Raw genomic sequence first — 113559 nt, 5'->3', positions numbered from 1 at the left:
ACCTGGCAGTTCTCGATCTGGCCGGTGATCCCGGCGTACTGCGGGGCCACCCCGGCCGACATCCGGCCCTTCTTCAGGAACGCCGTCTCGTCCAGCACCAGCACCCCGTCCGGCCGGGCCAGGAACTGCACGACGAACGACCGCAGAGCGTCACGGAGTTGATCCGCGCACCAGGTCGAGCGGGCCAGGAACCACTGCACCCGGTCCGGACTCGGGTGCCCGACATGCTCGGCGATCTGCCAGCCGTTCTTCCGTTCGACCGGCGCGATCAACGCCTTCACATACGCCATCGCCATCCGACGCGGCTCGACCCGACCGAAGACCCCCGCCAAAGAGGCGAAGAAGTCATCGAACCAGCCCGCCCAGACCCGCACCGCCCGCTCCGTACTCACAGACGGGTCAACGCATCACACAGCTACCGGACACGGACACAAGTCACGGCTGTAGTACGGGGCGTCGATATTCAGCGCTCCGATGTGCACGCCACGCTGGAGCCGCACGCCGGCCAGCCGGAGCGGCGGCCGGCGATCCGCCGCGGACTGACCTCCATGACCGGCATCAGCGAGGAGATCGCCGAGCGAATCCTGACCGCGCGCGGCACTGCAGCCTTCTACTCGGTGGCCGACGTCGCCCGCCGCACGCGCTGTCGGCGAGGCTGATGGAGCAGTTGGCCACCGCCGGGGCATTCGACGGCCTCGGCGTGGACCGGCGCACCGCCCTGTGGTCGGCCGGCGCCTACACCGGCGAGATCCAGGACGTCCTTCCAGGGTTGGACGACCTGGCGCCCGCGCCGGAATTGCCGGTCATGACCGCAACCGAGGTCACCGCCGCCGACCTCGACGCCTCCGGCGCCAGCGCCACCACCCATCCCGCACTGCACCTCCGTACCGTGCTGGCCTCGCACGGGGCGCAGCCCGCACGCGAGGCCCGTGACCTGGCCGACCAGACCCGGGTGCGAGTCGGGGGACTGGCCAAGTACATCCAACGCCCCCCCGACAGCCAAGGGAGTTGCGTTCGGCGCCCTGGAAGATGAGACCGGCATGATCAGCCTGATCTTTTCTCCCCCGGTCTGGGAACGCACACGAGAGGTGGTCCTCGGCGCCCCCGCCGTGCTGCTGGAGGGACACATCGAGCGAGACCGCGGCTCGGTCAACCTGATCGTGCACCGCGCATACACACTCGCGGGCCCCGCTCGGGCCCACCGGCCGGGGCGATTCAGGTGACACCCCAGCGCGACACGCGACCCCGCCCCAGTTCACCGGCGGTCCCCATAACGCTCGACTTCCCCGGCCGAGCCCCCCAAGGGGCCCTGTGACGCACGCCACAGAACATTGACCCCACTCACACAATCACACGCAATGACGCACATCGCCTCCAAATCTCTTAAGCGCACAGCCCCACCTGCCCGTCCACCCAAGATCAACACCCTCCTCCACCTTGGATTCAAAGTTTCCACCACCTTGAACGCGGCGACGGGTGGGCATCGCGGGAGCACGTGACCTTGGAATCGAAGGTATGGTGAACGCGGAAAGCCACCGCCGGATCTCATCGGCTGGACACCTGCGAGATCGGGCGGTGGCTTTCTTGTCTCGTCATCCCATTGTCAGGAGCGATACGTGTCAAACGATACAGGCCGCAAGCCTTCGAAGATGGTCAGCCTGCGGCGACGGGCAAGGGTGCTCGCGTGGCGAGCAGCGCTTGGTGCGGCGTACGCCCTGGGCGCAGGTTTGGTGACGTTCGCTGTGCGTTGGGTCCTCACCTAACCCGGACCAGGCCGCCTAGGAAGGGGGTAGCAGACCGCTGCCCCCTTCGCTCAAGCTCTTGTCACTCGGCACGAGTCAGGAGCGACTCGTCAACATAGTCGGAGAGCTTCTTCCTCTTGCCCTTGACGGTGATCACTTTGTCACCGGAGCGGCGAACTGCCAAGCGGACCGACTCGGTGTTGGTTCCTGGAAGGATCTTGATATCCCAGCCCTTGGACCCGCTCGATGCGGTGCTCTTTCTTTTCCCCATGGCTCGGCTCCTTCACTCCGGCGCCCACTCCGAGGAGGATGGCTCCGACGATCAGTGCGACGACCGACATCACTAGACTACGTCGCTTCGGGCGGATCAGATCATGCCGGCCACTAGTGATCAGCCCCGAGACTGTGGCGATGAGCGTCAGCCGTGTCTCTTCGGCTGGTGTTGTGAGGTACGCCTGGAGACCGGCAGAGTCCAACGTCAGCGGGCCTTGTCTGACAAAGTCGGCGAGGGCCGCGATCGAGCACAGCATGCTTGCCACCAGCGCACTGAGCCCCGCCATCTTCCAGTTCGGGGCCGCCGACAGGTCCAGAGCCACGGCTCCCAACACCGCTTCAAGACCCAGCAGCGCAGAGGCCGTGCCATTGAGCACCCCTTGCCGCGCGCTGTCCTGCTCTCGTTCGGAAAGCAGTGTCTGGAGCAGGATCTCCGCCGATGGTTCATCAGAGAATCCCGCTGTATCAGGCTGCTCTCGTCGGCGAGTCCTTCCCTTACGCAGCCGTAGCAAGGCAACTGAGAAGGCGGTGATGAAAGCGACGCGGCATGCACGCATGGCCTGATCATTCGCGTTCGACATCAAGAACGCGTGCTGCCGAGGCCAAACGGGTGGGACTGGACGCGTCGGGTGTCGGCGACGGCCGACATCGGGGGCTCCGAGCCCGGCGGCTCCTACCGCAAGTGAACACAGGTCAGGACCTATACACACTCTGTGTACGTACGCTCAGCGGCGATCGGTAGTGGTGGTGCATCGCCTGATCAGATGTCGATGATTACGATCCGTTCGACGCTCTCAGAGACCCATGTCGGTACCGGGAGCCCCTGCTCGGCATCGCGGACATAGTCCGGCAGGTTCGTGCGAAGGCCCTGCAGCACGTGGACGAAGTACGGCTCGCTGAAGTGGCCTCGGTCGACGGGAAGGTCGCTGAAGACCATGGTCGCCTCGGTGTCGACTGGCTCGGCGAGTAGGGCTTCGAACTGACGGATTCGGACGCCGTGGACCGGGGAGAAGATCCGCTTGGCGATCTCGGCCGACCCCACCTGGGTGTCGAGGAGGAAGCTCTTGAGCCGGCCAGTACTCGGTCCGACGTAGTTCCGCAGGGGAATGGCGCTGAGCCGGCCAGTTGACAGCCCAGGGTCGACCAGGTCCTCCCAGGGAGTTGCCCGCTGAAAGGCGTCAATCGCCATCTCGTGCGCGGAAAGAAGGCCCGTCTTGTAGCGGACCGTCAGCGCGCTGATCACCGAGACGCTGCAGCGCTCGCACCTTTGGCATGGCGAAACCGCGTGCTGGCCGCCACAGCCCAGGTCACCCCGGAACTCCGGGGTGCCGGTGTAGAGCATGTACAGGGCCGGCAGGCGAAAGCGGCGGGCGGACGTGTGCAGAAGGTCAATCTGGTCGCCCACTTTGCTGTGCTGCCCGAAGCCGATGGACCAGCGCCGACCATCGCGCTTGAGGTTCTTCGCCTGGATCAGGCTGCCGAAGCACTGCCCGGTTCGGTCTCGCCACCAGCACAGCCAGTCAACGCCGTTCTTGCCCTCCTGGAAGCCGTTGAACTGGATCGATTTGACATACGGTTCGGTGTGCTGACACAGGATGTCCGTCACCGTGTCCTCGCGCCACGAGCTGTATCCCCTGTCCAGACGGTCGGCCATGTGTGCGGCGGCGTGTACTCGGCCATTGGTGAATGCGGCAAGGACGTTGGGGTCGAACACGCTGGGGCTCCTGACGCGCTCGGAACCGGAAGGTACTTCCCGATTCTGCTGGCGACTACTCGATGACTGCACATACTCCGTCGGCCATGGTGCTCCACCAGCTCAGCAGCATGCCACGGACGAGATGAGCGAAGAGCGCCAAAGTCATCGGGAGTTCCTCGGCCGACCAGGTCGTATCGCCGCTCCCGTATGGGCCATTGGTGAACCGTTCGGCCGGCAACCCGTCGCTGGCGATTGGGGGTGGTATGAGTAGCGGCCAGGGAAAGGGAGCACCTGCGTGCAGGCGGGCCGAGCGGTACTCATACACCCTTTTGAGCGCGCCTTCCATTCCCCGGCGGGACCACGGAAGTTGGGCCGACTGATCGGTAGTACGCGGCTCGGGCGGGTTGGGCCGGAACACACGGGCGAAGGAGAGGAACCGGCCAGTGGCCTTGATCAGACCGGCGAACTCCGTTTCGGCGGCCCGCACCAACAGTTCGTCACCGCCGCGCTTGACCAGCGCCTCGGCGGCGAGAGGGAAGCTACTCGTGACCAGCTGCGCGTAGTCGGCGGTGGCGACCTGGTGCGAGGTCGCGGCGACCTCCACTGCGCTGACCAGCATCAGCCAGGCAAGTTCCGGCTCGCCATCGGCGATCCACAGCGCGTCGGCGTACTGCCGCGCGGCCCGTACCAGGTCGATGGCATGTTGCGGCGCTAGGCCCGGCAGGGATCCCAGGTATCCGCGGACGGACGCGATGTCGACCGGCGTGTCCGTCGGGACCGGGATGATCGGCGAGGCCCATGGCGACGTCGGCGCACTCGGCAGGGTGCCCGCACTCGGGTGGTAGGAGGTGATGGTCCCGTTGTTGTTGCGGTGGATGACTGGGTCGTCGCCTCGGAGTCGGACTCCGAGGATCAGAGACAGCATCGCGGTGATCTCTTGGTGGATCGACAGCCCCGTCCAGCCGCTGTTGTCGGAGACCGGCGCTTCGTCGCTGGGGTCTCGGAACCAACTGGCGAGTTCCATAACGGGGCGCAGCTGCCCCATCTGATGGTCGGAGGAGGCGTCGAGCGAGGCGATCCGGTAGGGGCCGGCCGATTCGCCGTCTGCTGTTCCTTGGACATCCGTGTCCGAGAACAGCCGGGTTGTCCAGCCGCGGGTTGGGGCGTCGCGGTACTGCCACAGCCGCACTGACCAGGGCGGCTGGACAACGTTTGGAGCTGTCATGGAACTGCCCCCAGAGGTGAAGGAGTTGACGGGAGCACCGTCCCACGGGGCCTCCGCCGCAGACGAGGTCACGGCTTGAGTGGTTCCTTAAGGATGTCGGCGACAGAGGTTGCCGGCGGGTCAGGAGTTCCTGCGCGCCAGCCGTCGCGCGCGGGTCTCGCTTCGGGCCGGCTACCGCTTGATGCGGCTGCGGATGGCCAGTAGACCGAGACCGAGCAGCACGGGTTCCGCAAGACGCGAGGTCATCTCGGTGTAGGTGCCGAAGGTTGTCAGGTCCTGTCCCGAGGACCGGAAGATCACCGAGTTGATGACCACCTGCAGAGACTTGTCGAACCGTTCGCCCGACAGACGTGCTTCATAGGGTCCGTCGGGGTTGACCGGGTCGGGGCTGTCGGTGGTCATCGTGATCACGCGGCCGGTGAGACTGCCGGTGCTCTCGGTCGTCGGATCCTGCTGGGGCAGGCCCCACAGCATCATGGCGACAACGGTCGTTGTCATGGCCCCTAACAGCCAGCCGAAGGCCCGGGAGGCACGCATGCCGTAGCCGGACAGAAGCCAGTAGCCGAAGAGCAGGACCCACTCGCTGAAGGGGATATCGTCGGCGTGCCGGCGCATCTCCATCTCCCCGTAATAGAAGTCGGCGGCTCCGGGTTCGTGTTTGCTGTCTTCGAACGACTTGCGCAGCGCCCGGTACACCGGTGCCAGTTCCGCGGGCGTGAGGATGTCCCCCGGTGGCGGCGCGGGTGTCCATCCTTCGCCAATTCGGGGACGGCTGGCCCGCCAGTGGTGTTCTTCGGCGAGCGTCCGGCGGGGTGTCCATCGCACTGGTCGCATGTGGCGCCAGTGGAGGCCAGCGGGGGTGGCGGCCAGGGTGTATCGCCCTTCCAGGCGGAGCTGGTCGAGGTGGATGGTCCCGGCGAACAGGCAGTCGGACAGGTCAACTCCGTTGAGTACGAGATGCGCGGCATCCAGCCCTCGCAGGGAAACCACCCTTACCCGCGGGTTGGTCAGGCACGGCTCGGCAAGGTCGTGGCGGCGGCTCAGGGAGAACGGGCGGGGCCGGGCCGCGACGCTCAATGGATATTCCACCACCGCATCGCTCAGGTCCACGGCGGCGTGCCGCAATCGCAGCGTCGCGCTGGACATCCACCGGGTTCGCCGGCAGCAGACAGCGTTCGCTGCTACCTCGATGGTCGCGGTGTCGTGAAACATCGCTTCCGACAGATCCACCGTCCCAGCACAGGCCAATGGGCCAACGTACGCCGCCTGTTCGAACCTCACCTTGTAGAAGGAGATGTCTCCGACCGACTGTGCTCCCCGGAAGGAGACGGCGCCGCCGAACACGGAATCGTCAAACTCGGCTCCAGCGCCGATGTCTGCTCTCTCGAAGCGGACTTGGCCACTGATCTCGACTTCGCGGAACACGGCGCCCGCGTCGATCTTGGCTCGGTCGAAGACCAAATCGCCTCCGATCGTCGTGCCGCTGAGCGAGATGCCGCCGTTGACAGCGGCGCCTCCGAAGCGAACGTCCTTGCCGATCGCCGCCTGGTCGCCGTGCACGTCGCCGCGAATCCGGGCGTTGCCGAAGTACACACTGTGTGTGATGTGTGCCAGGTCGAAGTTGGCGTCTTCCCGCACCCGTACCTCTGCGAACCAGGCGTCCCCCGAGATCCGGGCCTGTCTGAACTCGACCGCACCGCCGAACTCGGCCTTGGAGAACTGCAAGTCACCGTCGATATGAGCATTTTGGAATTGGGCGTTGCCACCGGTCTTCGCCTTTCCGAACCGGGCCGTGCCCTTGATGCGTGCTCCGTCGAACGCCGCAGTGCCGCCGATCTCGACCTCGGTAAAGAGGGCGTCGCCATCGACGGCGGTATCGGTGAAGTCTGCGTGGCGGCTGATCACGGCCCTGCTGAAGTCGGCGTCAGATACGAACCGTGCCCCGGTGAACTTCGCCTGCCTCAGGGTCGGCCTTCCCGTGGAGGGCTCGGTGACGGCGGCGAGGAGCTCGCTCAGCAGGTCCGGTGTAAAAGCGGTGCCTCGGTGGTCGAGATCCACGCCCGGCAGCAGTCCGGACAGGTAGGCCGAGCGATCCGCCTCGGCAAGGTGCGCAAGACAGACGGAGTACGGCTCGACCCGACGACCGCGGCACCCCTCGTCCTGTGGATCGGACCGGTGTGCGCACTGAGGCCAGTCGCGCGCCACAACGAGTGGTAGGGAAGGCGTCACATGACGCAGGACGGGCAATCACAACAAGCGGTTGCAGGTTGAGGAAGGTATGCAGAAGCCGTCGGCCGGCCAGCCCACGGCCAGGATGGCCGCGGTGGGCCACCCGCTCGCAGCGCCGAGCCCGTTGGGGATATTCCGCTTGCGCCGAGTCGTGCCGAAGCCCGATCCTGCTCTGTTCGCTACGTTCGCGGCAGAAGGGCCAAACCAGTGACGATGACCGGCGGCGAGATCCTCGCAGAACTCCAGGCCGCGGATCCCCGCGTGCTGCATTTCACGCCTTTCGGTCTCGGCGGAGCCATGCGCCCCGAAGACGCAGCCGATTACCAACAGCGACTGATCTCCAACCTCGTGCTGGACGATGGCGTGGCGGAGGCAACCCGACAGAAGTTCCAGCAACTCCGCGCCTGCTACAGCCAGGGCCTGCTGTGCTACGAGCTGTTCACGCTGGTAGCGGACGCCGCCAAGCTGACCCTCGAACAGGCACTACGGGACCGGTTTGCCGCCCACCACAGCGGCACGATCACCGTCCGGGACCGCTCGCAGGTCGAGCACGAGATCACCTACACCACCTACCCGGACTTCTTCGGGCAGTACAAGAAGGCCGGCGGAACCAAGATCCGTATGGGCAGCTCGCGCACCTGGACCGGGTTCAACGGGACGCTCGACGGCCTGCTGCTGTGGGCACGACGCGAGAGCCTGCTGCGCGGCCAGCGCAACCGCGGCATCGAGCGTGCCAAGAAGGCCCTACGGAACCTGACCGCCCACGGCACCTTCCACCTCCTCAGCCCCGTCGACGCCTACCGCGACCTGTCCGACCTCGCGGAGATCATCAACCATCTGTGGGGGCACTCCACTCCGGGAGGCCGCCTCTACCCGGCGCCGATCGCCCGCGACGTGGTCGCCATCAGCTGGAACAGCACCAGCGTGCACGCCGCGCACGCCGAGCAACTCGTCCGCCAACAACCGGGAGAGGAACACGATTTCATCTACGTGCTGGCACGAGCGGTCTTCTGGCCCGGCGACCGCGAGGACCCCCACCTGATGGAGTACGACACCCTCAACGCCACCACCCGCTACCCCACGCAGTACCTGTGGGGTCCCGGCAGCCGCGCCGAGGCGATCGCCTGGTTCGAGAAAGAAGCACCCAAGCCGGACTACTGCGACACCCTCGACCAGATCTTCGTGATCCGCGTCCACGAGGGCCGGATCCACCTGCCGATGTACCCAGGCGTTGCCGCAGCGCTCCACACACCGGAGCAACAGGGGGCCTGGTACGCGATCCGCGCCGACGGACCCCACGAGGTGCTCGCCCACGTCCGCGCCCTGTCCTCCGCAGCAAACAGACACGCCCGGTCCAACGAGTGCGGGGAATGTTCCGTAGAGACCATCGCCCACGGAGACCTCATCGCCGTCCTCCGAGCCGCGCAGACCGCCGGCTCCGATATCACCCCTCTGACCGTGCCAGACGTTCGCACCTCCTTCGCCGACGTCATGGCCCCCAGGTCGGTCGCCGCATCAGCATGACGACCACTCCGGCCGTCCGTGTGAACGCCCTGGCCCGGACATCGCTACTTCACCGTTCCGCACCAATTGAACGGACCCTGACAAGAGTTATCCACAGGCCGATGCATGGGTGTGGACTAAGAGGATGTCTCACGTGGCCTGATGTCCGTGCGGCATGATGGCGGTCGTGGGTGTCGATCTGTCGCAGCGGCTGGTCCCTGATGAACTGTGGGAACTGGTCGCCCCGTTGCTGCCGTCGTTCGCTGCTCGTCCTCAGGGCGGCGGGACCGCTCCATGTGATGAGCGGGCCGTGTTCACTGCCGTGGTGTACGTGCTGACCAGCGGTTGCGCCTGGCGGCATCTGCCGCCGACGTTCGGCACGTCTCCCGCGACGGCACATCGCCGGTTCACGGCGTGGACCGAGGCGGGCCTGTGGCGCCGGCTGCACCGGGCGGTACTGGACGAACTCGGCGCCAGGGGCGAGGTCGACTGGACCTCGGCGATCGTCGACGCGGCGTCCGTCCGGGCGAAAAGGGGGGAACCCTGACCGGGCCGAATCCGGTCGATCGCGGCAAGAAGGGCAGCAAACTGCACGTCCTGTCCGACGCCCAGGGCACCCAGTTGGCTGTTGCGGTGTCCGGGGCGAACCTGCACGACAGCCAGGTGTTCATACCGCTGATCCTGGCGATACCCGCCGTCCGCTCCCGGCGCGGACCGCGCCGACGGCGACCGGTCAAGGTCCGTGCCGACAAGGCGTACTACTCCGCAGGCCACCTGGCCTGGCTCCGCGGTCGCGGCCTGATCCCGCGGATCGCGCGTCCGGGAATCGAGTCCGGCGAGCGGCTCGGCCGCCACCGCTGGAAGATCGAGCGGACGATCTCCTGGCTGTTCGGCTACCGCCGGCTCACCGTCCGATACGAACGCAAGGGCAGCCACTTCCTCGCCTTCCTCGGCCTCGCCGCAACCCTGACCTGCTACAAGAAGCTCGCAAAAATCACCACGTGAGACAACCTCTGAGTCACTACGCTCGACCGACGGAATCGAGTTCGTCCGCGCCATCGCCGAGCGGATGGTGCAGGAACTGATCGAGGCCGAGGCGACTGCCCACATCGGTGCGGAGTGGAACGAGCGCACCCCGGCACGGACCAACATCCGCAACGGTCACCGCGAGAAGGTGCTGACCACGCTGACCGGCGACCTGGACCTGGAGATCCCCAAGGTCCGCACCGGCAGCTTCTTCCCCAGCCCGCTGGAACGCCGGCGGCCGTCGGAAAAGGGCCTGGTCACAGGCACCTCGCTGGCGGCCTACCCAACCGCCCGCATGGTTCGGGAGGGGGCCGACGGAATAGGACCCGCACCACGGACACCTCGCCGGCGACCTACCTCACTCTCAACGTCCACCTGGTCGACGAGATCCAGCCAATCGACCGGATTTCATTGTTTCTGCTTGAAGTCCGATTCACCCGTTCCTTCAAGGAATGAATTTTTCTTCAAGGAGCGAAGAAATCTCTTTATCGAATCCCTCGGGGAGTGGCGTCAGCCGTCCGATTCCCGAGGGATTCGATAGCCCGAAGTACTCCCCTACGTGCGCCAGGGGCACTCCGTTGGTCACCGCTACCTCCATCGCGGCTCGACGGAGATCAGACAGAGTGACCCGAAGGTCTACCTCTCGCATTTTCTCTTGGAAAATACGCGCGATCCGATAACTCCGTACAGCCTCCCGCCCTCCTAGAAAGAGGGGATCATCCGGCTCCGCCTGCACGCCTGCCAAATGATCATTGACGGCTTCTGCGGCTGTTTCTGCTACGTGAATCTTCCGGACCTGCCATTTTCCGTGGATCACCACATGGGGATCATCACCCGGATGCCAGTCCCGGAGAAGGAGCCCCGTCACCTCAGCCTTCCGGAGACCAACAAGCAAAGACAGAGAAATCACCGCACAGAGAAGACGGTCGCTCCGGCCGGCATCCAGCGCGGCTCGCGCCATGACCGTCGGAAGAAGAGGACCACGTTCCACGCCAATCAGCATCATGAAGCGACCCTAGCCCTTCTGAATCCGCACGTGATCGCGAATCCGGATCAGAGGTCTCTCACAGCGCGCACCCTCCCCCCTTCCCTCAGACACCCGCTGGACGGCCCACCGTTCAGCGGGGGCCTGCGGAAGTCGGGCCGACCGACGACACGCACCACCGCACCGGTGAGCCCGCGACGCCTCCGCGTACCCCTTCACACCCGTCCGCTGGCAGCCACAGCCGATTCACCTTTATTTGTTTACGACAAATTGTAATTTAACTACAGATAAGGAACCAACTGCACCTGTCGATCCACTTCCGTTTCGGCTACCGTCACCTTGTCCATCAATACACATTGACGATTGAGGTGACGGTGCTCCGCCTCCAGGGTCAGGCACGACCCACCCGCGCGACGGAGCACCGCCCTGTCATAGGAGGTGTGATCTTGGCGTACACCGGCCTGACTGGCGGAGACATGCCCGCTCTTATCTCCCTCGGATTTCCTCCCGAGGTGCTCCGATGACGAGAGCAGAAAGCTCGAAGCATTCCCCTTCTTTCGACTCTCCAGATCGATATATGCTGCCCAGCGAGGTGGAACACCGGTTGGGTATTTCACCTTCAACGAGACGCCGGTGGACGAACCGGGGGCTGCTGCATGCTTTTCCCCTCGGGCCGCACTACCGGCCCGGCCCGGGAGGGAATCAGGGAGGTGGCAGGAATGGCAGTCGGGTGCGCTACAGCGAGCACGAGGTCAACAGTCTCTTCGCCCATATCAAGAACGGCGAGCTCGCCCGTCCCTCCAAGCCTGTCGATCCGTAGATCCCGCAAGTACCCAAAGTCAGCGAATCTCACACGGAAGAGGAAAATGGCCGAGTTCGATGCACCGTTCGACCGGTGGCACAAGAAGTACAGGAAGCCAGGGGACGTGCCGTGCAGATGCGGCACGAAGAGGAACCCGCTCTATCCATCGGCCGACCACGGCCGCGGCCAGCAGTGGCAGGCCCGCTACACCGACCCGAACGGCAAGCCGCGCCGGCCGACGTTCGGCACGTGGGAGCGGGCCCGGGACCACCTGGACGAAATACGGAAGAACCTGCGTGATAACGCGTGGGTGGATCCGGAGCCGGGGAAGAAGACCGTCGCGTTCTACGCGGACGAGCTGATCGCGCGCCGGAAGAAGAAAACGAAGAACCGCAACACGACCAAGAACTACGAGAGCCATTTGCGATGCCACATCAAGCCGTTCGCAGGACCAAGGATCTCGCAGACGATGACCCGCCGGGACACCATGGCCTTCGTTGACTTCCTCCTGGATCGGCCGGGCCTCACCACAGCGAGCAGCGTGATAGCGGTGTACCGGACGTGGCGCATTCTCATGAACTACATGATCGACGCAGACGTCCCGCTGCCTGCCAATGTCTGCGCGCGCATCGAGCTCCCGGAGGAAGAACCGAGGGTCACGGTCACTCTGTCCCCCCAGCAGGTAGCGGACCTCGCCGCGGCCATGCGGGAGGTCGAACCGCGGCTAGAGATCCTCGTGTGGATCGGCGCTTGCGCGGGCCTCCGTAAGGGCGAGGCGTTCGGGCTCACCAAGGACTCGGTGAACTGGGACGAGGACCAGCTCTACGTGGTGGAGCAGCGGCAAGAGGGTCGTGCCGTGAAGCTGAAGACCAAAGCCAGTTACGCCACGCTGCCGGTCGACCATTTCCTCATCTCGCGCCTGCGAGAGCACATCGACACCTTCCCCCAAGTGGCACCCGTCTGCTACCAGGCCCAGCGTTCGAGAAAGCTGAGAGGTTATGTGCCACCGCCGGATCAGGGTCTGATCGTGACCAATAAGCGTGGTCTGCCGGTCTCCCGGAGCACCTTCCTGCTCAAGTGGAGGACCGCCGTGGAGTTGGCGGGGCTTCCGGAAGGGACCCGGTTCCACGACCTGAAGCACTTCTACACGACGCGTCTCTCCTCGTCGGGGGAGTTCGACCCGAAGACGGTCCAGGCGCTGTCGCGCCACGCGGAGTTCTCGGAGACGTGGGACACCTACGCCCATCCGCCGGTGGCGGTCCAGGGGGTCCGTGTGGAGACGTTCGGGGTGCTGTTCGCCGCGGCGTGATGGGCCCGTACCGCGGCCGGGCCGGCCGTGTTGCGAGGGCTTGACCTGACCCGCCCCTGTTGTGCAAGACTCACTGTCGGTTCGAGGCTACCCGTCGCAGCGCGAGGGGGCGCCGGTCCGTGGAACGGCTGGCGCACTCGATTCGACCCCGATTCGACCCCGAGAGTACCGGCAGAGCGGCTCAAGGCTCTGACCAGGGAAGACGGGGTGCGGCGGACGCTACGGGTCTTTACTCGTGGTAGTAGCCCCGTTTCTCCTTGGGCAGCCGCCCCTCGAAGTTCCCGAAGACGACGCCGTCGCGGGAGTAGGGGTAGGGGCCGCCCTTGTCGATGAGGGCGAGGGTCTTGCGGGCCTCTGCGGGGAGGTCGGCGGCCTTGACGGTGGCGAGGCCGCCCGCCTCACCGGTGCCGGCGCGATGATCGGACGAACACCCGGCGGCACCCCCGATCAGGACCAGCACGCACAGAAGCACCCGGGAGACGAACCGCAGCAGCATGCCGTAGATGCTGCCACGGCCGCCCCCGTGCGACCTTCTGTCAGACCCCGTCCGGGTCGGACCGGTTCAGCGCGGACTTCGGCGCCGGACCGGCGGTCATCAGATAGTCCGCCGCCGAGGTGTCCGTGACGAGGCTCGTCACCAGCCCCGACCTGAGCACCGCGTCGATCGCCGCCGCCTTGCGCTGCCCGCCCGCGATGGCGACGACCTCGGGGATCCGGCGCAGCTGGTCCGCCTTGACGGTGATGCACCGCTCGCCGAGGTCCCGGCCGACCCGGCGGCCCTCGGTGTCGAAGAGGTGCGCGGACATCTCGGCCGCGACGCCGAGGGAGGAGTAGTGGGCCCGCTCCTCGTCCGTCAGCATGTCGTGGACCGTGGAGACGCCCGGCTCCCAGGAGCCGATGGAGACACAGGCGACGGTGACCTTGTCGAAGTACTCGAAGGCCCGCGCGATCCCGGTCTGGCTGCGCAGCGCGGCGGCGGTGGCCGCGTCCGGCAGCAGCATGGGCGCGTAGATGGGGTGGGCGTCGCCGCCGGACACCTGAGCTGCCCGGCGCACCGCCTCCACCGAGCCGCGCTCGGCCGTCCCCGCGTCGTACACGCCCGTCAGCTGCACCACCGTGCAGGGCGGGAGCCGGTCGAGGGCCGCCGCCATGTTGATGGTGGAGCGGCCCCAGGCCAGGCCCAGGACGTCGCCCTCGTCGACGAGTTCGCCGAGCAGGTCGGCGGCCACCTCACCCAGGTTCTCGGGGTCGGGTGACTCCTCGGCGTCCGCCGGGGACTCGACGACGACCGCGTGCCTCAGGCCGTAGCGGGCGCGCAGCGCGTCGGAGCGCTCGGCGTCCAGCTCGGCCGGTACCCGGATCTCGATGCGTACGAGATCCCGTTCGAGAGCGGTCTCCAGGACCCGGGCCACCTTGAAGCGGCTGACGCCGAACTCCTCGGCGATCTGGATCTTGGACTTGCCCTCCAGGTAGAAGCGGCGGGCCATGGCCGCCGCCTGCACCAGCTCCGCGGGTCCCATCCGCATGGCCGACCGGCCCGCCGACATACCCGACACGGCGATCTCCTCACTGCTGTTTCACATCACTGCTGTTTCACGTTCTGGATTCGCCGTTCATCCTCGCAGATCCGGCGGTCTTGATCAGCCCTGAAGGGCTCTGTTGCAGGGTTCGTTCACTTGCCCGTGGCCCGGTGGTCGCACGCGGCCTCGGCCTGGGCGCGCAGTCCGCGTACGGCTGCCGCCGGGTCCTCGGCGCCGTACACGGCCGAACCGGCGACGAAGACGTCCGCGCCGGCCTCCGCGCAGCGCTCGATCGTGCTCGCGGAGACCCCGCCGTCGACCTGGAGCCACAGCTGCAGGCCGTGCTTGTCGATGAGCTGCCGGGTGCGGCGGATCTTCGGCAGCATGATGTCCAGGAACGCCTGGCCGCCGAAGCCCGGCTCGACCGTCATGATCAGGAGCATGTCGAGTTCGGGGAGCAGGTCCTCGTACGGCTCGATGGGCGTCGCGGGCTTCAGGGCCATCGACGCCCGGCCGCCCTTCGCACGGATCTCGCGGGCGAGGCGGACGGGGGCGGCGGCGGCCTCGACGTGGAAGGTGACCGAGGAGGCCCCGGCCTCGATGTACTGCGGGGCCCAGCGGTCCGGGTCCTCGATCATCAGGTGGCAGTCCAGCGGGGTGTCCGTCGCCTTCGCCAGGGACTCCACGATCGGGACGCCGAGGGTGAGGTTCGGGACGAAGTGGTTGTCCATGACGTCGACGTGGAGCCAGTCGGCGCCGGTGACTGCGTCGGCTTCGGCGGCCAGACGGGCGAAGTCGGCGGAGAGGATGCTGGGGTTGATCTGCACGGCCATGGGTCTAGCCTCCCATGGCCGGGCAGGGTGACGGGCACCGGTGGGGGAGGCGGGACAACATTTGGTGCGATGATCTTATTTAATCGCCCTTTACCTTCCGGGGGTGCCTGCCGGGGCTTGTGCGATCATCCGATCCTGCGGATCAGGGCCAGGTACATCGCGTCCGTGCCGTGCACATGCGGCCACAGCTGTACGTCCGGCCCCTCCCCCAATCCCGGCACACCCGGCAGCAGGGGGCGCGCGTCGATCAGGTCCGTCGCCGGGAACTGCTTGAGCACGTCCGCGACGACCGCCCGCGTCTCCGCGAGGTGCGGCGAGCAGGTCGCGTACCCGACGACCCCGCCGACCCGCACCGACTCCAGCGCGGTCTTCAGCAGCCCCCGCTGCAAGGGCGCGAACCCTTCGAGGTCCTCCGGGCGACGCCGCCAGCGGGCCTCCGGGCGGCGGCGCAGGGCGCCGAGACCGGTGCAGGGGACGTCCACGAGGACCCGGTCGAAGACACCCGGCCGCCACGGGGGGCGCGTCCCGTCCGCCGTGATCACCTGGTACGGGCCCGGATTGCCGGCCAGCGCCTTCGCGACCAGGCCCGCGCGGTGCGGCTGCTTCTCCGACGCCAGCAGGGTCGCGCCCCGCTCGGCGGCGAGCGCGGCGAGCAGCGCGGCCTTGCCGCCGGGTCCCGCGCAGCCGTCCAGCCAGCGTGCGTCGGGGCCGTCCAGGGGGGCGTTCGCGAGGGCCAGCGCCACCAGCTGGCTCCCCTCGTCCTGCACGCCGGCCCGCCCCTCACGGACCGCGTCGACAGCGCCCGGCTCCCCGCCCTCCGTCAACCGGACCGCGTACGGCGACCAGCGGCCCGCTTCGGCCGCCTCCTCCTCCAGCAGCTCCTGGACAGCCGACCTGCCCGGCCGCGCCACCAACGTCACCTCGGGACGCTCGTTGTCCGCCGCGAGCAGCTCCTCGATGCCCGCCCGGCCCCCGCCCAGCGAGTCCCACAGCGCCGACACGACCCAGCGGGGGTGCGAGTGGACGACGGCGAGGTGGTCCTCCGGGTCGTCGTCGTACGGCGGGGCGACCTTCTGGGCCCAGCCGTCCAGGTCGTCCTGCGCGATCTTCCGGAGCACCGCGTTGACGAACTTGGCGCGGCCGTCGCCGAGGACGACCCGCGCGAGCTCGACGGAGGCGGAGACCGCGGCGTGGGTGGGGATCCTGGTCCCCAGCAGCTGGTGGGCGCCGAGGCTCAGGACGTCCAGCACCGGCGGGTCGACCTCCCGCAGGGGGCGGTCGATACAGGCGGCGATGATCGAGTCGTACGTCCCCTGCCTGCGCAGCGTCCCGTACACCAGCTCGGTCGCGAGCGCGGCGTCCCGCCCGTCGAACTCCCCCTTCTCCCTGGCCTTCCTCAGCAGCGGCGGCAGCACCAGGTTCGCGTACGCGTCCCGCTCGTCCACCGCCCGCAGCACCTCGAACGCCAGCATCCGGACGGGGTCCTTCTTGGGCCGCCGGTACGGCTTGCCGGTCTTACGGGGCTGCGCAGAGGTGTCGCTCACGAAAAGGTGCTCCGGGTCATCAGAAGGTTCGGCACCAAGCGTACGCCGTACGCCAGCACCGCGAGCGGTCACGTCTGGCGCTCGGTCGCACGGTCGGCTGCTCGGCGCTCGGCGCTCGGCGAGCGTCTCCCCCGCCGGAGCCCCGGGCACTCTGCCGCGCCCGGTCGACCAGTTGCCCGGCGTCTCCCCCGCCCGGTCCCCTACCCGCCCAGCGTCTCCCCGTCCGCGCCCCGGACGCCGCGCGCCCAGTCCGCCGCGCGCATCGGCTTCTTCCCCTGTGCCTGGACCCACAGCAGTTCCACGGCGTACGACCCTGTCCCGACGTACACGTTGTTCTTCCCCACGGCCAGCTGGCCCGGCGCGAGGCCGCGCCGGTCGGGCAGCGGCGTCACCTGGATCAGCTTGAGGCGCTCGCCGCGGAAGGTGGTCCAGGCGCCGGGCGCGGGGGTGCAGCCGCGGACGACCCGGTCGACGCGCAGCGCCGGCGCCCGCCAGTCCACGCGCGCGTCCTCGACCGTGATCTTCGGGGCCAGCGAGACGCCCTCGCCGCTCTGCGGCACCGCGCCCAGGGTCCCGTCCTCGATGCCGTCCATCGTCGCCGCGAGCAGGCCCGCCCCGGCGAACGCGAGCCTCGTCAGAAGATCGCCGCTCGTGTCGGTGGGCCGCACCTCCTCGGTGACCGTCCCGTACACGGGCCCGGAGTCGAGGCCCTCCTCGATGAGGAACGTGGACGCGCCCGTGATCTCGTCCCCGGCCATGATCGAGTGCTGCACCGGCGCCGCGCCCCGCCAGGCCGGCAGCAGGGAGAAGTGCAGGTTGACCCACCCGCGCGCGGGCACGTCCAGCGCGACCTTCGGCAACAGGGCCCCGTACGCGACGACAGGACAGCAGTCCGGCCCGATCTCCCGCAGCCGCTCCAGGAACTCCGGCTCCCTCGGCCGCCCCGGCTTCAACACCTCGATCCCCGCCTCCATCGCCCGCTCCGCAACCGGCGACGCCACCAACCTGCGTCCCCGCCCCGCCGGCGCATCCGGCCGCGTCACCACGGCGACGACCTCATGCCGCCCCGACCCGATCAGAGCGTCCAGAGCGGGAACAGCGACCTCGGGGGTACCAGCGAAGACAAGCCTCATGGAAGGGCGAAACCTCTCGGGCGGAAGCGAAGACGACCAAGCACAGCAGTCTAGAAGCCGTACGGATACGACGCCCGCGTGCCCGCACGACGGGAGAAGCCCGTCCCTCCGGGCAGAGAGCCGCCGACGGCGAGTACGCCCCACAGGAGGGTCCAGCCTGTCAACGAACTGGAAACGGGCCGTGCGCGGGCGGGGAGCCCCCACGGCGAAGCCGAAGGCGAGCCGGGGGGCGTACGCATATGCCCATACGCCCCCACCCCGTGACCCGCGGAGCGAATCCGCGTTGGTCAAGAAAGAGTTGACCCCTATCTCTTAACGCCGGTTCGAGAGGCTTGTTCATGGCCGACCACGCAACCCACGACGCCCAGGCCCGGGCCAGCCTGCACTTGCTGGTGCGGGACATCGAGCGGGTCCGCCGCCAGGTGGACGCACTCCGCACCCTGACCGCCCAACTGGGCAACGTCTACCGCCCCCGCCGCTCCGGCCCCTCCACGGGCTTCGTGGTCTACGGCCGCGCCCCCGCCCCCACCGTCCGCCTCGCCCAGGAACTCCGGGACAGCGTGGAGACGCTGGTGACGGCGGCCGTGGAGTTCGACCGCTCCCTCGGCTTCTCCTGGGACGCGGTCGGCTCGGCCCTCGGGGTCACGAAGCAGGCGGTCCACCGCCGCTACGGCGCCCGCCGCGCCACCCCCCAGACGGCCACGGACACGGACCTCACCGACCCCACAGGCGCCCACCCCCTGAACGTCAACGTCGGCACCGGCATCTCCACCGTCCCCACAGTCCCAGCGGCCCGCTCCATGCCGACCCAGCCCACAGCAGGCAGCCCCTCCCTCCAGGACACCCCCCGCCCCACCCCCTTCCCAAGCCCCCGCAACGGCTGACTCCCACCCACACCCTGCCCTCTCGCCCGACCACGAGAGGGCAGCGGCATACCCCCACAACAACTCACCCCACCCAACCACGGCGCCCCCCCCACCCGCACCCACTCCACTCAGCCCACATAACCGCGGACGGCCGCCACACCTCCCCCACCCGTCCACCCAGCTGCGAGCAGTAGTGCCGCACCCCCACCCAGCTAGAGGCACTCGCACCGCACCCCGACCCCACCCCACCCCGCTCACCCAGCTACGGGCAGTCGTGCGCACCCCCACCCACCCCACCCGGCTCACCCCGCCCACCCAGCTGCGGGCAGTCTCGTACGCACCCCCACCCAGCTCACCCTGCTCACCCAGCTGCGGGCAGTCGTGCCTCCCCCAGTGCCTCTAAGGGCCTGGGAGGTACCCCCATGGGGCGGCACGGGTGGGCGCAGCGGCACCCCGCAAGCGCGGGCAAGCGACACGCCCCCCACCCCAGCCCCCACCGAACCCGCACCCGCCCCACCACCGCCACCCCCTCCCCCCACCCACCGAACCCGCACCCAACCCCCACCCACCTCACCCAATATCCGGCGGATCGATCCGCACCCAAACCCGCCCCGCCTCCCCCCCACCCCCCCGAGCCATCCGCGCAGCCTGCGCCGCCTTCAACGCCGAGGCCAACGCCCCACCCCGCCCCGGCGGCACCCGCACCAACGCCCGCTCCCACCGCTCCCCCGGCGGCGGCCCCCCCACCCTCCGAGGCCGCCCGACAGGCGTGACCGGCACCGGAACAGGCCCCAACACCTCAGCCTCAGCGGGAAGTTGAGCAACGGCGAGGAACCCGGCGACAGCCTCGGCGCTCCCGGCCACCGCCGCCATCCGGGAAACCGGCGGAAACCCCAACTCCGCCCGCTCGGCCAGCTCCCGAACCGCATGCCCCACGGGATCCCACCGCACCAACGCCTGCACAGCCCGCAAGGTCGGCTCGGCAACCACGACGACGGTCCCCCCCTCCCCCTGCCCCCGCACCAGCGCCGCCGCCCCGATCCACCGCCGCAACGCCTCCTCCCCGGCCCGCAGATCGGGCCGCCCGAGCATGGCCCACCCGTCGAGCAGCAGGGCAGCCGCGTACCCCCCGTCGGCAACGGGCTCGGCCCCCGGCGTACTGACGACAAGCGCGGGCACCCCCGACACCGTGTCGAGCACCTGCTCCCGCCCGGACGTCCGCACGGGCACCGCGGGAAACGCCCGCCCCAACTCCTCGGCGGTCCGCCGAGCCCCCACGACCTGCGCCCGCAACCGCACGCCCCCGCACGAGGGACAGCTCCACCCCGCTTCCCCCCGCCCGCACCACCCGCACGAGAGCCCACCCCCGTCGACCCCCTCCAAGGGCCCGGCACAGTGCCGGCACCGAGCAGGCTCACGACACTGCGCGCAGGCCATCCGAGGCACGTACCCCCGCCGAGGCACCTGCACGAGCACGGGCCCCGACTTCAGCCCCTCCCGCACGGCCTGCCAGGCGAGCGTAGGCAGCCGGGCAGCCCGAGCCGCCTCGTCCCGCGCGAGATCCTGATCCCCCACGGTCCGCACGAGCGGCGCGGCGACCCGCACCTGCTCCCGCCGAGCGACGATCGGCCGAGCCCACCCACTCTCGACAAGCTGCGCGGCCTCGACGGTGCAGCTCCAACTCCCCAGCAGGAACCCGCACTTCTCCTGAGCGGCCCGCAGCAACAGCACATCCCGCACATGAGGCTGCGGAGCATGCGGTTCGCTGTGGCTCCCGTCCCCGTCGTCCCACACGACGACCAGCCCCAGATCCCGCACAGGCGCGAACATCGCGGCCCGGGTCCCCACGACAGCCCGCACACTCCCGCGCGACACGGCGAGCCACTCCCGGTACCGCTTCTCGGGCCCGGCGTCGGCGGTCAGCACGGCATGCCGCCCCTCCCCCAGCACCCGCCCCAACGCGGCATCGACACGCCCCACGGCCCGCCCGTCGGGTACGACGACGAGGGCCCCCCGCCCCGAAGCGAGCGTGGCCCCGACAGCCCGAGCCACCTCCTCGCTCCAAGCACCCCCCGGCAGCGCGTTCCACACGGCCCGCGGCACCCCGCCCCGCCCCAGCGCCTCGACGAACGCGGCCCCGTTCTCGTACCGCTCCCAAGTCCCCGGCGACGGCATCGCGGGAGCCGGCAACGCCGCGGGGGAAGCCTTCTGCTCGGCCCGGGCACTGCGCGGCGGGACGGCGAGCTGGACGACATCGGCAAGGCTCCCGGCGTACCGATCGGCGACCCCCCGGGTGAGCGCCAACAGCTCGGGCCCCAGCACGACTTCGGGCGACACGACCTGCGCGAGCGCGGCCAACGGCCCGGAGTACTCGGACCGGGCGACCCGCTCGACCAGAAACCCGTCGATCAGCCCACCCCCCTCCCGCCGCCCGTCCCGCACCTTCCCCCGCCCGGCCCCGAACCGCACCCTCACCCGCACCCCCGGCTGAGCCACCGCGTCCAACTCGGCAGGCACCGCGTAATCAAACAGCCGATCCAGATGCAACACCCCCTTGTCCACCAGGACCCGAGCCACAGGCAGCTCCCCCGCCAACGCGGCCCCCCGCCACGTCCCCGGCTTGGCCCGCCCCCCCTTGGCCTTCTTCACCCCCTCCCGCATGAACGCCAACTGCTCAGCCCCCACCTCGCCCCCGCTCCCCGACCCGTCAACACTGCTCACACCCTCATAAATACCAAACCCCACTGACAACGCCCGCCGACCAGCCACCCGAGCCGATCACGGCGATTCCGTTTCCCGGGGAGAGGCGGTTGGATGACCGGATGACCGCACACGACGTCGCCCTGCGTCTGCCCGATATCACCGCGCTGCGTGACCACTGCCGCTCGCTGGCCGTACTGGAAGCGATCCTGAGCCCCGCGTGGGGAGACCGCTGGCACTCCTTCGACACGAACTGGTCGGAGACCGAGGAGGCGGCGATGATGCGCAACGGTTCGGGGGACGAGTACTCCATCGTCTTCTCCCCGGCCGGCGCCTATCTGCGCGGCTTCGCCCATGAGTCGCCCATGACCCCGTACGGGAACGACGGTCCCTGGCCCGGTGTCCTCGACGAGGTCCCGGAGGTCTTCGCCCCCTATGTCGACGAGCCCGCGTTCAGCGACGAGGACGGCATGCCCGTCGTCACCGTCTGCCTGTGGCGGCGGACCGGCGACGAGGGCTGGTCGGCGGGCGCCATCGACTTCCCGGAGTCCTTCGACAGGGACCCGGACGGCGCCACGTCCCTGTTCGCGCTGCTGACGGACCGCGGCGCGGAGGCGTTCCAGGAGTGGGCGCAGGACTACTACGAGACCGAAGTGGACCTGGCGGCGATACGCCACGTCCTCGCCTCGCGTCCGCTGACCGAGGACGTCGTCACCCGGCTGAACCCCGAGGCGAGCCTCTCCGCCCTGGCCAAGGAGCTGGCCGGGGCCGGTTACCCGCGCGCGTGAAACGCACCGAGGCCCGGCGTTCCTCTCCAGGAACCCCGGGCCTCGCGAGTACAGCCGGGACTACAGGCCCGCGGCCTTCTTCAGCGCCTCCACCCGGTCCGTCCGCTCCCACGTGAAGTCGGGCAGCTCCCGGCCGAAGTGACCGTACGCCGCGGTCTGCGCGTAGATCGGCCGCAGCAGGTCGAGGTCACGGATGATCGCGGCCGGACGCAGGTCGAAAACCTCGTCGATGGCCTTCTCGATCCGGTCGGTGTCCACCTTGTGCGTACCGAACGTCTCGACGAACAGACCGACGGGCTCGGCCTTGCCGATCGCGTACGCGACCTGGACCTCGCAGCGCGAGGCGAGCCCCGCCGCCACGACGTTCTTCGCGACCCACCGCATCGCGTACGCCGCCGAGCGGTCGACCTTGGACGGGTCCTTGCCCGAGAACGCGCCGCCGCCGTGACGGGCGAACCCGCCGTACGTGTCGATGATGATCTTCCGGCCGGTCAGACCCGCGTCGCCCATCGGGCCGCCGATCTCGAAACGCCCGGTCGGGTTGACCAGCAGACGGTAGTTCTCCGTGTCGAGCTTGATGCCCTCGTCGAGCAGCGCCTTCAGCTCGACCTCCACGACGAACTCGCGGATGTCGGGCGCGAGGAGGGACTCCAGGTCGATGTCGGAGGCGTGCTGCGAGGAGACCACGACCGTGTCGAGGCGGACGGCCTTGTCACCGTCGTACTCGATGGTGACCTGGGTCTTCCCGTCGGGGCGCAGGTAGGGGATGGTCCCGTTCTTGCGGACGTCCGACAGACGCTTCGAGAGACGGTGCGCGAGGAAGATCGGCAGCGGCATCAGCGTCGGCGTCTCGTCGGACGCGTAGCCGAACATCAGACCCTGGTCACCGGCACCCTGCTTGTCGAGCTCGTCCTCATCGCCCTCGACGCGGGACTCGTAGGCCGTGTCGACACCCTGCGCGATGTCCGGGGACTGCGCGCCGATGGACACGGAGACGCCGCAGGACGCGCCGTCGAAGCCCTTCTTCGACGAGTCGTAGCCGATCTCCAGGATCTTCTCCCGCACCAGCTGCGGGATCGGCGCGTACGCCTGGGTGGTGACCTCACCGGCGACATGCACCAGGCCGGTGGTGATCAGCGTCTCGACGGCCACGCGGGACGTGGGGTCCTCGCGCAGCAGCGCGTCGAGAATCGTGTCGCTGATCTGGTCAGCGATCTTGTCGGGGTGACCTTCGGTCACGGACTCCGAGGTGAACAGGCGACGGGACACAACGCTCCCTGTGGTTGCAGCGGCTGCTGGCTGATCATTGGCGGACCCGCCGGGAGCTGCGCCCGGAGTGGTCCGGGAACAGCTTATCGGTCGTGCCTCGCCACCGGCCCACCTGTCTCGCCTCTCGGGAGCGCCGTGAGCTGCGGCACAGGCATTCTGACCGATGCCTGCCGAGCTTGACCAGAGCCGCCGCTCCCGAACCGTGCGAGTCTCCAGTGGTTCCGGGCTGCGCATCCAAGCGTCATTCGAGGCGCCGCGTCACCAGGTCCCACACGATTTCGGCCAGGTTCTCCTTGGGCCCGTGGGGTACGGCGGTCTCGCTGCCGTCGGCGCCCAGGACGACCGCCTCGTTCTCCTCGGAGCCGAAGGTACGGCGCTCCCCCACCTCGTTCACGACCAGCAGATCGCACCCCTTGCGGGCGAGTTTCGCGCGCCCGTTGGCGAGGACGTCGTCGGTCTCGGCGGCGAAGCCGACGATCACCTGGCCGGGGCGGGCGCGGTGCTGGGAGATCTCCGCGAGAATGTCCGGATTCCGCACGAGAACGATGGGCTCCGGTTCCTGGCCGTCCTTCTTCTTGATCTTCCCGGCCGCGTAGGTCCCCGGCCGGAAGTCCGCGACGGCCGCCGCCATCACGACCGCGTCAGCGTCCGTTGCGTGTTTCAGCACCGCCTCCCGCATCTGGACGGCCGTCCCGACGGGGACGACGTCGACGCCGGCCGGGTCGGGCAGGCTCGCGTTCGCCGCGATCAGCGTGACGCGGGCGCCGCGCGCCGCCGCCGTACGCGCGAGGGCGTAGCCCTGTTTGCCGGAGGAGCGGTTGCCGAGGAAGCGGACGGGGTCGAGGGGCTCGCGGGTGCCGCCGGCGGTGATGAGGACGTGCCGCCCGGCGAGGTCGGGTTCACGCACCCCGCGGGCCAGACTGTGCCTTTTCAGAACATTCCGGCAGACCTCGAAGATCTCGGCCGGGTCGGGGAGGCGGCCCTTGCCGGTGTCGACGCCGGTCAGGCGGCCGACGGCGGGTTCGATGACGACGGCTCCGCGCCGGCGCAGCGTCGCCACGTTCTCCTGCGTCGCCGGGTGTTCCCACATCTCCGTGTGCATCGCGGGCGCGAAGACGACGGGGCAGCGGGCCGTGAGAAGCGTGTTGGTGAGAAGGTCGTCGGCGAGGCCGTGGGCGGCCTTGGCGAGCATGTCGGCGGTGGCGGGGGCGACGACGACGAGGTCGGCGCCCTGGCCGATCCGGACGTGCGGCACCTCGTGGACGTCGTCCCAGACCTCCGTGGAGACCGGGTGGCCGGAGAGCGCGGACCAGGTCGCGGCGCCGACGAAGTGCAGCGCCGAGGCGGTGGGCACGACCCGCACGTCATGGCCCGACTCGGTGAGTCTGCGCAGCAGCTCGCACGCCTTGTACGCGGCGATGCCCCCGCTGACCCCCAGGACGACCTTGGGCTTGTCCACCGTCACTCCCCACTCCCCGAACCGATCTCGGAAACCCGTACGACCCCATGACACACCACAGGCCCGGCAATGTGCTTGCCGGGCCTGTGGATAAGTCAGTCGCGAACTGACGATCGTACTTACGCCGGGTCCGGAACGGCCTCGGACGTCAGCAGACCCGCGTTGATCTCGCGCAGCGCGATCGACAGCGGCTTCTCGTGGACGTGCGTGTCGACGAGGGGACCGACGTACTCCAGGAGGCCCTCACCGAGCTGCGAGTAGTACGCGTTGATCTGACGGGCGCGCTTGGCCGCGTAGATCACGAGGCTGTACTTCGAGTCCGTGGCTTCGAGGAGCTCGTCGATCGGAGGGTTGATGATGCCCTCGGGCGCGGAGATGGAAGAGGACACGCTCTACCTTCCGTGGATGGGAGAAATCTCAGATTGTCTGTGACCGTAACGGTCACACCACATCCATCAAGGCTAGCAGCTCACGCGCCACATCCTCGACAGAGGTGTTGACCAGCGTCTCGTCGAACTCCGGCTCGGCCGCGAGTTCGATCTTGGCGGCGTCGAGGCGGCGCTCGATCACGTCGGGCGCCTCGGTGCCGCGGCCGGTGAGCCGGCGCACCAGCTCCTCCCAGGAGGGCGGCGCGAGGAACACGAGCTGGGCGTCCGCCATGGACTCGCGGACCTGCCGGGCACCCTGGAGGTCGATCTCCAGGAGCACCGGCTCGCCGTTCTCCAGCCGCTCCAGCACGGCCGCGCGGGGCGTGCCGTAGCGGTTGCCGGCGAACTCGGCCCATTCGAGCAGTTCGCCGTTGGCGATCAGCTTGTCCATCTCGTCGTCGCCGACGAAGAAGTAGTGGACACCGTGCTGTTCACCCGGGCGGGGCTTGCGGGTCGTCGCCGACACCGACAGCCACACCTCCGGGTGGGCCTTGCGCATATGGGCGACGACCGTGCTCTTGCCGACCCCTGAGGGGCCGGAGAGCACGGTCAGCCGCGGACGTACGTCCGGGGGCTCGGGGGTCGTCCCCCGGAATGTTGCAGCCATGCAGCGATTATTCCAGCAATCCCGGAGTCTCCGGGACGCCCTGTCCGGCGGCGCCGGGATCAGGAACCGGTGCTGCCGAACTCACGCTCCAGGGAAGCGATCTGGTTGGAGCCGAGGCCGCGCACGCGGCGGCTCTCGGAGATGCCGAGTCGCTCCATGATCTGCTTGGCGCGGACCTTGCCCACGCCGGGCAGCGACTCCAGCAGGGCGGAGACCTTCATCTTGCCGATGACGTCGTTCTCCTGGCCCTGCTTGATGACCTCGTGCAGGGAGGCGCCGGAGTGCTTGAGTCGATTCTTGACCTCGGCCCGCTCCCGGCGAGCCGCGGCGGCCTTTTCGAGCGCGGCTGCGCGCTGTTCGGGGGTAAGGGGCGGAAGAGCCACGCCTACGTCACCTCGGATGTCGAACTGTCGGATACGGACCGGTGAGGAACCTAGTCGCCCCACACCTGGCGAGCGACGAGCAACACGCTTGCCCGTTCACTCTCCGTCGGAGACTAGCGGCCAACTCCGCCTGAGTCAGCGAGAACAGCGGAAAAGTCCTGGTCAGCCTCTACGGGACCGGACATATGCCGCAAAACTCCCCGGATTTGAGACTGTATCCATCCTCAAGTCGGCGAGAACCGGCCGGTCAGGCCGACCCCACCGCCTCCCGGACCTCCCCGGAAATCCGGTCCGCGGCCTCCCGCAGCGCCTTCACGTCGGGTCCGAACCGCAGCACTCCCCGGCTCACGTTCGGCACGACCCGCGAAACGGCACTGCCGAACACCCGAGGCAGATCGGCGGGAGTGGCCCCCTGAGCCCCCACCCCCGGCGCCAGCAGAGCGCCCCCCATGTCGAGGTCGTACGACGAGAGGTCACCGAGGGTCGCCCCGACGACCGCCCCGAAGGACCCGAGCGGCTCTTCCCCGGCGTTCTCGGCCCTCAGGTGCGCCAGCATGGTCGCCGCGACGTTCACCCCGTCCGAGCGGACCGCGTGCTGGACCTCGCCGCCCTCGGGGTTGGAGGTCAGCGCGAGGACGAACAGCCCGCACCCGTGCTCGCGCGCGAGGGAGACGGCGGGCGCGAGGGAGCCGTACCCGAGATACGGCGAGACGGTCAGCGCGTCGGAGAACAGGGGCGAGCCCGGGGAGAGGAACGCCTCGGCGTACGCGGCCATGGTGGAGCCGATGTCCCCGCGCTTGGCGTCCATGAGGACCAGCGCGCCCGCCTCGCGCGCCTCGGCGACGGACTTCTCCAGGACGGCGACGCCCCGGGACCCGAACCGCTCGAAGAACGCGCTCTGCGGCTTCAGGACGGCGACCCGGTCCGCGACCGCCTCGACGACGGTACGGCTGAACCGTTCGAGCCCGGCGACGTCGTCGCTCAGCCCCCACTCGGCGAGCAGCGAGGCGTGCGGGTCGATGCCCACGCACAGGGGACCCCGCTCGTCCATCGCCCGCCGCAGCCGCGTACCGAAGGTGCTCATGCCGTCTTCCTCACGTCGGCGCCGACCGCGTCGGCGAGGCTGGTGTACGGGCTCGTGCGCAGGCGCGCGGCGAGCCCCTTGTGGATCGCGCGGGTCCAGAAGGGCCCCTGGTAGATGAACGCGCTGTAGCCCTGGACGAGGGTCGCGCCCGCGAGGATCCGCTCCCAGACGTCCTCGGCGCTCTCGACGCCCCCGACGCCCACCAGGGTGATCCGGTCGCCCACACGCGCGTACAGGCGCCTCAGGACCTCCAGGGAGCGCTCCTTGAGGGGCGCTCCGGAGAGCCCGCCGGTCTCGGCGGTCAGTGCAGTCCCGGAAAGCAGCCCTTCGCGCGCGATGGTCGTGTTGGTCGCGATGATCCCGTCGAGACCCAGTTCGACGGCGAGATCGGCCACCGCGTCGACGTCGTCGTCCGCGAGGTCCGGCGCGATCTTCACCAACAGCGGCACGTGCCGCCCGGGAACGACCCGGTCGGCCGCCTCGCGCACGGCGGCGAGAAGCGGTCGCAAGTGATCAACGGCTTGCAGATTCCGCAGGCCCGGCGTGTTGGGCGAGGACACGTTGACGACCAGGTAGTCGGCGTACGGCGCGAGGCGCTCGGCGGACTTCACGTAGTCCCCGGCGGCCTCCGCCTCCGGTACGACCTTGGTCTTGCCGATGTTGACGCCGACGACCGTCCTGAACACGGCCTCCCGGGACGCGAGGCGCGCGGCGACGCGCAGGGAGCCGTCGTTGTTGAAGCCCATGCGGTTGATCAGCGCGCGGTCGGGCACCAGCCGGAACAGCCGCTTCTTCGGGTTGCCGTCCTGCGCCTCCCCGGTGACGGTCCCGATCTCGACGTGGTCGAACCCCAGCATCGCCATCCCGTCGACCGCGACGGCGTTCTTGTCGAAACCGGCGGCCAGCCCGAACGGCCCGTGCATCCGCAGTCCGAACGCCTCGGTGCGCAGTTCCTTGAAGCGGGGGGCGAGCGCGGCGGCGATGAACGTCCGCAGCACCGGCACGCGCGCGGCGAGACGGATCCACCGGAAGGCCAGGTGGTGGGCCTTCTCGGGGTCCATGCCCTGGAAGATCAGTCGGAAGAACAGGTTGTACATAACTCCCCAGAGGGTCCCCATAAGGAGGGGGACACCGTTCCCGGTGTCCCCCTGTGGCTGCCTTGGCTGCTAGTCCCGTGCCGCTGTCAGATGCTCGGCGTGTTCCTGGAGCGAGCGCACGCCCACGCCCCCGTGGTTGAGCGCGTCGATGCCCTGGACGGCCGCGGCGAGCGCCTGGACGGTCGTCAGGCAGGGCACGGACCGCGCGACGGCGGCCGTACGGATCTCGTAGCCGTCGAGGCGGCCGCCGGTGCCGTACGGGGTGTTGACGATGAGGTCGACCTCGCCGTCGTGGATGAGCTGGACGATCGTCTTCTCGCCGGCCGGGCCCTCGCCCTCGCTGAGCTTGCGGACGATGGTCGCGTTGATGCCGTTGCGCTTGAGGACCTCGGCCGTGCCGGAGGTGGCGAGGAGCTCGAAGCCGTGGGCGACGAGTTCACGGGCCGGGAAGATCATCGAGCGCTTGTCGCGGTTGGCGACGGAGATGAACGCGCGGCCCTTGGTGGGCAGCGGGCCGTAGGCGCCCGCCTGCGACTTGGCGTAGGCCGTGCCGAAGACGGAGTCGATGCCCATGACCTCGCCGGTGGAGCGCATCTCCGGGCCGAGGACCGTGTCGACGCCCCGGCCGTGGATGTCGCGGAACCGCGACCACGGCATGACGGCCTCCTTGACGGAGATCGGCGCGTCCATGGGCAGCTCGCCGCCGTCCCCGCGCGCGGGCAGCAGCCCTTCGGCGCGCAGTTCGGCGACGGTCGCGCCCAGGGAGATCCGGGCGGCGGCCTTGGCGAGCGGCACGGCGGTCGCCTTGGAGGTGAAGGGGACCGTGCGGGAGGCGCGCGGGTTGGCCTCCAGGACGTACAGGATGTCCCCGGCCATCGCGAACTGGATGTTGATCAGACCGCGGACGCCGACGCCCTTCGCGATGGCCTCCGTGGAGGTACGCAGGCGCTTGATGTCGAACCCGCCCAGCGTGATGGGGGGCAGCGCGCACGCCGAGTCGCCGGAGTGGATGCCGGCCTCCTCGATGTGCTCCATGACGCCGCCGAGGTACAGCTCCTCGCCGTCGTACAGGGCGTCCACGTCGATCTCGATCGCGTCGTCCAGGAACCGGTCGACGAGGACCGGCCGCGAGGGGCTGATCTCGGTCGACTCGGCGATGTAGGACTCCAGGCGCGTCTCGTCGTAGACGATCTCCATGCCGCGCCCGCCCAGGACGTACGAGGGGCGGACCAGGACCGGGTAGCCGATCTCGTCGGCGATGGCCTTGGCGCCCGCGAAGGTGGTCGCCGTGCCGTGCTTGGGGGCCGGGAGGCCCGCGTCGGCGAGGACCTGCCCGAAGGCGCCCCGGTCCTCGGCGGCGTGGATCGCCTCGGGGGGTGTGCCGACGATCGGTACGCCGTTGTCCTTGAGGGCCTGGGCGAGGCCCAGCGGGGTCTGCCCGCCGAGCTGGACGACGACGCCCGCGACGGGGCCGGCCTGCGTCTCCGCGTGGACGATCTCCAGGACGTCCTCCAGGGTGAGCGGCTCGAAGTAGAGCCGGTCGGAGGTGTCGTAGTCGGTGGAGACGGTCTCGGGGTTGCAGTTGACCATCACGGTCTCGTACCCGGCGTCGGACAGCGCGAAGGAGGCGTGGACGCAGGAGTAGTCGAACTCGATGCCCTGGCCGATGCGGTTGGGCCCGGAGCCGAGGATGATGACGGCCGGCTTCTCGCGCGGGGCGACCTCGGTCTCCTCGTCGTAGGACGAGTAGAAGTACGGGGTCCTCGCGGCGAACTCGGCGGCGCAGGTGTCGACCGTCTTGTAGACCGGGCGGATGCCGAGCGCGTGCCGCACCTCGCGGACGACGTCCTCGCGCAGGCCCCGGATCTCGGCGATCTGCTGGTCGGAGAAGCCGTGCCGCTTGGCCTCGGCGAGCAGCTCCGCGGTGAGTTCGGGGGCCTCGGCCAGCTCGTCGGCGGTCTCCTTGATCAGGAAGAGCTGGTCGACGAACCAGGGGTCGATCTTGGTGTACTCGAAGACCTCCTCGGGCGTGGCGCCCGCGCGGATGGCCTCCATGACGGTGTTGATCCGGCCGTCGGTGGGGCGTACGGACGCCTCCAGCAGCTCGGTCTTGTCGCCCGTCTCGCCGACGAACGTGAACTGCGAGCCCTTCTTCTCCAGCGAGCGCAGCGCCTTCTGGAACGCCTCGGTGAAGTTGCGGCCGATGGCCATGGCCTCGCCGACCGACTTCATGGTGGTCGTGAGGGTCGAGTCGGCCTGCGGGAACTTCTCGAACGCGAACCGGGGGGCCTTGACGACGACGTAGTCGAGCGTCGGCTCGAAGGACGCCGGGGTCTCCTGCGTGATGTCGTTCGGGATCTCGTCGAGGGTGTAGCCGACGGCGAGCTTCGCGGCGATCTTGGCGATCGGGAAGCCGGTCGCCTTGGAGGCGAGGGCGCTCGACCGGGACACGCGCGGGTTCATCTCGATGACGATGACCCGGCCGTCGACGGGGTTGACCGCGAACTGGATGTTGCAGCCGCCCGTGTCGACGCCGACCTCGCGGATGATCGCGATACCGATGTCCCGCAGGATCTGGTACTCGCGGTCGGTCAGCGTCATCGAGGGCGCCACCGTGATCGAGTCGCCCGTGTGGACGCCCATCGGGTCGAAGTTCTCGATGGAGCAGACGACCACGACGTTGTCGTTCTTGTCGCGCATCAGCTCAAGCTCGTACTCCTTCCACCCGAGGATGGACTCCTCAAGGAGCACCTCGGTGGTCGGGGAGAGCGTGAGGCCCTGTCCGGCGATGCGGCGCAGTTCCTCCTCGTCGTGCGCGAACCCCGAACCGGCGCCGCCCATGGTGAAGGAGGGGCGGACGACGACGGGGTAGCCGCCGAGGGTGTCGACGCCCGCGAGGACGTCGTCCATGGAGTGGCAGATCACCGAGCGGGCGGACTCGCCGTACCCGGTCTTCGCGCGGACGGCCTCGACGACGCCCTTGAACAGGTCGCGGTCCTCGCCCTTGTTGATCGCCTCGACATTGGCGCCGATCAGCTCCACGCCGTACTTCTCCAGCACACCCTGCTCGTGCATGGAGATCGCGGTGTTGAGGGCCGTCTGGCCACCGAGGGTCGGCAGCAGGACGTCCGGGCGCTCCTTGGCGATGATCTTCTCGACGAACTCGGGGGTGATCGGCTCGACGTACGTCGCGTCGGCGATCTCCGGGTCGGTCATGATCGTCGCCGGGTTGGAGTTGACCAGGATGACCCTGAGGCCCTCGGCGCGCAGGACGCGGCACGCCTGGGTGCCGGAGTAGTCGAACTCGGCGGCCTGGCCGATGACGATCGGGCCGGAGCCGATGACCAGGACGGACTGGATATCGGTGCGCTTAGGCACGCTGGCCCTCCAAGAGGCTGACGAAGCGGTCGAACAGGTAGGCGGCGTCGTGCGGGCCCGCTGCCGCTTCGGGGTGGTACTGGACGGAGAAGGCGGGCTGGTCGAGCAGTCGCAGCCCCTCCACCACGTCGTCGTTCAGGCACACGTGGGAGACCTCGGCACGCCCGAAGGGGGTCTCGCTGACCCGGTCGAGCGGCGCGTCGACGGCGAAACCGTGGTTGTGCGCGGTGACCTCGACCTTGCCGGTCGTGCGGTCCTGGACGGGCTGGTTGATGCCCCGGTGGCCGTACTTCAGCTTGTAGGTGCCGAAGCCGAGGGCGCGGCCGAGGATCTGGTTGCCGAAGCAGATGCCGAACAGCGGCGTCCTGCGCGCGAGGACGGCCGTCATGAGGGCGACGGGGCCTTCGGCGGTGGCGGGGTCGCCGGGGCCGTTGGAGAAGAACACGCCGTCCGGGTTGACGGCGTACACGTCCGCCTCGGTGGCCGTGGCCGGCAGGACGTGCACCTCGATGCCGCGCTCGGCCATGCGGTGCGGGGTCATGCCCTTGATGCCGAGGTCGATCGCGGCGACGGTGAAGCGCTTCTCGCCGATCGCGGGGACGACGTACGCCTCCTTGGTGGCGACCTCCTCGTACAGGCTCAGGCCCTTCATCGGGGCCTGCTCCTGCACGCGCGCGACGAGGTCGAACTCCGGTGCGATCGTCGCACCGGAGAAGATCCCGGCGCGCATCGAGCCGCGTTCGCGCAGGTGGCGGGTGAGGGCGCGGGTGTCGATCCCGGAGATGCCCACGACGTTCTGCGCCACCAGTTCAGCGTCGAGCGAACGCTCGGCACGCCAGTTGGAGGGCACGCGCGCGGGGTCGCGGACGACGTAGCCGGAGACCCAGATGCGGGACGACTCGTCGTCCTCGTCGTTCCAGCCCGTGTTGCCGATCTGGGGGGCGGTCGCGACCACGATCTGGCGGTCGTACGACGGGTCGGTCAGGGTCTCCTGGTAGCCGGTCATGCCGGTGGAGAACACCGCTTCGCCGAAGGTCTCCCCCACGGCCCCGTAGGCGCGGCCGCGGAAGACCCGGCCGTCCTCCAGGACGAGTACGGCGGGGACCTTGCTGGTCCCCCTGGTGGAGGTCGTCATCGTTCGGCGCCTTCCGTCTGGTTGTTCTTGATCATGGAGTTGATGGCCTCGACCCAGTCGGTGTGCTCGGCCGCGTGGTCGGAGCGGAAACCGGAGTCGATCAGCTTGTCGCCGTGCGCCCAGGTCACCACGAGGAGCCCGCCCTCGCTGAGGACCTTGCCCGCGATGCCCTTGCCGAGCAGCGCCTCGCGCAGGGCGTCGGCCGGCACGAAGAAGTCGGCCGCGCCCGGCCGTACGACGTCCAGCCCGGCGTCCGTCAGGGTCAGCTCGACCCTGCTGCGGGTGCCCAGGCCGTGGGCGACGATGCGGTCCAGCCACTGACCGGCGGTGGTGGAGCCGTGGTAGCGGCCGGTCATGGTCAGTTTCGGCTCACCGGGCTCGTCCGGCGCGGTGGGCAGCTCCGGCAGGTCGCTCTGGAGCGTGCCGCGCCACTTCCAGCCCTCGCGCATCAGCCAGTAGACGAGCGCGACGAAGAGTCCGAGTCCGACGACCCAGCCGATCCGCGCGGCCCAGTCCGTCACCGGGGCCGACTCCTTGCCGGCCGCGATCAGTAGTGCAGATGTCACGTGAGCTTCCCGTCGACGAGCGTGGCCTTGCCCCGCAGCCACGTGTGCGTCACGCGGCCCGGCAGCTCACGCCCCTCGTACGGGGTGTTCCGGCTGCGCGAGGCGAAGCCCGCGGGGTCCACGGACCCACGGTATGCCGTGTCGACGAGCGTGAGGTTGGCGGGCTCACCTGCCGAGACGGGGCGGCCGTGCCCACTCGCCCGGCCGATCTCGGCCGGTTTGGACGACATGCGCTCGGCGACCCCGGCCCAGTCCAGCAGGCCCGTCTCCACCATGGTCTCCTGCACCACTGACAACGCGGTCTCCAGGCCGACCATCCCCATCGCGGCGGCGGCCCACTCGCAGTCCTTGTCCTCGTGCGGGTGGGGCGCGTGGTCGGTGGCGACGATGTCGATCGTGCCGTCGGCGAGGGCCTCGCGCAGCGCGAGGACGTCCCGCTCGGTGCGCAGCGGCGGGTTGACCTTGTAGACCGGGTTGTACGACCGGACCAGCTCGTCGGTGAGCAGGAGGTGGTGCGGGGTGACCTCGGCGGTGACGTCGATGCCGCGGGACTTGGCCCAGCGGACGATCTCGACGGACCCGGCGGTCGACAGGTGGCAGATGTGCACGCGCGAGCCGACGTGCTCGGCGAGCAGCACGTCCCGCGCGATGATCGACTCCTCGGCGACCGCGGGCCAGCCCCCGAGCCCGAGTTCGGCGGAGACGACGCCTTCGTTCATCTGGGCGCCCTCGGTGAGCCGGGGCTCCTGCGCGTGCTGCGCGACGACCCCGCCGAACGCCTTCACGTACTCCAGCGCGCGGCGCATGATCACCGCGTCGTCGACGCACTTGCCGTCGTCGGAGAAGACGGTCACGCCGGCCGCCGACTCGTGCATCGCGCCCAGCTCGGCGAGCTTCTTGCCCTCCAGGCCGACGGTGACCGCGCCGATGGGCTGGACGTCGCAGTAGCCGTGCTCCCGGCCGAGCCGGTACACCTGCTCGACGACGCCGGCCGTGTCGGCGACGGGGAAGGTGTTGGCCATGGCGAAGACGGCCGTGTAGCCGCCGGAGGCCGCCGCGCGCGTGCCCGTCAGCACGGTCTCGGAGTCCTCGCGGCCGGGCTCGCGCAGGTGGGTGTGGAGGTCGACGAGGCCGGGCAGCAGCACCTTGCCGTCGGCCTCGACGACCTCGGCGCCCTCGGCGGACAGGCCCGTGCCGACTTCGGCGATCGTGTCCCCGTCGATCAGGACGTCCTGCGGCTCGCCGCCGAGCACCTTCGCACCACGGATCAGGATCTTGCTCATGGTCTTACTTCTCCTCGGAACCGGTGGCGGGGCGGGTGTGCGTGACGGCGGGTTCGTTGCCGCCCAGGAGCAGGTACAGGACGGCCATCCGGATCGACACGCCGTTGGCGACCTGCTCGACGACCGTGCAGCGCGGGGAGTCGGCGACCTCGGCGGTGATCTCCATGCCGCGGACCATCGGGCCGGGGTGCATCACGATCGCGTGCTCCGGCATCCGCGCCATCCGCTCGCCGTCGAGGCCGTAGCGGCGCGAGTACTCCCGCTCGGTCGGGAAGAACGCGGCGTTCATCCGCTCCCGCTGGACGCGCAGCATCATCACCGCGTCCGACTTGGGCAGCACCGCGTCGAGGTCGTACGACACGTCGCAGGGCCAGCTCTCCACGCCGACCGGCACCAGGGTGGGCGGGGCGACGAGGGTGACGTGGGCGCCGAGCGTGTGCAGGAGGTCCACGTTGGAGCGGGCGACCCGGCTGTGCAGGACGTCACCGACGAGGGTGATCCGCTTCCCGCTCAGGTCCTGGCCGAGCCCGGCGTCGCGGCCGATGAGCCGGCGGCGCATCGTGAACGCGTCCAGCAGGGCCTGGGTGGGGTGCTGGTGGGTGCCGTCACCGGCGTTGATGACGGCCGCGTCGATCCACCCGGAGGTGGCGAGGCGGTACGGGGCTCCGGAGGCGCCGTGCCGGATGACGACGGCGTCGACGCCCATCGCCTCCAGGGTCTGCGCGGTGTCCTTCAGGGACTCGCCCTTGGAGACCGAGGAGCCCTTGGCGGTGAAGTTGATGACGTCGGCCGAAAGACGTTTCTCGGCGGCCTCGAAGGAGATGCGCGTACGCGTGGAGTCCTCGAAGAAGAGGTTCACGACCGTGCGCCCGCGCAGGGTGGGCAGTTTCTTGATGGGCCGGTCGGCGACCCGGGCCATCTCCTCGGCGGTGTCGAGGATCAGGACGGCGTCGTCGCGGGTGAGGTCGGCGGCCGAGATGAGATGACGCTGCATCTGTCAGGCTCCGTAAGCAGGTTTAATTCGGGAGATTCCGGGCAGGCGCGCGCACGCCAAGAACCGGCGTGACGTAAGCGGCCTGCTACTGGTCCGGCTTCGCGCCGAGCAGCACGGTGTCGCGACCGTCCTCCTCGGCGAGCTGGACCTTGACCGTCTCCCGCAGCGACGTGGGGAGGTTCTTGCCGACGTAGTCGGCGCGGATGGGCAGTTCCCGGTGGCCCCGGTCGACGAGGACCGCGAGCTGCACCGCGCGCGGGCGCCCGATGTCGTTCAGGGCGTCGAGGGCGGCGCGGATCGTGCGGCCGGAGAAGAGCACGTCGTCGACGAGGACCACGAGGCGGCCGTCGATGCCGTCACCGGGGATCTCCGTGCGGGCGAGCGCGCGCGGGGGGTGCATGCGCAGGTCGTCGCGGTACATCGTGATGTCCAGCGAGCCGACCGGGATCGGGCGCTCGGTGATCTCCTGGAGTTTCTCGGCGAGGCGCCGGGCGAGGAAGACGCCGCGGGTCGGGATGCCGAGGAGCACCACGTCGTCGGCGCCCTTGGCGCGTTCGACGATCTCGTGGGCGATGCGGGTCAGTACCCGCGCGATGTCGGGGCCCTCAAGAACGGGCCGCGCATCGGACGATCGGATGTCCATGAAAAAGGGACCTCCTTCTCCGCCTCACGGGACGGACCTTAAAGGACGTCGGGTTTGCGCCATCAACCGTAGCAGGCCGCCGGGACGCCCCTGATCACCCCCCTGGAGTAATCGGCCATCGATACCACGGAAGGGTCGGTGTGGACCATTCGGCTTGACGCAGGAGAATCACGCTGCGTAACCTCACAATGAGTTACCAGCCGCGCGGCTCGGCAACACAGCCGTCCGCGTCGACACAGCGCCGGGAGCTATATGTCCAGCGAATACGCCAAACAGCTCGGGGCCAAGCTCCGCGCGATCCGCACCCAGCAGGGCCTTTCCCTCCACGGTGTCGAGGAGAAGTCCCAGGGCCGTTGGAAGGCGGTCGTCGTCGGGTCGTACGAGCGCGGGGACCGCGCCGTCACCGTGCAGCGCCTCGCCGAGCTGGCGGACTTCTACGGCGTCCCGGTGCAGGAGCTGCTGCCGGGCACCACCCCGGGCGGCGCCGCCGAGCCGCCGCCGAAGCTGGTCCTGGACCTGGAGCGCCTCGCCCACGTCCCGGTCGAGAAGGCGGGCCCCCTGCAGCGCTACGCGGCGACGATCCAGTCGCAGCGCGGCGACTACAACGGCAAGGTCCTCTCGATCCGCCAGGACGACCTGCGCACCCTCGCGGTCATCTACGACCAGTCCCCCTCGGTCCTCACCGAGCAGCTGATCAGCTGGGGCGTCCTCGACGCGGACGCGCGCCGCGCGGTCACCCACGAGGAAGGCTGAGCAGGCCACAACGCTTGCCACGCCTGAGCAGAAACGTGCCGCCGGGTTGGCCAGAACCGAGTGATTCGGTTCCAGCCACCTGGCGGCACGTTTTTTGTGAAGCGGCGGCGCCGGGAGACGCAGGGCTCCTCGCAAGGGCCTTTTGCTTTTAGGGGCGCGGGGAACTGCGCGACAAGCCACGACGCACCCGCAGCCGCCCACGCACAGCCCCCACCACCCCTAGCGGCGTTCTTATCGGCGCAAGGACCCCTTCAGCTCCTTGAACCGCCCCAGAAGCCCGTTCACGAACGCCGGAGACTCATCGGTCGAGAACTCCTTGGCCAGCTGAACCATCTCGTCCAGCACGACCGCGTCCGGCGTCTCATCGACCCAGATCAGTTCGTACGCCCCAAGACGCAGAATGTTCCGGTCCACGACCGGCATCCGGTCGAGCGTCCACCCGACCGAGTACTGGGAGATCAGCGAGTCGATCCGGGCGGCATGCTCCGCATACCCCTCGACCAACTGCATCGTGTACTCGCTGACCGGCGGCTGCCGGTCGTCGGACCGGGACAGCCGCACCCAGTCCGCGAGCACCGTCAGGACATCGGCACCGCGCTGATCCCCCTCGAAGAGGATCTGGAAGGCACGCTTGCGAGCCGTGTTGCGAGCAGCCACGGTTAGCTGTTCACCCGGCCGAGGTAGTCGCTCGTACGGGTGTCGACCTTGATCTTCTCGCCGGTGGTGATGAAGAGCGGCACCTGGATCTGGTGGCCGGTCTCCAGCGTCGCCGGCTTCGTGCCCCCGGTGGAGCGGTCGCCCTGGAGGCCCGGCTCGGTCTCGGCGACGGTCAGCTCGACGGCGGCCGGCAGCTCGACGAAGAGCACCTCGCCCTCGTGGCGCGCGACGGTCGCCTCGAAGCCCTCGACGAGGAAGTTCGCGGCGTCACCGACGGCCTTGCGGTCGACCATCAGCTGGTCGTAGGTCTCCATGTCCATGAAGACGAAGTACTCGCCGTCCATGTACGAGAACTGCATGTCGCTCTTGTCGACAGTGGCCGTCTCGACCTTGACACCGGCGTTGAAGGTCTTGTCGACCACCTTGCCGGAGAGCACGTTCTTCAGCTTGGTGCGCACGAAGGCCGGGCCCTTGCCAGGCTTGACGTGCTGGAACTCGACGACGGACCACAGCTGGCCGCCGTCGAGCTTGAGCACCAGGCCGTTCTTGAGGTCGTTCGTGGAAGCCACGGTTGCGGAATCTCCTGGACTGACGTGGACGACCCCGGGGCAAGCGCTACAGCGCGAGCAGCTCCTTGGTCGTGATGGTGAGTAGCTCGGGTCCGCCGTCCGCCTCGGGGCGCACGACGAGCGTGTCATCGATCCGGACGCCGCCCCGGCCCGGGAGGTGAACCCCGGGTTCGACGGTGACCGGCACGCAAGCGTCCAGTTTACCCATGGCCGCGGGGGCGAGCTGCGGGTCCTCTTCGATTTGCAGTCCGACACCGTGTCCCATGAGCCTCGGCAGCCCCTCGGACCACCCCGCGGCCTCCAGTGCCTGGCGTGCCGCGCGGTCCACGTCGCGGTACTCGGCGCCGGGTGCGAGGGCCTCCCGGCCGGCCCGCTGAGCGGCGAAGACGGCGTCGTACAGCTCGATCTGCCAGTCCTCGGGGGCCGTGCCGATGACGAAGGTGCGGCCGATCTCGCAGCGGTAGCCGCGGTACGCCGCGCCCAGGCAGACGGAGAGGAAGTCGCCCTCCTCCACGCGCCGGTCGGTGGGCCGGTGGCCGCGCAGACCGGCGTGCGGGCCGGTGGCGACGGACGTCGGGAAGGCGGGGCCGTCGGCGCCGTGGTCGACCAGGCGGCGCTCCAGCTCCAGGGCGAGGTGGCGTTCGGTGCGGCCGACGAGGATCGACTCCAGGAGTTCGCCGAGGGCCTGGTCGGCGATCTCGGCGGCGACGCGCAGGCAGGTGATCTCGTCCTCGTCCTTGACGATCCTGAGCTGCTCGACGGTGCCCGCGAGGTCGGCGAGGAGGAGGTGGGGGGCGACGGAGTGGATCGCGCGGTGCCGGGCGACCGTGAGGTGGTGCTCCTCGACGGCGAGGGTGTCGATGCCCTCGGCGGTGAGGAGGTCGGCGGCGGCGACCGCCGGGTCCCCGCCCTCGCCGGGCAGGACGTGGACGCGCAGGCTGTCGTCGGGCCGGTCGTCCGGGGGGTGGGGGCACAGGAGGACGTCCTCGGCCGTGCCGACGAGGAGGACGGCGTCCTGGGGGGCGGCGCCGGAGAGGTATCTCACGTTGGCCGGGCGGGTGACGAGCGCGGTGGCGCTGCCCGCCGCGGCGCACCGGTCCCTGAGGCGGGCCCGGCGGGTTGCGTACGCGTCTGACATGAGTCGAGCGTAGGAGTTCGTACCGGAATGTGCCGTTTTTAGAAGTGCCGTTCGGGGGACCACAGGGGGCTCCAGACCGTCGGTAGTCCCTGTCCGACTACCACTTCGGTGGGCTGGCAATCGCGGTCGCGAGCACCTCGTCCAGAACCCTCGCCGTCGACTCGACGTCCAGTTGCGAGTTGTCGATGATCGGCAGGCCCGAGCCGTACCACCCGGCCATCCGGCCGTGGATGCGCGCGACCTCCTCGTCCGTGAGGCGGCGGTTGCCCGAGCGTTCCGCGTTGCGCTCCAGGACGACTTCCAGGCCGGGCAGGAGGACGACCGGGAGCAGGCCGGGGCCCACGTGCCGTTTCCAGCCACCGAGGCCGACCGCCGGGCGGTCGGGGAAGATCGCGTCGTCGAGGATGCAGGAGATGCCGTTGGCGAGGAAGTTGCGGGCGGCGAAGCCGCAGGTGCGGCGAGCCAGGCGGTACTGGGCCTCGGAGTTGTCGTTCCAGCCGCGCTGCGGGTCGGCGAAGCCGGAGCGGACCCACTCGCGGACGTCGTCGAGGCTGATGTGGGCCGTGGGGACGCGGCGGTGGTCGGCCCAGTACTTGGCGACGCTGGTCTTGCCGGCGCCCGCGGGCCCGATGAGCAGCACCGCGAGCATCGTGGTCGCCGGGTCGGGGGCGGCCGGCGCCGGGGCGGCGAAGGGTTCACCGGACGGCAGCGGGACATGCCCGGTGACGTCACCGGGGGCCTGCCGGGGCGGCGGGGAGTACGGGGGCACCGGGGGCTGCTGGACGGGCGGGACCGGGGGCCGGGGGGCCGGCGGATGGGGCGCGGGGACATGGGGTCCCGGGGCATGCGGAGCCGGCTGATGGACGGCCGGCGGGGCCGGGGGCACCGGCGGGACCTGCGGCTGCGGGACCTGCGGCGGAGTGAAGCCCAGCGCGGGCTGCGCCCGCGGATGGGAAGGGTGCGGTCCCGAATGCTGTGCGGCCGGCGCCCCGCCGACCGGACCGTGCCCCCACTGGTGGGGCGGCGGCAGCGGAGAACCCACTGCGTGCTGCATCCGGTGCCACTCCGTCTCGTTCTGTGCGGGCTCGGTCCGCCTCCGGGTCGCGAAGGCGCTCGCGCCCCCGCTCCGAACGGTACCGCCCCCGGCCGTCCTTTGGTGAACGACCGGGGGCGGTCTGAAGTGCCCGTTGTGGAAGGCGGATCGCGCGAAGGTGATCTCCGGCTCCTACTGCCCCACTTCGCCGTACGCCGCGAGCAGTACCGCCGGGTCGGGGCCCTCCATGACGGTCGGCTTGCCCAGCCCGTCCAGGACGATGAACCGCAGCAGGTCCCCGCGCGACTTCTTGTCGACCTTCATCGTCTCCAGCAGCTTGGGCCACTGGTCGTAGCGGTAGTGCAGCGGCAGCCCGACCGACTCAAGGACCGTCCGGTGCCGGTCGGCGGTAGCGTCGTCCAGCCGCCCGGCGAGCCGCCCGAGCTCGGCCGCGAAGTGCATGCCTACGGATACGGCGGCGCCGTGCCGCCACTTGTAGCGCTCGTTCTTCTCGATGGCGTGCGCGAGGGTGTGGCCGTAGTTGAGGATCTCCCGCAGCCCCGCCTCCTTGAGGTCGGACGACACGACGTCCGCCTTCACGCGGATCGACCGCTCGATCAGCTCGGCGGTGTGCGGCCCGGCCGGTGTGCGCGCCGCCTCGGGGTCGGCCTCGATGAGGTCGAGGATCGCCGGGTCCGCGATGAACCCGGCCTTGATGATCTCCGCGAGCCCCGACACGTAGTCGTTGACCGGCAGCGACTCCAGCGCGGCGAGGTCGCACAGCACCCCGGCCGGCGGATGGAACGCCCCCACCAGGTTCTTGCCCTCGGCGGTGTTGATCCCGGTCTTCCCGCCGACGGCCGCATCGACCATGGCCAGCACGGTCGTCGGTACGGCGATCCAGCGCACCCCGCGCAGCCAGGTCGCGGCGACGAACCCGGCGAGGTCGGTCGTCGCCCCGCCGCCGACGCCCACGATGACGTCGGTGCGCGTGAACCCGGACTGCCCGAGCGCCTTCCAGCAGTAGGCGGCGACCTCTGCGGTCTTGGCCTCCTCGGCGTTGGGCACCTGGATGGCGACGGCCTCGTACCCCTGCTCGGCGAGGTCGGCGCGCAGCGCGTCCCCGGTCTCGGCGAGCGCCTCGGGGTGGACGACCGCGACCCGCTTGGCCTTCGTCCCGATCAGCCCGGCGAGTTCGCCGAGCAGCTGCCGGCCCACCAGCACCTCGTACGGCGTGTCGCCGCCGACGTGGATCCGCGTCGTCGTCATACGTCCTTCAACTCCAGTGCGTCCAGGGCGGCTTGGGCGACCTCTTCCGGGGTCCGATCATCCGTCGCGACGACGGCCGTGGCGACCCCCTCGTACAGATGACGGCGAGCCTCCATCAACTCGCGCCACTGCTTGCGCGGGTTGACGGCGAGGAGGGGCCGGGCGGCGTTGAGGCCGGTTCGGCGGGCGGCCTCCTCGACGTCCATGGAGAGGTAGACGACCCGGCGTCCGGTGAGCAGTTCGCGGGTGCCGGCGTCGAGGATGGAGCCGCCGCCGAGCGCGAGGACTCCGTCGTGCCCGGCGAGGGCGGCCTCGACGGCGACCTTCTCGATCGCGCGGAAGGCGGGCTCGCCCTCCTCGACGAAGATGTCGGCGATGGTGCGGCCCTGTCCGGTGACGATGTCGTCGTCGGTGTCCCGGTAGGGCACGCCGAGGCGCTCGGCGAGAAGCTGCCCGACGGTGGACTTGCCGACGCCCATCGGCCCGACCAGCACGACCAGCGGTCCGCTCATCGGATCGTCAGGCTGTCGAGGTACGAGCGGACGTTGCGGCGCGTCTCGACGACGTTGTCCCCGCCGAACTTCTCCGCGACCGCGTCCGCGAGGACGAGCGCGACCATCGCCTCGGCGACGATCCCGGCGGCCGGCACGGCGGACACGTCGGAGCGCTGGTGGTGGGCCTGCGCGGCCTCCCCGGTCGCGACGTCCACGGTCTGGAGCGCGCGCGGCACGGTCGCGATCGGCTTCATGGCCGCGCGCACGCGCAGGACCTCGCCGGTCGTGAGGCCGCCCTCGGTGCCGCCGGAGCGCCCGGAGGTGCGGCGCAGCCCCTCGTCGGTGCTCACGATCTCGTCGTGCGCCTTCGAGCCCGGCACCCGCGCCAGCTCGAAGCCGTCGCCGACCTCGACGCCCTTGATGGCCTGGATGCCCATCAGCGCGGCGGCGAGCCGCGCGTCGAGGCGCCGGTCCCAGTGCACATGCGAACCGAGCCCGACCGGCACGCCGTACGCGAGCACCTCGACGACCCCGCCGAGGGTGTCGCCGTCCTTGTGGGCCTGGTCGATCTCGGCGACCATCGCCTTCGAGGCGTCCGCGTCCAGGCAGCGCACCGGGTCCGCGTCCAGCCGCTCGACGTCCCCGGGGACCGGGTAGACACCCGACGGGGCCTTCGCGGCGGCCAGTTCGACGACGTGGCTGACGATCTCGATGCCGGCCGTCTCCTTCAGGTACGACCGGGCGACCGCGCCCAGCGCCACCCGGGCGGCCGTCTCGCGGGCCGAGGCGCGCTCCAGGATCGGGCGGGCCTCGTCGAAGCCGTACTTCTGCATGCCGGCGAGGTCGGCGTGGCCCGGACGGGGGCGGGTCAGCGGGGCGTTGCGCGCGGAGTCCGCGAGCTCGGCCGGGTCGACCGGGTCGGCCGCCATGACCTTCTCCCACTTCGGCCACTCGGTGTTGCCCACCATGACCGCGACCGGCGAACCCAGGGTGAGGCCGTGGCGGACCCCGCCGAGGAAGGTGACCTCGTCCCGCTCGAACTTCATCCGAGCGCCGCGGCCATAGCCGAGCCGCCGCCGCGCCAGGTGGTCCGCGACCATCTCCGTGGTGATCGGCACGCCGGCGGGAAGGCCCTCCAGCGTGGCGACGAGTGCGGGACCGTGGGACTCCCCCGCGGTCAGCCAACGCAGCCTGCTCAACGATGCTCCTCGGTGCTCGCGCCTGGTACCGCCGGCCGCCACGCGTCCACGCGGACGGCCCGGGCGACCCCGGGTGCGCGTCCCGGCCCCGCCTCCCCGATCCTCCCACGTCCCCGGACCGAACCCGTTCCCCGGTCCACGAAGCGGACTCACCGGGAGGAACGAGACCGCGGGTGATCAGCCCTGCTCTGGCCGGTTCTGGGGCGCGTACGACCCGAGGAAGTCCGCGCCGCGGGGCCCTTCGGCCTGCGGCTGCGGGGGCGCGTAGGCGCCGAGGAAGTCCGCGCCGCGCGTCCCGTCGCCCTGCTGGAGGACGACGGGCCCCTGGGTGACGCCCGCCTGGCGCAGGGCGCGGCGCAGGAGCCACTTGCGGCGCAGCTTCAGCCCCCAGGAGACCAGGACGAGCCCGATGATCAGGCACAGCGCCGGAATCTGGATCCAGTCGGGCATGAACTGCAGGACGAACTGGAAGATCTCGCTCTTGCCGGACGCAGACGTCACGACCGTACTCCCCCCGAACCGCGCCGCACCCCCTGTGCGGCGCCCTCGGGAACCTTAGCGGGAGGCGAGCGCGTGTTCGCCCGCTTTTCGGACCGCGTCGACGGGAACGGGCCGCCGCCCGGTCATCTGCTCGACCTGGAGGACCGCCTGATGGACCAGGAGGTCCAGTCCGCTCACGACAGCGCCCCCGTACATCGACCAGCGCGCGGCGAGGTCGGTGGGCCAGGGGTCGTACAGGACGTCGAAGAGGGTCGCCGGGCGCTCGGGCACGGCGTGGGCGAGCACGTCCGTCGCCCCGGCCGGGGTCGTCGCGACGACCAGCGACGCCCGCAGGCCCTCGGCCGCGTCGGCCCAGTCCGCCGTACGGACCTCGACGTCGAGGCGCTCGCCCCACTGCCGCATCTCGGCGGCGCGGGCCTCGCTGCGGACGTAGGCGACGATCTCGCCGGTGCAGACGCGGGAGAGCGCGGCGAGGGCGGAGGAGGCGGTGGCGCCGGCGCCGAGGATCGCGGCGGAGTCGACCTGGTCGACGCCGTGTTCGCGCAGGGCCGCGACCATGCCGGGGATGTCGGTGTTGTCGCCGGTCCTGCGGCCGTCCTCGGTGAACACCAGCGTGTTGACGGCCTCGACGGAGGCAGCCGTCTCGCTGATCTCGTCCAGCAGCGGGATGACGGCCCGCTTCAGCGGCATCGTCAGCGACAGCCCCGCCCACTCCTCGCCCAGCCCGGCGACGAAGTCCGCGAGGGAGCCCTCGTCGACCTCGAAGCGGTCGTACGACCACCCCGTCAGGCCCAGCGCGTCGTAGGCGGCGCGGTGCAGCACCGGGGAGAGGGAGTGCGCGATCGGCGAACCCAGCACGGCGGCGCGGCGGGCTTCGGCGGCCCGAACTGTCATGGGACCCGTCTTTCTCAGGAGCCCTTGCGGGACTCGTTGAACTCGGCGACCAGTTCCTCGTGTTCGGCGAGGGTCTTGGTGAACCTGCTGGTCTTCCCGTCCAGCGAGATGAAGTAGTACCAGCCTTCCTCGGTCGGGTTGAGAGCACCCCGCAGTGCTTCGTCACCTGGGTTGTCGATGGGTCCTGGCGGCAGTCCCTTGACGTAGTACGTGTTGTACGGGTTGTTGAACCGCTTCAGCTCGGCGATCGTCAGGTCGATCTTGCTCTGGTTCTTGATGTAGTTGTACGTGGAGTCGAACTCCAGCGAGCCGAACGTCTGCGGGTTGCCGGGCTTGAGGCGGTTGTAGACGACCTCGGCCATCCTGCGGAAGTCGTCGTGGCTGGTGCCCTCGGCCTGCGCGAGGCTCGCGACGGTCAGGAGCTGCCAGGGCCCGTCGAGCCCGAGCTTCTCGGCCTGTTTCTCCAGCCCGAGCTGCTCGTACTTCTCGTTGGCACGGGTCACCATCTCCTTGAGGAGGGTCTCCGGCTTGTCCCCCTTGCCCAGCGCGTAGCGCGAGGGGTACAGGAACCCTTCCAGCGGGTCCTTCACGTTCGGGTGGTCCAGCGCCCAGGCGGGCAGGCCGAGGTCCTTGTACTTCGCCTTCGCGACGCCCGCGGTGGTGCCCTCGGAGAGGTCGAGGCGCTTGTCGATCTGCGCGTAGACCGCGACGTTGCGGGTGCCCTCGGCGATGATCAGGTTGTTCTGGCTCTTGGGGTCGAGCATCATCGCGACGGCCGCCTGGGCGGACATCTCCTTGTTCAGGACGTACGAACCCGCCTGGATGCTGCCCGACTTGGCGTTCTGCGTGAACGCGGACACGAACGCGTCGACGCTCTTGACGACGCCCGCCGCCTTCAGCTCCCGCCCGATCGCCGCGCCCCCCGCGCCCTTGGCGATCGTGATGGACACCGTCTCGTCCGTGCCGTTGCCCGCGTAGTCGGGGGCCGAGCCGTAACGGTCCTGGTAGAACTGCATGCCGAAGTAGGTGACACCGGCGAGGCCACCGCCGAAGACGAGGACGACGACCAGGCAGGCGGCGCCGTTGCGGCGCTTCTTCTTGCCGTTGCCCCCTTTGCCGGGCTTGCCGGGCCCGCCCCCTCGCCGCCCGCGCTCCTGCGCAGCGGTCTCGGCGACCGTGGCCTCGTCGTCGGCGTCCGGCTCCGGCAGGACGCCGCCCTCGGGCTCGGGCTCCGGGTCGGGCTCGCGGCGGCGGGCCGGGGGCTCCGGGGGCGGGTAGGCGTCGGGGGTGCCGTAGAAGTCGGGCTGCTCCGCGCCGTACGCGGCGGGCTGCTGGCCGTAGGGGTCGCCGGGGTCGGCCGCGTAGGGGACGTGCGCGTGGGTGCCGGTGCCGTCCCAGCCGCCCTGGTGGTAAGCCTGCGGCTGGGGCTGCTGGGGGTACTGCTGCTGCTCGTACTGCTGCTGGCCGTACTGGGGGTAGACCGGCTGACCGTACTCGTCGTACTGCTGCTGGTCGTACTGCGGCTGCTGGCCGTAGCCGGGCTGCTGGTTGCCGTCCGTCCAGCCGTTGTAGGCCGTCTGCGGCTGCTGCGGGTACTGCTGCTGGCCCCCGTAGGCAGGCTGGTGCCCCTGGGGCGCCTGCTGCCCTTCCCATCCGCCGTCCCCGAACAACGGGTCCTCCGGATGCCACGGTGCGGGGCCTGGGCCCCGGCCATACTCAGTCATCGATCCCCTAGAGCCGCGAGGCGGCGGTTCGCGGCTGGGGGGTCCGGCTGCGGTTCCGCCTCTTGCTGTGCGGAGGCTGTTCGAACACCTCCGCATCGCGCGGAACGTTACCGTATCGCGATCAGATGACCACTTAGACGCTGTCTCCAGGTGCTTTACCTGACACCCGTTCGGATTCAAGCGCCTGCTGAAGGATGATCACAGCGGCGGCCTGGTCGATGACGGAGCGTCCCTTCTTCGACTTCACACCCGAGGCGCGCAGCCCCTGACTGGCCGTCACGGTCGTCATCCGCTCGTCCAGCAGCCGAACCGGAATCGGGTCGACCGCCTTGGCCAGTGCCTCGGCGAAACCGCGGACCTTGACCGCCGCCGGGCCCTCGCCCCCCTTGAGGGAGCGCGGGAGCCCGACGACGATCTCGATCGGCTCGTACTCCTCGACGAGTTGCTTCAGACGGCGCTGAGCAGCGGGAACGTCCCTGCCCGGGACCGTCTCGACCGGGGTCGCGAGGATCCCGTCGGGGTCGCACGAGGCGACCCCGATCCGGGCGTCCCCGACGTCGATCGCGAGCCGGCGTCCTCGTCGCATCAGTTGGCCGTCTCCGCGACCAGCCGCTCGACGGCGTCGACGGCCTCGCCGACGGCGGCCGGGTTCTGCCCGCCGCCCTGGGCGACGTCCGGCTTGCCGCCACCGCCGCCGCCGAGGGTCTTGGCAGCCGTACGGACCAGGTCGCCCGCCTTGAGACCACGCTCACGGGCGGCCTCGTTGGTGGCGATCACCGTCAGGGGTTTGCCGTTGTTCACGGTGAACAGGGCGACGACGACGGCCCGCCCGCCCTGGATCCGCCCCCGCACGTCGAGGACCAGCTTGCGCAGGTCGTCCGGGGTCGTCCCGTCCGGGACCTGGCCGGTGACCAGGGCGATCCCGCGTACGTCCTTCGCGGAGTCGGCGAGTCCGGCGGCGGCCTGGAGGACCTTCTCCGCGCGGAACTTCTCGATCTCCTTCTCGGCGTCCTTGAGCTTGCCGAGCATCGCCGAGACCTTCTCCGGCAGCTCCTCCGGACGCCCCTTGACCAGCTCCTGGAGCTGGGCGACGACCGTGTGCTCCCGGGCCAGGAAGTTGTAGGCGTCGACGCCGACGAGGGCCTCGATACGGCGCACACCCGAGCCGATCGACGACTCGCCGAGCAGCTTGACCAGGCCGAGCTGCGAGGTGTTGTGGACGTGCGTCCCGCCGCACAGCTCCTTGGAGAAGTCCCCGATGGTGACGACGCGGACCTGCTCGCCGTACTTCTCGCCGAACTCGGCGATGGCACCCTGCCGCTTGGCCTCGGCGATCGGCAGGATCTCGGCGTGCACGTCGAGGTCGTGGGAGAGCACCTCGTTGATCTTCTGCTCGACGTCGGTCATCACGGCCGTCGGTACGGCGGACGGGGAGCCGAAGTCGAAGCGGAAGCGGCCCGGCTGATTCTCGGAACCGGCCTGGGCGGCCGTCGGGCCGAGGGCGTCGCGCAGGGCCTGGTGGGTGAGGTGGGTGGCGCTGTGGGCGCGGGCGATGGCCGTACGGCGACGGGAATCGATCGAGGCGTGGGCCTTGGCACCGACGGTCACCTCGCCGACCTGGACGACGCCCTTGTGGACGTACACCCCCGGGACCGGCTTCTGGCAGTCGCGGACCTCGATGACGGCGCCCGAGTCGACCCGGATCTTCCCGGTGTCGCCGATCTGGCCGCCGCCCTCGGCGTAGAACGGGGTGCGGTCGAGGACGATCTCGACCTCGTCGCCCTCGGTGGCGGCCGGGGAGGAGGCGCCGTCGACGAGGATGCCGACGATCGTGGTCTCGCCCTCGGTGAAGGTGTAGCCGATGAAGTCGGTCTCACCGGTCCGGTCGGCGATCTCCCGGTAGGCACCGGCGCCGGCGTGCCCGGTCTTCTTGGCCTGGGCGTCCGCCTTGGCGCGCTCCCGCTGCTCCTTCATCAGGCGCCGGAAGCCGTCCTCGTCCACGGAAAGGCCCTGCTCGGCGGCCATCTCCAGGGTGAGGTCGATCGGGAAGCCCCACGTGTCGTGCAGGAGGAACGCCTTGTCGCCGGCGAGGACCGTGCCCCCGGACGCCTTGGTCTCGGAGACGGCCGTGTCGAGGATGTTCGTGCCGCCCTTGAGGGCCTTGAGGAAGGCGTTCTCCTCGGCGACGGCGACCTTCTCGATGCGCTCGCGGTCGGTGATCAGCTCCGGGTACTGCTGGCCCATCATCCCGATGACGGTGTCGATGAGGTCCAGGACGACCGGGCCGGTGGCGCCGAGGAGGCGCATGTTGCGGATGGCGCGGCGCATGATGCGGCGCAGGACGTAGCCCCGGCCCTCGTTGCCGGGGGTGACGCCGTCGCCGATCAGCATCACCGACGTACGCATGTGGTCGGTGACCACGCGCAGGGAGACGTCCGACTCGTGGGCCTGGCCGTACTCGACGCCGGTCAGCTCGGTGGCCTTCTTGATGACGGCCATCGAGGTGTCGATCTCGTACATGTTCTGCACGCCCTGCAGGATCATCGCGAGGCGCTCCAGGCCGAGGCCCGTGTCGATGTTCTTGCTGGGGAGTTCGCCGAGGATCTCGAAGTTGTCCTTGCCGATGCCCTCGCCGCGCTCGTACTGCATGAAGACGAGGTTCCAGATCTCGACGTACCGCTCGTCGTTGACGGCCGGGCCGCCCTCGACGCCGAACTCCGGGCCGCGGTCGTAGTTGATCTCGGAACAGGGGCCGCAGGGTCCGGGGACGCCCATCGACCAGTAGTTGTCCTTCATGCCCAGGCGCTGGATGCGCTCCTTCGGCACGCCGACGACCTCGTGCCAGATGCGCTCGGCCTCGTCGTCGTCCAGGTAGACGGTGATCCACAGGCGCTCGGGGTCGAGGCCGTAACCGCCCTTGTCCTGGGAGCCGGTGAGCAACTCCCAGGCGTACGTGATGGCGCCTTCCTTGAAGTAGTCGCCGAAGGAGAAGTTGCCGCACATCTGGAAGAACGTGCCGTGCCGGGTGGTCTTGCCGACCTCCTCGATGTCCGGCGTGCGCACGCACTTCTGCACGCTGGTGGCGCGCGACCACGGCGGCTTGACCTCACCGAGGAAGTACGGCTTGAAGGGAACCATGCCGGCCGGAACGAGGAGCAGAGTCGGGTCGTCCGCGATGAGCGACGCCGAAGGCACGACGGTGTGCCCGCGCTCCTCGTAGAAGCTCAGCCAGCGGCGGCGAATCTCGGCCGACTCCATCAGTGGTCCTCATTCCGGTTGTACGTATACGTGTTGGGGTACGTCGTGTTCTCGATGGCGGTGATCCGCCGGGGTGCGGGGAGTTCGGGCGCCTGCTCGATGCCGAGCGCGTCCTCCAGCTCGGCCTCCCGCTGGGCCATGCCGTCCCGGACGTCCAGCGCGAAACCGACCGCGCGGTCCTTGAGGCGCGTGCCCGTCTCCAGCGCCTTGTTCGCCGCCGTCGCGGCGAGGCTCTCCGGGGTGAGCTGCTTCAGCTTGCGGTTGACCTTGGTGGTGGCCCAGACACCGGCTGCGACGCCGGTCGTGAACCAGAACGTACGGCGGAACATCGCTGCTCTCAGTCCCTCTTCCCACGGACGCGGCCCACGATCACGGTACGGCGGGGTGCCTTCGCCGGCACGGCGTCCTCCTTGCGGCCACCCAGTGCGCGGCGCACGCCGTACCCGAACGCGGCGACCTTCACGAGAGGTCCGCCGAACGTCGAGGCGACCGTCGTCGACAGCGCGGAGGCGTTCGAGGTGACCTCCTGGACGTCCGAGGCGATAGCGTCGACCCGGTCGATCTGCGTCTGCGCGGAGCGTACGGCCGTGGAGGCGTCCGCGAGCAGCGGTACGGCCTGGTCGGTCACGTCCGCCACCAGCTTCGTGGTCGCCCTGAGCGTCTGGGCCAGCCTCACCAGCGCGACGGCGAGGAAGGAGACCAGGATCGCCCAGAAGACGGCCACGATGATGCCGGCTACCTCGCCTCCGGACACCGTCTGCACCTACTCCCTGACGCGTAAAACTTGCCTCCCGTGAGCCTATCGCGCCCGGCGCAGCGCTCTGTACCGCATTACGGGCACGCGAAAGCCCGCCGCCCCCGAGGGGACGACGGGCCTCACCGCCGGAAAATCAGCGGGCGTAGTACTCGACGACCAGCTGCTCGTCGCAGATGACCGGAACTTCCTTGCGGTTCGGCTCGCGGTCCAGGCGGAACGCCAGGGCCTTGAGGTTGACCTGAAGGTAGCGCGGGGTCTCGCCGTCGGCGGCGAAGCCACCCTCGCGGGCCACGGTGAAGAGGGTCTTCTCGCGGCTGCGCTCGCGGACCATCACGACGTCGTCGGGACGGACACGGAACGAGGGCTTGTCGGTCTTCTGGCCGTTGACCTCGATGTGGCCGTGAACGACCATCTGACGGGCCTGGTAGATCGTGCGGGCGATGCCCGAACGCAGGACCAGGGCGTCGAGACGGCGCTCCAGCTCCACGATCAGGGCCTCACCGGTCTTGCCCTGGACCTTGGAGGCGCGCTCGTAGGCGCGGACGAGCTGACGCTCGGAGATGTCGTACTGCGCGCGCAGACGCTGCTTCTCAAGCAGACGGACCTTGTAGTCCGAGTTCTGCTTGCGGCCACGGCCGTGCTCACCCGGCGGGTAGGGGCGGGCCTCGAAGTACTTGACGGCCTTCGGGGTCAGCGCGATGCCGAGGGCACGCGACTTCTTGACCTTGGGGCGGGACTGGTTCGCCACTGTGTTTTTCTCTCCGTATGTTTTCGGCTTGTCAGCATCACGAGAGGTCGCGATCCGCAGCCGGGGAAACCCGCCTCGTTCACCTGAGTGACGGGGTGGGCAGCCGCTCCCTGGTCTGGGCACATACGTGCTTGCGCGACGCTCCTGGAGCCCTCTGAGAGGGTTCCGGCCGGTCGCCCCGCTCTGACAGCGCGGGACACGGCACTTCGGGCGAGTTTACAGGGTGCTCAAGGCCGGTTGCGACCGAGGTGCTTGCGGGTCCACTCGACGGCGTCCGCGTAACGTGCCTCCGCGCCGTGCCGGGTGGGCGTGTAGTACTCGCGGTCCTTGATCTGGTCCGGGGCGTACTGCTGCTCGGCGATGCCCTCGGGGATGTCGTGCGGGTAGACGTACCCCTGCGCGTGCCCCAGTTTGGCGGCGCCCTTGTAGTGGCCGTCGCGCAGGTGCGTCGGCACCGGTCCGGCCAGGCCCTTGCGGACGTCCTCCAGGGCGGCGCCGATCGCGGTCGTCGCGGCGTTGGACTTGGGGGCCAGGGCGAGGGCGATGGTGGCGTGGCTGAGGGTGAGGGCGGCCTCGGGGAAGCCGATCATGGCGACGGCCTGCGCGGCGGCGACGGCTATGGGGAGGGCGTTCGGGTCGGCGAGGCCGATGTCCTCGCTGGCGGAGATCATCAGGCGGCGGGCGATGAAGCGGGGGTCCTCGCCGGCCTCGATCATGCGGGCGAGGTAGTGCAGGGCGGCGTCGACGTCGGAGCCGCGGATGGACTTGATGAGGGCGCTGGCGACGTCGTAGTGCTGGTCACCGTCGCGGTCGTACGTGACGGCCGCGCGGTCGACTGTCTGTTCCAGGGTCGCGAGGGTGATCTCGGTCTCCGCCTGGTCGAGGGCGGCGCCGGCGGCGGCCTCCAGGGCGGTGAGGGCGCGGCGGGCGTCTCCGCCGGCGATGCGCAGGAGGTGGTCCTCGGTGTCCTCGGGGAGGGTGACGGCGGCTTTGAGGCCGCGCTCGTCGGTGACGGCCCTTCTGAGGAGGCCGCGCAGGTCGTCGTCCGTGAGGGGTTCGAGGGTGAGGAGGAGGGAGCGGGACAGGAGGGGGGAGATGACCGAGAAGTACGGGTTCTCGGTGGTCGCCGCGATGAGGGTGACCCAGCGGTTCTCGACGGCCGGGAGGAGGGAGTCCTGCTGGGCCTTGCTGAAGCGGTGGATCTCGTCGAGGAAGAGGACGGTCTCCTTGCCGTATCCCCCGCTGGCGCGGCGGGCGCCGTCGATGACCGCGCGGACCTCCTTGACGCCGGCGGTGATCGCCGAGAGCTCCACGAAGCGCTTGTTGGTGGCCTTGGAGACGACGTACGCGAGGGTCGTCTTTCCCGTGCCCGGCGGGCCCCAGAGGATCACCGAGGAGACGCCGGCCGGGCCGCCCGCGCCCTCGCCGACCAGGCGGCGCAGGGGGGAGCCGGGCTTCAGGAGATGCTGCTGTCCCGCGACCTCGTCGAGCGTGCGCGGACGCATTCTGACCGCCAAGGGGCTCCCCGTCGGGTCCTTCTCCTGGCGGTCTTCGGCGGCTGCGGTGAACAGATCGGGCTCCACACGGAAACCCTAAATCACGGCACTGACAATCCCGTCCGGAGCGTCAGCTGGTCCAGAAGTCCCACCAGCGGGTCAGGATCAGCATGCCGATGATCCCGATGTGCACGGCCGGCAGCACCCAGGTGAACTCGCCGAAGAAGCTCTTCAGCCAGGCCGGCCCCGGCAGGAAGCCGTTGCGGACGTTGAACGACGTCACGTACCAGAACATGATGATCGTCGCGACCCAGGCCAGCGAGCACCACAGGCACAGCGCGTTGATCCTGTACAGCGACTGGAACTGGAGCCACGTACAGAATCCGACCCCGAACAGCGTGCCGAAGTTGAAGGTCAGCCAGTACCAGCGCGGGAACCGGGCGCGGCCCAGCAGGCTCATGCCGACGGCGATGACGATGCCGTAGCAGACCAGTCCGAGCATGGGGTTCGGGAACCCGAAGGCGGCGGCCTGCTTGGACTCCATGACGCTGCCGCAGGAGACGACCGGGTTGAGACTGCACCCGGGGACGAACGTCTTCCCCTCGACCTTCGCCTCAAGCAGCTTGAACTTGTCGATGGTGATCACCCAGGCGGCGAGCAGCCCCGCCGCACCCGTGATCACCAGCATCAGCGCGAACGCCCTGCTGCCGCCCACCGCGCGAGGCGCGTCGGCGGTGGCGCGCTCCGGCTCGTGGTCCATGGAGACCTCTTTGACTGTCGTCTTGCTCATCACGCCGATCCGTCAAGTCGAGAGGGGACGTACTTCTGGCAGCGCTCATTGTGCCGCACGGCCCCCTCTGTCCACCGTTCGGTGGACATAAGCATGGACGACCGGACGTCCCCGGAGCGAGGGGTTCCGGACGAGACCGGCCGGTATGACAGCACACGGGCAAGAACACGCGGTGAGCGTCCGGCAACTGCGCAAGCGGTACGGCGACACGACCGCGCCGGACGGCGTCGACCTGGGCATTCGCCCTGGCTCTGTGTCCGGCCCTCGGTCCGAACGGTGCGGGGAAGAGCACGACGGTCGAGATCCTGCGGGGGAACCGGGAGCGGGACTCGGGTGAGGTGCGGGTCGTGGGGGCGGATCCGGCGAGGGCCACGCGCGCGTGGCGTTCACGTATCGGAATCGTCTGGCAGGACGAATCCGCGCCCGCCGAGTTGACGGTTCGTGAGACAGTACGACATTTCGCCCGCTACTACCCGCGTCCTCGTGACGCGGAGACGGTCATCGGTCTGGTGGGGCTCGCGGAGAAGGCGGACAGCCGGATCAAGGCCCTCCCGGGCGGCCGGCGGCGGCGCCTGGACGTCGCGCTCGGGGTGATCGGGGGCCCTGAGCCGCTGCTCCTGGACGAGCCGACGACCGGTTTCGACCCGGCGGCACGCGGGCGGTTCTGGGACCTGATCCGCGCACTGGCCGACGAGGGGACGACGATCCTGCTGACCACGCACTACCTGGAGGAGGCCGAGACCCTCGCCGACCGGCTCGCCGTCATCGCGCGCTGCGGGAGCGGTACGGCGCGGGCGCGACCGTCGCGCGGAGCGCACCGGCACTCCCACGCGCGTGGTGGCCGAACCGGCGTCCCGTTTCGACGGCGAGATACCCGGCCTGACGGTGACCCGGCCGACCCTGGAGGACGTCTATCTGTCCCTGACCGGGCAAAAGGGTGCGCGATGACCGCCGCGCGGCTGCCTCGCACGTGGTCGCTCGGACTGAGCCGGGGCGCTCTGGAACTGCGGCAGTTCTTCCGCCAGCGCGAGCAGGTGGTGTTCCTGTTCCTGTTCGCGTCGATCTTGCAGGACGACGTGGAGGGCGCCGGCATCACCGCCTCCCAGCTCTACGTCCCCGCTGGTGCTGGTCACGGGGGCGCTGGAGACGGCCGTCCTGCTGGCGGTCGGGACGACGCTGTACAGGGTCGACCTGCCGGCGTCGGCGACCCGGTGGTTCGACTTCGCGTGGATCTTCGTGCTCGGTCTCACCGCGTGCGCGCTGCTCGGGATCAGCGCGCTGTTCCCGCTGAAGTGGATGTGCCAGGGGCTGCGCGGGGTGTTCCTGCCGGACTCGGCGCGCGTCGTGGAGCAGACCGGCGACTGGGAGTTCGGCCGGGTGGCCCTGGTCCTGGCGGCGTGGTGCGTCGGAGGACTGGTGCTGTATCTGCTGACCTTCCGGTGGAAGAGCCGGCGCAACGGATGAGCGAGCGGCCCGGAGCAGACGTCCGGGACGGCCCGTTCCGGCTGTGGGACGTGTACTTCGCGCTGGTGTGGCTGATCACCCTGGTGTCGGCCCTCGCCGCGGACCGCCCCGGATGGCAGGGCACTGCCGTTCCTCGCGCGTGAGCCGGCGGGGTGGATCCTGCTGTGGCGCCCCGAGCGGCAGCAGCCGGTCGTCAACTCCCTGTCGACGGTGGTGAGTCCGCTGTTCTCGGTGACCTTCGGGAGCTGGATCATGCGGATCATCGAGCAGAGCGCGGGCCGGGCGGAGCTGATCGTCGAGCTGGACGCCGATCCGGCGGGGGCCCGCCGGGTGCGAGGCCGTCGTCCTGTGCGCCTGTCAGGAGGCGCGACCAACTCGCGCCGCCATGCGGGGAGTTCGGCACGGGCACGGGTGCGGCCGGTCTACCGGGACGCCTTCCTCACGCTCTCCGTCCGCGAAGGTCTGCGCGCGAGGCTCAGTACGGAGTCGCCTCGATCCAGCGGATCACCCGTGCGGCCTCCCCTGCCGGGTCGTCGTCCTCACCGCGTACGAGACCGGCCGTGACATCCTCCGCGCGGTGGAGGCGGGTGCCGCCAGTTACCCCTCAAGGACGTGCCCCGCGCCGCCCCACCAGCCCGCACCTCTCCGAGCGTGAGAAGTCCGTCCTGCGCCTGGTCGCCGAGGGCTGCACCGACGCGGAGATCGGCCGACGGCCCGCGCGGCGGTGGCCGCACACCGACAGGACGGCGGCGGTCACCGGCGCCCTGCGCGCGGGCCCTCTGGCCTGAGCCCGGCCTCAGGCCAGCCGGGACTTCAGCTCCGGCACGATCTGGTCCACGGCGATCGCCGTCTGCTCCCCGGACTCCATGTCCTTGAGCTGGACGACGCCCTCCGCGAGGTCCCGCTCCCCCGCGACCAGCGTGTAGCGGGCGCCGGAGCGGTTGGCGTTCTTCATGGCGCCCTTGAGGCCCTTGCCGCCGTAGGCGAAGTCGGCGGCGACGCCGGCCTTGCGCAACTCGGTGACCTTGGCGAACAGGACGCGGCGGGCCTCCTCGCCGAGCGGGACGGCGTAGACCGAGGTCGCCGCCGGGAGGTCGAGGGTGATGCCCTCCGCCTCCAGGGCGAGGACCGTGCGGTCGACGCCGAGGGCCCAGCCGATGGACGGGAGCGCGGGGCCGCCGATCATCTCGGAGAGTCCGTCGTAGCGTCCGCCGCCGCCGACCGCCGACTGGGAGCCGAGGCCGTCGTGGACGAACTCGAAGGTCGTGCGCGTGTAGTAGTCGAGGCCGCGGACCAGCTTGGGGTCGTCCTCGAAGGCGACGCCCTCGGCGGTCAGCAGGGCGCGGACCTCCTCGTGGTACGCCTTGCAGGCGTCGCACAGGTAGTCCTGCAGGAGCGGGGCGTCCGTGAGCTGCTTCTGCACGTCGGGCCGCTTGTCGTCGAGGACGCGCAGCGGGTTGATGTCGGCGCGGCGCAGGGTCTCCTCGTCGAGGTCGAGGCCGCGCAGGAACGTCTGGAGGGCCTCGCGGTAGACGGGGCGGCACTCCTTGTCGCCCAGGGAGTTCAGCAGGATGCGGAACTCGCGCAGGCCCAGCGAACGGTACGCCTGGTCGGCCAGGATGATCAGCTCGGCGTCGAGGGCGGGGTCCTCCGCGCCGATCGCCTCGGCGCCGATCTGCGAGAAGTGGCGGTAACGGCCCTTCTGGGGGCGCTCGTAGCGGTAGTACGAGCCGGAGTACCAGAGCTTGACGGGCAGGTTGCCCAGCTTGTGCAGGTTGCCTTCGAGCGCGGCGCGCAGGGTGGACGCGGTGCCCTCGGGGCGCAGCGCGAGCCTGTCGCCGCCCTTGGTCTCGAAGGCGTACATCTCCTTGGTGACGATGTCGGTGGACTCGCCGACGCCGCGCGCGAAGAGCTCGACGTTCTCGAAGCCGGGGGTCTCGGCGTAGCCGTACCCGGAGGCGCGCAGGGGCGCGGAGAGGGCGTCGCGGACCGCGAGGTAGGTCGCGGAGTCCGGCGGCAGCAGGTCGTACGTGCCCTTGGGGGCCTGGAAGGTACTCAACGGAAAGTCACATTCCTCGTCGGGGGGCGCCGGGCGCTCCCTGGCCGTCGGCCACCTGCCTCAGGTAGGCGTTGGTGGCGCGTTCGCGGCCGATGGTGGTCTGGGGGCCGTGTCCGGAGAGGACCACGGTGGAGTCGTCGAGCGGCAGGCACACGCGCGCCAGGGAGGCGAGCATGGCGTCCATGGAGCCGCCGGGCAGGTCGGTGCGTCCGATGGAGCCGGCGAAGAGCAGGTCCCCGGAGAAGAACACCGACGGGATGTCGGCGGCCTCGGGGAGCCTGAACGTCACCGACCCCTCCGTATGGCCCGGTGCGTGCGCGACGGTGAGTTCCAGACCTGCCAGCTCCAGCCGCGCCCCGTCGGTGAGTTCGCGGACGTCGTCCGGCTCCCCGATGGTCAGCTCGCCCAGCAGCGGCATCCCGATGGACCGGCCGAGGGCCTTCTCGGGGTCGCTCATCATGTAGCGGTCGTCGGGGTGGATCCAGGCGGGCACGTCGTGCGCGCCGCAGACCGGGACGACGGAGGCCACGTGGTCGAGATGGCCATGGGTGAGGACGACGGCGACGGGCTTGAGCCGATGCTTGGCGAGTGTCTCCTCGACGCCGGGGGCCGCCTGGTGGCCCGGGTCGATGATCACGCACTCCTCACCGGCGGCCGGGGCGACGAGATAGCAGTTCGTCCCCCAGGCTCCGGCGGGGAACCCGGCAATGAGCACGGTCGTCCTCTGTTTGTGTCGATACGGGGGGCTTGCGCACGGCGCGGCCCACGTCAGAGCCTACCGGCGCTGCCGTTTCCTCAGCGAACCCATATACGGTACGGGGCACACGCAGCGCGAACCGGCGTACGAGACACGAAGCCCTCAAGGAGAAGACCGGTGGTCACCCAGGAACAGCGGAAGCGGCAGCTCGCGCGGGAGAAGTTCTTGCGGCAGCAGCAACGGCGCACCGCCGCCCGGCGCAAGGCCCGGATGCGCAACTCGGTGATCGCGTCGGTGCTCGGTGTGGTCGTCATCGGCGGCAGCGCCCTCTACGCGACGGGCGCGTTCAAGGACGACGACTCCAAGAAGTCGGACGACGTCGCCGCCTCCCCGTCGGCGCAGCCGAGCAAGGGCCCGGACCCGTGCGGGAAGCCGGCGGCGGGGTCGATCAAGACGGAGACGTGGAAGACCGAGCCGAAGCTCGCGATCGACAAGTCCGCGAAGTACACGATGAAGCTGGACACGACCTGCGGCGAGATCGACATCGCCCTGAAGGCGTCGGCGGCCCCGCAGACCGTCAACTCCTTCGACTTCCTGGCCGGCAAGGGCTACTTCGACCACACCAAGTGCCACCGGCTCACCACCGAGGGCATCTACGTCCTGCAGTGCGGCGACCCGACCGGACAGGGCTCCGGCGGACCGGGGTACACGATCCCGGACGAGAACCTGAAGGACGCCTCGCTGAAGAACAACATCTACCCGGCGGGCACGGTCGCGATGGCGAACACCGGCCAGGCGCACACCGGTGGCAGTCAGTTCTTCCTCGTCTACCAGGACTCCCAGCTGCCGCCGCAGTACACGCCGTTCGGGACGGTGTCGGCCGACGGGATGAAGGTCCTGAAGAAGATCGCCGCCGCGGGCGCGCAGGCCGCCGACCCGGCGACCGGCAACACCGCCCCCAACGCGACGGTCGTGATCGACAAGGCGACGGTCGCGAAGTCCTGACGAATCCGGGGCGGCTGCCAGCGGAATTTCGGTCGCGCTGGATGCGGACAGGCACACTGCCGGTCGCCTATGTTGGCCAAGACGAAACTGTGGACGATGCCCGGGGGCCGGAGTGCCTCGCGCAGGCATCATGTGGAGGAGGCGCTGTGAGCAGCGACCCGTGGGGCCGCGTCGACGAGACGGGGACCGTGTACGTGCGTACGGCCGACGGCGAGCAGGTCGTCGGTTCCTGGCAGGCCGGCTCTCCCGAGGAGGCGTTGGCCTACTTCGAGCGCAAGTACGAGGGCCTGGTGGTCGAGATCGGCCTCCTGGAGAAGCGCGTGCGCACCACCGACCTGTCGGCCAAGGACGCGCAGGTGGCGATCGACCACCTGCGCGAGCAGGTCGACGCGCATCACGCGGTCGGTGACCTGGCGTCGCTGAAGGAGCGGCTGGACGCCCTGGTGTCCTCGGTCGAGTCGCGGCGTGAGGAGCGCAAGCAGCAGCGCGCCAAGCAGTCCGAGGAGGCCCGCAAGGCCAAGGAGGACCTGGTCACGGAGGCGGAGCAGCTCGCGCAGTCCGACCAGTGGCGGGCGGCCGGTGAGCGCCTGCGGGCGCTGGTCGACACCTGGAAGGGCCTGCCGCGTCTGGACCGCAAGTCGGACGACGAACTGTGGCACCGCTTCTCGCACGCCCGCTCGGCGTTCTCCAAGCGGCGCAAGGCGCACTTCGCGCAGCTCGACGCGCAGCGCGAGGACGCCCGCCGGATCAAGGAGCGGCTGGTCGCGGAGGCCGAGTCGCTGTCGAAGTCCCAGGACTGGGGTCCGACGGCGGCCCGCTACCGCGAGCTGATGTCGGACTGGAAGGCCGCGGGCCGAGCCCAGCGCGAGCACGAGGACGACCTGTGGAACCGCTTCCGCGGCGCCCAGGACGTGTTCTTCGCGGCGCGCAGCGGGGTCTTCGCGGAGCGGGACGCCGAGCAGACGGAGAACCTGAAGCTGAAGGAGGAGCTGGCCGAGGAGGCCGAGAAGCTCCTGCCGATCGGCGACCTGAAGTCGGCGCGCGCGGCGTTCCGGGCGATCAACGAGCGCTGGGAGGCCATCGGCCACGTCCCGCGCGACGCCCGCCCGAAGGTCGAGGGCCGGATGCACACGGTCGAGCGCGCCCTGCAGGACGCCGAGGAGACCGAGTGGCGCCGCACCAACCCGGAGGCCCGTGCCCGCGCGGCCGGTCTCACGGGCCAGCTCCAGGCGGCCGTCGACAAGCTGCGTACGCAGATCGACACGGCCCGCGCGCAGGGCAACGCGTCCCGCGCGGACAAGCTGGAGCGTGAGCTGGAGGGCCGCCAGGCGCTGCTGGACCAGGCGCTGAAGGGGCTCCAGGAGTTCGGCGGCTGAGCAGCCGTACACGAGAAGGGGCCGGGCTTTCGAAGCCCGGCCCCTTCTCGTCGCCGTCTACGGCCGTCGCGCCGATGTCACCCGGTACACGTCGTACACGCCCTCCACGCCCCGTACCGCCTTCAGGACGTGCCCGAGGTGTTTCGGGTCGCCCATCTCGAAGGTGAAGCGGGAGGTGGCGACGCGGTCGCGGGAGGTCTGGACGGCCGCGGAGAGGATGTTGACGTGCTGGTCGGACAGGACGCGCGTGACGTCCGACAGGAGCCGGGAGCGGTCGAGTGCCTCGACCTGGATGGCGACCAGGAAGACCGAGGACTGGGTGGGCGCCCACTCGACGTCGAGGATGCGCTCGGGCTCGCGGGAGAGCGACTCCACGTTGACGCAGTCGCTGCGGTGAACCGATACGCCACTGCCCCGGGTGACGAACCCGATGATCGGGTCGCCGGGCACGGGCGTGCAGCAGCGGGCCAGCTTGACCCACACGTCGTCGACGCCCTTGACGACCACGCCGGGGTCGTTGTTGCTGCGCCGCTTACGGCCCCGGGTGCGGGACGGCGGGACCGCCTCGTCGATCTCCTCGGTGGCCGCCTCCTCCCCGCCGAGCGCCTGGACGAGTTTCTGGACGACGCCCTGGGCCGCGACATGGCCCTCGCCGATCGCGGCGTACAGGGACGAGATGTCGGGGTAGCGCATCTCGTGCGCCAGGGTGACCAGGGAGTCGCCGGTCAGGATGCGCTGGATCGGCAGGTTCTGCTTGCGCATCGCGCGGGCGATGGAGTCCTTGCCCTGCTCGATCGCCTCGTCGCGGCGCTCCTTGGAGAACCAGGCGCGGATCTTGTTGCGGGCGCGCGGTGACTTGACGAAGCCGAGCCAGTCGCGGGAGGGTCCGGCGCCGGCCGCCTTCGAGGTGAAGACCTCGACGAGGTCGCCGTTGTCGAGGGTGGACTCCAGCGGGACGAGGCGGCCGTTGACCCTCGCCCCTATCGTGCGGTGGCCGACCTCGGTGTGGACGGCGTACGCGAAGTCCACGGGGGTGGCGCCCGCCGGGAGCGCTATGACGTCGCCCTTGGGGGTGAAGACGAAGACCTCGTTGCGGGACAGGTCGAAGCGCAGGGACTCCAGGAACTCGCTGGGGTCCTCGGTCTCCTTCTGCCAGTCGAGGAGCTGTCTGAGCCACGCCATGTCGTTGATGGCGTCCTTGTTGCCGGCCGACTTGGGGGCGTCGGTGCGGACCTTGGAGGCGCCGGCGACGGCCTCCTGCTTGTACTTCCAGTGCGCGGCGATGCCGTACTCGGCGCGGCGGTGCATGTCGAACGTGCGGATCTGGAGTTCGACGGGCTTGCCGTTGGGGCCGATGACCGTCGTGTGCAGCGACTGGTACATGTTGAACTTGGGCATCGCGATGTAGTCCTTGAACCGGCCGGGGACCGGGTTCCATCGCGCGTGGACGGTACCGAGGGCGGCGTAGCAGTCGCGGACCGTGTCGACGAGGACGCGGATGCCCACCAGGTCGTAGATCTCCGCGAAGTCGCGGCCTCGTACGATCATCTTCTGGTAGACGGAGTAGTAGTGCTTGGGGCGGCCCGTGACCGTCGCCTTGATGCGGGCCGCGCGCAGGTCCGACTGGACCTCGTCGGTCACTATGGCGAGGTACTCGTCGCGCTTGGGGGCGCGCTCGGCGACCAGGCGGACGATCTCGTCGTACATCTTGGGGTAGAGGATCGCGAAGGCGAGGTCCTCCAGCTCCCACTTGATGGTGTTCATGCCCAGGCGGTGGGCGAGCGGCGCGTAGATCTCCAGGGTCTCGCGCGCCTTCTTCTCCTGCTTCTCGCGCTTGAGGTAGCGCATCGTGCGCATGTTGTGCAGGCGGTCGGCGAGCTTGATGACCAGGACGCGCGGGTCCTTGGCCATCGCGACGACCATCTTGCGGACGGTCTCGGCCTGGGCGGCCTCGCCGAACTTGACCTTGTCGAGCTTGGTGACGCCGTCGACGAGGAGGGCGACGACGTCGCCGAAGTCGCGGCGCAGGTCGTCGAGGCCGTACTCGGTGTCCTCGACCGTGTCGTGCAGGAGGCCCGCCATCAGGGTGGCCGGATCCATGCCCAGTTCGGCGAGGATCGTCGTCACCGCGAGGGGGTGCGTGATGTACGGGTCGCCGCTCTTGCGCTTCTGGCCGCGGTGCCAGCGCTCGGCGACCTGGTAGGCCCGCTCGATCTGGCGCAGCGTCGCCGTCTCGATCTTCGGGTCGTTGCTGCGGACTATCCGCAGGAGCGGTTCCAGGACCGGGTTGTACGGGTTCGCGCGCTGCACGCCGAGGCGGGCCAGGCGGGCGCGGACACGGTTCGAGGAGCCGCCGGTGCGGGAGGGCTGCGCGGCCGAGGCGGGGCGGGCGGCGGAGGCCGGTGCGGGGCCGGACGCGGGGGTCGGGGCGGGCGCGGACGCCGGGCCCTCGGGCGGGGCCGGCTTGGGGCGCGGCTGCTCGGTCTGGCGGTCGGCGGGCGCGGTGCGGTCGTGCTCCACCGGGCCGGCGGTGCCGTTCTGGCCACGCGCTGCGGGCCGCGCCGCCGGTCCCGAACCACTCTCGGGCTTGGCGGCGGTCAGGTGCTGGGCCTCGTCTGGCAAGAGGACTCCTCGTGCGCGATCCGGGTCCCCGGTCAGGCTCCGGAGCCCCCATCGTAGCGATCCCACGCTCCGGCATCGCCTCCAGCCGCCTGGGGAAGCCGCGCACGGGAGGAACACGAGGGGTGGACAGGGGATTCCCGGCAGGCGTACGCGGGGGAACGCGGGCGGGGAACGGTTTCGGCCATCCGCGTGCGGAAGGCGGGCGCCGGGAGGTTCCCGGGCCCGCCTTCCGTGTACGGCTGGTGCTCAGACCGTGAGCAGCGACTCCACCGGAGCGCCGTCCAAGGCCGCCTCCAGGCGGGGGCGGCCGTTCAGGAACGTCAGCTCCATCAGGATCGCCACGCCGGAGACCTGGGCGCCGGCACGGTGGATCAGCTGGATCGCCGCCTCCGCGGTGCCGCCGGTCGCGAGGACGTCGTCCACGATGAGGACGCGGTCCTCGGGGGTGAGGTCCTCCGCGTGGATCTCGATCTCCGCCGAGCCGTACTCCAGGTCGTAGGACTGGGAGAGGGTGGCGCCGGGGAGCTTGCCGGCCTTGCGGACCGGGATGAAGCCGAGGCCCGCGCGGACGGAGACGGGGGCGCCGAGGATGAAGCCGCGCGCTTCGAGGCCGACGATCTTCGTCGCCCCGGTGCGCTCGGCGATCTCCGCGAACGCGTCGGTGAGCGCCGTGAACGCCGCCGGGTCCGCGAGCAGCGGCGTGATGTCCTTGAACATCACCCCGGGCTCGGGGTAGTCCGCGACATCGCGGATACGGCTGAGCAGCAGCTCCTTGATGTCGGTCACCGGCGCTTCCCCGAGGGACGGCCGCGGCCCCGGCCGCGGGAGGCGGGCTGGTTGCGCGGACCCACGACGGCCGCGGCGGAGTCGTCGTCGTACTCTTCGGCCCCCTCCGTCTGCGGCTCCGGGTGCGTCTGCGCCTCGGTGGCGGCCTGCGAGCGCTTCGCGAGGACCCGCTTGCGCAGGGCCTTGATCTGCGGCTCGCGCTCCTTGAGGTCGGCGACCAGCGGGGTGGCGATGAAGATCGACGAGTACGCGCCGGCCGCGAGGCCGACGAACAGCGACAGGGAGATGTCGTTGAGCGTGCCCGCGCCGAGGAAGCCACCGCCGATGAACAGCAGCCCGGCGACCGGCAGCAGGGCCACGACGGTCGTGTTGACCGAGCGGACCAGCGTGCCGTTGATGGAGTGGTTCGCGATGTCGCTGTACGTCGACTTGGTCTGCTTGGTGATGTCCTTCGTCTGCTCCTTGAGCGAGTCGAAGACGACGACCGTGTCGTACAGCGAGTACCCGAGGATCGTCAGCAGACCGATGACCGTACCCGGCGTGACCTCGAAGCCGACGAGGGCGTAGATGCCGACGGTGATCGTGATGTCGTGGATCAGCGCGACGAGGGCCGCGATGGCCATCCGCCACTCGAAGGCGATCGCCAGGTAGATCACGACGAGGACCATGAAGATCGCGAGGCCCTGCCACGCCTTGTTGGCGATCTGGTCGCCCCAGCTCGGGCCGACGAGGTCGGCGGCGATCTTCTCCGTGTCGACCTTGAAGTCCGCGGCCAGCTTGTTCTTGATCTGGTCGGACTGCTGGGTGTCCATGCCGGCGATCTGGATGCGCAGCGAGCCGTTGCCGAGCTTCTGCACGACCGCGTCGTGGCCGGAGGCTTCCTTCGCGTACTCCTCCGCCTGCGAGACGGAGACGCTGGTCTTCGGGGTGGTGAAGACCGCGCCGCCCTGGAAGTCGATGCCCATGTTCAGGCCGCGCACCGCGAGGCCGACGATCGCCAGGATGGTGATCAGGATCGAGACGCCGTACCAGATCTTGCGGTGGCCGATGAAGTCGTAGGAGATCTCACCGCGGTGCAGCCGGGCGCCGATGTTCCCGAGTTTCGACATCTCACGCCTCCTTCGGGTCTACGGGGCCGGCGAGCGGGCCGGAGGGACGGCGGGTGCGGCGCAGCGGCGGGTGGGCGCCCAGGCCCTTCGGGTCGAGGCCGGACCACTTGTGGCCGCCGCCGTAGAACTTGGTGCGCGCGACGAGCGTCATCAGCGGCTTGGTGAAGAAGAACACCACGACGACGTCGAGGACCGTGGTCAGACCGAGGGTGAACGCGAAGCCCTGGACCTTGCCGACGGTGACGACGAACAGGACCGCGGCGGCGAGGAACGACACGAAGTCGGAGACCAGGATCGTACGCCGCGCGCGCGGCCAGGCGCGCTCGACGGCGGGCCGCAGCGAACGGCCCTCGCGGACCTCGTCCCGGATGCGCTCGAAGTACACGATGAACGAGTCGGCGGTGATACCGATGGCGACGATCGCGCCGCAGACGGCCGGCAGGTTCAGCGCGAACCCGATCGCCGGGCCGAGCAGCGACATCAGCAGGTACGTCAGCGCCGCGGAGCACAGCAGCGAGGCGAGCGCGATGAGCGACAGGCCGCGGTAGAAGGCGACCAGGTAGAGCACGACCAGCAGCAGACCGATCGCGCCGGCCAGCAGACCGGCGTGCAGCTGCTCACCGCCGAGCGCGGCGGTCACCGTCGTCACGCTCTGCTCCTTGAAGGAGAGCGGGAGCGCGCCGTACGACAGCATGTTCGCGAGGCCCTGGGCCTCTTCCTGCGTGAAGGAGCCGGAGATCTGCGCCTGGCCGCCGGTGATCGCGGACTGGACGTAGGGGCTGGAGACGACCTCGCCGTCGAGGACGATGCCGAACTCGTTCTGCGGCTGCTGGTTCTGCGCGAGCTTGCCGGTGATGTCGGCGAACTTCTTGGCGCCTCCGCCGGTGAAGTTCATCGTGACCTGCCAGCCGGCGGCGGTCTGGGTGTCGAAGACCGCGTCGGCCTTCTTCACCTCGGTGCCGTCGACGGCGGCCGGGCCGAGCAGGTACTTGTACCAGACCTTGTTGATCTCGCCGCAGGCCACGATCGAGTCGGCGGGCTTGGTGCCCTCGCCGGCCTTGGCGCGCTGCTCGGGCTTCGAGCAGTCCAGGGCGGCGTACGCGGCCTGGAGCTTGGCGGTGTCACCGGCGGCGTCCGTGCCCGTGGGCGTGGAGGCCGACGGGGCCGGGGAGCCGCTCGCCGAGGCGGACGGCGACGGGGTGCCGTCGGCGCGCAGGGAGTCGGTGAGCGCGCGGCCCTGGGTCGTCGAGGACGCGGACGCCGACGGGGAGGCCGAGGAGCTGGCCTTCTCGCCGGTGGACGCGCTGGGCGAGGGGGACGCCGACGGGCTCGGGCTGCCGCTGGACGACGCCGAGGGGCTCGGGGACGGGCTCGCCGCGGGGCCGGTGGCCTCCTGGGCCAGGACCGGGCGGAAGTACAGCTTGGCGGTCGTACCGACCTGGGCTCGGGCTTCCTCGGAGTTGGTGCCCTTGGGGATGTTGACGATGATGTTGGAGTTGCCCTGGGTCTGCACCTCCGCCTCGGACACGCCCAGACCGTTGACACGGCGGTTCATGATGTCGACCGCGGTGTCCATGTTCGACTTGTTGATCGCCGAACCCTGATCGGCCTTGGCCTCCAGCGTGATGCTCGTGCCACCGGCCAGGTCGATGCCCAGGCGCGGTGTCGTGTCCCCGGTGGCGAACATGCCGCCCGTGAGGCCCACGATGGCGATCAGGATCAGGGCCAGCGAGCGCCCCGGCTTGCCCTGGGCGCTCGCGCTCCTGCCCTTTTTAGGTGCTGCCACCTTCTCGTACTCCCTCTCGGGCCGCCCGCACGCCCTGGTCGGCGTGGAGCGGCTGCCATGACTGGTGTCGGGAATCCCCCGCGAGAAGCGCACACCCCGGGAGGCGCGGGAGCGGCCCGCGCGCCCCGGGGGCGTGACTACTTCTTCGCGTCGGACTCGCCGTCGGTCTTCTTCGGCTCCTCGTCGGTCTCGGTCTCGTCCTTCTTGCCGAGGTCGACGGGCTTGTCGTCAGAGGCGGCGGCAGCGTCGGAAGGCTCGTCGGCGTCGGCGGTCGCGTCGGTCGCGGCCGTCTCGGTGAGGGAGGAGGCGTCGTCCGGAACGATGTCGGAGTCGGACTTCAGGTCGGCTTCGATGCCGTGGACGATGCGGTTGTACTCCTCGTCCGTCAGCACCGCGCCGATGGCGTTCTTCGCGAAGAGCAGTTCCACGCCCGGGCCGGCGTCCAGGAGGACCGTGTCCTCGTTGGACTCCTTGACCGTCGCGTACATCCCCCCGATCGTGCGGACGCCGCTGCCGGGCTGCATCTGGTTCCGCATGTCGGCCGCTTGCTGCTGCTTCTTCTTCGCCGACCGGGTCATCAGGAACATGGCCCCGATGAGCACGACGAACGGGAGGAGGGTCACGAGACTCACGGGTTCGGAACTTCCTTCACATGACCGCGTTTGCGGAGCGGCCTGATGGATGGGGATTCTGGGATGCTGCCGACAAGGGCGGCATCGGCGGAGTCTAAGCGAGTCCGCCTACGGGGAACAACGTTCAGCATGGCACCTGGGTTCCTTACCCGGCCAATACCTCCACTGGTGACCGGGCCGTGTCTTTGCTGTGATGTGGCGGCGCGGGGGCCCGGTCGGGGGTGTCATGCCCCGAACAGGTCCTGCTGGCCCGCTCCCTGGGCCTGGCGGGGCGGGGTCAGGCCCAGGTGGGACCAGGCGGCGGGGGTCGCGACCCGGCCCCTGGGGGTGCGGGCGAGCAGGCCCTCGCGGACCAGGAACGGTTCGGCGACCTCCTCCACCGTCTCCCGCTCCTCCCCCACCGCGACCGCCAGCGTCGACAGGCCGACCGGGCCGCCGCCGAAGAGTTTCAGCAGGGCCTCCAGGACCGCGCGGTCGAGGCGGTCGAGGCCCCGGTCGTCCACCTCGTACACCTTCAGGGCCGCCGCCGCGATGTCCCGCTTGATCACGCCGTCCGCCTTGACCTGCGCGTAGTCGCGGACCCGGCGCAGGAGGCGGTTGGCGATACGGGGCGTGCCCCGGGAGCGGCCGGCGATCTCGGCGGCGCCGGCCGGGTCGATCTCCACGTCCAGGAGGTCGGCCGAGCGGTGCACGACCCGCTGGAGTTCGGCCGGTTCGTAGAACTCCATGTGCGCGGTGAAGCCGAAGCGGTCCCTCAGCGGGGGCGGGAGCAGGCCGGCCCTCGTCGTCGCGCCGACCAGGGTGAACGGCGGGAGTTCCAGGGGGATCGCCGTCGCGCCGGGGCCCTTGCCGACGATCACGTCGACCCGGAAGTCCTCCATCGCCATGTACAGCATCTCCTCCGCCGGCCTCGACATGCGGTGGATCTCGTCGAGGAAGAGGACCTCGCCCTCCTGGAGCGAGGAGAGGATCGCGGCGAGGTCGCCGGCGTGCTGGATCGCTGGGCCGCTCGTGATGCGGATCGGGGCGGCCATCTCCGCGGCGATGATCATCGAGAGGGTGGTCTTGCCGAGGCCGGGTGCGCCGGAGAGGAGGACGTGGTCGGCGGTCGCGCCGCGCGCTCGCGCTGCCCTGAGCACCAGGTCGAGCTGTTCCCTGACCTTTTCCTGGCCGATGAACTCGCCCAGGTCCTTGGGGCGGAGGGCGGCTTCGACCGCTTGGTCCTCGCGGTCCGCTGACGCGGCGACGAGGCGGTCTTCGTCGGTCGTTTCGTCCCAGTTCATTTGGTGCGCCTCAGGGGTTGGGGGTTGTCGTGTCGTGGCGGGTGCGGGTCGTATGTGGTTGCTCGCGCAGTTCCCCGCGCCCCTGAAAGAACCTCACCTGGCCCTGTTCAGGGATTGCAGTGCCAGCTTCAGTAGCTGTCCTACCTGCGGCGTGCCCTCCGTCGCCTCCGCCTGTGGTGTCACCGCCGCCACCGCCTCGTCCGCCTCCCTCGTCGCGTAGCCCAATCCCAAGAGCGCCGCGTGGAGTTGGTCCCGCCAGCCCTGCGAAACCGGTGCTCCGATCGCCGGGGAGCCGACCGGTTCGCCCAGTCTGTCCTTCAGTTCGATCAGCAGCTTCTGCGCGCCCTTCTTGCCGATGCCGGGTACGGAGATCAGGGCCTTCTCGTCCCCTGTCGCCACCGCCCTGCGCAGCGCGTCGGGTGTGTGGACGGCCAGCATCGCCTGCGCCAGCCTCGGGCCCACGCCGCTCGCGGTCTGGAGGAGTTCGAACACCTGGCGTTCGTCGTCGTCGGCGAAGCCGTACAGGGTCAGGGAGTCCTCGCGGACGACGAGGGACGTCGCGAGCTTGGCGGCCTGGCCGATGCGCAGGGCCGCGAGGGTGTTCGGCGCGCACTGGACGGCCATGCCGACGCCGCCGACCTCGACCACGGCCGCGTCGGGGGCGAGGGCGGCGACTGTGCCGCTGACGTAGGCGATCATGTCGTACGGCCTTTCGAGGCGTGCAGGGCGACGGCCTGCTGGAGTCGGTTCTGCGCGGGTGCGCGCCAGATGTGGCAGATGGCGAGGGCGAGGGCGTCGGCGGCGTCGGCGGGTTTCGGGGGTGCGTCGAGGCGCAGGAGGCGGGTGACCATCGCGCCGACCTGGGCCTTGTCCGCGCGTCCGCTGCCGGTGACGGCGGCCTTGACCTCGCTGGGCGTGTGCAGGGCGACGGGGATGCCCCGGCGGGCGGCGCAGAGCATCGCGACGGCGCTGGCCTGGGCGGTGCCCATCACCGTACGGACGTTGTGCTGGCTGAACACGCGCTCCACGGCGACGCATTGGGGCCGGTGCTCGTCGAGCCACTGCTCGATGCCCTGCTCGATGGCGAGGAGCCGGTGGCTGAGCTCGGCGTCAGCAGGGGTGCGGACGACACCGACGCCGACCATGGTCAACGGCCGCCCGGCGACGCCCTCGACGACACCGACACCGCACCGAGTCAGTCCGGGGTCGACCCCAAGTACCCGCACCAACCGCTCCCTCCCCTTTTTGCGGCTGAACCGCCGCCGCTCTCCCGGACCTGGTTGAGCACCGCCGTGGTTCCTCAATCGATGGTTGCGGTCCGTGGACGGTGATCCATGAATGACGCCAGGCTAGCCGCTGCCACTGACAACGACGGCGGGCCGGTGGGACGTGTCCCATCCGGCCCGTCGGAACGGCTCAGCTAGCGGCAGCGTTACGCGTCGACCGCCGCCATGACGTCGTCGCTCACGTCGAAGTTCGCGAAGACGTTCTGCACGTCGTCGCTGTCCTCCAGCGCGTCGATCAGCTTGAAGATCTTGCGGGCGCCGTCCTCGTCCAGTTCGACCTGCATGGTCGGGACGAAGTTGGCCTCGGCGGAGTCGTAGTCGATGCCGGCGTCCTGGAGGGCGGTGCGGACGGCGACCAGGTCGGTGGCCTCGCTGAGGACCTCGAAGGACTCGCCGAGGTCGTTGACCTCTTCCGCGCCCGCGTCCAGAACGGCGCCCAGGACATCGTCCTCGGACAGCTCGGCCTTGGGGACGACGATGACGCCCTTGCGGTTGAAGAGGTACGACACCGAGCCGGGGTCCGCCATGGAGCCGCCGTTGCGGGTCATCGCGACGCGGACGTCGGAGGCGGCGCGGTTGCGGTTGTCGGTGAGGCACTCGATGAGCACCGCGACGCCGTTGGGGCCGTAACCCTCGTACATGATCGTCTCGTAGTCGGCGCCACCCGCTTCGAGGCCGGCGCCGCGCTTGACCGCGGAGTCGATGTTCTTGTTGGGGACCGAGCTCTTCTTGGCCTTCTGGATGGCGTCGAAGAGCGTCGGGTTGCCGGACGGGTCAGCGCCGCCGGTACGGGCCGCGACCTCGATGTTCTTGATCATCTTCGCGAAGAGCTTGCCGCGCTTGGCGTCGATCACGGCCTTCTTGTGCTTCGTCGTAGCCCATTTAGAGTGGCCGGACATCTGCCTGTCTCCTTCGCGTAACCCATCTACCTACCGACGCAGAGATCCTACAAGGACTCCGTCGCCCGGTTCGCGCGGACCATGTCGACAAAGAGCGCGTGCACGCGGTGGTCGCCGGTCAGCTCCGGATGGAACGACGTGGCGAGCGCGTTGCCCTGGCGCACGGCGACGATATGACCGTCGTACTCGGCGAGGACCTCCACGCGCGCGCCCACGGACTCGACCCAGGGTGCGCGGATGAAGACGCCGTCCACGGGGGCGCCGTCGACGCCCCGCACGGCGACCGCGGCCTCGAAGGACTCGTTCTGGCGGCCGAAGGCGTTGCGGCGGACGATCATGTCGATGCCGCCGACCGTCTCCTGGCCCGAACGCGGGTCGAGGATCTTGTCGGCGAGGAGGATCAGGCCCGCGCAGGTGCCGTAGACCGGCATCCCCGCGCGTACGCGCGCGCGGAGGGGGTCCAGCATGCCGAACAGGACGGCCAGCTTCGAGATCGTGGTGGACTCGCCGCCGGGCAGGACCAGGCCGTCGACCTCCGCGAGCTCCTCGGGGCGGCGGACCGGGCGGGCCACGGCGTCGGCCGCGGCCAGGGCGACGAGGTGTTCGCGTACGTCGCCCTGGAGCGCGAGCACTCCGATCACGGGAGTGGTCATCGGTGCTTACCAGCCGCGGTTGGCGTAGCGCTCGGCCTCGGGGAGGGTGTCGCAGTTGATGCCGACCATGGCCTCGCCGAGGTTGCGGGACGCGTCCGCGATGATCTTCGGGTCGTCGTAGAAGGTGGTCGCCTTCACGATCGCGGCGGCGCGCTTGGCGGGGTCGCCGGACTTGAAGATGCCGGAGCCGACGAAGACGCCCTCGGCGCCGAGCTGGCGCATGAGCGCGGCGTCGGCGGGGGTGGCCACGCCGCCCGCCGAGAACAGGACGACGGGGAGCTTGCCGAGCTCGGCGACCTCCTTGACCAGCTCGTACGGGGCGCGCAGGTCCTTCGCGGCGGCGTACAGCTCGTTGTTGTCGTAGCCGCGCAGGCGGGCGATCTCGTTCTTGATCTGGCGCAGGTGGCGGACCGCCTCGACGACGTTGCCGGTGCCGGCCTCGCCCTTCGAGCGGATCATCGCGGCGCCCTCGGCGATGCGGCGCAGGGCCTCGCCGAGGTTGGTGGCGCCGCAGACGAAGGGGGTCGTGAACGCGAACTTGTCGGAGTGGTTGACCTCGTCCGCCGGGGTCAGCACCTCGGACTCGTCGATGTAGTCCACGCCGAGGGACTGGAGCACCTGGGCCTCGACGAAGTGCCCGATCCGGGACTTCGCCATCACCGGGATCGACACGGCCTCGATGATGCCCTCGATCATGTCCGGATCCGACATGCGGGCCACGCCGCCGTCCTTGCGGATGTCCGCCGGGACCCGCTCCAGCGCCATGACGGCGACGGCGCCCGCGTCCTCCGCGATCTTCGCCTGCTCCGGCGTCACGACGTCCATGATCACGCCGCCCTTGAGCTGCTCGGCCATCCCGCGCTTCACGCGCGCGGTGCCGGTCTCGGGGGCCTGGTTCTCGCTGCTGGACACGGTGCGACCTCGCTGAAGTGAAAGGGGGTTCCTGGAGGGGGGTACTTCCGAGGAAACGCCCGCGGAGCAGTCCACAGCAAGGGCCAATGGTGAGGCCGTGGATCTTTTCGGGTTCAGTCGGAGTTCTCCCGTGCGAGGACGCCGGGGCCGTCGGGGGTGAGGACGGGGATCCATGCCTCGGCGGTGGGCGGACCGAAGGGATCCCTCAGCGTGCTGTCGGCATCCGGGACGAACAGGGGGATCAGGTAGCCCTCCTGCTCGTACGGCACGCATGCGTGGCCGCCGCCCTGCACCTCGTAGACCACCCCGGTCGGCGCCGCGACGATCACGCACAGCCGGCCGGTGCCGGAGCCCTCCGGGGCCAGGGTGATCCGTCGGGTCACCGTTCCGCCAGTGCCGCCGGGGGTTCGTCGTCCATCTCGAAGGCCATCGGGAACGCGGCGTGACCCGCGAGGTGGAACCAGCGGACCTTGCGGTGCTCGCGCAGGCGGCGGGCCGCGCCGACGGCGTCGTTGTGGAAGCGGCGGGCCATCGGGACGCGGCGGACGGCCTCCGTGAGTTCGTGGGCCGCCGCCTCGCCGCCGGGGGCCTCCTTGATCTCGTCGACCTGGTGGTGGTCCGCGAAGACGGCCCTCAGCGCCTGGCTCAGCTCGCTCTCCGCGACCTCCCGCTGCTCCTCCTCCGCCTGCCTCGCCGCGTGCGCGGCCTCGTACAGCACGATCGACGCGGCCGGGTCCAGCACGCCGGACGTCGCCAGCTCCTGGGTGACCGAGGCGCGGCGCAGCAACTGCGCGTCCAGGGCGGCCCGGGCCGCGTCGATACGGGCGTGCAGACGGTCCAGCCGCCCCGCCGTCCAGCTCAGATAGAGGCCGATCGCGACGAGGACGACCAGGGTCCAGATCAGGGTTGCGGTCACGGGCGGCAAGGGTAGCGGGGTGCGGGGGCGGGGGTTCCGGTGGGAGGGACGGCGACACGGTGAGGCGCCGTACGTCGGACGGGGGCGGCCCAGTGACGTACGCGGCGGAGGCTCCGTACGGAACACGCCCCGCGGGCGTCCCCGGCGCCGAGCCGATCCGCCTCGGCCGGAGCGCGGGGCCCCACCTCAGCCGAAGCCGATCGAACCGCCCCGCCTCCATCCGAGCCGACTCCGCCGGAGGCAGAACCGGCCGAGCCACTCCCACCTCAACCGAACCCGACAGAGCCGCCCCCATCTCAGCCAAGGCCAGTCCAGCCAGCCCACGTCTCGGCCGGAGCCGACAGGACCGCCCCGCCTCAGCCAGCGCCCTCCCCCGAACCGCGCCCCCACTCCCCCGTCGCCCCTCAGTCCCGTGCCAGCCCCAGCCGTGCCCTGATCCCCCCGCCCGTCGACCTCTCGTCCGCCGCGACCGCCGCCGCTCCCGCTGTCACCGTCTCGTACACCGACAGGATGTCCGCCGCGACCACGGACCAGTCGAAGCGGCGGACATGTGCGCTGCCCCGTTCGCGGAGTTCGGCGCGTCTCGCCGGGTCGGCGAGGAGGCGGATCGCCGCCTCCGCGAGCGCGTCCGCGTCCTCGTTGGCGAAGAGCTCCCCCGCCGCGCCCTGGTCCAGGACCTGCGCGAACGCGTCGAGGTCCGAGGCGAGCACCGGCGCCCCCGCCGACATCGCCTCGACGAGGATGATCCCGAAGCTCTCGCCGCCGGTGTTGGGGGCGACGTACAGGTCGATGCTGCGCAGCAGCCGCGCCTTGTCCTCGTCGGAGACCATGCCGAGGAACTCCACGCGCGCCCGCAGGTCGGCGGGGAGCGCGGCGACGGCCTCTTCCTCGTCCCCGCGCCCGGCGATCAGGAGCCGGGCCCCGGGCCGCTCGGCGAAGATCCGCGGGAGGGCCCTGACCAGCACCGGCAGCCCCTTGCGGGGTTCGTCGATACGCCCGATGAACCCGAGGGTCTCGTCCTGCACACGCGCGCCACCTCCGGCCCCTGGCCCACGCGGTGCGCCACTCCCGGCACCGACGACCGAGCCGCGCGACTGCCCGCCCTCGCCCTCGGCCGAACCACCCGGACCGCTTCCCGCCCCCGAACCCCGAACCGCACCCCCCTCAGCAGCCACACGCACCCCGCCCCCGGCGCCCTCCCCCGAACCGCGCCCCCACTCCCCCTGCCACTCGGCCCGAGGCTCGGCGTGGGCGAAGAAGTCGACGTCGACCCCGTTGGGGATCACCACCGCGTCCCCCCCGAGGTGTTCCACCAGCGTCCGCCGCGCGTACTCGCTCACCGCGATCCGTGCGCTGATCTTCTCCAGTGCGGCCTGGAGGATGGAGTACGCGGCGATCATCGCGCGCGAGCGCGGGTTGGAGGTGTGGAAGGTCGCGACCATCGGCCCCTGCGCGGCCCAGCAGGTGAGCAGGCCGAGGGACGGGGACGTCGGTTCGTGGATGTGGACGACGTCGAAGGCGCCGTCGTGGAGCCACCGGCGTACGCGCGCGGCGCTGAGGAAGCCGAAGTTGAGGCGGGCGACGGACCCGTTGTACGGGACGGGGACGGCACGGCCGGCGGAGACGACGTACGGCGGGAGGGGCGTGTCGTCGTCGGCGGGGGCGAGGACGGAGACCTCGTGGCCGAGCCGGATGAAGTACTCGGCGAGGTCGCGGATGTGGAACTGGACGCCGCCCGGCACGTCCCAGGAGTACGGGCAGACGATCCCGATCCTCACGCGGGCCCCCTCGCGGGGTCGAGGTCCGCGAGCCACAGCCGTTGCAGCATGTGCCAGTCCTCCGGATGGTCGGCGATACCGGTGGCGAAGGCATCGGCCAGCGCCTGTGCCATGACAGACGTCTTCTCGGCCCGGGTACCTGACGCGGGTACCTCGATCGGGGGATGCACTCGTCCGCGCATGACGGGCGAGTCGTCGTACCAGAGGGTGACCGGCAGCAGCAGCGCGCCGGTCTGCTGGGCGAGCAGGGACGGCCCGGCGGGGATGCGGATCCTGTCGCCGAAGAAGTCGACCTCGACGCCGTTCGCGGACAGGTCGCGCTCGGCGACGAGACAGACGAGCCCCCCGTCGCGCAGGCGCCGCGCGAGGGTTCCGAAGGCGGTGCCGCCGCTGTGCGGGAGGACCTCCATGCCGAGGCCCTGCCGGTAGGCGACGAAACGGTCGTACAGGGTCTCGGGCTTGAGGCGTTCGGCGACCGTCGTGAACGGGGTGTCGAGTTTCGTCGTCACCCACGCGCCCGCGAGGTCCCAGTTCCCCATGTGCGGCAGCGCGAGGACGACGCCCTTGCCGGAGGCGAGCGCGTCGGTGAGGTGGTGGACGTCGATGGGGTCGAAGCCGCCCCGGACGCGTTCCTTGCTCCACGCGGGCAGCCGGAAGGACTCCATCCAGTACCGCAGGTACGACCGCATGCCCGCGCGGGACAGCTCCCTGAGCTGCTCGGGGCTCGCGTCCGGCCGTACGCGCGCGTAGTTGCTCTCCAGCCGCAGCACCCCCTTGCCGCGCCTTTGCCAGGCGAGGTCGGCGATGGTCTGCCCGAGGCGTACGGCGACCGGTTCGGGGAGCTTCTTGACGGCACCCCAGCCGGCGCCGTACAGCGCGTCCGTCAGCCGTTCCTGGACGGTCACCCGGCCGTCTCCTGCTGCGCGGCGGCGGCAGCGGCGGCGTCGGCCTCGGCGGACTCGCGGCGGACCGTGACGACCCGCTGGATCAGCGTGACGAGGCTGCCGACGGCGACGAGCCACAGCGCGACCGGCAGCAGGTACTGGATGCCCGGTACGCCGAACTTGTGGAGCCCGGCGAGCCCGGCGGCGACCAGGGACACCACGAGCCGCTCCGCGCGCTCCACGAGCCCGTTGACGGCCACGGGCAGCCCGATGGACTCGCCGCGGGCCTTCGTGTACGACACGACCTGGCCGCTCGCGAGGCAGAAGATCGCGACGGCGCACAGGATGTTGTCGTCGCCGTTCCCCGCGTACCAGAGCGCGAAACCGCCGAAGATGGCGCCGTCGGCGACCCGGTCGAGCGTGGAGTCCAGGAAGGCGCCCCAGCGGCTGGAGCGGCCGAGCTGGCGGGCCATGTTCCCGTCGACCAGGTCGGAGAACACGAACAGCGTGATGACGATCGTGCCCCAGAAGAACTCGCCCCGGGGGAAGAAGACCAGCGCGCCCGCGATCACACCCGCCGTGCCGATCAGCGTGACCGTGTCGGGGCTGACGCCCCGCCTGATCAGAAACGTGGCGAACGGTGTGAGGACACGCGTGAAGAACGCACGCGCGTACTTGTTCAGCATGGCTTTCCCGACAGTCGTAAGGCGCCGAGGGGCCCTGCTGGCCACCGGCTGGCCCATCGTAGCCACGCGCGCGCTTGTACGACGGTCGGGCACCCGCACCCGTCCCCCGGGCGCGAAGGGTTCGCGTCCGCCGTATGGACGCCCCGTGACGGGAGTGGAAAGCTCGAAGGACCGCGGGCGTCACCGGAGCCGCCGCTGGTCGCGGATCCTCTATGTGCTCGCGTCCCAGGGACCTCACCCGATGCTCGGGAGGCAAGGACATGGGCGACAAGGCAAACGCACACCTCGGGGCCGCCGGCAGGGCTACGGCGGCCGACCATCCCGCGTCCGTACGGAATGTGGTGCTGGTCGGCCACTGCGGAGCGGGCAAGACGACACTGGTGGAGGCCCTCGCGCTGACGGCGGGGGCGGTGAACAGGGCGGGCCGGGTCGAGGACGGCGGCACCGTCTCCGACTACGACGAGATCGAGCACCGCCAGCAGCGGTCGGTGCAGCTCTCGCTGGTGCCCGTCGAATGGGACGGCATCAAGGTCAACCTCCTCGACACACCCGGGTACGCCGACTTCGTCGGCGAGCTGAGGGCCGGTCTGCGCGCCGCGGACGCGGCCCTCTTCGTCGTCTCGGCAGCGGACGGCGTGGACGGCGCGACCCGCATGGTGTGGGACGAGTGCGCGGCCGTACGGATGCCCCGCGCGATCGTCGTCACGCACCTGGAGGCGGCCCGCGCGGACTTCGAGGAGATGGTCCGCACGTGCGCGCAGGCGTTCGGCGGCGACGACCCCGACGCCGTGCTCCCGCTCTACCTGCCGCTGCACGGACCGGCAGGCCCCGACGGACACGCGCCCGTCACCGGCCTCACCGGGCTCCTGACGCGCACCCTGTTCGACTACGCGTCCGGCGAGCGCAAGGAGTCCGAGCCGGACGAGGCGCAGCTCCCGGCGATCGAGGAGGCCCGCAACCGGCTCATCGAGGGAATCATCGCGGAGAGCGAGGACGAGACCCTCATGGACCGCTACCTGGACGGCGAGCAGATCGACGTCCGGACGCTCATCGAGGACCTGGAGCGGGCCGTCGCGCGCGGGACGTTCTTCCCCGTCCTCGCGGGAGCCCCCGCGGCCGACGGCGCCCGGCAGGGCATCGGCACGGTCGAACTCCTCGAACTCGTCACCCGCGGCTTCCCCACCCCGCTGGAGCGCGAGGCACCGCACGTGACGACGATCGACGGCCGTACGCGCGCGCTGAAGACCTGCGACCCCGGCGGCCCCCTCGTCGCCGAGGTCGTGAAGACCACCTCCGACCCGTACGTCGGCCGGGTCTCCCTCGTGCGCGTCTTCTCCGGCACCCTGCGCCCCGACGAGACGGTGCACGTGTCCGGGCACGGGCTCGCCGACCGGGGCCACGAGGACCACGACGTCGACGAGCGGGTGGGCGCGCTGTCGGCGCCGTTCGGGAAGCAGCAGCGGGCGCTGTCCCACTGCATCGCCGGGGACCTCGCCTGCGTCGCGAAGCTCGGGCGGGCCGAGACCGGGGACACGCTGTCCGCGAAGGACGACCCGCTGCTGATGGCCGCCTGGCGGATGCCCGACCCGCTGCTGCCGCTCGCCATCGAGGCCCACAGCAAGGCCGACGAGGACAAGCTCTCCCAGGGCCTCGCCCGCCTCGTCGCCGAGGACCCCACGATGCGCCTCGAACACAACGCGCACACCCACCAGGTCGTCCTGTGGGCGCTCGGCGAGGCCCACGCGGACGTCGCCCTGGAGCGGCTGCGCAGCCGGTACGGGGTGCAGGTCGACGTCGTCCCGCACAAGGTGTCCCTGCGGGAGACGTTCGCCGGGCGCTCCGGCGGGCGCGGGCGGCACGTCAAGCAGTCCGGGGGGCACGGGCAGTACGCGATCTGCGAGATCGAGGTCGAACCGCTGCCCGGCGGCTCCGGGATCGAGTTCGTCGACAAGGTGGTCGGCGGAGCGGTGCCCCGCCAGTTCATCCCGTCCGTCGAGAAGGGCGTGCGCGCGCAGGCCGCGCGCGGGGTCGTCGCCGGGTACCCGCTCGTCGACGTCCGCATCACCCTCCTCGACGGCAAGGCCCACTCCGTCGACTCCTCCGACGCCGCCTTCCAGACCGCCGGCGCGCTCGCCCTGCGCGAGGCCGCCGCCGACGCCACGATCCACCTCCTGGAACCCGTCGCCGAGGTCAGCGTCCTGGTCGGCGACGACTACGTGGGCGCCGTCATGAGCGACCTGTCCAGCCGCCGGGGACGCGTCCTCGGCACCGAACAGACCGGTTCCGGCCGGACGGTGGTGCGCGCCGAGGTCCCCGAGATCGAGATCGGCCGGTACGCGGTCGACCTGCGCTCCCTCTCCCACGGCACGGCCCGCTTCGACCGCGCGTACGCGCGCCACGAGGCGATGCCGGCGCATGTCGCGGAGAAGGTGCGGGGACAGGAGGCGAAGGCGTAGGCGGAACCGGGGGCGGGCGCGGGCGCTCGCCTCCAACTCCCTTTCCCCGTGCGCCTCCACGCGCCCCCACGAGCCGAACATGCGCCCTACGGCGGCCAGTTCACGGAATCTCCTCCTCCGTTCCGCCGGTCCGCTCCCCCGCACCCGGTCCGGATGTCAGTGGGGACGGATACCCTGATGACCTGATCAACAGGTGTGCGGAGCACGGAAGTCGGGAAAGCCGCAGGAGCGGGTCCGGGCGGCGATGGGGGCGGTTACATGACCGTTGGCAGTGTGTACGGCGACATCTTCGGCCCACAGGTGCCACTGATGGGCGACGGAGGACAGACGGCGACGTTCGCGCTGGCCTCCGCCGCCTACCGGGACAGCCCGGCCGAGGAGATAAAGAAGGCCGACAACGAGTGGCACCAGTCGTCGGTCAGCCCGGGACGCAAGTGGGCCAGGATCTTCCGCCCCAACCTCGGCGAGGCGTTCTCCCAGGCCGTCATCGACCGCATGCTCGGCGTCGGCCGCAAACCCCTCATCCAGTCCTTCGGCGCGGAACCCGCGGTCGTCGTCGAGCACTGCCTCGCCGCGAACAACATCCGCCGCGACCGCGACCGCAAACTCGCCGCCGTCATGTTCCTGTGCGGCGTCGTCTTCCTCCCCGGCCTGCTGGTCTGGCTGGGCGTCTTCCAGCTCCGCGCGATGATGGGCAAGAGCACCAACAAGCGCGCCTCGGGCCTCGCCACCGCCCTCCTCGTCGTCGTCGGCATCCTCGCCGTGCTCCTCCTGGTCAAGCTGCCCTTCGGCGGGATCCTCGGCTGGTACGTCCGCGGGGCGATCGTCGCCCCCGTCGCCGGCTGGTTCATCGCCCGCCGCATCTGCGAGTCCACCGCGAAGGACCTCCGCGAACGCTGGGACAGCCTCCTGTCCGGCGCCGGCGTCGGCGCCAAGATCCCCGAGGCCGTCCCCACCAGCCCCGACCAGGCCGCCGCCGAACAGCTCCGCCAGTCACTGGCCCGCCTCTCCGCCGAACAGCAGTCCAACGGCGTCTTCTACGCGGGCCCCAAGGGCATACTCGGCATGGGCACCCGCTGGGGCTCCTGGCACCTCGCCGAGGAACTCGTCCCCCTCGACCCCGTCAAGGGCGTCCACGAGTTCCGCAGCTGGACCATCGCCCGCGCCATCAGCGACCAGCTCAACCTGCTGCAACGCCAGAGCCTCAAGACCGGCGGCTTCCCCGCCCCCTCCGTACGGCACTGGGTCGTCTCCCACGTCGGCGAGGGCGCCAAGGCCGTCAGCCGCCCCGAGGGCACCGACGTCGAGGCGTACCAGTTCAAGCCCAAGGCCATCGAGGACATCTGCAACAACCAGCAGTTCGGCAGCGGCAACCGGCACTACCTGGGCGTCCAGTGGACCACCTGGGACGGCCAGCTCATCATCACCATGATGATCACCGTCACCGTCCTGCACGAGACGCTGCGCATAGAGGTCACCGGCCACGCCCTCGGCCCCGTCAACGGCCTGTTCATGTCCAAGCCCGAGGCCCCCACCAAGGAGGTCGCCAAGACCGTCCGCTTCTGGGAGACCCGCAAGATCAAGCTCCCCCTCGTCACCACCGACGAGGTCGTCCGCCTCGGCGCCCGCGCGACGATCAGCTGGTACCCCCCGCTCCTGAAGTGGCTCGGCGGCTCCATCGGCCTCCCCGAACCCTTCGGCCTGCGCCACGCCTGGGCCGACCAGCCCTGGAAGAACCGCTTCATGGCCGACGACGCCCTGCGCACCGCGACCCCCGTCCTGCGCGTCGTCCACGCCGCGACGATCAAGGTCCTCCAGGAACACGACGTGGACGTCACCAAGTTCACCGCCCGCGCCGGGATACTCAGCGGCGGCGTCCAGGACCCGAGCCCGGGGAAGGCCGACACCTACAACGCGTGAGCGGACGGAGCCGGCCGAACACTCACGACTCGGCCGGCCACGCCTCCGCCAGCATCTTCCGCGTGTCCGCAAGCAGTTGCGGCAGCACCCGTGTGTGCCCCACCACCGGCATGAAGTTCGTGTCCCCGCCCCACCTCGGCACGATGTGCTGGTGCAGATGCGCCGCGATCCCCGCGCCCGCCACCGCCCCCTGGTTCATCCCCAGGTTGAACCCGTGCGCCCCCGACGCCTTCCGCAGCGCCGTCATCGCCTGCTTCGTCAGCAGCGCGACCTCCGCCGTCTCCGCGTCCGTGAGGTCCGTGTAATCGGCGACGTGACGATACGGCACCGCCATCGCGTGCCCCCCGGTGTACGGGTACAGATTGAGCACGACGTACGCCAGCTCCCCCCGCCTGACGATCAGCCCGTCCTCGTCGGACTTCGCCGGAATCGAGCAGAACGGGCACCCGTCGTCGGCCCCCGGCCCCGTCGGCTTGCTCTCACCCTGGATGTAGGCCATCCGATGAGGCGTCCACAGGCGCTGGAACGCGTCCGGCACGCCCACTCCGATCTGCTGCTCCGGCTCACTCGTCATGGTGAGCAGCATATGGCGTACGCACAGGGGCAGGGGAAAGGCCCCCGGAGCGAACTCCGGGGGCCCTGAAACCGCTGTCAGACCTGGACGCGACGCTCCACGACGTCGACGAGCTTCGCCAGCGCCTCATCCTTCGGGATGCCGTTCTCCTGCGAACCGTCCCGGTAACGGAAGGAGACCGTCCCGGCGTTCATGTCCTCGTCGCCGACGATGACCATGAACGGGACCTTCTGCTTCTGGGCGTTCCTGATCTTCTTCTGCATCCGGTCCGAGGAGGAGTCCACCTCGACCCGCAGGCCCTTCTTCTTGGCCTCGGCGGCGAACTCCTCCAGGTACTCCACGTGCCCGTCACCGATCGGGATGCCCACCGCCTGCACCGGCGCCAGCCACGCCGGGAACGCGCCCGCGTAGTGCTCCAGCAGCACGGCGAAGAACCGCTCGATGGACCCGAACAGCGCACGGTGGATCATGACCGGCCGCTGCTTCGTACCGTCCGCCGACGTGTACTCCAGGTCGAACCGCTCCGGCAGGTTGAAGTCGAGCTGGATGGTCGACATCTGCCAGGTGCGGCCAATGGCGTCTTTGGTCTGCACGGAGATCTTCGGACCGTAGAACGCCGCCCCACCCGGGTCCGGCACCAGCGGCAGCCCCTGCTTCTCGGCCACCTGCCGCAGCGTCTCGGTGGCCTCTTCCCAGACCTCGTCGCTGCCGACGAACTTCTCCGGGTCCTTGGTCGACAGCTCCAGGTAGAAGTCGTCGAGCCCGTAGTCCCGCAGCAGCCCCAGCACGAACGTCAGCGTCCGGTCCAGCTCCTCGGACATCTGCTCACGCGTGCAGTAGATGTGAGCGTCGTCCTGGGTGAACCCCCGCGCGCGGGTGAGCCCGTGCACGACGCCCGACTTCTCGTACCGGTACACGGTCCCGAACTCGAAGAGCCTCAGCGGCAGTTCACGGTACGACCGCCCCCGCGCGTCGAAGATCAGGTTGTGCATCGGGCAGTTCATCGGCTTGAGGTAGTAGTCCACGCCCTCGTCGAGCTGCATGGGCGGGTACATCCCGTCCGCGTACCAGTCGAGGTGCCCGGACTGCTCGAAAAGCTTGCCCTTGGTCGCGTGGGGCGTGTAGACGAACTCGTACCCCTCCTCCTCGTGCCGGCGGCGCGAGTAGTCCTCCATCACCCGGCGGATGATCCCGCCCTTGGGGTGGAAGACCGCGAGCCCGGAGCCGATCTGCTCGGGGATGGAGAAGAGGTCCAGCTCGTTGCCGAGCTTGCGGTGGTCACGCTTCTCGGCCTCGGCGAGGAAGTCGAGGTACGCCTTCAGCTCGTCCTTGGAGGGCCAGGCGGTGCCGTAGATGCGCTGGAGCATGGGGTTCTTCTCGCTGCCCCGCCAGTACGCGGCGGCGTTCCGCATCAGCTTGAACGCCGGGATCAGCCGGGTCGACGGCAGGTGCGGACCACGGCACAGGTCCTTCCAGCACAGCTCGCCGGTCTTCGCGTCGAGGTTGTCGTAGATCGTCAGCTCACCGGCCCCGACCTCGACGTCCGCGCCGTCGTCGGAGGAGGCGGACCCCTTGAGCCCGATCAGCTCCAGCTTGTACGGCTCGTTGGCGAGCTCCTCGCGGGCGGCCTCGTCGGTGACGACGCGGCGGGCGAAGCGCTGCCCCCTCTTCTGGATCTCCTGCATCTTCTTCTCGATGGCCTTGAGATCCTCGGGCGTGAACGGCTTCTCGACGTCGAAGTCGTAGTAGAAGCCGTCCTTGACCGGCGGTCCGATGCCGAGCTTGGCCTCGGGGAAGATCTCCTGCACGGCCTGTGCCATGACGTGCGCGGTGGAGTGCCGCAGGATGTTGAGGCCGTCCTCGGAGGTGATCTCGACGCCCTCGACGGTCTCGCCGTCGGACAGCTCGTACGCCAGGTCCTTCAGCTCGCCGCCCACGCGCGCGGCGACGATGGAACGCTCGCCGGCGAAGAGGTCGGCAGCCGTGGTCCCCGTCGTCACCACGCGCTCTTCCCGCTCGGAATCGCGTTGGATGGTCACACGGACGTCTGACACCGGTCTCTCCTGCCTGAAGGTGAAATGCGGCGCCATACGAGGAGCGCGCGCAAGAGGGGATCGTACCGACCCCCGGCCACCCTCCGCGAAACAAGCCCCCGAGGTTGGGGCCCTAGTCGTCCGGCTCGCCCCCGCACGCCTCCTCGAAGAAGTCGATGTTCTCCTGGAGCGACTTGAGCAGCCGGTCGCGTTCCTCGTCGTCGACTTCGACGGGGACGACGCCGTACCCGTCCGCGAGCCGCCGGAAACCGCCCCGGCTCTCCAGCCGCCCCCGCACCCGCACCGGCAGCCCCAGCAGGTGCGCCTGCCCGGCGATCCGGTAGTCCTCCTCGTCGAGCCGCACCCGCACCTGGGCCACCTCGGCCCCCGCGAGGACCCGCAGCCGTACGCTCCCCTCCCCGCGGGGCCCGGACCGCCGCAGCCGGACGACGGCCCCGGTGAGAGTGACCGGCACGGACGGCTCCTCCCGCAGGTACCGCGCCCCGGCCTCGCGCAGCACGGGGATGTCCCCGGGCGAGAACTCGACGGCTTCCCCGGACCCGGCGCACCCGTCGGGCACCCCGGCGCCGGGCGCCCATGCGACGGCGATGCGGGCCCCCTCCGTACCGCGCACGAGCGAGATAAGTGCCTCGGTCAGCTCGCGGCTGACGCCTGCCTCGACGGCCCCGTCGAAGGCGTCCATGCCGCCGGTGGCCCGCTGGTAGTCGACGGCCTCGCGGGCGGCGTACAGGGCCTGGTGCAGGCGTACGGCGAGCGGTCGGGCGGCGGAGACGGGCACGAACGCGGTGAGCCGGCGTCCGCCTTCGGCGGTACCGACGAGGACGTCGTCGAGGAGGGCCGCGGCGCTGCGGCGGTGGCGGGCGCCGTGGTAGCCGGCGCGGGCGTGGGCGGCGAGGGCGCCGGCGAGGAGGGTGGCGCGGGCGGCCGTGCGTAGCTGGTCGTCGGCGTTCCATGCGGCCGGGCCCTCGGGGATGTCCCGCCACCAGCGGATCTCGTCGCTGGGGACGGCGAGGCCGAGCAGCACTTCACGCGCGGTGGGGGTGCCCGTGCGGGTGAGGGCGGTGAGCGCTTCCGTCAGCAGGTCGTCGCTGTCGGGGAAGGCGCGGCTCTCGGGGACGAGGAGGCTGGTCGCGGACGCACCCGGTCCCGGCGGGGTCCAGCGGCCGTACCGTCCGGGCGCTCCGCCGCGCCGCTGCCAGCCGTGGCGGCGCAGGAGGGCGGCGAGGACGGCGGGGTCGACGTCGGCGGGGTCGGGGGCGGGGTGGGTGCGGACGAGCCTCAGCGGCTCACCGGGGTAACTCATGGTCGTCCTCCCGTCCCGACCCGCGTCATGATCTCGCACAGCGCCCGGTCGTCGAAGATGCGTGAGGTCGGTATCCGTACGGTGGTGCGGGTGCGGCCGGTGATCGGCTGGCCGGCGAGGTTGACCCAGTAGCAGCAGTGGCGCAGGTCGAGGCGGTCGTGGCTGGCGCGCAGCCAGTCGTCCGGGGAGCGCGGGACGAGCATGACGACCAGGATCTTGTGCACGGACACCGGGGTGCGGGCGAGTTTGCGCAGGTGGTCGTTGTCGAGGGTGAAGGGGAAGGTGCGGCCCGGCGGGTGCGGCGGGAGCTGGTAGGTCGCCTTGAGCTGGACCTTGATGGTGACCTCGTCGTCGACGGTGTGGCCCGGTGAGCCGTGGCTGACGTGCCAGTCGATGCCGTTGTCGGGGAACGGCTGGGACAGCGAGCAGCCGGCCGCGGCGGCGACGGCGTGCAGATAGCCCACCTGCAGGGTCTCCATGCAGGCGGTGGTGGCGAGCGTGCCGCGATGGGGGCCCGTGCGTTCGGGCAGCAGCCCGCCCCGCTCGGGCTGCGCTATCGCCATGACCAACAGCCTTCCCCGTTATTGCGAGTTCTTGGTGCGGTCCGGTGAAGTCCCAGGTCCCGCACTCCTGTTGTGTCCTTCCGGCGTACGGCGCAAACAGCCCGGGTATCACCAAACAGGCAGAAGACGGCATGTCATCGGCCATGCGTGAACGAGGGGTTGTGAGGATATGACGTGCTGGTACGAAGGCCCCCTCGCGGCCTTCGACACGGAGACGACAGGAGTGGACGTCGAGTCGGACCGGATCGTGTCGGCCGCGCTCGTCGTGCAGGACGCCACGGGGACCCGGCCCCGGGTGACCCGCTGGCTGGTCAACCCGGGTGTACCGGTGCCGAGTTCGGCGACGGCGGTGCACGGGCTGACCGAGGAGCACCTCCAGCGCAACGGCCGCTGGCCGGCACCGGTGATGCACGAGATAGCCCAGCTGCTGGCCGAACAGGCGGCGGTGGGGCGGCCGTTGGTGGTGATGAACGCGCCGTTCGACCTGACGCTCCTGGACCGCGAGCTGCGCCGGCACCGGGCGTCGTCGCTGGACGACCGGCTGGAGCAGTCCCCGCTGCGGGTCCTGGACCCCCGGGTCCTCGACAAGCACCTCGACCGCTACCGCAAGGGCCGCCGTACGCTGACGGACCTGTGCGCGCACTACGAGGTGACGCTCGCCGAGGCGCACGACGCGGCGGCCGACGCGCTGGCCGCGCTGGAGGTCGTCCGGGCGGTCGGGCGCCGCTTCTCGGCCCGCCTGGAGCGCCTCTCCCCCGGCGAGCTGCACGCCCTCCAGACGGGCTGGCACGCGGCCCAGGCGCGCGGCCTCCAGGCGTGGTTCGCGCGCAGCGGGCAGGAGGAGACGGTGGACCAGTCCTGGCCGGTGCGCCCGCCGGTCCTGCCGGCGGCGGCGTGAGGGCAAGCGAAAGGCCGGTCAGCTCAGGCTGACCGGCCTTTTCCCGGTGGGCGATACTGGGTTCGAACCAGTGACCTCTTCGGTGTGAACGAAGCGCTCTCCCACTGAGCTAATCGCCCGGGAACGCACTGAACAATACAGGCCCGCGTGCCTTTCCTTCAAACCGTTCGCAGAGCCCGGGCCAGCCCCCGCCGCCCGGCACGCATCATCAGCCGATGATTGAGCCGGAACACGGGCCGCCCGGGAACGGCGAGCATGCGCAGCAACGGCTTGTTCACGTCGACGACTTGCTCGTACCGCGCGAGCGTCCCCTCACCCCTGGCCTCCAGCGTCCACCGCGCCCACCCTTCGAGATCCCCGCTCATGACGATCTCCAGCACCCCGGCGTGGGGGTCCCGGCGGACTTCGCGGGCGGTGAAGGTGAGCGTGTAGGGGAGGGTGGCACGAATCCGTACAACCCCGCTGGCGTCGTCGATCGGGGTGACCGAGCGGACTTGCGGCCACCAGCGGGGGTAGTCCTCGGCACGTTCAAGAGCGAGGTAGACGGCGGCGATGGGTGCAGGCAGGGCCCAGAGGCTACGGAAGCAATAGCGCGTCCAATCCACGGCCGCCAAGTGTAGGTCTTTTAGGGGCGCGGGGAACTGCGCGACCAGCCACGACGGCCCCGCAGTCCCCCACGATCCCAAGCCACCCCCTACGAAGGCATCTTGTTCCCCAGCAGCGCCAGATTCTCGATAGCCGCCAGCCCGTACAACGCGGTGTCGTTGGTGGACACCCAGGTGGCCTCGCTACCGGCGACCAGCGCGGTGGGTCCGGTCACCTTCTCCGTCCTCCACGGCGCCGACTCCTTGTACCCGTCGGAGTTGTAGAACTTGTCCCAGGCCCGCTTGGCGAGCTTCTCGTCGCCGGTCTTGACGGCGGCGTACGCGTCGAGGCGCGAGTGCCCCTGGAACAGCAGCAGCGTCCCGAAGTTGGACCCGTACCGCGCCGCCTGCTCGGCCTTGGTGGCGTTGAAGTAGCGGCAGTAGTCGAAGTACGCCTCGTTGAAGCGGGGCATGTCGACGAGGTGGATCAGCTCGGCGCACAGTTCGTTGAGTCCGAAGACGGCGGAGAGGTGCGAGACCCCGACCACCGGCGCGGGCGCCACCGCGAACTTCCCCGTGTCGAGGTCGTACAGCCCGCTGCCCTGCACGAACCCGTTCGGCTGGGCGGCGATGGTCTCCATCGTGGACAGGACGCGCGCCTTGGCCTTCTCCCACTTGGGCCCGCGCCGCTCCCACTCGGTGAGCCAGGCGGAGACGAGCCCGCTCCAGTCGGTGCCGAAGCCGATGGACAGGGCGTGCCGGTCGGGCGTGTAGGGCTCGGTGCGGATCTTGCGGATGGGGTCGAGGACGAGGAACGTCTCGTCGGAGTCGACGTTGGCGTGCATGAGGTCGCCGACGCGTTCGTCGGCGGTGAGGAAGTAGTAGTAGCGGCGGTACGTGGTGTTGGCGATCCGCTGCTGCTTCGCGCTGTCGGCGTAGTGCTGGACGCCGTGCCGCGTCCCGAGCCCGGCCCACTTGCCGAGGTGGTAGACGTCGACCTCACCGGTGTGCCGGGTCATGGCCTCGGCGAACCGGAAGATGTCGGAGCGGCCGGAGCGCAGGTACGCGTACCAGAGCCACAGGTCGGGCGAGAGTTCGGAGTTGTCCCACGCGTACCCGCCGATGTCGTACCGCCACTGGTGGCGGACGGTGTCGTACGTGTGCATGATGTCGCCGTAGTCCCAGAAGCCGTACCAACGGCGTTGCTCCACCTGGTCCTTGTAGTAGGTGAAGAGGAAGTCGAGGTGGTCCTCGATCTTCGCCTTGGCCGGGGTGGAGCGGTCGGGCTCGGAGTAGAGACCCGGGCCGAAGACGCTCGCCTTGATCAACTGCTTGGGCGGGGCGGCGAGTTGCGGCAACACCCGGACGGCTTCGACCTGTTGGGCGAGGGTTTCCGGGGTCGGGGTGGACTCGTTGGCCCAGAAGAGGAGTTCGGAGGTGCGGGCGATGCCGTAGGGCGTGCCGAACTCGGGCTCGTAGTCCTCGTAGGTGATGTTGAGACCTTCGAGCTGTTCGGGGAACGTGTCCTGGCCCATGCCGTCGTGGTAGAAGCGCAGGTCCATGGGCTGGGCCTCGGGGGACCAGAGCCAGAGGGTGACCTCGGCCTCGTCGGTCTGGGCGTCGCGGATGTCGAGCTGGGAGGGGTGGCGTTCCCAGAAGTCCCGCAGCCCGAAGGAGAATCCGCCGCTCGCGCCGCCGACGTACCCGAATCCGGAGGCCCGTTTGCCGCCGCCGGCGCCGATCCAGCCGTGGCCCTTCTTGGTGCGCTTGCGCAGGGTGAAGCCGTCGGCGGAGAGCTGGGAGAGGGTGTAGTCGCCCCACTCGGGGATGTACTGGAGCCGGGTGGTGACCCGCTGGTCCCAGGTCGAGGGGTCGGGCAGCTTCTTGCCGGCGAACTGGGCTTCCTGGACGGCGATTCCGGGGTCGCGGCGCAGGCCGGTGATGCCCTTGACGGCCTCGCGCAGGAGGCCGGTGCCCTCGCCGCCGATGCGGATGTGGCGGTCGTAGGACTGGTCGCGCATGGGCACGGTGAAGCGGACGCCGAGGCCGCGGATGAAGTCGCCGCTGGCCTTGCCGGGTTCCTGGGTGCCGTCGTAGGTGATGGTGTGGACCATGCGGAAGGAGTCGGCGCCCGCGTAGAAGTAGAGGCGGATCGAGAAGGGGAGCCAACTGCGGTTGCCCTTGCGGTGTTTGCCGTCGATGCGGACGACCGCGCGGACGGGGCCCTCCTGTTCGACGGTCACCGAGGAGATGGCGCCCTCGAAGCGTTCGGTCTTGACGGTGCCCTGGTCCTCGTCCTCGATCTCGGGCTGGCGGATGAGGACGAGGCGGCCGTTCTTGGCGATCTCGGTGGAGCCGCGCCTGACGGACTTGATGAGCGTGGCGCCGGACTTGCCGATCTTGACGTCGACGACGCCGGTCGACACGTCGATCGTGCCGCCGCTCTTGTCGACGGTGACCTTCTTGCCGGGCGCGGCCGGTGTGCCGGGGGCCAGCGTCAGCTTGCCGTCGCCCGAACTCACCGCGTGCGCGGTCCACTTGAGGGAGCCGTCGGGCCAGTAGGCGATGGGCCAGGACTGGACGGGAACGTCCTTGCCGGCCGCGTCGGTGACGGCGAAGGTCTGGTCGTCCTGGAAGGTGCCCATCGGCCAGGGCACGCCGAGCGTGGAGCCGGGGGCCGCGCCGAGGCCGCCGTCCTCCAGCCAGTCCAGGGTCACGGGGTCTGCGGCGCCGGTCCCGGCGGCCGGGGCGGCGGAGGCGTTGTTCGCGCCGAGGGCCCAGCTGAACTGGGCGGCGACGCCTGCGACGGCTGCCGCCTTGAGGAGGGATCTGCGAGGAAGGGGGGACATGGCCGTTCCTTTCCGTGCGGGGAAGCGGGGGAAGCGGGGGCATGACAGAGGGAGGTACGGCACCCTGCACGGGCCGTACCGGCGAGGTTCTCAGCGGCGCCGGTAGCGTTCTTCCACGGCGAGGGACGCGGCGACGACGGCCCCGAGGACGGGGACGCCCAGCGGTGCGATGAACCAGGCGGACATGACGACGACGGCGAGCCCGGCGACGACGAGGAAGGAGCCGGCCGGGTCGAGGACCGTACGGCGTCCGGCGTCGGCGAGCAGCGCCCGCCAGCTCGCGCCCGGGGTCCAGACGGCGGCGGCCCGCAGCAGCGCGACGGCGGCCCCGATCAGCGCGAACACGCCGATCGCGCCGATCAGCGGCCCGCCCGGCAGCCCGGCACGCACGGCCCACACGTCGATCCAGACCGCGACGACGGCCGCCCACCCGGCGAGCCCGACGGCCCACCCGCCGCGCAGCGCCGTACGGAAGTCCTGGACGAACTCCCGCAGTCCGCCGTCCACATGGCCGGTACGGCGGGCCAGGTGGCGGCTGCCGGCGGCGAGGGCGGCGGGGTAGGTGACGACGCCGAGGCAGGCGACGGCGATCCAGACGCCGGTGAGCAGGCATTCGGCGAAGACGGCGAACCTCTCCGCGAACACGGACTCCTTGCGCGGCTTCACACGCGTCTCGGTGGCCATGGCGTCAGCCCTTGAGCCCGGAGGTCGCCATGCCGTCGATGAGGTAGCGCTGGAAGGCGAGGAAGAAGGCGAGGACGGGCAGGAGCGCGACGAGGGACATGGCGATCATGCCGCCGTAGTCGGCGACGCCTTCCTGGTCGACGAACATCTTCAGGCCCAGGGAGACGGTGTACTTGTCGGGCTCGTTGAGGTAGATCAGCGGGCCCATGAAGTCGTTCCACGAGTTGATGAACGTGAAGATCGCGCTGGTGATGAGGGCGGGGCGGCACAGCGGGAGCACGATCGACCAGTAGATGCGCAGGTGTCCGCAGCCGTCGAGGCGGGCGGCCTCGTCGAGTTCCTTGGGCAGGTTGCGCATGAACTGGACCATGAGGAAGACGAAGAAGGCTTCCGTGGCGAGGTACTTGCCCAGCAGCAGCGGGGTGTACGTGTTGATCATGTCCATGTTGCGGAAGAGCACGTACTGCGGGATGAGCAGGACGTGGTACGGCAGCAGGAGGGTGCCGATCATCAGCGTGAAGAGCAGGTTGCGGCCCGCGAACTTGATGCGGGCGAACGCGTACGCCGTGAGCGAGCAGGAGATCAGGATGCCGACCACGGAACCGAGGGCGAGGAACAGCGAGTTGGTGAAGAACGTCGAGATGGAGATGTCGGCGATGCCGTCGCCGAGCCGCGTGTAGTTGGAGACGATCGGGTCGGCCGGGAAGAGGTCGAGGCTGCCGACGATGTCCTCGCTCTTCTTGAACGAGCCGCCGATGACCCAGATCACGGGGTAGAGGATCACGGCGAGGATCGCGAGGGAGCCGAGGTGCCAGGCGAGCGAGCCGGCGCGCTTCCTGCCGGTGCCCGAGGTCTTGTGGATCGTGGTGGTGGCGCTCACCGGGCGTCCTCCTCGTAGTGCACCCACTTCTTCTGCGACCAGAAGAGGACGGCGGTGACCAGCGCGACCGCGACGAGCAGCAGCCACGCCATGGCGGAGGCGAGACCCATCCGGCTGTTCTCGAAGCCCTGGACGTACAGATAGCAGGTGTAGACCATCGATCCGTCGGCCGGTCCGCAGGCGTTTCCGCCCGCGCCGCCGCCGACGATGTACGCCGAGCTGAAGATCTGGAAGGAGTGGATGGTCTCCAGCAGGACGTTGAAGAAGAGGACCGGGGAGATCATCGGCAGGGTGATGTTCCAGAACCTGCGCCAGGTCCCGGCACCGTCCATCTCGGCGGCCTCGTACAGCTCGCGCGGGACCTGCTTGAGGCCGGCGAGGAAGATGACCATCGGGGCGCCGAACTGCCAGACGGTGAGGGCGACGAGGCTGTAGATGATCAGCTCGGGGTCACCGGTCCAGCCGCCGGCGTTGATCCCGAAGAACTGCTGTGTCTGGTCGACGACGGCGTCGTCCGAGAAGATCGCCTTCCAGACGATCGCGATGGAGACGCTGGCCCCGATCAGCGAGGGTGCGTAGAACGCGGCCCGGTAGAACGCCTGGCCGCGCCGCTTCTGGGCGAGCAGCAGGGCGACCCCGAGGGCGGCGAGCAGCTTGAGGGGCGTACCGACGACGACGTACCAGAGGGTGACCTGTACCGAGTGGCGCCAGCGGGGGTCGCCGAACATCTCGGAGAAGTTGTCGAGGCCGATCCACTTGGGCGGGTCGAAGAGGTTGTAGTCGGTGAACGCGAAGTAGAGCGAGGCGACCATCGGGCCCGCGGTGAGCAGCAGGAACCCGGCGATCCACGGCGACATGAAGAGGTAGCCGGCCAGGTTCTCCCGGCGCATCCGGCGCTTGAGCTCGGGGGGTTTCGCCAACCGCTCCGGGCCGCTGGGCGGCCCGGAGTCCTCGGTCAGGCCCTCCAGTGCGGGGGCGTGTGTCACGGTGGTTCCCATCAGGCCGTGAGGGCCGTCTTCGACTCGGTGAAGAACTGCTTGACGGCGTCGTCCACCGACCGGGTGCCCAGGGCGAGTTCCTCGGCGATGCGCAGGAACGCGGACTCGCAGAGGTCGGCGCCGCTGGGGTGCGGGGTGATGGGCTCCAGGACGCCGGAGGAGACGAGGGACTCCTCGTAGGCGGCGATCGACTTGGCGACCTCGTCGGTCGGCTTGAACGCGTCGTACTGCGCCTGGGTGGCGGGCACGCCCCGGTCGTAGCCCATGATCTTGGCGACCTCGGGGTCGTGGACCATGAAGCTGATGAACTGGGCGACTTCCTTGGGGTGCTTGGTGCGCTTGGAGGCGCTCAGCATGAGGGAGCCGAGGTACTGGCCGGTCTTCTTGCCGTCGGTGGTGGGGATGGGGGCCAGGCGGTACTGGCTCTTGCCCTCGGAGGTGTAGCGGACGGTGAAGTTGTCCCAGGTGAACTCCCCGGCGGCGAGTTCGCCGGCAACCGCGGACTTCGGCTTGATCTGGGCGACCTTCTTGGCATCGGCGAACTCGCCCTGTTCCAGGCCCTTCTCGGCCTTGGTCCACCAGTCCTTGAGGTCGGCCTCGGTGAAGCCGAGACCGTCGGCGGTGAAGAACGCCTTGCCGTTCTGGCGGAGGTACAGGTCGTAGAGGTACATGACGCCGTACATGCCGGAGTCGCCCGCGCGGCCGGTCTTCTGGTGGATCTTCAGCATCGCGGCGTGGAACTCGTCCCAGGTCCAGCCGGGCTTGGGGGTGACGCCGGAGCGGGTGTAGACGGGCTGGTCGATGACGAGGGCCATCGAGTTGGAGCCGACGGGGACGCCGAGGAGCTTGCCGTCGACCTCGCCGAACTTGTCGAGTCCGGCGCGGAATCCGTCCATGGAGAGGTTGCCGGCCTTGACCTGGGCGCTCAGGTCGAGCAGAACGTTCTTCGCGTCGTATTTCCGCAGGAATCCGATGGCGTTCTGGAAGACGTCCGGCGGATTTCCGCCCGAAGCCTGGGTATTGAACTTCTTCCAGAAGTCGGTGTACGGCTGGAAGTCCGTTTTCACCTTGATCTTCGGGTACTTCTTCTCGAAGAGCGCGATGGTCTGGTTGATTCTCTTGGCGCGGTCGTCGGCGCCCCACCACGCGTAACGGATCGTCACCGTCCCGTCGGAGGACGAACCGCTGTCCCCACCGCACCCGGTCGTGGCCGCCAGCCCGAGCGTGGCAGCCGTCGCCCCGGCCGCCTTCAGGATCGTTCGCCTCTCAACATTCCTGGTGGTTCCCACAGTCGGGCCCTCCCCGCAGCGTCGTTGCCGCTTGCATGAATCGTTTCAAGAAAGCGCTTGCTGGCACAAGGTACGAGGGGGGTGAGAGAGCGTCAATGATTCGGACAGGATTTTCTTGTGAGACGGCTTGGGGACGGCCCTGCGCCCCAAGTCCCCTGCCCGGCAATCGCGTTGACATACCCGCAGGTGAGCCGCCCGGGTTCGAGCACCCGAACACCGAATGGCCGACCGGGCGACGGCGGGCATGGGCCGAAATTCGCCGGAGTGGTTTGAACGGGGTCTTGGGGTGGTCTGGTAGGGGTACGGCGGGGTGGTGCTGTTTGTCCGGCGGCGCCTTGAGGAGGCGTCGGGTCAGCGTGTGCCTGGGGTTTCGGCGTTGGTCGCCTTGAGGCGGGCGACGTGCTTGCCTGCGGGGTCGGCGTTGGTCGTCTTCGACCGGGCGACGTGCGCGGCTGCGAGGTCGGCGCCAGTCGCTTTCGGCCAGGCGACACCCTCGCCCCAAGCTTTGCGAGCAGGGAGGTACCCCCGAGACACCGTCCGGCCCACTCTGGGAATGTGCCGCCAGGCCCTACCCGAACAGCGCGGCGAGCTGTTCGGCCCGCTCCTCGATCAGGCGCATCCGCAAGGCCCGTTCGGTCGGTTCGGTGTGGGCGTCGCCCGCGGAGACCTGCCCCGGCCACTTGCGGTACAGGAGGCCCGGCTCGCCGATGAAGTGGCCCCTCGCGACCGTGCCGGCGGCGATCAGCAGGCCCGTGTCGTCGGAGCCGGGTACGGCCATCCAGCCACCCAGGGCCACCGCGAGGGTGCGGCGGATGCACAGGGTGGTGGGGTGGACGGGGAGGCGGTGGCCGTGGGTGCGCCAGTACGCGGTGACCGTGTGCGGGGGGATCGGGCCGGGGGCGGGGTCGTTGTCGTTGGCGGCCGTCGTGCCGTCGGGGAGGAGGTCGAGGGCGCGGGAGGTGGTCCAGCCGGTCGCCGGGTCCTGGAGAGCCTCGATGTCCCTGGCCAGGGCGCCGGGCGTGAGGACGTCGTCCTGGTCGAGGTTCTTGATCAAAGTGCCCTCGGCGCGGGCGAGGCCGAGGTTGCGGGTGATGGCGACGCCGCCTCGGCGGCCCCGGGCGAAGCGGATCCGGGGGTCGGCCGGTTGGTCGAGGAGGGCTTCCGCGATGCCCGTCTCGCCGTCCTCCTGGACGATCCACTCCCAGGACCAGCCGGGCGGGAGGGCCTGGGCGACGAGGGAGGCGTGGGCCGCTCTGAAGTACTCGGGGTGGGGGTCGTAGATCGGCGTGATGACGGATATCAGGCTGGCCACGCGCTCCCCCTCGGACATGCGCGACGACACCTAGGGCCGTTCCGACTTCCGGAACGGCCCCTGGATCGGGTGGGCGATACTGGGTTCGAACCAGTGACCTCTTCGGTGTGAACGAAGCGCTCTCCCACTGAGCTAATCGCCCGGGTGCGGGGTGAACATTACCGCATGTCAGGGGGTGGGTACGACCGGGTCGGGGCCACCGAAGGGGGAAGCGGTCGGCGGCGCGCGGTGACCGACGGGGGGCGGTCAGGAGGGCGTACTCACCGGTTCACTGGTTCTTGATGTTCCACGGCATCTCCAGGCCGTACTTCCAGAGGTAGACGCCGGCGAGTACGCCGATGATCACGAGCGCGACCGACGTCAGGATGATGTTGCGGCGGCGCACCTTCGGGTCGAGCGCCTTCTGGGCGGCCTCGGTGACCTTGCGCTTCGTCCAGCGCAGGACCAGCTGGGCCCAGACGAACTCGGTCGCCCAGATCGCCATGCCCGCGAAGATCACGACCCAGCCGGGCCCGGGCAGCGGCAGCATGATGATGCCGAGCACCACGACCGCGAGGCCGACGACGAACACGCCGACCTGCCAGCTCAGGTGCAGTGTCCTGCTCTTCTTGATGAACGCCGGCGCCTTGGATCCGAGGCCGTCGGGTTTCGTACTGTCCGTGACCACGGTCGCCTCGCCGGGCTCGTCACTCCCCGTATTCATACCCGAACCTTACCGGAGAGAATCCGATCACCGGAATGGTGGTACCGGGCGAAGAGGGTCTCGGCCGGAAGAGTTACGTAAAGACGCACAAAACACTCAGAGGGGTTTACAACGGCACCGTAGGTGGCATGTCGATTTCGCCGACGTGCGAATCCCCGAGCGCACACTGAGCGAAAGGCCCTGGCGCTTATGAACACCACGGTCAGCTGCGAGCTGCACCTGCGCCTCGTTGTGTCGAGCGAGTCCTCCCTGCCTGTTCCCGCAGGTCTGCGGTACGACACGGCCGATCCCTACGCCGTGCACGCCACCTTCCACACCGGAGCCGAGGAGACCGTCGAGTGGGTGTTCGCCCGCGACCTCCTCGCGGAGGGCCTCCACCGGCCCACCGGCACCGGCGACGTCCGCGTGTGGCCGTCGCGCAGTCACGGTCAGGGGGTCGTCTGCATCGCCCTCAGCTCCCCCGAGGGCGAAGCCCTCCTGGAGGCACCGGCGCGGGCACTGGAATCCTTCCTGAAGCGCACCGACGCGGCCGTGCCCCCGGGCACGGAGCACCGGCACTTCGATCTCGATCAGGAGCTGTCGCACATCCTGGCGGAGAGCTAGGCGCGAGATCTCCACCCCGCCCGACGCCGTCCACTCGGGGAGACGGCTCGGGCAGCCACGGACGCGGGCCGCACCGGGCCGCGACCGACGCCGCTCACCGGGTTCTCCGGTGGGCGGCGCCGGTGTTTTCGGCGGGGGTGTTTTCGCCACGCGGGGGCCGGGCAGGGGGTTCCCGTCGGCGGATGCGGGGTGAGGCGATGTCCAGGTGGGCGGGGGTCGTGGAGCCGAGGTCTCTCGGCGTGGACGGCTACCATCGGCCAGCATCGGCGGGCGCGTGGCCCGTCCTCAGGGCAGGGAGCGAATTGTGCTGATCCCCCACGACACCCGGTGCGCGCTGGACGCGGTGGTGGGTCTGGTCAACACCGCGCCGGAGGACGGGACGACGGCGGACGGGCTGGCGGACGTCGCGGCGCTGGAGGGCTTCGTCCGGTCGAACGACATCAGCGGGGTCGAGGCGCTGTCGGACGTCGACCTGGAGTCGGTGCGGGCGCTGCGCGGGCGGTTCGACGAGATCTTCGCGGCGCCGGACGCGCGGACCGCGGCCGAGCTGATCAACAAGCTGGTCGCCGGGGCGGGGACGACTCCGCAGCTCACCGATCACGACGGGTACGACTGGCACGTCCACTACTTCGCGCCCGGCGCCTCCCTCGCCGACCACCTCGCCGCGGACTGCGGCATGGCCCTCGCGTTCTTCGTCGTCGCCGGCGAGCAGGAACGCCTGCGGCGCTGCGAGGCCCCCGACTGCCGCCGCGCCTTCGTCGACCTCTCCCGCAACCGCTCACGCCGCTACTGCGACAGCAGAACCTGCGGAAACCGCTTGCACGTCGCGGCCTACCGGGCCCGGCGCAAAGAGGCGACGGGGTAGCGGGCCGGGGAAGTCGCCGCCCCCGGCGGATGGCGCCGGGGGCCGCGGGACGGTCACAGCAGCAGCAGGTCGTGCAGCGCTGCCATGAGGAGGAGGGACCCGATCACCGCGAGGAAGATCATGAGCGGTGGCTGGGATAGGGCGAAGAGGCATCCGCGCGGCTCGTCCTGAGGGGGCGCGGCATCGCTCTGTGTCGTGTCCAGCATCTCGCGGGTGATGATGGCGCAGGTGGGACCCCCATTGCGATCAATACGCACCGATTGAGCGGGAGTTCGCCGAAACCGTCGCAGTCGGTTTCAGGGCGTGATCATTTCCGCACGCCGGGAACACCACTTGTGTCGTTTCGGCCGAGGTGTACCGACTGCCTCAAATGCCGTGCTTCTTGAGGATCGCCTCGATGTCACTGAAGTCCTCACCGGACGAGCCGGAGGAGCCCGACGAGCCGGACTGCGTACGCCGCCCCGCCGCGGGACGCGGCTGCCGGGCGGCCGCCGGACCGGGCGTCGGCGTGGAGGCCCCCGGCGCCACGGCCTCACGGCTCGCCGAACGGGCCGCTTCCCGGCGCTCCTTGCGGGTCCCGCCCCGGCGCCGCTCCACGGACCGGGTGAGCGCGAACAGCCCCCACGCGCCGCCGAGTACGGCGAATCCCGCCCAGGCGACCGGGCTGAACGCGGTGTCCTCCGCCCACCCGACGACACCGGTCATGACGAGGCCGAGCGGCACCAGCGCGTACGCCGCGATCCGGGCCGCCGACAGGAAGCGCTTGCGGTACGCCGTCACCGCCGCGATACCGAGGCCGGCCGCGGCGACAGCGGAACAGACGGTCTCGGCGATCATCCGGTCCTCCAGGCTCTGCGGTGCGCGCACGGGCCGGCGCACCTCGTACTCCCCTCCATCGTGCACCTCCCCCACCCCTGGGGGCCATGCCCCGGCCCGGACATCAGGGACATCTCCGGGTCGCCCCTGACGAACACCCCGGGGCGCAGGACCCCGCCCACCGATTGGGCTCCCCCGCCTCCGCCTGGAACACTGCCCCCATGAGCGATTCCCCCTCCCCCGCCGCCCCCGTGGTCCTCGACGTCTGGTGCGAGCTCCAGTGTCCCGACTGCCGGTCCGCGCTGGCCGACCTGCGGCTGCTGCGGGAGCGGTACGGGGACCGGCTGGACGTACGGCTGCGGCACTTCCCGCTGGAGAAGCACAAGCACGCCTTCGCCGCCGCGCAGGCCGCGGAGGAGGCCGTGGAGCAGGGGCAGGGGTGGGCGTACGTCGAGGCGGTGCTCGGGAAGGTCGAGGAGCTGGACCGGCGCGGTGAGGCGTTCCTCGTCGACACGGCGCGGGAACTCGGGCTGGACGCCGAGGAGTTCGACACGGCGCTGATCGACGGCCGGCACATCCTGATCGTCGACGCGGACCAGGCCGAGGGCAAGGCGATCGGCGTGACCGGCACTCCGACGTACGTCATCGACGGCGTACGCCTCGACGGCGGCAAGAGCCAGGAAGGGCTGCGGGAGCGCGTCGAGGAGATCGCCGACCGGCTGCTGGCGGCGTCCGGCGGCTGAGCGGGAGCCGGGGTCAGAGCAGGATCTTGTACAGGCCGTGCCCGACGACCTCGTACCCCAGTGACGCGTACAGCCGCTCGGCCGGGGTGTTCCCGGCGAAGACGTTGAGGCCGATGGTGCCCTTGCCCGCGGTGATCGCGCGGGCCTCGGCCAGGTGCATCAGGGTGCGTCCGTGGCCGTGGCCCCGGAACTCCTCGGCGACCTCGACGTCGTAGATGTAGGACGTGGCGCCCTCGGTGGCGAGCCAGAGGGTGCCGAGGCGGGTGTCGGCCTGTTCGAGGACGTCGATGGTGGTGCCGGGCGGGACAGGGCGGACGGCGGGGGGCTCGGGGATCTCGCGGGCGATGCGGTGGTCCGCCTCGGCGCGGGTGATGCCGCGTTCCACGCAGGCGTCCGCGAAGGCGCGGAAGCTCGCCGCCATGAAGGGGCCGTACTCGGCCTCGGCGATGGGGCGCGCGGTGAGTCCGGGCGGGAGGGCGGGGGCGTTCGTGCCGAGGGGTTTCTCCATGCCCCGGTTGCGCAGGACGTAGCCGAGGGCGGTGGCGAGGCGGATGCCGGGGACGGTCGCGGGGTCGGTGCCGGGCTGGACGGGGACGTACACATCGATCGAGCGGCAGCCCCACCCCCGCGCCACCTCCTCCGCGGCGAGCGCGGCGACCGTCGCGCGGCCCCGGTGGCGGTCGGCCTCGTCGATGTGGAGTTCCTCGATGCGGGCGATCGTCGGGCCGAAGCCGGGGTGGGTGGCGAGGTGGAGCGTGCCGACGGGACGGCTGTTCACGCACACCTGGTAGTGGCGTGAGAGCCGGGCGGGCTCCCGCTGGAGCGGCTCGGTGGGGCGCAAGGTCGTGGTCATGACGTTTTTCTACCCGGGTGCAGGCCCTCTGAGCAGCCCGATTACGGCACCCCTCACGGGTCCAGGTCGTCCGCCGCCCGTTCCGCGAACACGCGCATCGCCTTGGCCGTCACGGGTCCCGGCGCTCCGGGCAGGTCTCGCGCGTCCACGCGGTGGACGGCCTGGACGTCCCGGAGGGTGGACGTCAGGAACACCTCGTCGGCGCGTTCCAGGACGTCCAGCGGGAGGTCGGTCTCGTGGGCGCCGGTCCACTCGGCGACGAGTTCGCGGGTGATGCCCGCGAGGCAGCCGGAGGCGAGCGGCGGGGTGTGGATCTCGCCGTCGAGGACGACGAAGACGTTGGAGCCGGTGCCTTCGCAGAGCGCGCCGACGGTGTTCGCGAAGAGGGCCTCGGTGGCGCCCTGGCCGTGCGCGCGGGCGAGGGCTACGACGTTCTCGGCGTACGAGGTGGTCTTGAGGCCGGTGAGGGCGCCGCGTTCGTTGCGGGTCCAGGGGACGGTGACCGCCGCGGTCGTGTCGGGGCGGCGGGTCGTCTCGCCGACGGCGACGACGAGGGTGGTGCCGTGGGCGCCCCGGTCGGAGCCGAGGGGGCCCTGACCGCCGGTGTAGGTGATGCGCAGGCGGCCGAGCGGCAGGGGGTTCGCGGCGAGGACGGCGGCGCAGGCCGTACGGATCTCGTCGTGGTCGGGGTCGGGCAGGCCGAGGCCCCGGGCGGAGCGGGTGAGGCGGTCGAGGTGGCGGGTGAGGGCGAAGGGGCGGCCGTCGGTCGCCTTGATCGTCTCGAAGATGCCGTCGCCCACGGTCAGTCCGTGGTCGAGGACGGAGACGCGCGCGTCGTCGATGTCCTTCAGCGCGCCGTCGAGCCAGAGTTTCACCGGTGCCACCTCGCGGGTTCGTCAGCCGTCGTACTGCCCCGACGCTACCGCGAGCAGCCGGGACGCCTTCAGTTCGGTCTCCCGCCACTCGCCCTCGGGGTCGGAGCCCCAGGTGATCCCGGCGCCCGTGCCGAACTTCAGCAGGCCCCCGTCGATCCAGAACGTCCGGATGCCGACGGCGAGTTCACCTCTCCCCCGGTCCGCGTCGACCCAGCCGACGCCGCCGCAGTAGGGGCCGCGCGGCGCGGTCTCCAGGGCGTCGATGATCCTGAGGGCGCTGGACTTGGGGGCGCCGGTGACGGAGCCGGGCGGGAAGGCGGCGGCGAGGAGCTGCGGCCAGCCGGCGCCCTGGCGCAGTTCGCCGCTCACGGTCGAGACGAGGTGGACGAGACCGGGGTGCTTCTCCACCGCGCACAGGTCGGGGACGGTGACGCTGCCGGTCGTACAGACCTGGCCGATGTCGTTGCGGACGAGGTCCACGATCATCACGTTCTCGGCGTAGTCCTTCTCCAGGAGGTCCGCCTCGGTGCGGCCGGTGCCCTTGATGGGGCCGGAGAGGATCGTGCGGCCGGCGCGGCGCAGGAAGAGTTCCGGGGAGGCGGTCGCGATCTGCACGCCGTGCCCGGGGAGGCGGATCGTGCCCGCGTACGGCGCCGGGTTGCCGCGTGCGAGGAGTGCGGTGAGGGCGTCGACGTCGGCGTCCTCGGGGATCGGCGCGGACAGGACCCGGCACAGGTTGGCCTGGTAGACGCGGCCGGCGGCTATGTGCTCGCGGATCCGCCGGACGCCCGCCGTGTACGCGGCACGGTCCAGGGACGACGTCCAGTCCCCGGCGCCCGGCCCGCGCCAGGCCCCCGGCACCGGCGCGGGGACCGGGGCGCGGCGCACGTCGGCGAAGCGGGCGCAGGTCAGGCGGCCCTCGAAGTCGGCGGCGACGGCCCAGAAACCGCTGGACTCCAGGGCGGCGGGGTCACTCGTGACGTCCAGGAGCCCGGTGGCGACTCGGCTACCGAAGCGGGCGAGGGGAGGGAGGTGGGGCACGGGTCGAGTCTAGGTGGGGTGTCCGCAAGGGCCCTTCTGGTGGATATCCGCGGGAGAAGGAGCGGCGTTCGGTGCGTGCTCTCGGGGTGCCGCGTAGAAGTCCTCGATGGGGGTCCCCCCGCTCAAGCGAAGTCGCGAGTGGGGGGTCCCCCCCTGCTCGGAGAGCTTGGGGGAGCGTGGCGGGCGTCGCGACGCCGCGGAGATCCACCAGAAGGGCCCTGGGGGGCCTGAGCTGGGCGGTTCGGTGATGTACGGCAGCACGCTGCGCAAACGCGTTTTTGTGCTGGCCCGGGAATCCGCTAGAGTTCAACACGTCGCCGGGACGCGCAAGCGGGCCGGGAAAGACAAGCGGACGTAGCTCAGTTGGTAGAGCGCAACCTTGCCAAGGTTGAGGTCGCGAGTTCGAGCCTCGTCGTCCGCTCGCAGGACAGCAAGGGGATCTTCCCGAACCTCTTGTGATCCTGGTGGAGTGGCCGAGAGGCGAGGCAACGGCCTGCAAAGCCGTCTACACGGGTTCAAATCCCGTCTCCACCTCCAAGGACGATTAGCTCAGCGGGAGAGCGCTTCCCTGACACGGAAGAGGTCACTGGTTCAATCCCAGTATCGTCCACTGAAGCCGCAAGGCTTCCCCGCGCGATTAGCTCAGCGGGAGAGCGCTTCCCTGACACGGAAGAGGTCACTGGTTCAATCCCAGTATCGCGCACTGATCATGGTCTTCGGACCGTGGTTCTCCCGGACGATTAGCTCAGCGGGAGAGCGCTTCCCTGACACGGAAGAGGTCACTGGTTCAATCCCAGTATCGTCCACACACGCCGAAGCCCCCGGTTCCCACCGGGGGCTTCGTGGCGTTCCGGCTGTTCTAGCTGGAGAACAGCATGTGGCCGAAGCCCCTGTTGCGGTGGTGCCCGCCGTGGTGGCCCCCGTGGTGCCCGCCGTGGTGTTGCGGGGCACCCCAGGCCGGGCCCGGCGGGGGAACCGGCGGAGCCGCCGGGTACGCCTGCGGGCCGGGCTGCTGCCACTGGCCCTCCAGGCGGGTCAGCGCCTCCAGCTCGCCGTAGTCCAGGAAGATCCCCCGGCAGTTGCTGCACTGCTCGATCTGGACGCCGTTGCGGTTGTAGGTGTGCATCGCCGCATGACATTTCGGACACTGCATCATCGGTCCCGACCCCTCACTGTTCGTTCCTGTTTCGGGTTGCCCCAGGGACAGACTCCGTCCGCCCCCCGGTCGGTTGCACCCTACGTCGCGGACATCCGGGCGCAGGCGTCGACCAAGGCGCTCTCCACCTCGTCCAACGGCCGCTCCCCCGCGGCCGACTTGACGATCGCGCGGGCGGCGGTCTGGACGGTCAGGGCGCGCGCGGCGACGTCGAGGGCGGGCCAGGGATCGTCGTACCCGTCGAGCGCGGGGCCGTCCGCCTCCCGGTAGGCGGACAGGAAGCGGTGCCACTCCTCGGGCGGGAGGAGGCCGCAGGCGTACCAGGCGGCGGGGCGGGCGAGGTCCCAGGTCTGTACGCCGGTCCCGAGGTCGTCGACGTCGATGAGCCGCCAGTCGCCGGCCGGGGTGCGGACGAGCTGGCCCAGGTGGAGGTCGCCGTGGCAGAGGCCGGCGGCGGGCATGGGAGCCTCGGCGCGGGCCCAGGCGGGGAGGTGGTGCCAGGCGCGGCGTACGGGGGTGGTCGCCGGGTGGGTGACGGTGTCGAGGCGGGCGACCGCCCGGGCCGCCTTCGCGGGGCCGCGCATCGGAGGGAGGCCCGGGGGCGGGGTGCTGCGGTGGAGGCGGGCCAGGAGGGCGCCGACGGCCTCCCAGGGGGCGTCCTCGGGGGCGCCGGGGTCCACGGGGGTGCCGTAGGGCCAGTACGTGACGAGGCGGTCGCCCAGGGGGGCCGGGGCGGGGGTGAGGGGCGGGAGGAAGACGTCCGGGAGGCGGGCGGCCGCGCGCAGACGGGGGGTGAGGGTCTCGGGGGGTGTGCCGGGGGCGTGGGCCTTGGCGACCGTGTCGGCGTGCCGGACGACCGTGGCGTCGGGGCGGTCCGCGAGGGTGGCCGTGGGGCAGGCGCACGGCGGGGGCTCGGGGTGGGCCCGGGCGCGGAGGCGGAACGTGAGGTCGGTGAGCAGGGTCACGGGGGTCCTTCTGTCGCGTACGGACATCGCGTACGGACGTCGCGTAGGGACAAAAGTAATGCCGGCGCAGCTCCCCAGCTGCGCCGGCATTGTTGCCGTCCGCCGCACCCCCGTCCCCACGGGGTTTCATGGTCGGGATGTCCCCGCCCGGACCGCTCTTCCGGGCCTGAGGTCGCCGCTCAGCGCCCCAGCATCACGCCCACGGACGACGCCTGTGTGGCCACTGTCTCCCAGCCGCCGAAGACGACGAAGAGCAGGACCGCGAGAGGGAGGACCATCAAGGTCGCCGTCAGAGGGTGGCGGCGGCCGGACTCGGGCTCTTCGCGGAGCGTGGTCCGCGGTGCCGTGTAGGCCATGGTTCCTCCTTCCCGACTTCTGGTGTCGTTGGCAGCGGCGGGTGTCTGACCTCGGGGGACGAGTGCTGCACCCGCCGCTTGACCTCTAACTTAGGCGGGCGGCGGCTCGCGGTCGTCATGCCCTCGTACCGATTGCCGGGCCTCCCCGAGGATGAGCCTCGACCTGCGGTGTACTCCCCTGGGTGGAGACGGGGTCCTAGGACTCAGGGTCTTCCCGGAAGGGGTGACCGGTCCGGGCTGATTTTTCCGATTCCGCTTCCCGGGGGACCGGCTGCTCGACGAGGGCGAGGACCCGGTTCGCCATGAAGCGGGCGGTCCTGATCACCGTCCCGGAGCGCGTGACTTCGCTCACTTCCACCACCCCCCTGCGGACCGCCGTCTCCACCCTGCGGCCCGCCCTGCTGGCCACCACCTCGTACGTCCGCGTCGTGTCCCCCGCGTCCACGACTATCTCCACTCGGTCACCCTTCACAGTGCCAATCCCCCTTCTGTGATGGCTGGTTGAGATCAGGTCACGGCCGAAAACCGTTGCGACGGCGCCTTCCTGACCACCCCTCAAGTCTCCCACCCGGCACTGACAATCGATCGGGCCGAGAGGGCGCGGCTCCTGCACACCGGCGGTCGTGGAAACGTAAGCTGTGGCACGTCACACGGACCGGCAGCGGGGATGAACATGGCGATGATGCGCCTGAGGCGCGAGGACCCGCGCGTCGTCGGCTCGTTCAGGCTTCACAGACGGCTCGGCGCGGGCGGCATGGGCGTCGTCTATCTGGGCTCCGACAAGAAGGGCCAGCGCGTCGCGCTCAAGGTGATCCGGCCCGATCTGGCGGAGGATCAGGAGTTCCTCTCGCGGTTCGCGCGCGAGGTGTCCGCCGTGCGGAGGATCCGGGGCGGGTGTACGGCACGGCTCGTCGCGGCCGACCTGGAGGCCGAGCGGCCCTGGTTCGCGACGCAGTACGTTCCCGGGCCCTCGCTGCACGACAAGGTCGGTGACGAAGGGCCGATAGGGGCTGCCGAGCTCGCCTCCATCGGGGCCTCGCTGTCCGAGGGGCTCGTCGCCGTCCACGAAGCCGGGGTCGTCCACCGGGATCTGAAGCCGTCCAACATCCTGCTGTCGCCCAAGGGGCCCCGGATCATCGACTTCGGGATCGCCTGGGCCACCGGTGCGTCCACGCTCACGCATGTCGGGACCGCTGTGGGGTCGCCGGGGTTCCTCGCGCCCGAGCAGGTGCGGGGGGCCGCGGTCACGCCGGCCACCGATGTGTTCTCGCTCGGGGCGACGCTGGCGTATGCCTCTACCGCCGACTCGCCCTTCGGGCACGGGAGTTCGGAGGTGATGCTGTATCGGGTCGTGCATGAGGAGCCCCAGTTGCAGGGGGTGCCGGATGCGCTTGCTCCGCTGGTTCGGGCCTGTCTTGCCAAGGATCCTGAGGAACGGCCCAGCACGCTGGAGCTGTCGCTGCGGTTGAAGGAGATCGCCGCTCGGGAGGCTCAGGGGGCGGTTGTCGAGGGGCGGGCTCCTGCGCCGCGTTCCGCTGAGGGGGAGCGGGGGGTTGGGCGGGTTGCCGATACCGCGAGTTATACCGAGCGGAGTGTTCGGGGGTCCGGGGTCACTCCGGCGCCTCGGCCGTCTCGGGGTTCGTCGGCTTCTCGGCCGTCGGGAACTGGTCGGCCCACGCCGGCCGGGCGGGGGGCTCGGCCCAGTGGGAGTCGTCCTGTGCCGCGCAGTGGGGCGGGGCGGCCGGCTACTCGGCCCCGGCCTACGGGGACTGGGCGGCGGCCTGCGAATCCTCGGTTGTTGCGGCAGCGGTTGTTCGTGTTCGTGGTGGTGACGTTGTTGGTGGCGTTGGGGATCGGGCTGGTGCAGGCTTGTCAGGGGCCTGCGCGGGGGTTGGGTGGCGGGGGGCAGGGTGTTGTGTGGCAGGAACCGGGGCAGGAGCGATCGTCGGGGGACTGATGGTCGTGAGGCGGGTGCGGCTTGGCTGTGGCTGGTCGCGCCCACGCGGCGGTAGCCGCAAAACAGATACAGCCCCGCGCCCCTAAGGGCGTTGGTCCTCGCGGCATCCTAGGGAACCACCCGTGCAACGTTCCCCGAAGACCCTCAGCTCTCCGGGCGGCCCGTCGCCACCGCGTAGAACGCCACCGCCGCTGCCGCGCCCACGTTCAGCGAGTCCACTCCGTGTGACATCGGGATGCGGACCCATTCGTCCGCTGCCATCAGGGCCTGCGTCGAGAGGCCGTCTCCCTCCGCTCCCAGCATCAACGCCACCCTGTCCATCTTGTGGGGGGCCGCTTCGTCCAGGGGCTTCGCCTTTTCGTCCGGGGTCAGGGCCAGGAGGTTGAAGCCTGCCTCCCGCACCGAGTCCAGGCCCTTCGGCCAGGTGTCCAGGCGGGCGTAGGGGACGGAGAAGACCGCGCCCATCGAGACCTTGACGCTGCGACGGTACAGGGGGTCCGCGCAGTCCGGGGAGAGGAGGACCGCGTCCATGCCGAGGGCCGCCGCCGAGCGGAAGATCGCGCCGATGTTCGTGTGGTCGTTCACCGACTCCATGACCACGACCCGGCGGGTCTCGCGGAGGAGTTCCTCCGCCGTCGGGAGGGGCTTGCGTTGCATGGAGGCGAGGGCGCCTCTGTGGACGTGGTAGCCCGTTACCCGTTCGGCCAGCTCCGGGGTCACCGCGTAGACGGGGGCCGGGAGTTCGTCGATGACGTCTCTCATGACGTCGATCCATTTCGCGGAGAGGAGCATCGAGCGCATCTCGTAGCCCGCCTCCTTCGCTCGGCGGATGACCTTCTCGCCCTCGGCGATGAAGAGGCCCTCGGCCGGTTCGCGTCTGCGGCGGAGTTCTACGTCGGTCAGGCCCGTGTAGTCGCGCAGGCGGGGGTCGTCGGGGTCGTCCACGGTGATGAGATCGGCCACAGAAGTGATACTGCCTTGTCCTTGGTGCGGTGCCAACGGCTCGGGACGGGTTGTGTTACCCGGGGTTACGCCATGGTGTCGGGGCCCACGGTGACGACCTCGCCGATGACGATCACCGCCGGGGACTTCACGTCCTGCGTGACGACCGTCTCGCCGACGGTCGCCAGCGTCGCGTCGACCCGGCGCTGAGCCGCCGTCGTACCCTCCTGGACCAGGGCGACCGGGGTGTCCGGGGACTTGCCGTGGGCGATCAGGGTCTCGGCGATCCGGGCGATCTTCGTGACGCCCATCAGGATGACCAGCGTGCCGGTCAGCTTCGCGAGGGACTGCCAGTCGACCGTGGAGCGCTCGTCGTCGGGGGCCACGTGGCCGCTGACCACCGTGAACTCCTGGGCCACGCCCCGGTGGGTGACCGGGATGCCCACCGCCGCCGGGACCGAGATCGAGCTGGAGATGCCGGGGACGACCGTGCAGGGGATGCCGGCCGCCGCGAGGGCCTGGACCTCCTCCATGCCGCGGCCGTACACGTACGGGTCGCCGCCCTTCAGACGTACGACGGACCTGCCCGCCTTCGCGTGCTCGATCAGGGCGTTGTTGATGGCCTCCTGGGCCATGTAGCGGCCGTACGGGAGTTTCGCCGCGTCGATGACCTCCACGTGCGGGGGGAGTTCCGCGAGGAGGTCCCTGGGGCCGAGGTGGTCCGTGATGACCACGTCCGCCTCGGCGAGGAGGCGGCGGCCCCTGACCGTGATCAGGTCCGGGTCGCCCGGGCCGCCGCCGACCAGGGCCACTCCGGGGGTGCGGGTGCGGTGGTGGGGGGCGACCAGGGTGCCGTCGCGCAGGCCCGCGAGGACCGCGTCGCGGATTGTCGCCGTGTGGCGGGGGTCGCGGCTCTTCGCGTCCGTCGTCAGGACGGCGATGGTGACGCCCTCGCTGGTGCCGGTGGCCGGGGTCCAGGCGGTGGCCTGGTCGGCGTCGTCGGAGCGGACGCACCAGACGCGGTGTGCTTCCGCTTCCGCGGAGGCCCTGGTGTTGGCGTCCTCGTCGTCCGTCGCGATCAGGGCGTACCAGGCGGTCTGGAGGTCGCCGGTCTCGTAACGACGCTTCTCCCAGGTCAGTTCGCCCGCCGTCGCCATCGCTTCCACCGAGGGGGTGGCTTCCGGGGAGATCAGGGTGATGTCGGCACCGGCCGCGATCAGGGCTGGGAGACGGCGTTGGGCTACCTGGCCGCCGCCCAGGACGACCACTCGGCGGCCGGTGAGGCGGAGGCCCACGGGGTAGGCGGGGTGTTCGGCCATGGGATCGGCTCCTGAGTGGGGTGGGGCTCTGACGTGCGGATTTTACGGGGTGAGGGCCGGGAGTGGAGGGCGGGTCCGGTGGGTGGGCTTCTGGGGAGGGTGGAGGTGGTGGCTGGGTGAGTGCGGGGTTCGTTGTGGCTGATCGCGCAGTTCCCCGCGCCCCTAGGTGGGTGGGGATGAGCGTCATTTGTTGAGAGCGGGTGAGTGCGACAGAGCCAAGGGGGACCTACGTCGGTGGCAGGCCCCCCTTGGTTCTGCGGTTCTACTTCTCCGTCACGCCCGCCGAGTCGAACGTCGCCACCTCGTGCATCGCTCTGGCCGTGCTCTGGACCAAGGGGAGGGCCAGGAGGGCGCCTGTGCCCTCGCCGAGCCTCAGGTCCAGGTCGACCAGCGGGCGTAGGCCCAGTTTGTTGAGGGCTGCCACGTGGCCCGGTTCCGCGCTGCGGTGGCCCGCGATGCAGGCTGCGAGGACCTCCGGGGCGATGGCGCGGGCCACCAGGGCTGCCGCGCCCGCGCTGACGCCGTCCAGGATGACCGGCGTGCGCAGCGAGGCGCCGCCCAGGAGGAGGCCGACCATCGCCGCGTGTTCGAAGCCGCCGAGGGCCGCGAGGACGCCGATGGGGTCGGCGGGGTCGGGCTGGTGGAAGTCCAGGGCGCGGCGGACGACGTCCGTCTTGCGGGCCAGGGTCTCGTCGTTGATGCCGGTGCCCCGGCCCGTCACCTCGGCGGGGTCGGCGCCGGTGAAGACGGCGATCAGGGCGGCCGACGCGGTCGTGTTGGCGATGCCCATCTCGCCCGTCAGGAGGGCCTTGTTGCCGGCCGCGACCAGGTCTCGGGCCGTCTCGATGCCGACCTCGATGGCCTGCTGGGCCTCTTCGCGGGTCATCGCGGGGCCGGTCGTCATGTCGGACGTACCCGCGCGGATCTTGCGCGGGAGGAGGCCCGGGGTCGCGGGGAGGTCCGTCGCCACGCCCACGTCGATGACGCAGACCTCCGCGCCGACCTGGTTCGCGAAGGCGTTGCAGACCGCGCCGCCGCCGAGGAAGTTGGCGACCATCTGGGCCGTCACCTCCTGGGGCCAGGGGGTGACGCCCTGCGCGTGGACACCGTGGTCGCCCGCGAAGATCGCGACGGCGGCGGGCTCCGGGATCGGCGGCGGGCACTGGCGGGACAGGCCCGAGAGCTGCGCGGAGATGATCTCCAGCATGCCGAGGGCGCCGGCCGGCTTCGTCATCCGCTTCTGCCGCTCCCACGCCTCGCCGAGCGCCTTCGCGTCCAGCGGGCGGATGCTCGCGACCGTCTCCGCGAGGAGGTCGTGCGGGTCCTCGCCGGGCAGGGCTCGGCGGCCGTACGTCTCCTCGTGGACGACCCATGACAGGGGACGGCGCTTGGCCCAGCCCGCCTGCATCAGCTCGGGCTCGGGCGGGAACTCGTCGACGTAGCCGACGCAGAGGTACGCGACGACCTCCAGGTGTTCCGGGAGGCCCAGGGCGCGGACCATCTCGCGCTCGTCGAAGAAGCTGACCCAGCCGACGCCGAGGCCCTCCGCGCGGGCCGCGAGCCACAGGTTCTCCACCGCGAGCGCGGAGGAGTACGGGGCCATCTGCGGCTGCGTGTGCCTGCCCAGGGTGTGCCGGCCGCCCCGGGTGGGGTCGGCGGTCACCACGATGTTCACGGGGGTTTCGAGGATCGCCTCGATCTTCAGTTCCTTGAACTGCTTCGCGCGGCCCTTCGGGAGGGACTGCGCGTACGCGTCGCGCTGGCGCATCGCCAGGTCGTGCATCGTCTGGCGGGTCTCCTGGGACCTGATGACGACGAAGTCCCACGGCTGGGAGTGGCCGACCGACGGCGCGGTGTGCGCGGCCTCCAGGACCCGCAGCAGGACCTCGTGCGGGATGGGGTCGCCGCGGAAGCCGTTGCGGATGTCCCGGCGTTCCCTCATGACCTTCAGTACGGCCTCGCGCTCGGCGTCGTCGTACGCGGGGGCCGCCGGGCCGGTGTACTCCTCCGTCGTCGCCAGGTCCTCCACGCTCTGTACGACGCCGTCCTGCTCGGTGTCCCGCTGGGCGGGGAGCGTGGGGGCGAGGTGGGCGGGTGTGGGGATGTGGCCGTCCACCGCCACGAACTCGGCTACGGGGTGGGGCTCGTCGGTGGGGGTCGGGGGCACGGGGGCTGTTTCTCGGGTCGGGGGTTCTTCGGCGCCGGGGGTGGGGACAACCGTTTCCGCAGGGGTGGCGGGGGAGGCGTGGTCGGGGTGGGGGTCGTCCATCGGGAGGGGGGTCGGGGGAGGCGTCTGGGGCGGGGTGGCGGTGGTGTTCTGAGGGGAGTCGGGGGTCTCGGGCTGGAGGGAGACGTCCGGCTGGGGCAGGGCTTCCGGCTGGGGGGACGCTGTGGCCTTGGGGGACGTCTCGGGTTGGGTCGACGTCCAGGCTTGGGGCAGGCCGTCGCCCTGGGCCGCCGCTGTAGCGGCCTTTGCCCTCGCTCTGGCACGGGCGCGGGTGCGGGGGCCGGGCTGTGGGGTGGGGGTGTCCGCAGGCTGGGGGGGCTCAGTGGTTCCGGGCTGGGGCGGGGTCGTGGACTGGTCCGGCGTTGCGGATTCGGCCGGGGTCGCGGGGGGTTCGGGAGTGGGGGGCTCGGACTGGGGTGCCTCGGGGGTGGCCGGGGTCTCGGGTTGGTTCGAGGGGGCGGGCTGGGCCGCGAATTGTTCGGTGGGGGGAGCGGCGGGGTGGGCCGAAGTGGTGAGCGGTGCCGATGCGTTGGGGTCGCCGGGCGTGCCTGGGTGGGCTGCGGCCTCGTCGGGTGTGGACGCCTCGGGATGGGGCGATGTGGTGGGGGGAGCCGGTGCGACTGGTTGGGCTGGTACGTCGGGTTGGTTCGACGCGTGCGGGTGGGGCGGTACGTCCGATTGGACGGGCGTATCCGGCTGGACCGGTACGTCGGACTGGGCTGACGCATGCGGCTGGGCTGACACGGCAGGCTGGTCCAAGGCATCCGGCTGGACCGGCGCGTCGGGCTGGGCCGCGACAGCCGGCTGGACGGGCGTATCCGGCTGGACCGGCACGGCAGTCTGGGCCGAGGCAGCCGGGTCGACCGGCGCGGCAGTCTGGGTCGCGACATCCGGCTGAACCGGCACGGCGGTCTGGTCCGAGATGGTCGGCTGGAGCGACGTATCCGACTGGTCCAAGGCATTCGGCTGGACCGGGGCATGGGGTTGGCCTGGCGTTTCCGGCTGGGCCGAAGTCTCGGGCTGCGCCGGTGTTCCGGGCTCGCCCGCTGAATCGGGCTGGGTCGCGATCTGGTCGGAGTCGGAGGAATCGGCTTGGAGGGATGCGTCCGGGTGAGCCGGTGTCTCCGGCTGGCCCGATGCGTCCGGCTGGGTCGGCGCTTCCAGTTGGCCCGGCGCTTCCGGCTGGGTCGGCACTTCCGGCTGGCCCGGCGCGTCCGGCTGACCCGGCGCTTCCGGCTGACCCGGCGCTTCCGGTTGGATCGGAGCCCCTTGCTGGGTCGGAACGCCCGGCTGGTCCGAGGTCGCAGGGTGCATTGAAGCCCCCGGCTGGCCCGACGTGCCGGACGGCGCCGCGAGTTGCTCGGAAGTAGAAGCCTCGGCCTCCGTCGGTGCCCCGGGTTGCGTGGAAACCCCGGGCTGTGCGGGCGCGTCAGACCCACCCGACTCACCGAGTTGAGCTGCACCCTGCGCGGAGGCAGGGGTCTCGGGCTGCATCGGCGCCTCCGGGTGCCCCAAAGCCTCGGTCTCGCCGGAGACTTCGGTCTGCCCTGGAGTCGCGGCTTCGCCCGAAGGCCCAGGCTGGTCCGGAGTCTCCGCCTCGCCCGAAGGACCAGGCTGGCCCAAAACCCCAGGCTGGTCCGGAGTTTCCGCCTCGCCCGAAGGACCAGGCTGGTCCAAAACCCCAGGCTGGCCCGGAGTCCCTGCCTCGCCCGAAACCCCAGGCTGGCCCGAAGCCCCAGCCTCATCCACTACGCCAGGCTGCCCCGAAACTCCGTCCAGCCCCGACACACCCCCCTCACCCACAACCACCTCAGACACACCAACCCCGGCCTGGTCCAGAGCCGCCGCTTCGCCGGAGACTCCAGGCTGGCCCAACGCCTCGGCCTCGCCGGGCACTTCGGCCTGACCCAAGGTCTCAGCCTCACCGGAAACCTCGGCCTGGCCCGGAGTCTCAGCCTCGCCCGAAACTCCGGACTGGCCCGGAGCCCCGTCCTCGCCCGGAATCCCAAGCTGGCCCGAAGCCCCAGCCTCACCCACCACTCCAGGCTGCGCCGAAACCCCGTCCAGCCCCGACACACCCCCCTCACCCACAACCACCTCAGACACACCAACTCCGGCCTGCTCCAACGCCTCCGCCGGGCCCGCACTCCCAAGCTCCGCCGACACCCCAGGCCCACTCACCCCACCCAACCGCGCGGCAGCCAACTCGGCATCAGCACCCGCGTCCTCCCCCGACGCCCCCGAATGCACAACCCCTTCAACCTGCACCGACGCCTCGGTCTCCCCCGCCTGAGCAACAGCTTGCCCGGGTACGGAAACCCCGGCCTCACCCACACCCGCCTCAGCCACAACCTGCTCGGACGGCGACGACACATCCCCACTCGACGCGTCCTGCGCAGCCCCCTCGGACTCCCCCGAGACCCCGGCCTCACCCGGCGTACCCGAAGCCACGTCCTGCGACGAGGCGACAACCTCGGGCTGCCCCGGCGTCTCAGACCCCACCGAAGTCCCCGACTCCACCGCCACCTCGGACACCTCGGACTGCTCCGGCACCCCGGCGTGGCTCAGCCCCTCGACCTCACCCGAAACACCGGGCTGAGCCGTGCCATCGGTCTGCCCCGCAGCCTCGGGCTGACCCTCAGCCTCAGACTGACCCGCACCCTCGTGCTGATCGGCAGCCCCAAGCTGACCCTCAGCCCCGCTCTGCTCCACACCCCCAGCCTGGCTCGCGCTCACGGCCTCGGCCTGGCCCGCGATCTCAGGCTGCCCCTCAACTACGGACTCCGTCAGCGCGTCAGTCCGAGTCGCCTCCTCAGGCTGCGCCAGAAGCGGCGCCGCACCCCAAGGCGCAGCCCCCTGAGGAACCCCTTCGTGCGCCGACTGCGCGTCCAGATACTCCGGCCCGCTCGCGACAGGCGCCGCCTGTCGAAGCGATGCGTCGGCCGGTCCACGATCCGCGAGCGACCGGACAGGGCTGGCGGAAGCATCCGGAATCGGCGGCCCGAGATGCAGCGGACGCCGCGGAGTGATCGGCGGAATCGGCGTCGTCGGAGCGGTCCGCCGCGGCCGGCTCATCGCGGGCCGCCGTACAGCACCGAGTTCGACGGACCCGGTGTCCCGCCCACCGGCCTCGTGCGGCCCGGGCTCATGCGCGCCGACAC

Annotated in this window: 103 protein-coding genes, 7 tRNA genes and 5 pseudogenes (1 of these 115 running past the window's edge); 29 read left to right on the top strand and 86 right to left on the bottom strand. The window is 70.3% G+C overall.

Annotated features, from left to right (window positions below; all coding sequences use genetic code 11):
- Positions 1–374 (bottom strand): annotated as a pseudogene (locus tag ACLZOT_RS14955) (IS701 family transposase); its annotated part reaches 679 nt to the left of the window's first position; the annotation flags it as partial.
- On the opposite strand from ACLZOT_RS14955, the gene ACLZOT_RS14950 reads away from it, so the two are divergent.
- The 3 genes from ACLZOT_RS14950 to ACLZOT_RS14940 are packed head-to-tail and all read left to right on the top strand — an operon-like array spanning position 282 to position 1223.
- The gene (locus ACLZOT_RS14950) at positions 282–659 is read left to right on the top strand and encodes a hypothetical protein (RefSeq protein WP_416969436.1); all 378 of its coding nucleotides are present in this window, start codon (positions 282–284) and stop codon (positions 657–659) included. The pseudogene ACLZOT_RS14955 and the gene ACLZOT_RS14950 sit on opposite strands and share 93 nt — an antisense overlap.
- A complete protein-coding gene (locus tag ACLZOT_RS14945; RefSeq protein ID WP_416969344.1) occupies positions 659–1033 on the top strand; it encodes a hypothetical protein in 375 nt (124 codons plus the stop codon). Before ACLZOT_RS14950 ends, ACLZOT_RS14945 begins: the two co-directional genes overlap by 1 nt.
- Positions 1034–1040: 7 nt before the next feature.
- Positions 1041–1223 (top strand): hypothetical protein, encoded by a 183-nt coding sequence (locus ACLZOT_RS14940; protein WP_416969343.1) that lies wholly within the window; start codon positions 1041–1043, stop codon positions 1221–1223.
- A gap of 680 nt (positions 1224–1903) precedes the next feature.
- On the opposite strand, the gene ACLZOT_RS14935 is transcribed toward ACLZOT_RS14940, so the two are convergent.
- From ACLZOT_RS14935 to ACLZOT_RS14920, 4 genes are all read right to left on the bottom strand, one after another.
- Complete coding sequence (locus ACLZOT_RS14935) at positions 1904–2596, bottom strand: hypothetical protein (RefSeq protein ID WP_416969342.1); 693 nt, start codon at positions 2594–2596, stop codon at positions 1904–1906.
- A 179-nt stretch (positions 2597–2775) separates the two neighbouring features.
- Complete coding sequence (locus ACLZOT_RS14930) at positions 2776–3729, bottom strand: hypothetical protein (protein WP_416969341.1); 954 nt, start codon at positions 3727–3729, stop codon at positions 2776–2778.
- A gap of 55 nt (positions 3730–3784) precedes the next feature.
- A complete protein-coding gene (locus ACLZOT_RS14925) occupies positions 3785–4936 on the bottom strand; it encodes a hypothetical protein (RefSeq protein ID WP_416969340.1) in 1152 nt (383 codons plus the stop codon).
- Between the two features lie 171 nt (positions 4937–5107).
- Positions 5108–6994: a pentapeptide repeat-containing protein gene (locus tag ACLZOT_RS14920; protein ID WP_416969339.1), complete on the bottom strand. Its 1887-nt coding sequence runs from the start codon at positions 6992–6994 to the stop codon at positions 5108–5110.
- 534 nt (positions 6995–7528) lie between these two features.
- Between ACLZOT_RS14920 and ACLZOT_RS14915 the strand changes: the two genes are divergently transcribed.
- The 3 genes and pseudogenes from ACLZOT_RS14915 to ACLZOT_RS14905 form a co-directional block, all read left to right on the top strand.
- Positions 7529–8689 (top strand): hypothetical protein, encoded by a 1161-nt coding sequence (locus ACLZOT_RS14915; RefSeq protein ID WP_416969338.1) that lies wholly within the window; start codon positions 7529–7531, stop codon positions 8687–8689.
- Positions 8690–8855: 166 nt separating this feature from the next.
- A protein-coding gene (locus ACLZOT_RS14910; RefSeq protein WP_416969337.1) for an IS5 family transposase occupies positions 8856–9673 on the top strand; the annotation gives its coding sequence in 2 pieces (ribosomal slippage) (positions 8856–9198 and positions 9198–9673; 819 coding nt in all).
- A 34-nt stretch (positions 9674–9707) separates the two neighbouring features.
- A pseudogene (locus ACLZOT_RS14905) lies at positions 9708–9950 on the top strand (transposase); the annotation flags it as partial.
- A 189-nt stretch (positions 9951–10139) separates the two neighbouring features.
- On the opposite strand, the gene ACLZOT_RS14900 reads toward ACLZOT_RS14905, so the two are convergent.
- Positions 10140–10700 carry a hypothetical protein gene (locus ACLZOT_RS14900; RefSeq protein WP_416969336.1) on the bottom strand — a complete coding sequence of 187 codons (561 nt, stop codon included), beginning with the start codon at positions 10698–10700 and terminating at the stop codon, positions 10140–10142.
- A gap of 845 nt (positions 10701–11545) precedes the next feature.
- Between ACLZOT_RS14900 and ACLZOT_RS14895 the strand changes: the two genes are divergently transcribed.
- Complete coding sequence (locus ACLZOT_RS14895; RefSeq protein ID WP_416969335.1) at positions 11546–12790, top strand: site-specific integrase; 1245 nt, start codon at positions 11546–11548, stop codon at positions 12788–12790.
- 229 nt (positions 12791–13019) lie between these two features.
- On the opposite strand, the gene ACLZOT_RS14890 is transcribed toward ACLZOT_RS14895, so the two are convergent.
- The 5 genes from ACLZOT_RS14890 to fmt all read right to left on the bottom strand — a co-directional run bounded on the left by ACLZOT_RS14890 (position 13020) and on the right by fmt (position 17820).
- Positions 13020–13286, bottom strand: coding sequence for a ribonuclease domain-containing protein (locus ACLZOT_RS14890; RefSeq protein ID WP_416969334.1), 267 nt, complete (start codon positions 13284–13286; stop codon positions 13020–13022).
- A 40-nt stretch (positions 13287–13326) separates the two neighbouring features.
- Entirely contained in the window at positions 13327–14337 is a 1011-nt protein-coding gene (locus ACLZOT_RS14885; RefSeq protein WP_416969435.1) for a sugar-binding transcriptional regulator, read from the bottom strand.
- A gap of 125 nt (positions 14338–14462) precedes the next feature.
- Positions 14463–15143, bottom strand: coding sequence for a ribulose-phosphate 3-epimerase (gene rpe / locus ACLZOT_RS14880; RefSeq protein WP_416969333.1), 681 nt, complete (start codon positions 15141–15143; stop codon positions 14463–14465).
- A 125-nt stretch (positions 15144–15268) separates the two neighbouring features.
- Positions 15269–16615 (bottom strand): RsmB/NOP family class I SAM-dependent RNA methyltransferase, encoded by a 1347-nt coding sequence (locus ACLZOT_RS14875; protein ID WP_416969434.1) that lies wholly within the window; start codon positions 16613–16615, stop codon positions 15269–15271.
- Between the two features lie 272 nt (positions 16616–16887).
- Complete coding sequence (gene fmt / locus ACLZOT_RS14870; protein ID WP_416969332.1) at positions 16888–17820, bottom strand: methionyl-tRNA formyltransferase; 933 nt, start codon at positions 17818–17820, stop codon at positions 16888–16890.
- A 338-nt stretch (positions 17821–18158) separates the two neighbouring features.
- On the opposite strand from fmt, the gene ACLZOT_RS14865 reads away from it, so the two are divergent.
- Positions 18159–18704 carry a hypothetical protein gene (locus tag ACLZOT_RS14865; RefSeq protein WP_416969331.1) on the top strand — a complete coding sequence of 182 codons (546 nt, stop codon included), beginning with the start codon at positions 18159–18161 and terminating at the stop codon, positions 18702–18704.
- Positions 18705–19256: 552 nt separating this feature from the next.
- On the opposite strand, the gene ACLZOT_RS14860 is transcribed toward ACLZOT_RS14865, so the two are convergent.
- Positions 19257–21407, bottom strand: a complete 2151-nt coding sequence (locus ACLZOT_RS14860) for a primosomal protein N' (protein WP_416969330.1) — start codon at positions 21405–21407, stop codon at positions 19257–19259.
- A gap of 101 nt (positions 21408–21508) precedes the next feature.
- Between ACLZOT_RS14860 and ACLZOT_RS14855 the strand changes: the two genes are divergently transcribed.
- Complete coding sequence (locus ACLZOT_RS14855) at positions 21509–22174, top strand: hypothetical protein (protein WP_416969329.1); 666 nt, start codon at positions 21509–21511, stop codon at positions 22172–22174.
- 60 nt (positions 22175–22234) lie between these two features.
- Here the strand turns inward: ACLZOT_RS14855 and metK are convergent, their stop codons facing one another.
- The 13 genes from metK to pyrR form a co-directional block, all read right to left on the bottom strand.
- Positions 22235–23443 carry a methionine adenosyltransferase gene (gene metK, locus ACLZOT_RS14850; protein WP_416969328.1) on the bottom strand — a complete coding sequence of 403 codons (1209 nt, stop codon included), beginning with the start codon at positions 23441–23443 and terminating at the stop codon, positions 22235–22237.
- A gap of 241 nt (positions 23444–23684) precedes the next feature.
- Entirely contained in the window at positions 23685–24902 is a 1218-nt protein-coding gene (gene coaBC, locus ACLZOT_RS14845) for a bifunctional phosphopantothenoylcysteine decarboxylase/phosphopantothenate--cysteine ligase CoaBC (protein ID WP_416969327.1), read from the bottom strand.
- Positions 24903–25021: 119 nt separating this feature from the next.
- Positions 25022–25291: a DNA-directed RNA polymerase subunit omega gene (rpoZ, locus tag ACLZOT_RS14840; RefSeq protein WP_010357929.1), complete on the bottom strand. Its 270-nt coding sequence runs from the start codon at positions 25289–25291 to the stop codon at positions 25022–25024.
- A gap of 52 nt (positions 25292–25343) precedes the next feature.
- A complete protein-coding gene (gene gmk, locus ACLZOT_RS14835) occupies positions 25344–25937 on the bottom strand; it encodes a guanylate kinase (RefSeq protein ID WP_416969326.1) in 594 nt (197 codons plus the stop codon).
- A gap of 59 nt (positions 25938–25996) precedes the next feature.
- Positions 25997–26320 (bottom strand): integration host factor, encoded by a 324-nt coding sequence (locus ACLZOT_RS14830; RefSeq protein ID WP_003977346.1) that lies wholly within the window; start codon positions 26318–26320, stop codon positions 25997–25999.
- A gap of 247 nt (positions 26321–26567) precedes the next feature.
- On the bottom strand, positions 26568–27404 hold the full coding sequence (gene pyrF / locus ACLZOT_RS14825) for an orotidine-5'-phosphate decarboxylase (protein ID WP_416969325.1): 837 nt from the start codon (positions 27402–27404) through the stop codon (positions 26568–26570).
- On the bottom strand, positions 27401–28501 hold the full coding sequence (locus tag ACLZOT_RS14820) for a quinone-dependent dihydroorotate dehydrogenase (protein ID WP_416969324.1): 1101 nt from the start codon (positions 28499–28501) through the stop codon (positions 27401–27403). The genes pyrF and ACLZOT_RS14820 overlap by 4 nt, the downstream gene beginning before the upstream one ends.
- Before the next feature lie 69 nt (positions 28502–28570).
- On the bottom strand, positions 28571–31879 hold the full coding sequence (gene carB / locus ACLZOT_RS14815; RefSeq protein ID WP_416969323.1) for a carbamoyl-phosphate synthase large subunit: 3309 nt from the start codon (positions 31877–31879) through the stop codon (positions 28571–28573).
- Positions 31872–33014 (bottom strand): glutamine-hydrolyzing carbamoyl-phosphate synthase small subunit, encoded by a 1143-nt coding sequence (gene carA / locus ACLZOT_RS14810; RefSeq protein ID WP_416969322.1) that lies wholly within the window; start codon positions 33012–33014, stop codon positions 31872–31874. Before carA ends, carB begins: the two co-directional genes overlap by 8 nt.
- A complete protein-coding gene (locus ACLZOT_RS14805; RefSeq protein ID WP_416969321.1) occupies positions 33011–33580 on the bottom strand; it encodes a hypothetical protein in 570 nt (189 codons plus the stop codon). Before ACLZOT_RS14805 ends, carA begins: the two co-directional genes overlap by 4 nt.
- The gene (locus tag ACLZOT_RS14800; RefSeq protein WP_416969320.1) at positions 33577–34863 is read right to left on the bottom strand and encodes a dihydroorotase; all 1287 of its coding nucleotides are present in this window, start codon (positions 34861–34863) and stop codon (positions 33577–33579) included. Before ACLZOT_RS14800 ends, ACLZOT_RS14805 begins: the two co-directional genes overlap by 4 nt.
- Positions 34864–34867: 4 nt before the next feature.
- Entirely contained in the window at positions 34868–35857 is a 990-nt protein-coding gene (locus ACLZOT_RS14795; RefSeq protein WP_416969319.1) for an aspartate carbamoyltransferase catalytic subunit, read from the bottom strand.
- A gap of 85 nt (positions 35858–35942) precedes the next feature.
- Positions 35943–36500, bottom strand: coding sequence for a bifunctional pyr operon transcriptional regulator/uracil phosphoribosyltransferase PyrR (gene pyrR / locus ACLZOT_RS14790; RefSeq protein ID WP_416969318.1), 558 nt, complete (start codon positions 36498–36500; stop codon positions 35943–35945).
- Between the two features lie 252 nt (positions 36501–36752).
- Between pyrR and bldD the strand changes: the two genes are divergently transcribed.
- Positions 36753–37253, top strand: coding sequence for a transcriptional regulator BldD (gene bldD / locus ACLZOT_RS14785; protein ID WP_010357917.1), 501 nt, complete (start codon positions 36753–36755; stop codon positions 37251–37253).
- A gap of 231 nt (positions 37254–37484) precedes the next feature.
- Here bldD and nusB read toward each other — a convergent pair whose 3' ends face one another.
- The 17 genes from nusB to ACLZOT_RS14700 form a co-directional block, all read right to left on the bottom strand.
- Positions 37485–37910, bottom strand: a complete 426-nt coding sequence (nusB, locus tag ACLZOT_RS14780; RefSeq protein ID WP_416969317.1) for a transcription antitermination factor NusB — start codon at positions 37908–37910, stop codon at positions 37485–37487.
- Positions 37911–37912: 2 nt separating this feature from the next.
- A complete protein-coding gene (efp, locus tag ACLZOT_RS14775; protein WP_416969316.1) occupies positions 37913–38479 on the bottom strand; it encodes an elongation factor P in 567 nt (188 codons plus the stop codon).
- A 46-nt stretch (positions 38480–38525) separates the two neighbouring features.
- A complete protein-coding gene (locus ACLZOT_RS14770) occupies positions 38526–39617 on the bottom strand; it encodes an aminopeptidase P family protein (protein WP_416969315.1) in 1092 nt (363 codons plus the stop codon).
- Between the two features lie 97 nt (positions 39618–39714).
- The gene (locus ACLZOT_RS14765) at positions 39715–40671 is read right to left on the bottom strand and encodes an AAA family ATPase (RefSeq protein ID WP_416969314.1); all 957 of its coding nucleotides are present in this window, start codon (positions 40669–40671) and stop codon (positions 39715–39717) included.
- A gap of 171 nt (positions 40672–40842) precedes the next feature.
- Positions 40843–41919 carry a 3-dehydroquinate synthase gene (aroB, locus tag ACLZOT_RS14760; protein WP_416969313.1) on the bottom strand — a complete coding sequence of 359 codons (1077 nt, stop codon included), beginning with the start codon at positions 41917–41919 and terminating at the stop codon, positions 40843–40845.
- A complete protein-coding gene (locus tag ACLZOT_RS14755; RefSeq protein WP_416969312.1) occupies positions 41916–42431 on the bottom strand; it encodes a shikimate kinase in 516 nt (171 codons plus the stop codon). Before ACLZOT_RS14755 ends, aroB begins: the two co-directional genes overlap by 4 nt.
- Positions 42428–43612, bottom strand: a complete 1185-nt coding sequence (gene aroC, locus ACLZOT_RS14750; RefSeq protein WP_416969311.1) for a chorismate synthase — start codon at positions 43610–43612, stop codon at positions 42428–42430. The genes ACLZOT_RS14755 and aroC overlap by 4 nt, the downstream gene beginning before the upstream one ends.
- A gap of 177 nt (positions 43613–43789) precedes the next feature.
- Positions 43790–44113 carry a hypothetical protein gene (locus tag ACLZOT_RS14745; protein WP_416969310.1) on the bottom strand — a complete coding sequence of 108 codons (324 nt, stop codon included), beginning with the start codon at positions 44111–44113 and terminating at the stop codon, positions 43790–43792.
- A 54-nt stretch (positions 44114–44167) separates the two neighbouring features.
- The gene (locus ACLZOT_RS14740) at positions 44168–45007 is read right to left on the bottom strand and encodes a shikimate dehydrogenase (RefSeq protein ID WP_416969309.1); all 840 of its coding nucleotides are present in this window, start codon (positions 45005–45007) and stop codon (positions 44168–44170) included.
- Between the two features lie 14 nt (positions 45008–45021).
- Positions 45022–46731 (bottom strand): endolytic transglycosylase MltG, encoded by a 1710-nt coding sequence (mltG, locus tag ACLZOT_RS14735; RefSeq protein ID WP_416969308.1) that lies wholly within the window; start codon positions 46729–46731, stop codon positions 45022–45024.
- Positions 46732–46864: 133 nt separating this feature from the next.
- Complete coding sequence (gene ruvX, locus ACLZOT_RS14730; RefSeq protein ID WP_416969307.1) at positions 46865–47317, bottom strand: Holliday junction resolvase RuvX; 453 nt, start codon at positions 47315–47317, stop codon at positions 46865–46867.
- Complete coding sequence (alaS, locus tag ACLZOT_RS14725; protein ID WP_416969306.1) at positions 47317–49989, bottom strand: alanine--tRNA ligase; 2673 nt, start codon at positions 49987–49989, stop codon at positions 47317–47319. Before alaS ends, ruvX begins: the two co-directional genes overlap by 1 nt.
- A complete protein-coding gene (locus ACLZOT_RS14720; protein ID WP_416969305.1) occupies positions 49989–50318 on the bottom strand; it encodes a hypothetical protein in 330 nt (109 codons plus the stop codon). The genes alaS and ACLZOT_RS14720 overlap by 1 nt, the downstream gene beginning before the upstream one ends.
- Before the next feature lie 8 nt (positions 50319–50326).
- The gene (locus ACLZOT_RS14715; protein ID WP_416969304.1) at positions 50327–50752 is read right to left on the bottom strand and encodes a DUF948 domain-containing protein; all 426 of its coding nucleotides are present in this window, start codon (positions 50750–50752) and stop codon (positions 50327–50329) included.
- A 127-nt stretch (positions 50753–50879) separates the two neighbouring features.
- On the bottom strand, positions 50880–51494 hold the full coding sequence (gene rpsD / locus ACLZOT_RS14710) for a 30S ribosomal protein S4 (RefSeq protein ID WP_355882110.1): 615 nt from the start codon (positions 51492–51494) through the stop codon (positions 50880–50882).
- A 227-nt stretch (positions 51495–51721) separates the two neighbouring features.
- Positions 51722–53077, bottom strand: coding sequence for a replication-associated recombination protein A (locus ACLZOT_RS14705; RefSeq protein ID WP_416969303.1), 1356 nt, complete (start codon positions 53075–53077; stop codon positions 51722–51724).
- Positions 53078–53120: 43 nt separating this feature from the next.
- Positions 53121–53780, bottom strand: coding sequence for a vitamin K epoxide reductase family protein (locus tag ACLZOT_RS14700; RefSeq protein WP_416969302.1), 660 nt, complete (start codon positions 53778–53780; stop codon positions 53121–53123).
- Positions 53781–54025: 245 nt separating this feature from the next.
- On the opposite strand from ACLZOT_RS14700, the pseudogene ACLZOT_RS14695 reads away from it, so the two are divergent.
- The 5 genes and pseudogenes from ACLZOT_RS14695 to ACLZOT_RS14675 all read left to right on the top strand — a co-directional run.
- Positions 54026–54355, top strand: a pseudogene (locus ACLZOT_RS14695) (ATP-binding cassette domain-containing protein); the annotation flags it as partial.
- Positions 54356–54724: 369 nt separating this feature from the next.
- A pseudogene (locus ACLZOT_RS14690) lies at positions 54725–55244 on the top strand (hypothetical protein).
- Positions 55241–55387, top strand: coding sequence for a hypothetical protein (locus ACLZOT_RS14685; protein WP_416969301.1), 147 nt, complete (start codon positions 55241–55243; stop codon positions 55385–55387). Before ACLZOT_RS14690 ends, ACLZOT_RS14685 begins: the two are co-directional and overlap by 4 nt.
- A gap of 67 nt (positions 55388–55454) precedes the next feature.
- Positions 55455–55808 carry a hypothetical protein gene (locus ACLZOT_RS14680; RefSeq protein WP_416969300.1) on the top strand — a complete coding sequence of 118 codons (354 nt, stop codon included), beginning with the start codon at positions 55455–55457 and terminating at the stop codon, positions 55806–55808.
- Positions 55809–55831: 23 nt separating this feature from the next.
- On the top strand, positions 55832–56032 hold the full coding sequence (locus ACLZOT_RS14675) for a hypothetical protein (protein ID WP_416969299.1): 201 nt from the start codon (positions 55832–55834) through the stop codon (positions 56030–56032).
- 8 nt (positions 56033–56040) lie between these two features.
- Here ACLZOT_RS14675 and hisS read toward each other — a convergent pair whose 3' ends face one another.
- The gene (gene hisS, locus ACLZOT_RS14670) at positions 56041–57303 is read right to left on the bottom strand and encodes a histidine--tRNA ligase (protein WP_416969298.1); all 1263 of its coding nucleotides are present in this window, start codon (positions 57301–57303) and stop codon (positions 56041–56043) included.
- Between the two features lie 7 nt (positions 57304–57310).
- On the bottom strand, positions 57311–58018 hold the full coding sequence (locus ACLZOT_RS14665) for an MBL fold metallo-hydrolase (protein ID WP_416969297.1): 708 nt from the start codon (positions 58016–58018) through the stop codon (positions 57311–57313).
- Between the two features lie 159 nt (positions 58019–58177).
- Between ACLZOT_RS14665 and ACLZOT_RS14660 the strand changes: the two genes are divergently transcribed.
- A complete protein-coding gene (locus tag ACLZOT_RS14660) occupies positions 58178–59005 on the top strand; it encodes a peptidylprolyl isomerase (protein WP_416969296.1) in 828 nt (275 codons plus the stop codon).
- A 146-nt stretch (positions 59006–59151) separates the two neighbouring features.
- Positions 59152–60381: a DUF349 domain-containing protein gene (locus tag ACLZOT_RS14655; protein ID WP_416969295.1), complete on the top strand. Its 1230-nt coding sequence runs from the start codon at positions 59152–59154 to the stop codon at positions 60379–60381.
- Positions 60382–60438: 57 nt separating this feature from the next.
- Here the strand turns inward: ACLZOT_RS14655 and ACLZOT_RS14650 are convergent, their stop codons facing one another.
- From ACLZOT_RS14650 to pgsA, 16 genes are all read right to left on the bottom strand, one after another.
- Complete coding sequence (locus ACLZOT_RS14650) at positions 60439–63003, bottom strand: RelA/SpoT family protein (RefSeq protein ID WP_416969294.1); 2565 nt, start codon at positions 63001–63003, stop codon at positions 60439–60441.
- 246 nt (positions 63004–63249) lie between these two features.
- On the bottom strand, positions 63250–63789 hold the full coding sequence (locus tag ACLZOT_RS14645) for an adenine phosphoribosyltransferase (RefSeq protein WP_416969293.1): 540 nt from the start codon (positions 63787–63789) through the stop codon (positions 63250–63252).
- Positions 63786–64898: a protein translocase subunit SecF gene (gene secF, locus ACLZOT_RS14640; RefSeq protein ID WP_416969292.1), complete on the bottom strand. Its 1113-nt coding sequence runs from the start codon at positions 64896–64898 to the stop codon at positions 63786–63788. The genes ACLZOT_RS14645 and secF overlap by 4 nt, the downstream gene beginning before the upstream one ends.
- Position 64899: 1 nt before the next feature.
- Positions 64900–66684 carry a protein translocase subunit SecD gene (secD, locus tag ACLZOT_RS14635; RefSeq protein WP_416969291.1) on the bottom strand — a complete coding sequence of 595 codons (1785 nt, stop codon included), beginning with the start codon at positions 66682–66684 and terminating at the stop codon, positions 64900–64902.
- A gap of 137 nt (positions 66685–66821) precedes the next feature.
- Entirely contained in the window at positions 66822–67316 is a 495-nt protein-coding gene (yajC, locus tag ACLZOT_RS14630; RefSeq protein ID WP_416969290.1) for a preprotein translocase subunit YajC, read from the bottom strand.
- A 224-nt stretch (positions 67317–67540) separates the two neighbouring features.
- Positions 67541–68599, bottom strand: coding sequence for a Holliday junction branch migration DNA helicase RuvB (gene ruvB / locus ACLZOT_RS14625; RefSeq protein WP_416969289.1), 1059 nt, complete (start codon positions 68597–68599; stop codon positions 67541–67543).
- A 93-nt stretch (positions 68600–68692) separates the two neighbouring features.
- Entirely contained in the window at positions 68693–69298 is a 606-nt protein-coding gene (gene ruvA / locus ACLZOT_RS14620) for a Holliday junction branch migration protein RuvA (RefSeq protein WP_416969288.1), read from the bottom strand.
- On the bottom strand, positions 69295–69825 hold the full coding sequence (ruvC, locus tag ACLZOT_RS14615) for a crossover junction endodeoxyribonuclease RuvC (protein ID WP_416969287.1): 531 nt from the start codon (positions 69823–69825) through the stop codon (positions 69295–69297). The genes ruvA and ruvC overlap by 4 nt, the downstream gene beginning before the upstream one ends.
- Before the next feature lie 206 nt (positions 69826–70031).
- Positions 70032–70784 (bottom strand): YebC/PmpR family DNA-binding transcriptional regulator, encoded by a 753-nt coding sequence (locus tag ACLZOT_RS14610; RefSeq protein WP_416969286.1) that lies wholly within the window; start codon positions 70782–70784, stop codon positions 70032–70034.
- 47 nt (positions 70785–70831) lie between these two features.
- Positions 70832–71437, bottom strand: coding sequence for a pyridoxal 5'-phosphate synthase glutaminase subunit PdxT (gene pdxT / locus ACLZOT_RS14605; protein ID WP_416969285.1), 606 nt, complete (start codon positions 71435–71437; stop codon positions 70832–70834).
- A 6-nt stretch (positions 71438–71443) separates the two neighbouring features.
- Complete coding sequence (gene pdxS / locus ACLZOT_RS14600) at positions 71444–72349, bottom strand: pyridoxal 5'-phosphate synthase lyase subunit PdxS (protein ID WP_355882061.1); 906 nt, start codon at positions 72347–72349, stop codon at positions 71444–71446.
- Between the two features lie 113 nt (positions 72350–72462).
- Positions 72463–72732, bottom strand: a complete 270-nt coding sequence (locus ACLZOT_RS14595; protein ID WP_416969284.1) for a DUF6210 family protein — start codon at positions 72730–72732, stop codon at positions 72463–72465.
- A complete protein-coding gene (locus ACLZOT_RS14590; protein WP_416969283.1) occupies positions 72729–73274 on the bottom strand; it encodes a hypothetical protein in 546 nt (181 codons plus the stop codon). The genes ACLZOT_RS14595 and ACLZOT_RS14590 overlap by 4 nt, the downstream gene beginning before the upstream one ends.
- 395 nt (positions 73275–73669) lie before the next feature.
- Positions 73670–75043, bottom strand: coding sequence for a glycosyltransferase family 4 protein (locus ACLZOT_RS14585; RefSeq protein WP_416969282.1), 1374 nt, complete (start codon positions 75041–75043; stop codon positions 73670–73672).
- A complete protein-coding gene (locus ACLZOT_RS14580) occupies positions 75040–75948 on the bottom strand; it encodes a phosphatidylinositol mannoside acyltransferase (RefSeq protein WP_416969281.1) in 909 nt (302 codons plus the stop codon). Before ACLZOT_RS14580 ends, ACLZOT_RS14585 begins: the two co-directional genes overlap by 4 nt.
- Positions 75945–76670 carry a phosphatidylinositol phosphate synthase gene (gene pgsA / locus ACLZOT_RS14575; RefSeq protein WP_416969433.1) on the bottom strand — a complete coding sequence of 242 codons (726 nt, stop codon included), beginning with the start codon at positions 76668–76670 and terminating at the stop codon, positions 75945–75947. The genes ACLZOT_RS14580 and pgsA overlap by 4 nt, the downstream gene beginning before the upstream one ends.
- A gap of 203 nt (positions 76671–76873) precedes the next feature.
- Here pgsA and ACLZOT_RS14570 point away from each other — a divergent pair, with 203 nt between their 5' ends.
- Together ACLZOT_RS14570 and ACLZOT_RS14565 are read left to right on the top strand one after the other, a co-directional pair.
- Positions 76874–79069 carry an elongation factor G-like protein EF-G2 gene (locus ACLZOT_RS14570; protein ID WP_416969280.1) on the top strand — a complete coding sequence of 732 codons (2196 nt, stop codon included), beginning with the start codon at positions 76874–76876 and terminating at the stop codon, positions 79067–79069.
- Positions 79070–79327: 258 nt separating this feature from the next.
- The gene (locus tag ACLZOT_RS14565) at positions 79328–80989 is read left to right on the top strand and encodes a hypothetical protein (protein ID WP_416969279.1); all 1662 of its coding nucleotides are present in this window, start codon (positions 79328–79330) and stop codon (positions 80987–80989) included.
- A gap of 22 nt (positions 80990–81011) precedes the next feature.
- On the opposite strand, the gene ACLZOT_RS14560 is transcribed toward ACLZOT_RS14565, so the two are convergent.
- The 4 genes from ACLZOT_RS14560 to ACLZOT_RS14545 form a co-directional block, all read right to left on the bottom strand.
- Positions 81012–81563 carry an HIT domain-containing protein gene (locus ACLZOT_RS14560; protein ID WP_319726034.1) on the bottom strand — a complete coding sequence of 184 codons (552 nt, stop codon included), beginning with the start codon at positions 81561–81563 and terminating at the stop codon, positions 81012–81014.
- Between the two features lie 77 nt (positions 81564–81640).
- Entirely contained in the window at positions 81641–83617 is a 1977-nt protein-coding gene (gene thrS / locus ACLZOT_RS14555; protein ID WP_416969278.1) for a threonine--tRNA ligase, read from the bottom strand.
- Between the two features lie 112 nt (positions 83618–83729).
- Entirely contained in the window at positions 83730–84920 is a 1191-nt protein-coding gene (locus tag ACLZOT_RS14550; RefSeq protein ID WP_416969277.1) for a hypothetical protein, read from the bottom strand.
- Positions 84917–85483, bottom strand: a complete 567-nt coding sequence (locus ACLZOT_RS14545; protein WP_416969276.1) for a DUF4365 domain-containing protein — start codon at positions 85481–85483, stop codon at positions 84917–84919. Before ACLZOT_RS14545 ends, ACLZOT_RS14550 begins: the two co-directional genes overlap by 4 nt.
- Positions 85484–85652: 169 nt before the next feature.
- Here ACLZOT_RS14545 and ACLZOT_RS14540 point away from each other — a divergent pair, with 169 nt between their 5' ends.
- Complete coding sequence (locus tag ACLZOT_RS14540; RefSeq protein WP_416969275.1) at positions 85653–86381, top strand: 3'-5' exonuclease; 729 nt, start codon at positions 85653–85655, stop codon at positions 86379–86381.
- Between the two features lie 47 nt (positions 86382–86428).
- On the opposite strand, the gene ACLZOT_RS14535 is transcribed toward ACLZOT_RS14540, so the two are convergent.
- The 10 genes from ACLZOT_RS14535 to ACLZOT_RS14490 form a co-directional block, all read right to left on the bottom strand.
- Positions 86429–86500 (bottom strand) — tRNA-Val (locus ACLZOT_RS14535).
- Positions 86501–86539: 39 nt separating this feature from the next.
- Positions 86540–86986 carry an SRPBCC family protein gene (locus ACLZOT_RS14530; protein ID WP_416969274.1) on the bottom strand — a complete coding sequence of 149 codons (447 nt, stop codon included), beginning with the start codon at positions 86984–86986 and terminating at the stop codon, positions 86540–86542.
- A gap of 89 nt (positions 86987–87075) precedes the next feature.
- A complete protein-coding gene (locus ACLZOT_RS14525) occupies positions 87076–89814 on the bottom strand; it encodes a Tat pathway signal sequence domain protein (RefSeq protein WP_416969273.1) in 2739 nt (912 codons plus the stop codon).
- Between the two features lie 90 nt (positions 89815–89904).
- On the bottom strand, positions 89905–90498 hold the full coding sequence (locus tag ACLZOT_RS14520; protein ID WP_416969272.1) for a hypothetical protein: 594 nt from the start codon (positions 90496–90498) through the stop codon (positions 89905–89907).
- A gap of 4 nt (positions 90499–90502) precedes the next feature.
- Positions 90503–91378: a carbohydrate ABC transporter permease gene (locus tag ACLZOT_RS14515; RefSeq protein WP_416969271.1), complete on the bottom strand. Its 876-nt coding sequence runs from the start codon at positions 91376–91378 to the stop codon at positions 90503–90505.
- The gene (locus ACLZOT_RS14510; protein ID WP_355882021.1) at positions 91375–92376 is read right to left on the bottom strand and encodes a carbohydrate ABC transporter permease; all 1002 of its coding nucleotides are present in this window, start codon (positions 92374–92376) and stop codon (positions 91375–91377) included. Before ACLZOT_RS14510 ends, ACLZOT_RS14515 begins: the two co-directional genes overlap by 4 nt.
- The gene (locus ACLZOT_RS14505; protein WP_416969270.1) at positions 92376–93665 is read right to left on the bottom strand and encodes an ABC transporter substrate-binding protein; all 1290 of its coding nucleotides are present in this window, start codon (positions 93663–93665) and stop codon (positions 92376–92378) included. The genes ACLZOT_RS14510 and ACLZOT_RS14505 overlap by 1 nt, the downstream gene beginning before the upstream one ends.
- Positions 93666–94233: 568 nt before the next feature.
- Positions 94234–94977, bottom strand: a complete 744-nt coding sequence (locus tag ACLZOT_RS14500) for a glycosyltransferase family 2 protein (protein WP_416969269.1) — start codon at positions 94975–94977, stop codon at positions 94234–94236.
- Between the two features lie 70 nt (positions 94978–95047).
- Positions 95048–95119 (bottom strand) — tRNA-Val (locus ACLZOT_RS14495).
- 126 nt (positions 95120–95245) lie between these two features.
- Entirely contained in the window at positions 95246–95680 is a 435-nt protein-coding gene (locus ACLZOT_RS14490; RefSeq protein ID WP_416969268.1) for a TIGR02611 family protein, read from the bottom strand.
- Between the two features lie 189 nt (positions 95681–95869).
- Between ACLZOT_RS14490 and ACLZOT_RS14485 the strand changes: the two genes are divergently transcribed.
- The gene (locus ACLZOT_RS14485; protein WP_004002642.1) at positions 95870–96283 is read left to right on the top strand and encodes an SsgA family sporulation/cell division regulator; all 414 of its coding nucleotides are present in this window, start codon (positions 95870–95872) and stop codon (positions 96281–96283) included.
- Between the two features lie 304 nt (positions 96284–96587).
- A complete protein-coding gene (locus tag ACLZOT_RS14480; protein ID WP_416969267.1) occupies positions 96588–97148 on the top strand; it encodes a CGNR zinc finger domain-containing protein in 561 nt (186 codons plus the stop codon).
- Positions 97149–97201: 53 nt separating this feature from the next.
- Here ACLZOT_RS14480 and ACLZOT_RS14475 read toward each other — a convergent pair whose 3' ends face one another.
- Together ACLZOT_RS14475 and ACLZOT_RS14470 are read right to left on the bottom strand one after the other, a co-directional pair.
- Positions 97202–97354, bottom strand: a complete 153-nt coding sequence (locus tag ACLZOT_RS14475) for a hypothetical protein (protein ID WP_187750717.1) — start codon at positions 97352–97354, stop codon at positions 97202–97204.
- Between the two features lie 160 nt (positions 97355–97514).
- A complete protein-coding gene (locus ACLZOT_RS14470) occupies positions 97515–97985 on the bottom strand; it encodes a hypothetical protein (RefSeq protein ID WP_416969432.1) in 471 nt (156 codons plus the stop codon).
- Between the two features lie 200 nt (positions 97986–98185).
- Here ACLZOT_RS14470 and ACLZOT_RS14465 point away from each other — a divergent pair, with 200 nt between their 5' ends.
- Positions 98186–98707 (top strand): DsbA family protein, encoded by a 522-nt coding sequence (locus ACLZOT_RS14465; RefSeq protein ID WP_416969266.1) that lies wholly within the window; start codon positions 98186–98188, stop codon positions 98705–98707.
- Positions 98708–98720: 13 nt separating this feature from the next.
- Here the strand turns inward: ACLZOT_RS14465 and ACLZOT_RS14460 are convergent, their stop codons facing one another.
- The 3 genes from ACLZOT_RS14460 to ACLZOT_RS14450 are packed head-to-tail and all read right to left on the bottom strand — an operon-like array spanning position 98721 to position 101476.
- Positions 98721–99560 carry a GNAT family N-acetyltransferase gene (locus tag ACLZOT_RS14460; RefSeq protein ID WP_416969265.1) on the bottom strand — a complete coding sequence of 280 codons (840 nt, stop codon included), beginning with the start codon at positions 99558–99560 and terminating at the stop codon, positions 98721–98723.
- A gap of 53 nt (positions 99561–99613) precedes the next feature.
- Positions 99614–100435 carry an aminotransferase class IV gene (locus ACLZOT_RS14455; protein ID WP_416969264.1) on the bottom strand — a complete coding sequence of 274 codons (822 nt, stop codon included), beginning with the start codon at positions 100433–100435 and terminating at the stop codon, positions 99614–99616.
- Positions 100436–100456: 21 nt separating this feature from the next.
- The gene (locus tag ACLZOT_RS14450) at positions 100457–101476 is read right to left on the bottom strand and encodes a chorismate-binding protein (RefSeq protein WP_416969263.1); all 1020 of its coding nucleotides are present in this window, start codon (positions 101474–101476) and stop codon (positions 100457–100459) included.
- A 348-nt stretch (positions 101477–101824) separates the two neighbouring features.
- On the opposite strand from ACLZOT_RS14450, the gene ACLZOT_RS14445 reads away from it, so the two are divergent.
- The 5 genes from ACLZOT_RS14445 to ACLZOT_RS14425 all read left to right on the top strand — a co-directional run bounded on the left by ACLZOT_RS14445 (position 101825) and on the right by ACLZOT_RS14425 (position 102282).
- Positions 101825–101897 (top strand) — tRNA-Gly (locus ACLZOT_RS14445).
- Between the two features lie 42 nt (positions 101898–101939).
- A tRNA-Cys gene (locus ACLZOT_RS14440) sits at positions 101940–102013 on the top strand.
- Between the two features lies 1 nt (position 102014).
- Positions 102015–102086: transfer RNA gene (locus ACLZOT_RS14435), tRNA-Val, on the top strand.
- Between the two features lie 21 nt (positions 102087–102107).
- Positions 102108–102179 (top strand) — tRNA-Val (locus ACLZOT_RS14430).
- Positions 102180–102210: 31 nt separating this feature from the next.
- Positions 102211–102282, top strand: a tRNA-Val gene (locus ACLZOT_RS14425).
- A 53-nt stretch (positions 102283–102335) separates the two neighbouring features.
- Here the strand turns inward: ACLZOT_RS14425 and ACLZOT_RS14420 are convergent.
- From ACLZOT_RS14420 to ACLZOT_RS14405, 4 genes are all read right to left on the bottom strand, one after another.
- Positions 102336–102629: a zf-TFIIB domain-containing protein gene (locus ACLZOT_RS14420; RefSeq protein ID WP_416969431.1), complete on the bottom strand. Its 294-nt coding sequence runs from the start codon at positions 102627–102629 to the stop codon at positions 102336–102338.
- Between the two features lie 83 nt (positions 102630–102712).
- Positions 102713–103624 (bottom strand): aminoglycoside phosphotransferase family protein, encoded by a 912-nt coding sequence (locus ACLZOT_RS14415; RefSeq protein ID WP_416969262.1) that lies wholly within the window; start codon positions 103622–103624, stop codon positions 102713–102715.
- A gap of 152 nt (positions 103625–103776) precedes the next feature.
- Entirely contained in the window at positions 103777–103953 is a 177-nt protein-coding gene (locus ACLZOT_RS14410; RefSeq protein ID WP_416969261.1) for a hypothetical protein, read from the bottom strand.
- A gap of 196 nt (positions 103954–104149) precedes the next feature.
- Entirely contained in the window at positions 104150–104425 is a 276-nt protein-coding gene (locus ACLZOT_RS14405; RefSeq protein ID WP_409118803.1) for a hypothetical protein, read from the bottom strand.
- Between the two features lie 195 nt (positions 104426–104620).
- Here ACLZOT_RS14405 and ACLZOT_RS14400 point away from each other — a divergent pair, with 195 nt between their 5' ends.
- A complete protein-coding gene (locus ACLZOT_RS14400) occupies positions 104621–105910 on the top strand; it encodes a protein kinase domain-containing protein (protein ID WP_416969260.1) in 1290 nt (429 codons plus the stop codon).
- Between the two features lie 144 nt (positions 105911–106054).
- On the opposite strand, the gene ACLZOT_RS14395 is transcribed toward ACLZOT_RS14400, so the two are convergent.
- The 3 genes and pseudogenes from ACLZOT_RS14395 to cobT form a co-directional block, all read right to left on the bottom strand.
- On the bottom strand, positions 106055–106873 hold the full coding sequence (locus ACLZOT_RS14395; protein WP_416969259.1) for a TrmH family RNA methyltransferase: 819 nt from the start codon (positions 106871–106873) through the stop codon (positions 106055–106057).
- Between the two features lie 65 nt (positions 106874–106938).
- Positions 106939–108171, bottom strand: a complete 1233-nt coding sequence (gene cobA / locus ACLZOT_RS14390) for a uroporphyrinogen-III C-methyltransferase (protein WP_416969258.1) — start codon at positions 108169–108171, stop codon at positions 106939–106941.
- A gap of 262 nt (positions 108172–108433) precedes the next feature.
- A pseudogene (gene cobT, locus ACLZOT_RS14385) lies at positions 108434–110170 on the bottom strand (nicotinate-nucleotide--dimethylbenzimidazole phosphoribosyltransferase); the annotation flags it as partial.
- Positions 110171–113559: the final 3389 nt, after the last annotated feature.

It is taken from the genome of Streptomyces sp. 4F14 (assembly GCF_048159485.1).
GTDB lineage: Bacteria > Actinomycetota > Actinomycetes > Streptomycetales > Streptomycetaceae > Streptomyces.
This window is presented reverse-complemented; position numbering and strand designations above follow the sequence as displayed.

What these genes read in the sequence shown, in the direction of transcription:
- ACLZOT_RS14945 (WP_416969344.1), top strand. Translation starts at nt 659, where the DNA reads ATGGAGCAGTTGGCCACCGCCGGGGCATTCGACGGCCTCGGCGTGGAC.
- ACLZOT_RS14940 (WP_416969343.1), top strand. Translation starts at nt 1,041, where the DNA reads ATGATCAGCCTGATCTTTTCTCCCCCGGTCTGGGAACGCACACGAGAG.
- ACLZOT_RS14935 (WP_416969342.1), bottom strand. Translation starts at nt 2,596, where the DNA reads ATGTCGAACGCGAATGATCAGGCCATGCGTGCATGCCGCGTCGCTTTC.
- ACLZOT_RS14925 (WP_416969340.1), bottom strand. Translation starts at nt 4,936, where the DNA reads ATGACAGCTCCAAACGTTGTCCAGCCGCCCTGGTCAGTGCGGCTGTGG.
- ACLZOT_RS14900 (WP_416969336.1), bottom strand. Translation starts at nt 10,700, where the DNA reads ATGATGCTGATTGGCGTGGAACGTGGTCCTCTTCTTCCGACGGTCATG.
- ACLZOT_RS14895 (WP_416969335.1), top strand. Translation starts at nt 11,546, where the DNA reads ATGGCCGAGTTCGATGCACCGTTCGACCGGTGGCACAAGAAGTACAGG.
- ACLZOT_RS14890 (WP_416969334.1), bottom strand. Translation starts at nt 13,286, where the DNA reads ATGCTGCTGCGGTTCGTCTCCCGGGTGCTTCTGTGCGTGCTGGTCCTG.
- ACLZOT_RS14885 (WP_416969435.1), bottom strand. Translation starts at nt 14,337, where the DNA reads ATGTCGGCGGGCCGGTCGGCCATGCGGATGGGACCCGCGGAGCTGGTG.
- rpe (WP_416969333.1), bottom strand. Translation starts at nt 15,143, where the DNA reads ATGGCCGTGCAGATCAACCCCAGCATCCTCTCCGCCGACTTCGCCCGT.
- ACLZOT_RS14875 (WP_416969434.1), bottom strand. Translation starts at nt 16,615, where the DNA reads ATGCTGGCGTTCGAGGTGCTGCGGGCGGTGGACGAGCGGGACGCGTAC.
- fmt (WP_416969332.1), bottom strand. Translation starts at nt 17,820, where the DNA reads ATGAGGCTTGTCTTCGCTGGTACCCCCGAGGTCGCTGTTCCCGCTCTG.
- ACLZOT_RS14865 (WP_416969331.1), top strand. Translation starts at nt 18,159, where the DNA reads ATGGCCGACCACGCAACCCACGACGCCCAGGCCCGGGCCAGCCTGCAC.
- ACLZOT_RS14855 (WP_416969329.1), top strand. Translation starts at nt 21,509, where the DNA reads ATGACCGCACACGACGTCGCCCTGCGTCTGCCCGATATCACCGCGCTG.
- gmk (WP_416969326.1), bottom strand. Translation starts at nt 25,937, where the DNA reads ATGGCTGCAACATTCCGGGGGACGACCCCCGAGCCCCCGGACGTACGT.
- pyrF (WP_416969325.1), bottom strand. Translation starts at nt 27,404, where the DNA reads ATGAGCACCTTCGGTACGCGGCTGCGGCGGGCGATGGACGAGCGGGGT.
- ACLZOT_RS14820 (WP_416969324.1), bottom strand. Translation starts at nt 28,501, where the DNA reads ATGTACAACCTGTTCTTCCGACTGATCTTCCAGGGCATGGACCCCGAG.
- carA (WP_416969322.1), bottom strand. Translation starts at nt 33,014, where the DNA reads ATGACGACCTCCACCAGGGGGACCAGCAAGGTCCCCGCCGTACTCGTC.
- ACLZOT_RS14800 (WP_416969320.1), bottom strand. Translation starts at nt 34,863, where the DNA reads ATGAGCAAGATCCTGATCCGTGGTGCGAAGGTGCTCGGCGGCGAGCCG.
- ACLZOT_RS14795 (WP_416969319.1), bottom strand. Translation starts at nt 35,857, where the DNA reads ATGCAGCGTCATCTCATCTCGGCCGCCGACCTCACCCGCGACGACGCC.
- pyrR (WP_416969318.1), bottom strand. Translation starts at nt 36,500, where the DNA reads ATGGACATCCGATCGTCCGATGCGCGGCCCGTTCTTGAGGGCCCCGAC.
- bldD (WP_010357917.1), top strand. Translation starts at nt 36,753, where the DNA reads ATGTCCAGCGAATACGCCAAACAGCTCGGGGCCAAGCTCCGCGCGATC.
- ACLZOT_RS14770 (WP_416969315.1), bottom strand. Translation starts at nt 39,617, where the DNA reads ATGTCAGACGCGTACGCAACCCGCCGGGCCCGCCTCAGGGACCGGTGC.
- ACLZOT_RS14765 (WP_416969314.1), bottom strand. Translation starts at nt 40,671, where the DNA reads ATGCAGCACGCAGTGGGTTCTCCGCTGCCGCCGCCCCACCAGTGGGGG.
- aroB (WP_416969313.1), bottom strand. Translation starts at nt 41,919, where the DNA reads ATGACGACGACGCGGATCCACGTCGGCGGCGACACGCCGTACGAGGTG.
- ACLZOT_RS14755 (WP_416969312.1), bottom strand. Translation starts at nt 42,431, where the DNA reads ATGAGCGGACCGCTGGTCGTGCTGGTCGGGCCGATGGGCGTCGGCAAG.
- ACLZOT_RS14740 (WP_416969309.1), bottom strand. Translation starts at nt 45,007, where the DNA reads ATGACAGTTCGGGCCGCCGAAGCCCGCCGCGCCGCCGTGCTGGGTTCG.
- mltG (WP_416969308.1), bottom strand. Translation starts at nt 46,731, where the DNA reads ATGACTGAGTATGGCCGGGGCCCAGGCCCCGCACCGTGGCATCCGGAG.
- ruvX (WP_416969307.1), bottom strand. Translation starts at nt 47,317, where the DNA reads ATGCGACGAGGACGCCGGCTCGCGATCGACGTCGGGGACGCCCGGATC.
- alaS (WP_416969306.1), bottom strand. Translation starts at nt 49,989, where the DNA reads ATGGAGTCGGCCGAGATTCGCCGCCGCTGGCTGAGCTTCTACGAGGAG.
- ACLZOT_RS14720 (WP_416969305.1), bottom strand. Translation starts at nt 50,318, where the DNA reads ATGTTCCGCCGTACGTTCTGGTTCACGACCGGCGTCGCAGCCGGTGTC.
- ACLZOT_RS14700 (WP_416969302.1), bottom strand. Translation starts at nt 53,780, where the DNA reads ATGAGCAAGACGACAGTCAAAGAGGTCTCCATGGACCACGAGCCGGAG.
- ACLZOT_RS14685 (WP_416969301.1), top strand. Translation starts at nt 55,241, where the DNA reads ATGAGCGAGCGGCCCGGAGCAGACGTCCGGGACGGCCCGTTCCGGCTG.
- secF (WP_416969292.1), bottom strand. Translation starts at nt 64,898, where the DNA reads ATGTCGAAACTCGGGAACATCGGCGCCCGGCTGCACCGCGGTGAGATC.
- ruvB (WP_416969289.1), bottom strand. Translation starts at nt 68,599, where the DNA reads ATGAACTGGGACGAAACGACCGACGAAGACCGCCTCGTCGCCGCGTCA.
- ruvA (WP_416969288.1), bottom strand. Translation starts at nt 69,298, where the DNA reads ATGATCGCCTACGTCAGCGGCACAGTCGCCGCCCTCGCCCCCGACGCG.
- ACLZOT_RS14610 (WP_416969286.1), bottom strand. Translation starts at nt 70,784, where the DNA reads ATGTCCGGCCACTCTAAATGGGCTACGACGAAGCACAAGAAGGCCGTG.
- pdxT (WP_416969285.1), bottom strand. Translation starts at nt 71,437, where the DNA reads ATGACCACTCCCGTGATCGGAGTGCTCGCGCTCCAGGGCGACGTACGC.
- pgsA (WP_416969433.1), bottom strand. Translation starts at nt 76,670, where the DNA reads ATGGGCCAGCCGGTGGCCAGCAGGGCCCCTCGGCGCCTTACGACTGTC.
- ACLZOT_RS14570 (WP_416969280.1), top strand. Translation starts at nt 76,874, where the DNA reads ATGGGCGACAAGGCAAACGCACACCTCGGGGCCGCCGGCAGGGCTACG.
- ACLZOT_RS14565 (WP_416969279.1), top strand. Translation starts at nt 79,328, where the DNA reads ATGACCGTTGGCAGTGTGTACGGCGACATCTTCGGCCCACAGGTGCCA.
- ACLZOT_RS14560 (WP_319726034.1), bottom strand. Translation starts at nt 81,563, where the DNA reads ATGACGAGTGAGCCGGAGCAGCAGATCGGAGTGGGCGTGCCGGACGCG.
- ACLZOT_RS14550 (WP_416969277.1), bottom strand. Translation starts at nt 84,920, where the DNA reads ATGAGTTACCCCGGTGAGCCGCTGAGGCTCGTCCGCACCCACCCCGCC.
- ACLZOT_RS14545 (WP_416969276.1), bottom strand. Translation starts at nt 85,483, where the DNA reads ATGGCGATAGCGCAGCCCGAGCGGGGCGGGCTGCTGCCCGAACGCACG.
- ACLZOT_RS14540 (WP_416969275.1), top strand. Translation starts at nt 85,653, where the DNA reads ATGACGTGCTGGTACGAAGGCCCCCTCGCGGCCTTCGACACGGAGACG.
- ACLZOT_RS14525 (WP_416969273.1), bottom strand. Translation starts at nt 89,814, where the DNA reads ATGTCCCCCCTTCCTCGCAGATCCCTCCTCAAGGCGGCAGCCGTCGCA.
- ACLZOT_RS14520 (WP_416969272.1), bottom strand. Translation starts at nt 90,498, where the DNA reads ATGGCCACCGAGACGCGTGTGAAGCCGCGCAAGGAGTCCGTGTTCGCG.
- ACLZOT_RS14510 (WP_355882021.1), bottom strand. Translation starts at nt 92,376, where the DNA reads ATGGGAACCACCGTGACACACGCCCCCGCACTGGAGGGCCTGACCGAG.
- ACLZOT_RS14490 (WP_416969268.1), bottom strand. Translation starts at nt 95,680, where the DNA reads ATGAATACGGGGAGTGACGAGCCCGGCGAGGCGACCGTGGTCACGGAC.
- ACLZOT_RS14485 (WP_004002642.1), top strand. Translation starts at nt 95,870, where the DNA reads ATGAACACCACGGTCAGCTGCGAGCTGCACCTGCGCCTCGTTGTGTCG.
- ACLZOT_RS14475 (WP_187750717.1), bottom strand. Translation starts at nt 97,354, where the DNA reads ATGCTGGACACGACACAGAGCGATGCCGCGCCCCCTCAGGACGAGCCG.
- ACLZOT_RS14470 (WP_416969432.1), bottom strand. Translation starts at nt 97,985, where the DNA reads ATGATCGCCGAGACCGTCTGTTCCGCTGTCGCCGCGGCCGGCCTCGGT.
- ACLZOT_RS14465 (WP_416969266.1), top strand. Translation starts at nt 98,186, where the DNA reads ATGAGCGATTCCCCCTCCCCCGCCGCCCCCGTGGTCCTCGACGTCTGG.
- ACLZOT_RS14460 (WP_416969265.1), bottom strand. Translation starts at nt 99,560, where the DNA reads ATGACCACGACCTTGCGCCCCACCGAGCCGCTCCAGCGGGAGCCCGCC.
- ACLZOT_RS14420 (WP_416969431.1), bottom strand. Translation starts at nt 102,629, where the DNA reads ATGCAGTGTCCGAAATGTCATGCGGCGATGCACACCTACAACCGCAAC.
- ACLZOT_RS14415 (WP_416969262.1), bottom strand. Translation starts at nt 103,624, where the DNA reads ATGTCCGTACGCGACAGAAGGACCCCCGTGACCCTGCTCACCGACCTC.
- ACLZOT_RS14410 (WP_416969261.1), bottom strand. Translation starts at nt 103,953, where the DNA reads ATGGCCTACACGGCACCGCGGACCACGCTCCGCGAAGAGCCCGAGTCC.
- ACLZOT_RS14400 (WP_416969260.1), top strand. Translation starts at nt 104,621, where the DNA reads ATGAACATGGCGATGATGCGCCTGAGGCGCGAGGACCCGCGCGTCGTC.
- cobA (WP_416969258.1), bottom strand. Translation starts at nt 108,171, where the DNA reads ATGGCCGAACACCCCGCCTACCCCGTGGGCCTCCGCCTCACCGGCCGC.